The organism is Vogesella lacus, from assembly GCF_979366295.1.
Map to the genome: position 1 here is coordinate 57,672 of NZ_CEETQT010000011.1, position 110,896 is coordinate 168,567.

Consider the following 110,896-nt stretch of genomic DNA (forward strand, 5'->3'; position numbering starts at 1 on the left):
CGGCGCCAGCGGGAGAGCGGGCAATTCTCGGTGTTCATGTTGCTGAATCATCATTCATTAATATCTTGCGAATGGTAGACAGCAATGTTTGGCCTTGCAATTAATAAACCGATATTTATTAGTTGTACGGAATGAACTGTTGCAATGTGCAGACGTATCTGTCGCAATGAATATCTGTAATGCGACATTCTTGTGCAAAAAATGGCCGTAAAAGTTGGTGTGCTTCGGTACAATGCCGGCTTTGAATCCTTACGCAGTGGAGATGACTGTGAGCGTAGCCCCTCTCGACAAGGCCGCCATCCTGGCCGAGGCCCTGCCTTATATCCGCAACTTCAACAACAAGACCATCGTGGTGAAGTACGGCGGCAACGCCATGACTGATGACAAGTTGAAGGAAGACTTCGCCAAAGACATCGTGCTGTTGAAGCTGGTCGGCCTGAACCCGGTGGTGGTGCATGGCGGCGGCCCGCAGATCAACGAATTGCTGGAGCGTGTCGGCAAGGAAGGCCAGTTCATCCAGGGCATGCGCGTGACCGACAGCGAAACCATGGACGTGGTCGAGATGGTGCTGGGTGGTCTCGTCAACAAGGAAATCGTTTCCCTGCTGAACAAGCACGGCGGCAAGGCGGTGGGTATCACCGGCAAGGACGGTCATTTCATTCGCGCCAGCAAGCTGTTCCTGAAGTCCGAGTCTGACGAGCAGATCGACATTGGCCAGGTCGGCGATATCGAGAGCATCGATGCCTCGCTGGTATCGCTGCTTGACAGCCAGGACTTCATCCCGGTGATTGCGCCTATCGGCGTAGGGGTGAATGGCGAGGCTTACAACATCAATGCCGACGTGGTGGCAGGCAAGCTGGCCGAAACACTGAAGGCAGAAAAGCTGGTGCTGATGACCAATACCCCGGGCGTGCTCGACAAGCAGGGCAATCTGCTGACCGGCCTGACTGCGGCCAAGGTGGACGAGCTGTTTGCTGATGGCACCATCAGCGGCGGCATGCTGCCCAAGATCAGCTCGGCGCTGGATGCCGCCAAGAGCGGCGTGAACTCGGTCCACATCATCGATGGCCGTGTACCGCATGCCTTGCTGCTGGAAATCCTGACCGATGCCGGCGTAGGTACCATGATCCGCGCCAGCTAAAACGGTGTTGCCGCCGCAGCCTTGCTGTTGCGGCACTGCCCAAAAGAAAAACGCCCCGAGGGGCGTTTTTCTTTGTTACGGCTGCGTCAGCGATCAGCCATTCAGCGCTGCGAGCGCAGCATTGAAGGTCGCGCTCGGGCGCATTACGCTGCTGCACTTGGCCGGATCGGGCTGGTAGTAGCCGCCGATGTCGGCAGGCTGGCCCTGAACGGCTTTCAGCTCGGCAATGATCTGCTGCTCGTTTTCGCTCAGCGACTTGGCCAGCGGCGCAAACTTGGCAGCGAGTTCGCCATCTTCAGCTTGTGCGGCCAACTCTTGTGCCCAGTACTGGGCCAGGAAGAACTGGCTGCCACGGTTGTCGAGCTCGCCGGTGCGGCGCGATGGCGACTTGTCGTTGTCCAGCAGTTTGCCGGTTGCCGCATCCAGAGTCTTGGCCAGCAGCTTGGCGCGGGCATTGTTTTCCTTGATGCCCAGCTCTTCCAGCGAAACCGCCAGCGCGAGGAACTCGCCCAGGCTGTCCCAACGCAGGTGGTTTTCTTCCAGCAGCTGTTGAACGTGCTTCGGAGCGGAACCGCCAGCACCGGTCTCGTACATGCCACCACCGGCCATCAGCGGCACGATGGACAGCATCTTGGCCGAGGTGCCCAGTTCCATGATAGGGAACAGGTCGGTCAGGTAGTCACGCAGGATGTTGCCGGTAACCGAGATGGTATCCAGGCCGCGAGCCACGCGCTCCAGGGTGTAACGCATGGCGCGAACCTGCGACATGATGTGGATTTCCAGACCGCTGGTGTCGTGATCCTGCAGGTAAGTCTTCACCTTCTTGATCAGCTCGTTTTCGTGCGGACGATACGGATCCAGCCAGAATACTGCCGGCATGCCGGAGTTGCGGGCGCGGGTTACGGCCAGCTTCACCCAGTCGCGGATCGGCGCATCTTTCACCTGGCACATACGCCAGATATCGCCAGCCTCTACTGCCTGGCTCAGCAGCACTTCGCCGGTAGCCAGGTCAACGATGTTGGCCACGCCATTAGCCTGGATTTCGTAGGTCTTGTCGTGAGAGCCGTATTCTTCGGCTTTCTGCGCCATCAGGCCGACGTTCGGTACGGTACCCATGGTGCGCGGGTCGAAGTTGCCGTGCCATTTGCAGAAGTTGATCATCTCCTGATAGATACGGGCAAAAGTCGACTCCGGCATTACGGCCTTGCAGTCGGCCGGCTTGCCGTCAGCACCCCACATCTTGCCGCCGTTACGGATCATGGCTGGCATGGAGGCATCTACGATGATGTCGTTTGGCGAGTGGAAGTTGGTGATGCCCTTGGCCGAATCAACCATGGCCAGACGCGGACGGTGTTCCTGGCAGGCGTGCAGATCACGGATGATCTCTTCGCGCTTGGACGCCGGCAGGGTTTCGATCTTCTCGTACAGCACGGACATGCCGTTGTTGACGTTGATGCCCAGCTCTTCAAACAGCTTGCCGTGCTTCTCGAACGCTTCCTTGTAGTAGATCTTCACGCAGTGGCCGAACACGATAGGGTGAGACACCTTCATCATGGTGGCTTTCACGTGCAGCGAGAACAGGATGCCGGCTTCGCGGCAGTCTTCCATCTCGCGCTCGTAGAATTCGCACAGCGCTTTCTTGCTCATGAACATGGAGTCGATGATCTCGCCATCCTGCAGCGCGACTTTCGGCTTCAGTACGATGGTTTCGCCGGAATCGGTCACCAGCTCCATCTTCACGTCACGGGCGCGATCTAGGGTGATGGATTTTTCGCCGTGGTAGAAGTCACCGTGGTGCATGTGCGAAACGTGGGTTTGCGACCACTGTTTCCATTCGCCCATCGAGTGCGGGTGCTTCTTGGCGTAGTTTTTCACCGCTAGCGGGGCGCGGCGGTCGGAGTTGCCTTCACGCAGCACAGGGTTCACGGCCGAGCCCAGACACTTGGCGTAGCGGGTCTTGATCGCTTTTTCTTCGTCGTTGGCCGGATTTTCCGGATAGTCCGGAATCGCGTAGCCCTTGGACTGCAATTCCTTGATGCAGGCCATCAGCTGGGAGACGGAGGCGCTGATGTTCGGCAGTTTGATGATATTGGTGTCCGGGTTCTGGGTCAGTTTGCCCAGTGCACCCAGCGTGTCAGGAACACGTTGTTCTTCGGTCAGATAATCAGGGAATTCTGCCAGCACGCGCGCAGCGACAGAAATGTCAGCCGTATCAACATTGATACCGGCTGGGGCGGTAAAGGTACGGATAACCGGCAGGAAAGCGCTGGTGGCCAGCGCAGGTGCTTCGTCGGTCAGGGTGTAAATGATGGTCGGTTTTTCCGAAGGCATTACTCTATCTCCATGATTATCTTGTGACGTCAGAACTACTGTGCCGGTAACACCTGCGGTTGGCCGCAAATGCAAGCTGGCGACTGGAAAGGCGTCGGACAGGCAGGGTCTCAGTCATATGGCGTGATTTGGGTCAGCCACTCCCCGCCGCTCGGGCATCTTTTCAAAAACGAATTATACCTCGGCTTTGCTGCGCTGTTCGATGCGTTACCGAACTTTACATGTCGTATCAATGTAAACAGCTGTTCGAATGTGAAGGATAGACCGCTATTTCTGGATAAAGTGCAGAAAAAATTATCGATTGTGCACTGCACACAAGATTTTGACGCTGTCCGCGGCCGGCGTGCGCGCAAATGAGTACTGCGGTGGTCAGCCTTGCTATCATTCAGGCTTTCACGCAATTACATCCAGACTGCCATGGCCAAGCTCGTCCTGTTCAACAAACCTTACGGGGTTATCTGCCAGTTTTCCAAGCATGAACTGCATCCGACGCTGAAGGACTATATTGCCCAGCCCGGTATTTATCCGGCAGGGCGACTCGATACCGATAGTGAAGGCTTGCTGCTGCTGACCGGGGATGGCGAGTTGCAACATCGCATCAGCGACCCGCGCTGGAAGCAGCCCAAGACTTACTGGGTGCAGGTGGAAGGGCGTCCGAAGGAAGAGCAGTTGCAGGCCTTGCGTCAGGGTGTGGATCTGGGGGATTTCTTTACCCAGCCGGCCGAGGTGCGGGTGTTACCTGAGACGCCTGGCCTGTGGGAGCGAAAGCCACCGATTCGCGTGCGCAAGACCGTGCCGGACACCTGGCTGGAAATCATCATCAGCGAAGGAAAGAATCGCCAGGTGCGGCGCATGACGGCCAAGGTCGGCTTGCCAACCCTGCGTCTTGTCCGGGTGGCTATCGGCCCCTGGCTGCTGGATGCTCTGGCACCGGGCGAGTATCGGGAGCTGGATGTTTCACTGGCCGATTTGCCCCGGCCGAAATTCGTCAAACCCGATATCCGGCACAAGGCGGCTGCAGCGGCAGACAAGCGCGTGCCGGCCGCAGAAGAGAAACGCGCTGCGCCCAAGTTCCGTTTTGCCCGTAAATCTTGATCGCCAACATGTGTTTTGCATGCAGGCGAGCGATAAAGTTAACAACGAATCTCTGCAAATGACGTGAATGGCATTGCTTATGATCAGCTGTCGAATCTGGTCTGATTTGCATGCATTTACTGAGATTCAGATCAGACTTGGCGGATTTGTGCGCGGATAACTCGCCTTGAGCAACAGATGTGCCTGGATGCGTTTGGTGGCAGTATCGCTTATCGAATATCGATTTGATTTAATCGTTAGTTCGTTTAATTGATGACGAATACCGCGAGTATTGCGAATTCCATGACGTAAAAAAGCCGGGGATTTCCCCGGCTTTTTTGTTTCCTCCGACAGACTGGAAGACGCCTATTGCGGCTGGCACTCATGATCCTGGAAATACGCCAGTGGGCCGGCGCTGGTCAGGCCGATATGGAAGCAGCTTTCATCGCCGAAAGTGCTGCCCAGATTTTCCGTGGCGCGAACAACTTCGAACAGGATTTCGACCTCCTTGAAATACTTGGCAATACGATCATTGTCCTTGAGCCAGGCTTCGATCTGCTGCGCTTGCGGATGCTCGCTTTGCAGCGCGATGGCGCAGTTGGGGCAACTGACCAGGCTGATGGCGGGCGGTATGGAAATTCCGAGTGCAGTCAGTTCTTCGCGTGTCAATCGTGAGAACTGGCCCAGTTCCCGCATGGCTCGTTCGCGAATGCCGGCCAGCGGTAGGGCTTCGCCACCGTTGGCCTCGCCAAACAGGCGGGCCAAAGCAGAAGTCATGGCGTTACCTTCAGCATGCATGATGTACACATCCTCCAGAAGCAGGGGTGAATCGGTTCCTCGTGATTACTCGTTCATGTCGATTTAATGACAGCAAACTTGTATTCATATTGTAGGCAAAGATCCCGAAATTACCCGACTTATTTGCTGAGTGATTTCAGCGTGTAAATCAGCGCCAGCGCATCGCGCGGGCTCAGGCTGTCCGGGTCCAGATCCAGCAGCATTTCGACAGCCGGATGCGGCTCTTCTTCGCGTACCGGCGGCTGGCTGAACAGATCTGGCTGCTGTTTGACCATCGCATGATTTTCGAGTTCCACCAGATACTTGCGTGCTTCGCGTATCACTTTTGGCGGCACACCGGCCAGCTGCGCGACGGCCAGACCATAGCTCTGGCTGGCAGGACCGTCCTCAACATGATGCAGGAATACAATGCGGTCCTTGTGCTCGACCGCGCTCAGATGCACGTTGGCCACCGAGTTGTATTCGCTGGCCAGAGTGGTCAACTCGAAATAGTGGGTGGCAAACAGGGTATAGGCGCGGTTCTTTTCGATCAGCGCGCGGGCAATGGCCCAGGCGAGTGCCAGACCGTCAAAGGTAGAGGTGCCGCGGCCAACCTCGTCCATCAGCACCAGCGACTTGTCGGTGGCGTTGTTGAGGATGTTGGCAGTCTCGGTCATCTCCACCATGAAGGTCGAACGGCCGCCGGCGAGGTCATCGCTGGCGCCGATACGGGTGAAGATGCGGTCGATCTGGCCGATCACCGCGCGGTCGGCCGGCACGAAGCTGCCGACATGGGCAAGCAGGGTGATCAGCGCATTCTGGCGCATATAGGTCGATTTACCGCCCATGTTCGGGCCGGTGATCAGCAACAGTTTGCGTTCTGCGGCCAACCTGGTGTCGTTGGCGATGAAGCGCTCGACTTCGGCCTCGACGACCGGGTGGCGGCCGGCAATGATCTCCAGTCGGGTTTCGGCGACGAATTCCGGCTCGACATAGTTGTGGGTCTCGGCGCGCTCGGCAAAGGCGGCCAGCACATCAAGGCCGGCCACTGCCTGGGCAACCAGTTTCAGCTCGGCGATATGCGGTGCCAGTTGATCGAGCACGGCTTCGTACAGCTGCTTTTCCAGTGCCAGCGATTTGTCCTGTGCCGACAGTGCCTTGTCTTCAAAGGTTTTCAGCTCGGGCGTGATATAGCGCTCGGCGTTTTTCAGCGTCTGGCGACGGCGGTAATCGTCGGGCACATTATCGGCCTGCGCCTTGCTGACTTCGATGTAAAAACCGTGCACGCGGTTGTATTCGACTTTCAGGGTGCTGATGCCGGTGCGTTCTTTCTCGCGGGTTTCCAGTGCCAGCAGGAACTCGCCGCAGTCGGTCTGGATGGCACGCAGCTCGTCCAGCTCGCTGTGGTAACCGTTATTGACCACGCCACCGTCGCGCAGGAAGGTCGCCGGTTCCGGCTGGATGGCGGCAGTCAGCAGGCTCTCGACTGGCGAGTTGTCCGGCAGCAGCGTGGCCAGCTCGGCCAGCAGCGCAGCCGGCAGTGTTGCGGCCAAGGTCTTGACGCCAGACAGGGCGCGCAGCGAGTCGCGCAGCGCCGCGAGGTCACGCGGGCGTGCGGTGCGCAAGGCGATGCGTGCGGTGATGCGCTCGATGTCGGCGACTTCGCGCAGCTGTTCGTGTACCGCCTGATGCGCGGCCAACAGCGCGCGCACCGCCTCGAGACGGCGAGCCAGCTTGTCATGGCGGCGCACCGGGTGGTGCAGCCAGTGGCGCAGCAGGCGGCTGCCCATGCTGGTGGCACAGGTATCAAGCAGGGACGCCAGCGTTGGCGAGGCCTCACCGCGGATGGTCTCGGTCAGCTCCAGATTGCGGCGGGTGGCGGCATCCATGCGGATCAGTTCGCCGGCATCTTCCACCGCAAGCTGGGCGATGTGCGCGGGATTCACGCCCTGGGTCGATTTCACATACTCCAGCAGCGCACCGGCAGCCCCGATGGCAATCGGCATGCTCTCGGCGCCAAAGCCTGCCAGATCGCGCGTGCCGAAATGGCGGGTCAACGCCAGCGTGGATGACTCGGTGTCGAATTGCCAGGGCGGCAGTTTCTTGCGCGGCATCGCCAGCTGTTCGAAGGCGGCGAGGCCGGTGTCGTCCGGGATCACCACCTCGGCCGGCTTCAGACGCTCAAGCTCGCTGAAGAGCTCGTCCACGCTGGTCTGCATCAATTTGAATTCGCCACTGGCCAGCGACAGCCACGCCAGACCGAGCGTGCCCTTGTGGGCATTGATGGCCAGCACCAGGTTATCGCGCTTGTCGTCGAGCAGCGCGGCGTCGGTCAGCGTGCCCGGCGTGACGATGCGTACCACCTTGCGCTCGACCGGCCCCTTGCTGGTGGCCGGGTCGCCGATCTGCTCGGCAATGGCGACCGACTCGCCCAGTTTGACGAGGCGGGCCAGATAGTTTTCGGCGGCGTGATAGGGGATGCCGGCCATCTTGACCGGATTGCCACCGCTGCTGCCGCGAGCGGTCAGCGTGATATCGAGCAGACGGGCCGCTTTTTCGGCATCTTCGTAGAACAGCTCGTAAAAGTCGCCCATGCGGTAGAACAGCAGCTTGTCTGCGTGGTCTTTTTTGAGCGCAAAATATTGCGCCATCATCGGCGTGTGCTGGGCTGTACTCATCGAGGGATCCGTGCTGAAAAAGGTTGGCCGCAAAAAATGCTGGCGCCCCGACTAGGCGGGGCGCGGTCTGACAGTTTACGTGATGCCGGCCTGGCCGTCACGGTGCGGCCAGGGCGCGATTACGGCCGGCTTTCTTGGCGTCGTATAGCGCACGGTCGGCGCGCGCCAGCAGGAGGCGGCTGTCTTCATTGGCTTGCAGGCTGGCTACGCCGATAGAGCAGGTGAGGCTCAGCGTCAGCTCGCCATGCTGGATGCGTAGCTCGGCAACATCGTCAACCAGCTGCCAGGCAAAATCGAGTGCGTGTTCGGCGTGACTGCCGGGCAGGATCAGGCAGAACTCCTCGCCGCCGATACGGCCGGCAATTTGCTGTTCTGCCAGCGCGTCCAGCAGGATGGTGCCTAGCTCGGACAGGGCCAGATCGCCGGCCTGATGGCCGTGGGTGTCGTTGATCTGCTTGAAGTGATCGATATCCAGCAACAGCACCGACAGGTTTTGCTTGCCCTGGCGGGTGATGGCGAGGCTGCTTTCCAGTCTGGCCATCAGGGTCTGACGGTTGAGCAGGCCGGTCAGCGAGTCGACCGTGGCCTGTCGCTCCAGAATGCGCTGCAGGGTCTTGCGCTGGTTGATATCACGGGCAGAACCCCAGATGACGGGCTGGCCGTCCAGGATCAGGCGACGGGCGCTGACTTCGACATCAATCAGTTCGCCGCGCTTGGTGCGATTGACGCTTTCGAAGGTTTCGCCTTCTTCGCTGGTGGCTGCCAGGCGCTGGCACATGCTCTCGGGTGTGGTGCCGGGCACCACCTGCCACAGATGCATCTGCAGCAGCTCGTCCTCGCTGTAAGCCAGCATCTGGCACAGGCTTTCGCTGACTTCGAGGAAGCGGCCGTTCAGGTCGATGATGGATAGCCCGTCGGCGGCATTTTGCATGATGGCGCGATACCACTGGCTGCGGCTTTCCAGCTGGCGGTGGACGGCATCGTTTTCCAGCAGCAGTGCCAGCAGCTGGGCGCAGTCTTCCAGCAGGCTGATGGCCTGATGATCGGGATGGGCCGGGTGATTGTGATACACGGCAAAGCTGCCATGGACCTTGCCCTTGCTGTCGATGATAGGTTCGGACCAGCAGCTGCCCAGATTGAACTGGCTGATCAGCGGCAGATAGGCTGCCCAGTTGGGATGACTGGAGATGTCCTCGGCAATCACGCGCTGTTTGCCCCAGATGGCGGCACCACAGCAGCCTACCGTTTCTCCGGGCATCATGCCGCGAATCAGCTGGTGATAAGCCTCGGGCAGGGCTGGGCCATAGCGTGGCTGCATGCAGCCTTGCTCGTCGAGCAGGAGCAGCGTGCACATCCACTCCGGCATCAGCTGTTGCAGCTTGTCTATCATCAGCTGCCAGGTTTCGGGCAGGTCGCCATCGCGCATATGGTGGCGCAATACCTCGGTATTGATGCGATGCCATTGCACCTGGCGACTGTCACTCAGCGTAGTGCTCTGGGCCTGCAACTCGGCTGCGGCGCGTTGCAGAAATGGCTGCAAGGCATGGACAAGCTGTTGCATGGGTGTCGGGCCGGACTGATAGAGGATGGCGAGATGGCCGAGATAGGTAGACTGCTGATCCAGCAGCGGCAGGCCCAGATAGTGGCAGGGGCTTTGCGCAAGTTGCAGCGGGTGGCGGGCATCCTCGAGCAAGACCGGCTCGCATGCTTGCCTGACCCGTTCGCAAGGGGTGTCATGGCAGGCATAGCTGTCTGCCATCGGATGACTGCTGTGAGTGACCCGCAAGGCCTGTTCGTTGTCGTCAACACGCACGGCAAGCCAGATCTGGGCATCGGCCAGATATTTGTGCAGCTGCTGCACGAGTTGCTGCAGATAGGCATTGCCACAATGCCCTGCTGTATCCGCCAGCAAATTACCGCTTAACGCCTTGCTCATGTCCATGACTTTTCTTGCTTTGAGGGCTTTTCCCAGTATCTGACTGATTGTGCCGACTTGCAAAACGGTATGACAGTGCGGGCGTGAAGTGATGTTGATATTTGACAAACTTTGCCTTCGGTAAATATGATTCATATCAAACTTTCAGAAATTACTGAAAACTGGAAAGGTCGTCATGAATCTCCCGCCACTCATCCAGTCCTTTGTGCTGCACTTCGGTGAAATGGGCAGCCACTGGGGCATCAACCGCACCGTCGGGCAGATTTACGCCCTGCTGTATGTCTCGGACAAACCCTTGAATGCCGACGATATCGTCGAGGCCATCGGCTGTTCGCGTTCCAATACCAGCATGGCGCTGAAAGAGCTGCAGGCCTGGCGCTTGGTGAAGCTGCAGCATTTTCCGAATGATCGTCGCGAGTACTTTTCCACGCCGGAAGACGTCTGGGCCATCTTCAAGACTCTGGCCGAGGAGCGGCAAAAGCGTGAGGTCGAGCCGACGCTGACCATGCTGCGCGGTGCCATCATGGCCAATCCGGATAGCGAGGCCGAGCGTCATGCCCAGGCGCGGATGAACGAGATGTATCAGTTGATCGAGCTGGTAACCAAGTGGTTTGCCGATATCCGCGATATGGATGTCGAGACGCTGGAAAAACTGATGAAGCTGGGCAGCCAGGTCGGCAAGGTGTTGCAGTTCACCCAGAGTCTTGGCCGGCTGGGTTCGCGTGACGAGCGGGAGAGTTAGCCATGGATGCGTTCGATCCGGTGGTACTGGCGCGCATCCAGTTTGCGGCCAACATAACCTTTCATATCCTGTTTCCGACCATCAGCATCGCCATGGGCTGGGTGCTGCTCTACTTCAAGAGCCGCTTCAACCGCACTGGCGATGAGGCATGGATGGCGGCGTATGGTTTCTGGGTGAAGATCTTTGCGCTGACCTTTGCCCTGGGCGTGGTGTCCGGCATCACCATGAGTTTCCAGTTCGGCACCAACTGGCCGGGCTATATGCAGAAGGTCGGCAATGTCGCCGGCCCCTTGCTGGCTTACGAGGTGCTGACGGCGTTTTTCCTTGAGGCCACCTTCCTCGGCATCATGCTGTTTGGCCGCTCGCGGGTGTCCAACCGCACCCATACCATCGCGACTTTTCTGGTGGCCTTTGGCACGACCATGTCGGCATTCTGGATTCTGGTGCTGAACTCGTGGATGCAGACGCCGGCCGGTGTCGAGGTGATCAACGGCAAGGTGCATGTGGTGGACTGGCTGGCGGTGATCTTCAATCCGTCCATGCCTTACCGGCTGACGCATATGTTGCTGGCCTCCGGCCTGACGGCTGCCTTTCTGGTGGCGGGTGTATCGGCTTATCGCTGCTTGCGTGGCGATGGCGTGCCGGCGGTGCGGCATGCGCTGAAGACCGGCGTCACCTTGGCCGCCGTGCTGATTCCGCTGCAGATTCTGGCCGGTGACATGCATGGCCTGAATACCTTCAAGCATCAGCCAGCCAAGTTGGCCGCCATGGAAGGCGTCTGGCATACCGAACGTGGCGCGCCCTTGCTGCTGTTTGCCCTGCCTGACGAGGCGACGCAATCCAACCGTTTCGCAGTCGGCATTCCCAAGCTGGCGAGCCTGATCATCACCCACGATCCGCACGGCGAGATTCGCGGTATCAGCAGCTTTAATGGTGATCACCCGCCGGTGGCCAAGGTGTTCTGGAGCTTTCGCGTGATGGTCGGCGTCGGCGTGCTGATGTTGCTGGCCAGCTGGCTGGCCGCCTGGCAGCTGCGCAAGGGTGGCGAGCTGTCGACCTGGTCTGCGCGCTTGCTGGTGGGCATGACATTTTCCGGCTGGGTGGCCACCGTTGCCGGCTGGTATGTGACCGAAATCGGTCGCCAGCCGTGGTTGGTGCAGGGCATCCTGCGCACGGCCGATGCGGCCTCCAGCGTGCCGGGCGGCATGATTCTGTCGACCTTGCTGATGTATCTGGCGCTGTATGCCTTCCTGCTGGCCAGCTATGTCTCGGTGGTGTTCTATCTGGCGCGCAAGGCAGGTGATGCGGCCAACCTTGAAGGAGTTGCAGCATGAATGCCGAATTCTGGTTGCCGGTGATCTTTGCCGGGCTGATGGCGATTTCGCTGCTGGTGTATGTAGTGCTGGATGGTTACGACCTTGGCGTGGGCGTGCTGTTGCCGCTGGGGACGGATAGCGAGCGTGACCGCATGATTGCCAGTATCGGGCCGTTCTGGGATGCCAACGAAACCTGGCTGGTGCTCGGTGTCGGCCTGTTGCTGGTGGCCTTTCCGCTGGCGCACGGCATCATTCTTGGCGAGCTTTATCTGCCGGTAGCGCTGATGTTGCTGGGCTTGATCCTGCGTGGCGTGGCCTTTGACTTTCGGGTGAAGGCCAAGGCGCATCACCAGCCGGCATGGAATCTGGCCTTCGCTGCCGGCTCGCTGCTGGCCTCGTTTGCCCAGGGCGTGATGCTGGGCCGTTATCTGGCCGGCTTCGCGCCCGGCACGGCAGCCTGGGCGTTTGCCCTGCTGACCGGGCTGGGCCTGACCTCGGCCTATGTCTTGCTGGGTGCAGGCTGGCTGGTGATGAAGTGCGAGGGCGAATTACAGAAGCGCGCGCTGCGTTGGGCGCAACTGGCCCTGTACGGCACCGGCATGGCCGTGGTGCTGGTGTCGCTGATGACGCCGCTGACCAGTGCGCATATCGCCGCCAAGTGGTTTGTGCTGCCGGACTTTCTGCTCTTGCTGCCACTGCCTTTGATGACAGCCGCGCTGTTGATCTTTCTGGCGGTGAGCCTGCCAAGGTTGGCCGCAAGGCTGGCAAGTGGCCGCGACAATCTGAGCTGGGTGCCGTTTGCCACCACCGTCGGCATCGTGCTGCTGTCATTCTGGGGGCTGGCTTACAGCGTGTTTCCGGAGATGGTGATCGGCCGGCTGGATATCTGGCAGGCGGCCAGTGATACCGAGGCGCTGTGGGTGATTCTGGCAGGGGCGGTGCTGGTGTTGCCGACGATTGCCGGCTACACCGTGTTTGCCTATCGCGTGTTCTGGGGCAAGGCGAGTGAGCTGAGCTACGACTGATCGCGTGGCCAAAAGCGTGGTTTTACTGCGCTTTTGGCCATGAAATAAGTTGATTTATCTCAAGCATCAGCGGCTTGTGTGGTATTGGCTGCCCATCAAACCCGTTTGGAATGTTGTGGCTTGATATGGGTCAAAGACCACAAAAAATGTAGGGTTAACATGCGTTCATCACTATCTGGATGCCGGTTGCGGCCGGGGAGGAGAACGTCATGGAACTGTGGAAACAATTGCTGTCGGATCAGGTGGGCGTGCTGAGTCTGATCACCATCGGTGTGACAACCGTTATTGTCAGCACCATCATTGTGCTGTTCATCAAGCGGGTTAATGAAAGCGACAAGAACGAGAAGTAAGTCAGGTCAGGGCAGGTGGCCTGAGGCTCAAGGTACGCGATGCGTACCTTTTTTTATGGGCGTCAGATTGGGGCCGAAATGAAAAAAGCACCGACAGTGTCGGTGCTTTTTGAATCTTGGTCGGGGTGAGAGGATTCGAACCTCCGGCCTCTACGTCCCGAACGTAGCGCTCTACCAGGCTAAGCTACACCCCGATGTGCAGCACAGGCCGAAATTCTACTAAAAACCGCAGAAAAAGCAAGTGAACGCAGGGGTTAAACCGCGCTTTTGCCGATGAATGCATGGCTGATCTGCTGCTTTTTCTTGTGAATCAAGGGCTTTGCTTTTGTCAGGCGGCTACGCTGTTTTTCGGCTTGCGGCCACGTTTGGCCGGCTTGCTGGCGGCCTGCGCGCGATACCAGGCTTCGAGGGCTTCTTCGGCATTCAGCACATGCTGGCGCAGATAGGCGGCGGCGGAGACGGCGTCTTTTTGCCGGCATAGTGCCAGCAGGTGTTCGTGCTCGCGCAGCGCGCGATCGTTAAAGCCGGTCAGCAGGATCTGCATGCGGGTGTAGCGATCGGTGCGGTTGTGCAGCTGCTCGATGATGGCCAAGGTTTGCGGGCGATTGGCCGCCTGGTACAGCGCCAGATGAAAGCGGGCATTGAGGATGCCCCAGGCACTGACATCCTGCCGCGCCAGTGCCAGCTCGAACTCGGCCAGCAGCGATTGCGCCAGCTCGATATCGGCGCTGGTTTGCTGCGGAATGGCTTCCAGCAGCACATCGCATTCCAGTAACACCCGCACACGCAGCAGTTCGACGATTTCGGTCAGGGACAGCTGCGAAACCACGGCCCCCTTGTTGTCGATGATGTTGACGAGGCCTTCTGCTTCCAGCTGGCGCAGCGCCTCGCGTACCGGTACGCGGCTCATGCCCAGCTCGCGCGACAGGGCTTCCTGGCGCAGCTGGCTGCCATCGGCCCATTCGCCGGCCAGAATGCGCTGGCGGATGGCCTCGGTGGCCTGGGCGGTGAGGGACAGAGTACCCGCTTGGGTGGCGTTGCTTTCCGGCTTCATGATCGTCTCTTGGCAAGGATGGCTAAACATAGCACAACTTGCCCCTTACCAGAATTGTCAATGTCATTAATGAGTACCTGGAAAGGGGCGTGTTGTGTGGCCGTCGCGCGCTTTAGCCCAGATAGCAAGTCTTGACCGTGGTGTAGAACTCGGCGGCGTAGCGGCCTTGCTCGCGCGGGCCCTGGCTGGAGCCTTTGCGCCCGCCAAACGGCACGTGGTAATCCACGCCGGCAGTCGGCAGGTTGACCATCACCATGCCGGCCTCGCTATGGCGGCGGAAGTGTCGCGCCACCGCCAGCGACTGGGTGCAGATGCCGGCGGCGAGGCCGAACGGCGTGTCATTGGCAAGCGCCAGTGCGTGTTCGTAGCTGTCGGCGCGCAGCACTGCCGCGATCGGGCCGAAGATTTCCTCCTCGCTGATGCGCATGCCGGGCTGGCAATCGACAAACAGCGCCGGCGCCTGGAAGTAACCGCGGGTGGCTAGGCTCAGGCGTTCGCCGCCGCACAGCAGGGTCGCGCCGTCTTCCTGTCCGTGCCGGATATAGGCGAGATTGCCCGCCAGTTGTGCCTCGCTGGCTACCGGGCCGATCTGTGTGTCAGCAGCCAGCGCGTGGCCGACGCGCAAGGCGGCGGTGCGTGCGGCCAACTTGTCGACGAAGGCATCGTAAATCTGCGGGCAGACAATCAGCCGGCTGCTGGCAGTGCAGCGCTGGCCGGTCGAATAAAACGCGCCGTTGATCGCGCATTCTACCGCCTGCTCGAGTGCGGCATCGTCGGCAATGATCAGCGGATTCTTGCCGCCCATTTCCAGTTGCAGCTTGATGCCGCGTGCCGCGCAGTCTGCGGCCAACTTTTGCCCCGTTGCTTGCGAGCCGGTAAAACTCAGCGCGTCGATGCCTGCCTCCAGCATGGCCGGGCCAAGGACGCGGCCGCTGCCCATCACCAGATTGAACACCCCGGCCGGCAGGCCGGCACGCTGCAGGATGTCGGCCAGCGCCCACGCCGAGCCCGGCACCAGCTCGGCCGGTTTCATCACCACGGTATTGCCGAACGCCAGTGCCGGCGCGGCTTTCCACGCCGGAATCGCGATCGGGAAGTTCCACGGTGTAATCAGGCCGACCACGCCGACCGGCTCGCGGCTGATCAGGACTTCCACGCCGGGGCGCACCGAGTCGACGAGCTCGCCCTGCGCGCGCAGCGCTTCGCCGGCAAAGAATTTGAAGATCTGGCCGGCGCGGCCAACCTCGCCAATGGCCTCGGCCAGCGTCTTGCCTTCTTCGCGTGCCAGCAGGCTGCCCAGTTCCTGCTTGCGTGCGAGGATTTCATTGCCGGCCGCATCGAGAATATCGGCGCGTTGTTGTGGCGTGGTCAGCGACCATGCCGGGAAGGCGGCGCGGGCGGCGGCGACCGCAGTCTGCATATCGGCGGCGCTGGCGGCAGCATATTCGCCGATGATGTCGTCAAGGTCAGAAGGGTTGCGATTGATGATGGCGTGGCTGCCTGGCAGCCATTCACCGTTGATCAGATTGCCGTACATATGGGCTCCTGTGGCTGTGCCAAAAAAAGCGGCCCGGCGAGTGCATCGCCAGGGCCGTCAAGCATTCAGGGGAGTATTGCGGGCTGGCTTACAGCGCTGGCAGGGTCGGGCGGGCGGCGAGACCGGCCTCGATGATGGCGGCCACGCGCTCGCGCTCGGCGCCGGCCAGCGGCAGACGCGGCGCGCGCACGTGTTCGGTACCGACACCGACCATCGCTTCACACAGCTTCAGGTTCTGCACCAGCTTCATCGACACATCCAGATGCAGCAGCGGCGCAAACCAGCGGTAGATGGCGCGGGCTTCTTCTACGCGGCCGGCCTTGGCCAGTTTGTAGATGGCTACGGTTTCTTTCGGGAAGGCCACCACCAGACCAGCCACCCAGCCATCTGCACCCATCACGATGCTTTCCAGCGCCAGATCATCCACGCCACTGAAAATGGCAAAACGGCTGCCAACCGCGTTGATCACATTGGTCAGCGTGCGGATGTCGCCGCTGGATTCCTTGATCGCCACGTATTTCGGCTCTTTCGCCATCTCGGCATACATTTCAGGCGTGATGTTGACGCCGTAAGCGATCGGGTTGTTGTAGATCATGATCGGCAGCGGGCTGGCATCGGCCACGCGCTGATAGTGATTGATGGTCTCGCGCTCGTCCGACACATAGCGCATGGCCGGCAGCAGCATGATGCCGTCGGCACCGGCGGCATGCGCGGCCTGCGCCAGCGCGGCAGCGGCGCGGGTGCTGTCTTCGGCCACGGTCAGCAGCACCGGCTTGTCGCCGGCCACTTCCTTGGCAGCTTTCAGGATGGCGATTTTTTCATCGGCACTCAGGGTTGAGGCTTCGCCTAGCGAGCCGCAGACGATGATGCCGTCGGCACCGCATTCGAGCTGCCACTTGATGTGTGCGGTGGTGCCGGCCAGATCCAGCGATTCGTCAGCGTTGAACTTGGTGGTTACGGCGGGGAAAACGCCAGTCCAGAGATGTGCCATGGCTTTGCTCCTTGTGAGGGTAGGGGGCAGCGTGCTTGCTGCGGTCACCATCATGCTAGGACTTTTTGGATACAAAATTCAACACTTTTTGTATGCAATATCTGCAAAGTTACCCTGTGTGGCGATATCCAAAATTAACTGTGATTTTTTGCAACACATAATTATGTATCTGATTATTAATCATAAAAACAAGAATAAGCCATAAACATCGCCTTGGCCTTGCTGTGGTGTTTTAGCTAATTTGCTGTGTTTTATTGTATTCAAAATTTGCTGGTTCTACATTGGTGGCAACGCAAGCCGAGGAATCGACGAGATGGCAATCCGCGAATTTGAATGCATAGACGGCCACACCTGTGGCAACCCGGTCAGACTGATCACCAAGGGCGCGCCCGAGCTGCAAGGCAGCACCCAGGCCGAGCGCCGGCTGGATTTTCTGGCGCGCTACGACTGGATACGCACCGGCCTGATGTTTGAGCCGCGTGGCCACGCCCAGATGTCGGGCGCCTTCCTCTACCCGTCCACCCGCGACGATTGCGATGTGGCGGTGCTCTACATCGAGACCAGCGGCTGTCTGCCGATGTGCGGTCACGGCACCATCGGCGTGGTGACGATGGCCATCGAGCACGAGCTGGTGACGCCGCGCACGCCGGGTGTGCTGAATCTGGATACGCCAGCCGGCAAGGTGGTGGCCGAGTACAGCCAGGTTGGCCGCAAGGTGAAGTCGGTCAAGCTCACCAATGTGCCGTCCTTTTTGTTCATGCGTGATGTGGAGGTGGAGATCCGTGCGCTGGGTCGGCTGAAGGTGGACATCGCCTACGGCGGCAACTTCTATCCCATCGTCGAGGCGCAGCCAAACTACCGCGACATGGCCGATTACACGCCGGCACAGCTGGTGGCGATGGGTAACGAGCTGCGCGACTTCATCAATGCGCACTACGAAATCGTCCATCCGCTGGATGCCGATATCCGCGGCGTGCGCCATGTGCAGTGGACCGGCGCGCCGAAAACGCCGGGCTCGCATGCGGCCAATGCGGTGCTGTACGGCGCGGCGGCGCTCGATCGCTCGCCCTGCGGCACCGGCACCTCGGCGCGGCTGGCGCAGCGTTACGGCCGCGGCCTGATGAAAAAGGGCGATGTGCTGGTGCACGAGAGCCTCATCGGCAGCCAGTTCACCGGCAGCATCGAGGCCGAGTGCGAGGTTGCCGGCATCCCGGCCATTGTCCCCGGCATTGCCGGCTGGGCGATTACCACCGGCTACAACCGCATCCTGCTGGATGATGCCGACCCCTATGTTCACGGTTTCGAGGTGGGCTGAATGCGCAAGCCAACACTGACAGGCCGCGCACTGGCGCAGCTGGGCCGGCAGGCGGCAAGGAGGCAGGCATGAGCAAACAGGTGATTGTGGTCGGGGCCGGCATTGTCGGCATTGCCACCGCCCTCAAGCTGCAGCTGGACGGTTGCCGGGTAACCCTGCTCGACCGTGGCGAGCCGGCGATGGAAACCAGCTATGGCAATGCCGGCGCGTTTGCCGTCAGCGACATCATTCCGCTGGCCGAACCCGGCGTACTGGCCAAGGTGCCGGGCTGGATGCTTGATCCGCTCGGCCCGCTGGCGGTGCGCTGGCGCTATCTGCCGACGCTGGCGCCGTGGCTGGCACGCTTTGTCGCCGCCAGCCGGCCGCGCAAGGTGGCCGAGCTCACCACTGCGCTGTCGGCGCTGCTATCGCGGGTGAATGCCGATTACGCCCCGCTGATTGCCCATGCCGGGCTGGAGCTGATCTGGCGGCGACACGGCAATCTGACGCTGTATCGCAGCGAGGCTGAATTCCAGGCCGCGGCGGCTGCCTGGCAGACCAAGCGCGAGCACGGTGTGCGCTGGCACAAGCGCACACGCGCCGAGCTGGCGGCCATCGCACCGGGGCTGGCCGACGAGTGGCAGGTGGCAGTCGAGGTGCCGGACTGGTCGCATGTGGACGACCCGTACACCTTTGCCCGCGGTTTGTTCGATGCCTTCTTGCGCGCCGGCGGCAGCTTTGTGGGTGACGAAGTGCTGGCCACGGTCAGCCAGGCCGGGCGCATCAGCGCGGTGAGTACAGCACATTGCGGCCAACTGCCGGCCGAGGCGGTGGTGATTGCCTGCGGGGTGTGGAGCGACCGCTTCGCCCGTCAGGGCCGCTACCAGCTGCCGCTGGAGAGCGAGCGTGGTTACCACGTTACGCTGCCGAAAGCCGGCGTCGCGCTGCATCACTTTATCCAGTGCGCGAGCGAAAGCTTTGTGATTCTGCCGATGGCCGGCGGTGGCCTGCGCCTGGCCGGCACGGTCGAGCTGGCCCATCGCGATGCGCCGCCCAACTGGCAGCGCGCCCACATTCTGCTGGACAAGGCGCGGCGCATCGTCGGCGACTTCAGCACCGAAGACATGAGCGTGTGGATGGGCAATCGCCCCTCGGTGCCGGACACCTTGCCGGTGATCGGCCCGGCGCCGGATGTGGCGGGGCTGTACTTCGCCACCGGCCACGGCCATCTGGGCCTGACCCTGGCCGCCACCACGGCGGCTCTGCTCGGCGAAATGATCTGTGGCCAGACGGCAAGTCTGGATGGCCAGCCTTATCGATTGGCACGGTTTTGAGCGGCCCTTGCGGCCAACATTGAAGCAGCAAGCAGGAGGAGACACAGCATGACACAGCAGAATATGCGGCAATGGTATCTGGTACTGGCACTGGGCGGCATGATGGCACCGTTTGCCATCTCGGCAGCGCAGGCTGACACCGTGGTGAAGATCGGTTTTTCATCGCCGATGTCGGGGCCGCAGGCGCATTACGGCAAGGACAATGAAAACGCCACCCGCATGGCGATTGATGATCTCAATGCCAAGCCTATCACCGTGGCCGGGCAGAAAGTGAAGTTTGAACTGGTGTCCGAGGACGACCAGGCCGACCCGCGGGTCGGCACCCAGGTGGCACAGCGACTGGTTGATGCCGGTGTGAAAGCCGTCATCGGTCACTTCAACTCCGGCGTGTCGATTCCGGCCTCGCGCATCTACTCGGATGCCGGCGTTCCGCAGCTGTCGGTATCGACCAACCCGGCCTACACCCGTGCCGGCTACAAGACCGCCTTCCGTCTGGTCGGCTCGGACAGCCAGGTCGGCGGCTCGCTTGGCCGCTTTGCGGTGATGGAACTCAAGGCGCAGCGCATTGCTGTGATTGACGACCGCACCGCCTACGGCCAGGGCATTGCCGACGAATTCGTGAAGTCGCTGTCGGGCCTGGGCAAAAAGCCGGTCAAGCGCGAGTACACCAATGACAAGGCCACCGACTTTACTTCCATCCTCACCGCGCTGAAGGCGCAAAACCCTGACGTGATCTTCTATGGCGGGGCCGATGCACAGGCTGCGCCGATGGCACGGCAGATGAAGCGCTTGGGCATCAATGCGCGGCTGATGGGCGGCGACATGCTGAGCACGCCGACCTTCATCAAGCTGGCCGGCCCGGATTCGACTGGTCACTTCTCGGCGGTGCCGGGTGGCGAGCTGGGCTCGCGGGCGGCCGGCAAGGATTTTGAAAGCCGCTACAAGGCACGCTTCAAGCAGGAGGTGGTGTTGCTCGGGCCGCAGTTCTACGACGGCGTGATGATCGTGGCCGATGCGATGAAGCGTGCCAACTCGACCGAGCCGGCCAAGTTCCTGCCGCTGATTGCCGGCACCAGCTACAAGGGCGTGACGGCTGACTTCAGCTTTGATGGCAACGGCAATCTGAAGAATGCGCCGGTGACCATCTCCGAAGTAGTCGCCAATGACTGGAAGGTCAAATCCGTCGTGCAGTAAGGCGCGAGCCGCAAGAGCCTGGTCGCAGTGCGGCCAGGCTTGACGTTTTCAGAGAGGATTTCCGATGAGTTTGCCGCAACTGGATGCTGCACAAACCGCGGCGCGGCTGCCGATGGCCGCCCTGTGCCGCGAGCTTGCCCATGCCGCAAGGCAATGGGCGGCCGGCGAGTTGCACAATCCGCCACGACAGGCCTTGCCCTTGCCCGAGGGCGGCACCTTGCTGTCGATGCCGGCCGCTGCCGGCGATATCGCGATACACAAGCTGGTGAATGTCTGCCCGCGTAACCAGCCGGCGGGGCTGGCGACGATACACGGCGTGGTGGCGGTTTACGACGCGGTCTGCGGCCAACCCTTGTTGTTGCTGGATGCGCCGACGGTGACCGCCAGACGGACGGCGGCGGTGTCGATGCTGGCGATGGATTGCCTGCTGGCCGATTCGCCACGCCATGTCGCGCTGATCGGCACCGGCCGCCAGGCTGCCGGCCATCTGGCAGCGCTGGCCGAGCTGTATCCGCAGCTGATGGTCAGCGTGCACAGCCGCAGCCTTGCCCGGGCGCAGGATTTCTGTCGCGAACACGAGGCCTTGCCGCTGCGCCTGTTGCCGCAGAGCGGGCCGGTGGCGGTGACCGTGGATGTGGTGATTACGCTGACCACCAGTCGCAGTGTGTTGTACGACGAGGCGGCAAGTTGCAAGCGGCTGGTGATTGCCACTGGTGCCTATCGCCCCGAGATGTGCGAGGTTGGCCGCAATACGATCAGCGCCAGTCAGCTGTTCAGCGATGATCCGGCCGGTGCCCGGCATGAGGCCGGCGATCTGTTGCAGGCCGGGGTGGATTGGACGGCGGTCAAGGATTTGCTGGCGGCGCTGGATGGCCGTTTTGATGTCAGTCAGCCGGTGTTTTTCAAGAGTGTCGGCAGTGCAGCCTGGGATCTGGCCGCCGCCCGTTGCGCGCTGGCGGTGACGGCATGAGCTGGCGCGACTGGCAGTTCGATACCGTCGAAATGCACACCGGCGGCGAGCCGGTAAGGATTATCAGCCAGCTGGCCGGGCATATTCAGGGCGACGATATCCTCGCCAAGCGCCGTGATATGCGCGAACGCTTCGATGCCGTGCGCCGGCTGCTGATGTTCGAGCCGCGCGGCCATCACGATATGTATGGCGCGGTGCTGGTGCAGCCAAGCTTGCCGGGAGCTGATCTGGCCGTGCTGTTCATCCACAACGAAGGCTACAGCACCATGTGCGGCCATGCGGTGATTGCCCTCGCACGTTATGCGGTGGACGAGGGGCTGGTGGCACGGCAGCTGCCGCTGACCCGCGTCGGCATCGAGTGCCCGTGCGGGCTGGTGACGGCCTGGGTCAGCGCCGACGGTGCGGTGAGTTTTGACAGCGTGCCATCGTTTGCCTTTGCGCTCGATCATCCGGTGAATCTGCCGGGCATTGGCGAGCTGTCGGTGGACATTGCCTATGGCGGGGCGTTTTACGTGATCTGCCCGGTGGCGCGGTTGGGGCTGTCGCTGGATCAGCCCTTGCGCGAGCTGGTGAATGTCGCCAGCCGGCTGACTGCCGCAGTACGCGCCAGCCTGACGTTGCAGCATCCGCAATCGGCCGATCTGGCCTTTCTGTACGGCAGCATTCTCACCGACGGTCAGGATGAAGGCGCACCCAGCCGCAATCTGTGCGTGTTTGCCGATGCCGAGGTTGATCGCAGCCCGACCGGCTCCGGCGTCAGTGCGCGCATGGCCTTGCGGCAGGCGCGCGGCCAACTGGCTGCCGGTACGGTGTGCGAATTTCACAGCCCGACCGGGGCCATTTTTAGCGGCGAGATCGTGGCGCAGCAGCCGGCGGTGATGCCGAATGCGGTGACGGTGCGGGTCAGCGGGCGCGCGCACTATAGTGGTCGCGCCAGCTGGTGGCTGGAAGCCGAAGATGTGATCGGGCAGGGTTTTCTGCTGCGCTGAGTCTTGCCGCAAGCAGGGGATACGAGTCGTTGTGGTCATTCGGCCGGCAAGATGCCGGCCGTTTTTTTTGGTCATGCAGCCTTGATGCTGCTGACAGGCCCCTGCGAATCCCGAGTCAGGCTGCACCGGCGTGGACAGCAAAAACTGTCGGCCAGCCGGCGCAAGGCATCAGGCGTTTACCTGGCGGGGTTTAGCCCAGATGGAAGCGTTTCACCGACTCATGCAGGGTGCCGGCAAGGCTGTGCATGTTCTGGGTGGCGCTGGCGGCGGCGCGGGCGGCCACGGCATTGTGATTGCTGCTGTCGGCAATGCCTTCCACGTGCACGGCAATCTCGTTGCTGGCCGCGCTTTGCTCCTTCAGTGCCAGAGTGATGTCTTCGACCGCACGCAACACCGATTGCGAAGCGGCTTCGATGCGGGCAATCGCTTCGCCGCCTTCGTCGGCCAAGGCCCGGCCCGAGGCCACCAGCGTCACGGTGTCCTGCATCGCGTGCTGGGTTTCTTCGGACAGCAGGCGGATCTGCTCGATCTTCTGCACGATTTCGCCGGTAGCCTGTGCGGTGCGCTCGGCCAGTTTGCGCACTTCATCAGCCACCACGGCAAAGCCGCGGCCCTGTTCGCCGGCACGCGCCGCTTCGATGGCGGCATTCAAGGCAAGGAGATTGGTCTGGTCGGCGACGTCGCGAATCATGCCGACAATCGAAGAAATGCCCGAAACATCGACCACCAAACGTTGCAGCGAGTCGGAGGCCTGCTGGACTTCCTCGCTGATCTGGCGCATTTCATCGACGGCCTTGCGTACCACGCTGGCGCCTTCGCGCGACAGCTCGCCCGAGCTGACGCCAAGCTGATGGGCGTGCTGGGCATTGTCGGCGATATGGTTGATGCCGACCGTCATCTCCTCGATGGAGGCGGCCATGGCGGTGGCGGCTTCGCTTTGCTGGTCAGAGCCGCTGGCGACCTTGTCGACGTGCTGGTTCAGGCCATCGGCCACGTCAACCAGATGATCGGCATTGCTGACGACCTGGCCGACCATTTCACGCAGATGCTGCTGCATGTCGGCAAGGCTGGCCAGCAGGCTGTCCGCCTTGGCCTTGCGGGTATCAATCGGGGTGTCGAGGCGACCGGCCGAAATGGCGGCCACCACCTGACAGGCGTAGTCCGGCTCGCCACCGAGGCGACGGGTAATGCTGCGGCCTATCATCAGGCCGGCCGCGCTCATGATCAGCAACAGCACGATCAGCGCCGCGCCCAGCAGCTCGGCCTCGCGCATCACTGCGGCTTCAATGTGGTCGATATAGCTGCCGGTACCGATCACCCAGCCCCATTGTGCCGATTTCTGGATCACCGACAGTTTGCCGACCGGCTGCTCTTCGCCCGGTTTCGGCCACATGAATTCGGCAATGCCATCCTTGGCCAGCGCGCGCTGAAACAACTCGCCCAGGTCCTTATTGTCGGCATCTTTCATGCCGACCAGTGCCTTGCCCTTCAGCTGTGGCTTGATCGGGTGACCGAGGTAGTCAAGCTTGCTGTCGAGCACGAAGTAGTAGCCGTCGGCACCATAGCGGATAGCCATGACGGCTTCCATTGCGCGGCGCTTGGCTTCTTCTTCACCGAGTTCGCCGCTGCGTTTTTCGTAGCTCTCGACAATCGAGATGGCGGATTGCGTCAGATAGCGGGTTTCCTGGATGACCTGATCACGCAGAGTCTGATGCAGATTAAACAGCGCCCATATGGTCATCAATAGAATGCCGAGGGTGGCGCTGAGGGTCAGTAAGACCAGTTTGCTTTTGACTGACTTGAACATATTGCCTCTAGGTGTTGTTGTTTTAAACCGTTGCTGCCTGTTATACAGGCAAAATAATGCAGAATCGTAAGCAGAACCTAAGCAATCTTTGCGCATACCCGCTATGTCTGCAAAGTGGGAAAATTCCCGAAACATGCCGCGAGCGACTGACAGTCCGGCCGGCAGAGATCCCTGTCTGCATTCATATCCACCAGAATCAGCTGTTATTGCTGCAGATGCGTGCTGCCGCCGAGTTTTTTGCCGGTGACCTCGTCAAGGCCTATCTGATGCTGGAAATCTCCAGCCGCCATCCGCAGGCGCAGCGGCTTTATCACCAGCAACAGCAGGAATTTCCATTCTGTAATATCCATTCGCTGTCGACAGCGAGTGGTTACCCTCGCGAAACCGTGCGGCGCAAGGTGCATCAGATGATTGATGACGGCCTGATCAGCCGGCTACCCGACGGTGGCTTGCTGATCAGCGAGAAGGCGGTGGCCTTGTGGGAGGCCGATGGGGCCTCCCGCCAGACAGTGATGTTGCTGCAGATCGCCGACAAGATCAGTGCATTGCAGGCTCTTCAAGCCGGCTTGCCAGCAGTAGCTGACTGACCGCTTCCAGCGGCAGTGGCTTGTGCAGGTAGAAGCCCTGCAGCGCATCGCACTTCATCTTGGCCAGCATCGCCTGTTGCGCGGCTGTTTCGACACCTTCCGCCACTACGTTCAGGCCCAGATCATGTGCCATGCCGATAATGGCGGCGGTCACCATGCCGGCTTTTTCGTCTTGCGGCAGCTGGGCGATGAAGGAGCGGTCCAGCTTCAGGCGGTCAAACGGGAAGGTGTGCAGATAGGACAGGCTGGAATAGCCGGTACCAAAATCATCAATCGCAATGCGGTAGCCACGGCTGTGCAGATCCTGCATGCGGGCAACTGCGCTGTCCTGATGGTGCAGTACCGCGCTTTCGGTGATTTCGAGCACGATCTGGCCCGGGTCGATATTGTTGTGACGCAGCTGACGATCCAGCGTCTCGATGAAGTCACTGCTTTCGAACTCGCCGGCCGAGACATTGATCGACAGCTGCAGTGCATAACCCAGATTGTTCCAGTGGCGGATCGCCTGCAGCGCCTTGCGCCGGGTTTGCTGTTCCAGTGTCGGCAGCAGGCCGGCGTTTTCGGCCAGCGGCAGGAATAGCGCCGGCGAGATCATGCCCTCGCGTTGCGGCCAACGTACCAGTGCTTCGACGGCAATGATGCGGCCGCTGCGGGTATCGACAATCGGCTGGAAGTAGGGCTGCAGCTGGTCTTCGGCAATCGCTTCGCGCAGGCGGATTTCCAGCTCCAGTTCTTGGCGGTAGTCGGCGGTTTCATCTTCGCGGTAAAAGCGGATATTGCCGCGCCCCAGTTGCTTGGCCGCAGCCAGCGCGGTATCGGCGGCCTTCAGCAGACTGCGGCTGTCGCTGGCGTCGGCAGGGTAGAGCGCTACGCCTATCGAGCAGCTGATCTGGATCTTGTCCATATCCGGGCCATCCAGCGGCCGTTGCAGGCGCTGGCGCAGTCGTTCGATGATGGCAGGCAGCTGCTGCGGTGAGGCCTGGTCATCAATGATGATGGCGAACTCGTCGCCGCCGACGCGGGCAACGGTACGGGTGTCGCCAGCGGCAGTACACAGCCGCTGCGCTAGCTGGATCAGCAGCGTGTCGCCGCAGTCGTGGCCGTAGGCATCGTTGATCACCTTGAAGTGATCCAGCCCGATCAGAATCAGCGCCAGCGGCTGGCCGTGCTGCTGGCTGCGCTGTACCGCCTGGCCGAGGCGGTCAATCAGCAGGAAACGGTTGGGCAGGCGGGTCAGCGAGTCGTACTGCGACATCCACAACAGCTGGTCTTTCAGCTGCTGGCGCTCGCTGACATCACGGATGATGGCGGCGGCAATGCCGTGGCTGCCTTGCGGCAGCGGCGACAGGGTTATTTGCACCAGTACTGTGCCGCCATTCTTGTGCAGGCCTCGCAGGGTCGGGCGATGGCCCATGCCACGGCCGACCGGGTTGGCCGCATAGTTGGCCGCAATATGCTGGTGGGCCGCGCGCAGTTCGACCGGCAGCAGGATGTTGATCGACTGTCCGGTCAGCTCTTCTACCGAGTAGCCGAACATGTTTGCACATTGCTCGTTGACGGCCAGAATCAGCATCTGGCGATTGACCACGATCACGCCGTCGGTCGAGGCACCAAACAGCAGGCGATAGCGTGATTCGGAAAACTCCATCGCATCCAGCATGCGGTTGATCTCGCTGCCCAACACGCGCAACTCGCTGGGGCCGTCCGGTTCGACGCGCAGGCTGTTTTCCCCCTTGGCCACGCGCAGCACAAAGCTGGTCAGCGCGTTGACACTGCGCAGCAGATAGCGCGCCAGCAAATAGCCGCAGACGGCGGCAATCAGCACGGCCAGCAGCATGCCGGCCATCAGCGGCGTGCCCTGTTTCAGCAAGGTGGCACGCAAAGACCACTGCGGCATGCTGACTTGTACTTGCCAGCGGGTATTGGTCAGTACTTGCAGACGGTGAATCATGCCCTCCTGCAGCACCGGCAAGGTGGCCAGATGCAGGCTGGCATCGCTGGCCTGCAACAAGCGGCCCTTGGCGCTGATGACTTGCCACTGCACGCTGTTTGGCAAGTCGGCTGGCAGGGTGATGCGGTCGAGTGCTTTCAGATCGAGCGACAGGATTACCTGGCCGACAATGTGGCCATCCTGCTTGATCGGATGGCTGATTGCGCTGATCCAGCGCCGTGAAATCGGGGCGAACATCGGCTCGCTGATGGCGGGGTGGGTGTTCTGCAACAGGCCGGGTAATTCGGGCAGGCTGCTGACGCGCTGTCTGGCCGCGTTGTCCAGCGGCAATACCGAGCAGATGACCTCGCCATCGTTATCTACCGTGACGAGATTGCTGAAGCTGGCATTGCCGGCGAGAGCATGGCTGAGCAGGGCCGGGCGGCATTCGCTCTGCTGCATGGCTGGTGCCCACTGGCTGTTGGCCGCGGTGGCGGCAATCTGCTGGCCGCTTTGCAACTGGTAGTCCAGCAGCTGCTGCTGTTGCACCGCCAGCGCATCCAGTCTTTGCTGCAGATTGTGTTCCTGCGCCAGCCAGCCGCTGTACAGCAGCCAGGACAGCCCGCAGGCAACCGGCAGCAGGATGGCCAGCAACATCAGCACAATATGGCGCGAGACAGTCATGGGGCGTACCACCTTCGGGTAGGAAGGAGGAATTATCCACAAGCCTTTCGATAGCCATGCCTGACGGTGCCCCAAATTGGGCACATTGTCCGTATTCTGCTTCGGATTGGCACAGTGATTGCGCCAGAAATGCTATCAAGTGCCGACAAGAAAAAACCCGCCTGAGGGCGGGTTTTTCATGACAGGCTGCGTGCCGGCTTACAGGTGCTTGCCGATCAGTGGCAGCAGCTGGCCCAGTACCTTCGGGTTGGCCGCAACGATGTCGCCGCTTTCCAGCCAGGTCTGCTCGCCGTGCATGTCGGTGACCATGCCGCCAGCCTCTTGTACGATCAGGCTGCCGGCAGCGATGTCCCAAGGCTTCAGGTTGAATTCGAAGAAACCGTCAACACGGCCGCAAGCCACATTACACAGGTCAAGCGCGGCCGAGCCTTCGCGACGTGCGCCGGCAGTCTTGCCGATCACGTCTTTCAGGATGGCGAAGTAGGTATCGACATAGCTCTGGTCGGTCACCGGGAAGCCGGTCGCGATCAGGAGTTCATTGATCTGGAAACGCTTGGAAACGCGGATACGACGATCGTTCAGGAAGGAGCCGACACCACGGCTGGCGGTGAACATGTCGTTGCGGCTAGGGTCGTAAACCACGGCCTGCTGGATCTGGCCGCGATGCGCCATGGCGATGGACACGGCGTATTGCTGATGGCCGTGAATGAAGTTGGTGGTACCGTCCAGCGGGTCGATGATCCATTCGTACTCGGACTGGCCGATGCCTTGTGCACCAGACTCTTCTGCTAGAATCGCGTGCTTCGGATACGCTTCCAGAATCACATCGATGATTGCCTGCTCGGCGGCCTTGTCAACTTCGGTCACGAAGTCGTTTTGCTGTTTTTTCTCTACACGGATGGTGTCGAGATTCAGCGAAGAGCGCTGGATAACGGTGCCGGCGCGACGGGCAGCCTTGATAGCGATATTGAGTACTGGATGCATACGGCCTCTAATGGATCAACGGCTTGCGGCCAACGTCAAAAGGTTGGCCGCAAGCGGCTAAAAACTGGTCGGTGTTAAGGAACGAAAAAACCCCGCCGTAGCGGAGTTTTATAATCTGGGCGTGATTGTACGCAAAATTGAGCCATGAATAAACCCCAAGTCCCTGATTTTTTGAAGAACATTCGTGTCGTGCTGGCGCGTCCCAGCCATCCCGGCAATATCGGTTCTGCCGCCCGCGCGATGAAAACCATGGGCTTGACCCGTTTGTATCTGGTCGAGCCCAAGGTGTTTCCGAGTGAAGAGGCCAACACCCTAGCGTCCGGCGCGGTCGATGTGCTGGAGCAGGCGGTCGTTGTCGGCACGCTGGCCGAGGCGCTGGCGGATGTCACCATCGCCTGTGCGCTGACCAGCCGCCGGCGCGAATTGTCGACGCCGCTGTCTACCCCGCGCGAGACCGCGCCAGAGCTGATCGCGCGCGCGCGTGATGGCGAGCAGGTGGCGCTGGTGTTCGGCAATGAGACATTCGGCCTGTCTATCGAGGAAGTCGAGCAGTGCAACCGGCTGGTGACCGTGCCGGGCAATCCGGATTACTTCTCGCTGAATCTGGCGATGGCGGTGCAGGTAATGACTTACGAGCTGTTCAGCCACACCGACACGACGGTGGACTATCTGAAACCGGAAGACCGCACCGCGACGCTGGGCGAGGTCGACAGTTTCTGCGGCCACCTCGAGCAGACGTTTGACGATCTGGGCCTGTTGGAAAAGCGCAATAGCGAGCGCCTGCTGCGCCGTATGCGCACCCTGTTCAACCGTGCCGGCCTGCAGCGCGAGGAGATCGACATCCTGCGCGGGCTGTTCCGCCAGGCCCAGCGCTTTGCCGACGGCACCCAGCCGCCGCGCAAGAAAGACTGAGCATGTGGCAGGCGGCCTTGCGTGAATTGCGTCATCCGGCCGTGCGCGATCTGGCCGCCTTGCTAACCATGCCGCCGCCGTGGGCGGATGCGGCCGAAATCGCGCCGGGGCGTTTGCTCGGGCCGCAAGGTTGGCCGCAACTCCTGGCGCTGGATGCGGATCCCGCCGCGCTGGATGCCTGGCTGGCAGCCGCGCCGGTGCGGCGACTCGGTTTTCATGCCGAGCGGCTGTGGCGCTTCTGGTTCAGGCTGGCCCCGCATATCGAGCTGGTGGCGGCCAACCTTACTGTGCAAGACAGCCGCCGCACGGTGGGCGAGTTCGATTTTTTGCTGCGTGTCGATGGCGAGCCGCTGCATCTGGAAACCGCCAGCAAGTATTACCTTGATGTCGACGGCCATGCTGTCGGCCCCAGCTTGCGCGATGCGCGCTGGCGCAAACAGGCGCGTCTGCAACAACAGCTGCAGCTGAGCACGCATCCGGCGGCTTGCTTGCCGGCGGGCTTTACGCCGACTGCAGCTTATTGCCGCATCAGCGGCATGCATTTTGTTGCTGCGGCCAACTGGCCTGATCGTCCGGTTGAGGCCTGGTGCGGCTGGTGGCAGCTGCAGCCACTGCCGTGGCCGTGTCAAAGCGCCGATAGCCGCTGGTGTGTATTGCCGCGTCTGCGCTGGCTGTCGCCGGCACGTTTGCCGGCCTCATCGCTGCTGGATGAAGACGCCATGCGTGCCCACTTGCAGACTTGTGATACGCCGCAGCTGCTAGCCGAGATGTTGCCGATGGGGCAGGGCGAGGACTGGCAGGAAGTCGCGCGCGGTTTTGTGGTGCCCGCGGCTTGGCCGCAAGAAGCCTTGCTGGCCGAGCTGCTGCGTGATGCGCCATGAAAACCTTGCTGTGCGTGTACGCCAGCCAGACGGGCCGCACCTTGCAGCTGGTCGAGGCGGCGGCAGCCGCGATGGCGGCCAACGTTGACGATGTCCAACAGCGCATCTTGCCAGCCCTGCAGGCAGGAATTGATGACTTGCTGGCGGCGGATGGCCTATTGCTGGCGACGCCGGAAAACTTCGGTTATATGGCAGGTGCGCTGAAGGATTTTCTCGATCGAACCTATTATCCGGCGCAAGGGCTGATGTCCGGCCGGCCTTATGCCTTGATGGTATCGGCCGGCAACGATGGCAGTGGCGCGGTGCGGGCTGTCGAGCGCATTGCGACCGGCTATGGCTGGCAGGCGGTATTGCCGCCACTGGTAGTCAAGGGCGAGCCGGATCCGGCAGCTTTGGCGGCCGCGGCCGAACTGGGGGCAAGCTTGGCCGCGGGGCTGGAACTCGGGCTGTGGTAGTGCAGCTTGCCGGATGGTTGTGCCATGAAAAAACGGACCTCTCGGTCCGTTTTTTCATGCTCTGGCAGCAAGTTCAGGGCGCTGTCGCAGCCGGTGCGCTGGCGGCGGCTGCCGAGGCATCGGTATCGACAAGATCGTCGATATTGTCATCGTCAGGATTGCTGACCGGAGACTGGCCGAGTTGCCGGTTGCGGATCTGCAGATAGCCATCACGGACATAACTGTACTTGTCGAGTGCGGCACCCTCTACCAGTTTTTCGACACCAAGCAGCTGTTCGCGGATATTGACGACATTGATCACGCTGGCAACCGCTATACGCGTCTGGGTGCCGTACTGGTTTGCCGGAAACTCGCTGCTTTGCGTGATGATCATGCCGGTACCGTCACGCACGGTGGTCGGGCCGTAAAACGGCAATACCAGATAGCTGCTGTTCTGCCAGCCATAATGCGCAAAGGTATCTCCCAGCGTGGCCTTGTAGCTGGGCAGGCCCATCGGCGTCGCCAGATCGATCAGGCCGAACAGGCCGAAGGTCGAGTTGATGCCGACGCGCAAAATATCGGTGGCGGTCTTCTTGCCTTCGCCTTGCAGCGCATGATTCCCGAGGCTGTAAACGTCGCGGATATTGTCAAAGAAGTTGCTGATACCGCTGCGCACCGGCTGCGGCGTGACGAAGCGGTAAGCCTCGGCAACCGGCTTCAGCACGGCACGGTCGGCCGCCTCGTTGAAGCCGAATACCGCGCGGTTCATCGGCTCCAGCGGGTCTTGCGGGTTTGACGGGGTGCTGGCACAACCCGCCAGTACCGTTACGCTGCTTAACAGCAACAGGGTGCGTTTCATGATGCTTGTCCTTCCGGCAGGTCCAGCAAGCTATCGAGTTCGTAAAGGCGCGCGAGGCGCAACAGGCTTAGCGGCAGATTGCTCCACTGCAGGCTGCGGCTGTCCTGGCGGCGCTTGAGTGCCAGCAGCAGTGCCAGCGCGGCAGAGTCGCACAGGCTGACGCCGGCCAGGTCAATGGTCATGGCGCCATTGCCGATGGCTTTTTCCAGCTCGGGCAGAATGCCGGCTACGGTGGCCATGGTCAGCTCGCCGCTCAGTTGCAGCTGGCCCGGTGCGATTTCGCGCAGTTTCATGCCTTGCTGCCGTTCTTTTCCTGCAGCGACTTGATCAGGCCGTCGATGCCGCTCTTGCGCACCTGTTCGCCGAACTGGTTACGGTAGATAGTTACCAGACTGCCACCTTCGACCGACACATTGAATACCTTCCAGCCCTGCGGGGTCTTGTACAGGGTGTAGTCGACATTGATAGGCTTGCGCTCGGCATTGCCGCCTGGCAGGGTAACTTCGGATTTCACCACCGCTTCACGACCTTCGTTATTGAACTGCACGGTCGGCTTGACCTCGATCTGCGCGTTCTTGAAGCGGGTCATGGTGGCCGAGTAGGTGCCGACCAGCAGGGTCTGGAATTCGCGGGCCAGCAGCTCTTTCTGTGCCGGCGTCGCGGCGCGCCAGTCCTTGCCGACGGCCAGAGCGGTCATGCGCTGGAAGTCGAATTTCGGCGTGACCATGGTGACCAGCTGTTCGCGGATCTTGCCGGTATTCTTGCCGTCTTCTTTCTTCAGGGTTTCCAGCGCCTGGCGCGAGGTGTCGCGGATCAGGTTCAGCGCGCCATCATCATTGGCCATGGCGGGGGAAATCAGGCCCAGCATCAGGGCGATACAGCTAAAGAACTTTTTCATGATTCTGTCTTTCTTCGGTCAATGGAGGGTGCTTACTGGCCGTTTTCTGTCTTGGCAGCATCGGCCTTGTTATTGCCTTCGGCAAAGCTGGTCATGAACTTGCCGATCAGCTGTTCGAGTACCAGCGCCGACGAGGTCAGCTGGATACGCTCGCCCGGCTTGAGGTTTTCTTCGTCACCGCCCTGCACGAGGCCGATGTACTGTTCGCCCAGCAGGCCGGCAGTCAGGATCTCGGCACTGGCATCCCGGCTGAAGTGATACTGATTGCTCATGCTCAGTGTGACCTTGGCCACATAGCGCTGGGTGTCGAGCTCGATATTGCTGACGCGGCCAACCAGTACACCGGAAGATTTGACCGGTGCCTTCACTTTCAAGCCGCCGATATTGTCGAACTCGGCCACCAGGGTGTAGCTGCTGTCCTGGCTTTGCGGCGTCAGGTTGGCGACCTTGAGCGCCAGAAAGGTGACGGCAGCCAGACCGATGGCGACAAAGATGCCGACCCACAAGTCCATGATAGATCGTTTCATTTCAGAGCATTCCTAGAACATGAAGGCGGTCAGGACGAAGTCCAGCGCCAGGATAACCAGGGCCGATGTCACCACGGTACGTGTTGTGGCTGACGATACGCCAGCAGCCGTCGGGGTGGCATCAAAACCTTCAAAAACTGCGATCAGCGTCACAGCCAGACCAAAAAACACGCTCTTGATCAGGCCGTTGACCACGTCGTAATGCAGATCGACGTTGTTCTGCATCTGCGACCAGAACGTACCGGCATCGAGGCCTATCATCACCACGCCAACCAGATAGCCGCCGAAAATCCCCATCACATTGAACAGCGCGGCCAGCACCGGCATCGAAATCACGCCGGCCCAGAAGCGTGGTGCGACTACGCGGGCAATCGGGTTGACTGCCATCACGCTCATCGCCTCGAGCTGCTCGGTAGCCTTCATCAGGCCGATTTCGGCGGTCATCGCGCTGCCCGAACGGCTGGCAAACAAGAGTGCGGCCAACACCGGGCCGAGTTCGCGTAGCAGCGACAGCGCCACCAGCGCGCCCAGGGCATCGGCCGAGCCGAAGCGTGACAGCGTGTTATAGCCCTGCAGCCCCAGCACCATGCCGACAAACAGGCCGGAGACGATGATGATGATCAGCGACAGCACGCCGGCGAAATACACCTCGCGTATCACCAGATGAAAGCGCAGCAGGCTCTGGCCGGACTGCATGAAAATCGCCAGCAAAAAGCGGCTCATCATGCCGAGTTTCCACACGGCGTTGATGGTGCTGTGGCCGAGGCGGCGCAGCGGATTCAGAAACCAGTCCAGCATCAGCGCTCCTTCAGGCGAAAGCTTTGCGCCAGGCTTTGCGTGGCGGGATAGGCAAAGTGCACGGGGCCGTCGGCCTCGCCATGCACGAACTGGTGCAACCACGGCGAGTCGGAGGTACGTACTTCATCGGGCGTACCGCTGGCGGCTACGCGGCCATTGGCGATGAAGTAGACGTAATCGACGATCTCCAGCGATTTGTGCACATCATGGGTAACCATGACGGCGCTGGTGCCGAGGGCATCGGTGAATTTCTTGATCAGGAGGGCAATGGTTGCCAGCGAGATCGGGTCCAGCCCGGTGAAAGGCTCGTCGTACAGCATGATTTGCGGATCCAGCGCGATGGCGCGTGCCAGTGCGATACGGCGTGCCATGCCGCCGGACAGCTCGGCCGGCATCAGCGCCTCGGTGCCGCGCAGGCCGACGGCGTGCAGCTTCATCAGCACCAGATCATTGATCATGCTTTCTGGCAGGGCGGTGTGTTCGCGAATCGGAAAGGCGACATTGTCGAATACCGACAAGTCGGTAAACAGCGCGCCAAACTGGAACAGCATGCCCATGCGGCGACGATGCTGATAAAGCTCGCGCTGGCTCATGCGGCCAACGTCCTGGCCGTCTACCAGTACCTGGCCTTGCTGGGCCTGTACCTGGCCCGAGATCAGGCGCAGCAGCGTGGTCTTGCCGCTGCCGCTGCCGCCCATGATGGCGACCAGCTGGCCGCGCGGGATGCGCAGCGAAATGTCCTGCAGGATGGGGCGGTCGCCGTAGGCGAAGCTCACATTGCGAAATTCGATAAAACTGTCGGTTTCCACGATGGGGTGTGTGTCCTTGCGGCAGAATACAGAAGGGGATCGGCAGCCGATCCCCTTTGTTGTTTTATGCCCGCTATTCTAGCGTTCTATGCTGCATGGCGCAAAAAGCCATGGCATTGGTCTGCAACAGCGTGGCATTTCTATGTAAGTGTTTTGCCTGAAGGCAAAAACTTACACGCCGCGCAGCAGTTCGTTGATGCTGGTCTTGCTGCGGGTCTGGGCGTCAACCTTCTTCACGATCACCGCGCAGTACAGGCTGTGGCTGCCGTCTTTGGATGGCAGGTTGCCCGATACGACAACCGAGCCTGGCGGGATGCGACCGTAAGTGATTTCGCCGGTTTCGCGGTCGTAAATCTTGGTGGACTGGCCGATGTAGACGCCCATGGAGATCACCGAGCCTTCGCCGACGATCACGCCTTCTACCACTTCGGAGCGTGCGCCGATGAAGCAGTTGTCTTCGATGATGGTCGGGTTAGCCTGCAGCGGCTCCAGTACGCCACCGATGCCGACGCCGCCTGACAGGTGCACGTTTTTGCCGATCTGTGCGCAAGAGCCGACAGTCGCCCAGGTATCGACCATGGTGCCTTCATCGACATAGGCACCGATGTTGACATAGGACGGCATCAGCACGGTGTTTTTGGCAATGTAGGCACCCTTGCGTGCCACGGCGCCCGGTACCGCGCGGAAACCGGCGGCCTGGAAGCGCGCCTGATCCCAGTCGGCAAACTTGGTGTCGACCTTGTCGAAGTAGCGGCTCACGCCGTCGTCCTGCACTTCGTTGTCGCGAATGCGGAAGGACAGCAGCACGGCTTTCTTCGCCCACTGGTTCACTACCCAGTCGCCGTCAATCTTCTCGGCAACGCGCAGGGTGCCGGCGTCCAGTTCGGCGATCACTTGCTCGACCGCGCTTTTGACTTCGGCAGTCACGGTGGCCGGGGTGATGTTGGCACGGTCTTCGAAAGCTTGTTCGATCAGGTTCTGCAACGGGTGCATGGTATTTCCTTTGTATTTTCGGGGTAGTACGTTGCGGCCAACCATGAGCTTGGCCGCAGATTCTGCGATCAGGCCAGCATGGCCTCGATACGGCCGGCGGCCTCGACACACTCGGCCAGCGGTGCCACCAGCGCCAGGCGGATACGGCCGGCACCGGGATTGACGCCGTGGGCATCGCGCGCGAGGAAGCTGCCGGGCAAGACGGTAATGTGCTGTTCGGCAAACAGACGACGGGCAAAGGCTACATCATCGCCGCCGGGCACTGCCGCCCACAGGTAGAAGCCGGCATCCGGCATCGATACCTCAAGGATACGGGAAAGACGGCCGGTTACCGCGTCGAATTTGGCGGCATAGGCAGCGCGGTTGGACTCGACATGTTCTTCGTCGTTCCACGCGGCAATGCTGGCCTGCTGGATGGTGACGCTCATCGCGCTGCCGTGATAGGTGCGGTAGAGCAGGAATTTTTCCAGCACTTTGGCGTCGCCCGCCACAAAGCCGGAACGCAGGCCCGGCGCATTGCTGCGCTTGGACAAGCTGGTGAACATCACCAGGCGCTCGAAGCTGCGGCCGAGTTTTTGTGCCGCCTCCAGCCCGCCCAGTGGCGGCGTGCCGAAGTGGATTTCGGAATAACACTCGTCGCTGGCAATGACGAAGCCGTAGCGATCGGACAGTGCAAACAGCTCGCGCCAGTCGTCCAGATTCATCACCGCGCCGGTCGGGTTGCCCGGGCTGCAGACAATCACCACCTGGGTGCGCTGCCACACCGACTCGGGCACGCTGGCCCAGTCCGGCTGGTAACGATTGGCCGCGAGGCAGTTGACATAAAAAGGCTCGCCGCCGGCCAGCAGCGCGGCGCCTTCGTAGATCTGGTAGAAAGGATTGGGCGAAATCAGCACCGGCTTTTCATCGCCTCCGGCACTCATCACTGCCTGCACGAAGGAGAACAGCGCCTCGCGGCTGCCGCATACCGGCAAAATTTCGCGCGCGGCATCCACCGTCACGCCGTAGCGACGCTGCAGCCAGCTGGCGCAGGCGGCGCGCAATTCTGGCGTACCCAGCGTGGCCGGGTAGGCGGCCAGGCCGTCCAGCGAGGCGATCAGCGCGTTTTTTACCACCTCGGGTGTCGGGTGTTTGGGCTCGCCTATCGATAAATTGATATGGCTTAATCCTGCGGGTGGCACGATATCGGCCAGCAAGCCGCGCAGGCGCTGGAAAGGGTAGGGCTGCAACAGATCGAGGTGGGGGTTCAAAGCCGCTTCCTTGCAATGCAACAAAGGGACAATAGTAAGAAAAGCTTATGGAACTTGCCAAGCAAAAGCTGTTGGGTGTGAGCTGTGCGCTGACTACAGCCTGGGTGTGGGGCGTGATGTGGTATCCGTTCCGCTTTCTGCACGAGGCCGGCTTTTCCACGGCGGCAACGTCGCTGGTGGTCTACATCATGGCCGCTTGTATGGGCGTGTGGCTGTTTCGTGATGTTTTCCGCCGCCAGGCGCGCTTCGAGTGGATCTTGCTGCCTCTGGCGCTGCTGTATGGCTGGTGCAATTTTTCCTACACGCTGGCGGTATCCGAAGGCATGGTGATGCGGGTGCTGCTGTTGTTCTATCTGTCGCCCTTGTGGACGGCGCTGTTTTGCTGGCTGCTATTGCACGAAAAGCTCAGCCGCGAGGGCTGGCTGGTGATTGCGCTGTCACTGGCCGGTGCGGCGGTGATGCTGTACCGGCCGGGGCTGTTGGCCGGCGGCATGCTGACAGACCGTGCCGACTGGCTGGCGCTGTCGGGCGGCATGGCGTTTGCACTGGGCAATGTGCTGTCCAAGCGTGCGCATGGCCTGCCTGTGCCGCTGAAATCCGCCACCGTCTGGCTGGGTGTCGCCGGCTGCGGGCTGGTGTCGCTGCTGTGGCGCGGCACGCTGGGCAGCGAGCTGGCGCTGATCGACGGCCAGATGCTGATCATCCTTGCCTGTCTGGGGGCGACCTTGCTCGCCACCAGCATCATCTCCATGCACGGCCTGTCGCTGCTGCCGGCAACGCAGGTGATGACGCTGATGCTGATGGAGCTGGTGTTTGCCGCCATCACCGCCTACCTGTTGGCCGGCGAGGCGATGAAGGCGCAGGAATATCTGGGCGCCTTGCTGATTGCCAGTGCCAGCCTGCTGTCGGGGCGGATGACGCAAAAGCCCAAACCGGCGGCCTGAGCGCCTGCCCTGGAAACCACCAACCGCCTGTGGCTCTGCTGCAGGCGGTTTTGTTTTGCTAAGACGCTTGCTTTTTGACCGCCGCCTGCCGATAATCACTTCCATATTTCAACGATTGTCAAAATATGGAAACGAAACAGGCAGTCACCATGTTGGCCGCATTGGCACAAGAGACGCGGCTGGCGGTATTTCGCCAGCTGGTCGAAGCCGGCCCCGCCGGCCGTGCTGCGGGCGAGCTGGCCGAGGCGCTGGGCTGTGCGCCGGCGACCTTGTCCTTCCATCTGAAAGAACTGAGCCACGCCGGGCTGATTGCCGGGCGTCAGGAGGGCCGCTATGTGATTTATGCGGCCAACTTTGCCAGCATGAACGACCTGCTGGCGTTTATGACCGAGAACTGTTGCCGTGCGTCAACGGCAGACGGTTGCGGTTGCTGAAACGGGAGTCAAACCATGAAACGCATGCATATACACGTCGCGGTCGATGATCTGGCCAAGAGCATCGCTTTTTACAATGTGGTGTTCGGCTGCGAGCCGGCCGTCGTCAAGCCTGACTACGCCAAATGGATGCCGGAAGACCCGCGCATCAACTTTGCCATCAGCCAGCGCGGCACCCAGCCGGGGCTGGATCATCTGGGCCTGCAGTTTGACAGCGATGAAGAACTGGCCGAATTCAAGGCACGCATCGACTGCGCCGCCATGCCTTCGCTGAGCGAGGAAGGCACTGTGTGCTGTTACGCCAAATCCGACAAGCACTGGGTGGAGGATCCGTCCGGCATCGCCTGGGAAGCCTACCGCACCATGGGCAGCGCCGAGACCTACAAGGCACCCGAGGCCGCCACCAGCAGCGACGACAGCAGCTGCTGCGCCCCGGCAGCGGGCAGCACCAGTGCCGCCGCCTGCTGTGCCCCGGCGCCGCAAAAAATCCAGCTGATCGGCCGCAAGAATATCGAGGCCGTGGTTTCCCGCGAAAGGAAAAAGCATGACTGACAAGGTCTACAACGTCCTCATTCTCTGCACCGGCAACTCGGCGCGCAGCATCCTCGGCGAAGCACTGATCAACCAGCTTGGCGCGGGTCGCCTGCGCGGTTTCAGCGCCGGCAGCCAGCCCACAGGTAAGGTCAATCCTTATGCACTGAAAACACTGGAGAAACACGGCATCAATGTCGCCGAATACCGCAGCAAGAGCTGGGACGAGTTCGGCCTGCCTGACGCGCCGCAGATGGATTTTGTGTTTACCGTCTGCGATAGCGCTGCCGGAGAGACCTGCCCGCTGTGGCCGGGCAAGCCGCTGAAGGCGCACTGGGGCCTGCCTGATCCTGCCCACGTTGGCCGCAATGACGAAGAAGCGATGGCCGCGTTCGAAGCGGCTTACCAGATCGTCCATCGCCGCGTGGCAGCGTTTGCGGCGCTGGATCTGGACGCGCTGGATCGCGCCAGCTTGCAGGCGACGTTGCGGGAGATCGGCCAGTTATGAGCGTGCGTGCTTATGTCGCCGAGGGCCTCGGCACCGCCTTGCTGCTGGCGGTGGTGGTCGGCTCCGGCATCATGGGGCAGAGCCTTGCCGCCGGTAACGACGCGGTGGCCTTGCTCGCCAATGCACTGGCCACCGGCGCCGGCCTCGTGGTGCTGATCACGCTGTTCGGCCCGCTGTCCGGCGCGCATTTCAATCCGGCGGTGACGCTGGTGATGGCGGCGCGTGGCGAGTTACCGCGTGCACAAGTGCTGCCGTATTTGCTGTGGCAATGTGCGGGCGGCGTGCTCGGTGTGATGCTCGCGCATGCGATGTTCGATCTGCCGCTGCTGCAGGCTTCGCAACATGTGCGTACAGGTTGGCCGCAATGGATAGCCGAGGCGGTCGCTACTGCGGGCTTGTTGCTGACCATCCTCGGCGGCGTGCGCTACGCGCGAGACAAGGTGCCCATGCTGGTGGCGCTGTATATCGTGGCGGCTTACTGGTTTACCGCCTCCACCTCGTTTGCGAATCCGGCCGTGACGCTGGCGCGCAGCTTTACCAATACCTTCGCCGGCATCGCCCCGGCTGATGTGACGGGCTTTGTGCTGGCGCAACTGGCAGGCGCGGTCGTGGGTGCAGTGCTGGGCGGATGGTTGTTCAGGGAAGATCAGGCCGGCTGAACGGTTTTGCCGGATTGAGTGAAAAAGCTTGGCCGCAACTGCTTCGTGCTTGCGGCCAAGCTTTTTTGCATGAACGTGCCGGATGGCTGAGTTGTGCAGTCCGCAGCAAACGGCAAGGCTTTCAGAACGAATGCATAGTGTTGCGCTAGACTGGCTGCGGCCAACCTTTGCGTGCACCCACCATGTCGCGTCTGTTACTGCCCGCGCCAGCGGATTTGAAGTCACTGATCTGGTATCTGGAAGTCCGGGAAAACCCGGGCGGCGAGGTGATGATGCCTGCCATGCCTTTTAGCACGGTGGGCATTTTCCGGTCAGGGGGCATGCAATACCGTTTTGATGGCGAATGGCAGCCGACGCCACGGGCATTTTTTGTCGGGCCGCTGAGCCGTCAGGCGCATATCCGTGCCTTGCCGGATACCACGCTGATCAGTGCGGTGCTGTGGCCGGGGCGGCAAAGCCGTATCTGTTCGGTCCCTGGCGGATTGCTGGCAGATCAGGTGCTGGATTTGTCGGCATTATTTGGTGCGGAGGTGGCCAGGCTCGCCAGTGATCTGCTGCCGGGCAAGACGGGCCTGCAGTGGTCGCTGGCGTTGGCAAACTGGTTGCGGCGGCAGGCATGGCGGGCAGAAGAGGCGGCTGCATCCGCGCTGTTTTTGCCCGAGCCGATTCTGGCATCAGGCAATGTCGTCGAGTTGGCCGCCAGCGCGGGCTTGGGCGTGCGCCAGTTCGAGCGAAGATTTCTGGCCAGTTACGGCCTGTCGTTTCAGGCATCGCGTCGTCAGCGGCGCTATATGCGCGCCTTGAACCTGCTGTCGGCCCAACAAGACTGGCGCGGGCGGCTGGCCGAGCTGGCGCTGGATAGCGGCTATTACGACCAGTCGCAGATGACGCGCGATTTTGCCGGTTTGCTGGGCCTCAGTCCGGGGCAGTTACTGTCACAGCGGGATCGTCAGGAAGGCTTTTGGCGACTTTTACAGGCAGACGCTGCTATCCCGGAGCAGATCGGCCATAGCGCCAGCGAATTCGGCATCCACGCGCCGGTGGTCTAGCGCCATGTCGTGTTTGTACAAGCGGCCGGCACTGTGCGGCGGCTAGCATGCGCCATTCCGTCGATTAAGGAGTCGCGAATGTTGCCCAATCTTGCTGCCGAAACATCGGCATTTCATGCCCGCCGTTTCCTCATGCTGGCGGGGGCTTGCAGCTTGCTGGCAGCCGTAACGCATCTGGCCATCATTGCCGGAGGCCCCGACTGGTACCGTTTTTTTGGGGTGCCGGAGCTGGCTGATATGCAGCTGAGCGGCTCGTGGCGGCCTGCGCTCCTGACCAGCGCTATCGCGCTGATACTGGCAATCTGGGCGGCGTATGCCCTGTGCGAGGCGCGCGGCAAGGCGTGTCTGCCGTGGCAGCGGCCGGTCTTGTACCTGATTGCTGCGGTTTATCTCTTGCGCGGCTTGGCGCCCTTGCCGGTGCTGACCTTGCTGGATCTGCAACAACAGTCCACGGCCTTTATGTGGTGGAGCTCGTCGATTTGTGCCGCGATCGGGATTATTCATGCGCTGGGCCTGTGGTTTGGCCGTCGTCAGAAGAGGCTGGCATGAAGGGGTATACAAGCGGCAGGGCGGAGTCGGGCGGGGGCATGTAGCCGGCTGTATGCGGCCAAGCTTGCTGCTTGCTGCGGCAGCCAGCCTCAGCCTGCCGAGACACGCTGAGGCAAGCTTGTGTTATCTCAGACAAACACCACCAGCGCGGCCATCGCGCCGTGTGCGCCCATCACCAGACTTTGCTCGATGTCGGCGGTGCGCGAGCTGCCGGCGATGAAGCCGCCAAAGCCGTGTTCGCGGATGGCGATGCGGCTGTAGGCATCACGCATGGTGTCGACGATGGCCTCACGCGGCACCACCAGCACCAGCTTTTGCGTGAGGAAGTAAATCGAGCGGAATTCGTTATCCGGGTGGCTCACCCACACCGCCGCGCTCTCGGCCACCGCCAGCTCGCCCGGGCAGATGGCGATATCGACATCGTTCCACGCGTGCGGGTTGGCCGCCTGTTCCGGCTGGCTGACTGTCAGGTCGACCACGCGGCCTGGTTGCGGCCAACGTTGCGCCACGATGTCCTGCACGGTTTCGCCGTCCTGCAATTGCACGGCATCGCCACCGAGATTGCGGATCAGACTCTGGAAGGCGGCAAAGCGGTCGTCAAAGCGGATGAACTCGACCGCGTGGATATCGGGCAGCGCCGGGCCTTGCGGACGGTTCTGGCGCAGGCGGGCGAGAATCTGCTCGCGGCTGTTCATGGCAATGTCTCCTGTGGTGCGGTCCATTGATAGTAGATGTCCCATTCTTCTTCTGCGGTCCGGACAAAACCGTGGCGCTGGTAGAACAGGTTGGCCGCACTGTCGCGCAGCGCGCCCAGCCGTATCGGCAACTGCAACTGGCGAGCCTGTGCCTGCAGCTGCTGCAGGATGCGGCCGCCGATTCCTTGTCCGCTATGTTCGGGCAGCAGATAGAGATGATCGAGAGACAGATGGTCGGCGGCGGGGCGAATCGCATACCAGCCGATGGCCTTGTCGTCTTGCAAAATCCAGTGGCTGTGTTCGGCGGCAAAGTTTGCGGCCAACCTTTGCCTGGCACGCGCTTCGTCATAGCGGCCGAGCGCCTCTAGGCTGGGGCGCATGGCGGCAAGGCGCAGCGCCAGCAAGGCCTCGAAGTCGGCTGCGCTGACTGGCCGGGTAGCTGGTTGCCGGCTCATGGCTTGTCCTTGCGAGCCTGCCACATTTCCTTGAAGCTCTGCGCCGGCATCTCGGGCAGCTCGCGCCCCGGCCGGCTCCAGGCGCTGTGGCGTGTCAGGCTGTCCGGCACGATGGGCACCACCTTGCGCATCACCTTGCCGCCGGCGTCCATCAGTGAAGGATGCTGGGTGAGGAAGCGCATCGCCAGCAGGCCGATTTTCTTGGCCGGTTTCAGCGTGCCGGCATCAAAGGCGCGCTTGCGTTGGAGCACCAGCTGTTCGTGCAGATTGATCTTCACCGGGCAGACATTGCTGCACGAGCCGCAAGTGGTGCAGGCAAAGGCCATGCTGCCGTGCTTCTTGATGTCGCGGCTGGGGCCCAGCGTCGAGCCGATCGGCCCCGGAATGATGTAGCTGTAGCTGTGGCCGGTGCTGCGGCGATACACCGGACAGGTGTTCATGCAGGCGCCGCATCGGATGCAGCGCAGGCTGCCGTAAAAGTCTTCATTGCCCAGAATATTGCTGCGGCCGTTGTCGACAATCACGATGTGCATCTGGCCATCAGGGCGTGCGCGGTGAAAGTGCGAGGTGTAGGTGGTAATCGGCGAACCGATGGCCGAGCGTGCCAGCAGGCGGGTAAATACGCCAAGGTGCTCGAGCTTCGGAATCACCTTTTCCAGCCCCATGCTGGCGATGTGAATCGGCGGCAGCGCGGTGCCCAGATCGGCGTTGCCTTCGTTGGTACACACCACCACGCCGCCGGTTTCGGCAATCGCAAAATTCACGCCGGTCAGGCCGGCATCGGCGGACAGGAAGTGTTCGCGCAAATCGGCACGGGCGGCGTGGGTCAGGTAGGTCGGGTCATTATTGCCGGCCTCGGTGCCCATTTTTTCGTGGAACAGTGTCGAGATCTGTTCCTTCTTCAGGTGAATAGCCGGCATCACGATATGACTCGGCGGCTCTTCGCGCAGCTGCACGATACGCTCGCCGAGGTCGGTGTCGATGACGGCGATGCCGCGCTGCTCGAGATACGGGTTCAGCCCGCATTCCTCGGTCAGCATGGATTTGGATTTCACCAGCTTTTTGACGTTGGCCGCAGCGAGGATGCCGTGCACGATGCGGTTGTGTTCATCGGCATCGGCCGCCCAATGCACGGTCACGCCGTTCTGTTCGGCATTGCGCTGGAATTGCTCTAGGTATTCGTCCAGCCGCGATAGCGTGTGTGCCTTGATGTCGCGTGCCAGTCCGCGCAGCTGTTCCCACTCGGGCAGCTGCTTTGCCTGTACATCACGTTTCTGCCTTACCCACCAGATGGCCGAGTCGTGCCAGCGCGCCTGTTCGCGGTCTTGCAGGAAGTCGGCCGCGGCCTGGGCGTGGTTGATATTGTCGTTCTTCATACGCCGCCTCCGCGTCCGGTCAGGATCTCGACGATGTGCAGCGGGCGGATAGTCCGGCACTTGTGGCGGATGATGCCACCCATATGCATCAGACAGGACGGGTCGGCGCCGACGATGAATTCGGCACCGGTGGCCTCGTGTTGTGCGACGCGGTCTTCGCCCATCGCCACCGACACTTCCGGCTCGTCGACGCTGAAGGTGCCGCCAAAGCCGCAACATTCGTCGCGTCGCTCGGGCAGGCGCACCTCGACACCATCCACCAGCTTGAGGATGCTTTCCAGCCGCGAGTGGTAGGGCATCATCAGCTCGGATGGCGCGGCGTGGTGCAGCTCGCGCAGGCCGTGGCAGCTCTGGTGTATCGACACCGGATGCGGGAAGTACACCGGCTTGGGCAGCTTGTCGACTTTCAGCACGTCCTGCAGGAATTCGACGATCTCGTAGACCTTGGGCTGCAGGCGTTTGTAGTCGGCGTTGTCGGCCAGATACCAGTCGTAATGATGCTTGACGTGCGAGGTACAGCTGCCGGACGGCGACACGATGTAGTCGTAATCCTTGAAGATGCCGGTGAAGCGTTCGGCCGCCGCACAGGCACCGGCGCTGTCGCCGTTATTGCTCAAGGGTTGGCCGCAACAGGATTGGGCGAGCGGGTAGTCAACCTCGAGCCCGTAGCCCTCAAGCAGCTCGGCCGTGGCCATCGCGACATGCGGGTAGAGTTCGTTGACGAAACAGGGGATGAACAGGGCAACTTTCATGGCGCGGTGGGCTTCTCCATAGCCATGCCCGGCACAAGATGCGGGCCACACTGCATTAAAGCGTTGCCCGTCAGGACTGCCAATGCGGAATTACCCTTGGCGTTCGGGCTGCAAGACTCTTGGCTCGACCGGGTCGATATGGGTCATCACGTCCAGCACCGGATGATTTTGCACCACGCGATCGCGCGCGGCGGCTGCGATGTCGTGGCCCTCGCGCACGGTCAGCGCGCCGTCGATTTCCAGATGCACATCAACCTGCACATGATCGCCAAGGCGGCGGGTGCGTAGATCGTGAATGCCGTGCACGCCGGGGGTGGCCAGCAGCTCGTCGCGAATGGCATTGACGGTGTCGTCGTCGGCGGCGCGGTCCATCAGGTCATGCAGCGCATCCCAGGCGAACTGCCAGCCGGTGCGGCCAACCATGAAGCCGACGAGGGCGGCCGCCAGCGGGTCCAGCCAGGTGTAGCCCAGCAGATTGCCGCCAATCCCGACGGCAACCACCAGCGAAGAAGCAGCATCGGCACGCGCATGCCAGGCGTTGGCCACCAGCATGCTGGAGCGGGCGCGGGTGGCGATGGCCAGCATGTAACGGAACAGGCCTTCCTTGCTGATCAGGGTAAACAGCGCGATATACAGCGCCAATGCATGCACGGGCTGGGCGCTGTCGTGATGGATCAGCTTGTTGCCCGCGCCCAGCAGCATGCTGCAACCTGCGGCCAGCAATAGTGCGCCGAGAGCCAGCGAGGCGGCATTTTCGTAGCGGTAATGGCCGTATTGATGATCATGATCGGCGGCCTTGCGGCTGTGCTTGCGCGCCAGCAGCGCCACAAAGTCGGCCAGGAGGTCAGACAGCGAATGCAGCGCGTCAGCCACCAGCGCCTGCGAACCGGCCCACAGGCCGGCAAACAGCTGCAATACCGTCAGCACCACATTGACGACGACGCTGACCCACAGACTGCGCTGGGCGGCTTGCTGGACGGGGCTGTGCTGATTCATGGGCGGTTCTCGACAAGGTTGGCCGCATAGCCTGCCACGGCTGGCTTAAGCATCGCTTAGCACGGGCAGCGGCAGGGGCTGAGGGCAGGCATTAAACCCAGCTTAGCTGTCGTGTTCGTGGTTGTCGTCTTCTTCGTCCAGCGGCGGTAGATTGTCCAGCAGGCCGGCAATCAGGCTCTGGCGCAGCCATGCGGGGCTGCTCTGCATATCCCAGCCGGCCTTGTCGGCACACAGCTGGATGCTGCGCAGAAAACGGTGAAAACCGGCGCGGCTCTGGCGCAGCGTTAGCGTGATGTCTTCGCTGACCAGGCTGAGCTTGGCGTAATTGTCACCGACGGTGACATCAAGGCCGGTGCACAGGCGGATGCCGTCATCGTTGGCCGCCGCCGGCGGTGTTTCGCTGAATTGCATCGGCGGCGTGTCGTCCTGCTGTTCTTGCAGGTCTTCGCCATTCATGGCCATGCGATGTTCGAAAGCGACGCGGTCGGCCTGGCTGCCGGCACCCGGAATGCCTTCGCCCGGCACCTTGCTGGCAAACAGCTCGGCAATCTCGTGCAGGATGGAGCGGGTCAGCCGCCGCGTCAGCCACAGTTTGTGATCCCCCGGCTGGATAACGACCAGCAGGCGGTCTTCGGCCTGGAAGTATGTAAAGGATGTCGTGCTCATGACGCGATGTTACCTGCCGGATAGCCGCTGCGGCAAAGAATGTCGCCAGCGCCACCGCGCACAGATCGGGCGCATAATGCAGGGATGAATACCGAACTGCCTTTTGCCGGCCTGACGCCGGAGTTGATGCTGGATGCTGTCGAGGCGCTGGGCTTGCGCCCGGATGGCCGCTTGCTGGCGCTCAACAGCTATGAAAACCGTGTCTATCAGCTGGGCATGGACGACGGCCCGCCCCTGATTGCCAAGTTCTACCGGCCAGGGCGCTGGACTGAGGAGCAGATCCGCGAGGAGCACGATTTTGCGCATGAGTTGGCCGCCGAAGAGGTGCCGGTGGTCGCGCCGCTGCTCCTGGCCGGCCAAAGCTTGCAGCACTGGCAGGGTTACCGCTTTGCGCTGTTTGCGCGTGCCGGCGGCCGCGCCCCCGAGCTGGAAGACCCCGACACGCTGTTCCGCATCGGCAGCTTTATCGCGCGCATGCACCTTGTCGGTCAGCGCCGCGCTTATACCTTGCGGCCAACCCTGGGGCTGGCACAGACGCAAACTGCACTGGCGCAAACACTGGCCAGCGCGCAGCTGCCGCCATCACTGCAGCACGATTATCGGGTCGCGGCGCAAGGCGTGCTGGAGCTTGCTGGCCTCGCGCTGGCGGCGGGTAGCCCGCCGCAGCTATTGCGCAGTCATGGCGATTGTCACGCCGGCAATATCCTGTGGACGGATAACGGCGCCCATTTTGTCGATCTTGACGACAGCCTGATGGCGCCGGTGGTGCAGGACTTGTGGCTGCTGTTGTCCGGGACGCGCGAGCAGCAGGCGCTGCAACTGTCGGAGCTGTTGGCCGGTTATGAAGAGTTCCGCGAGTTTGATTATCGCGAGCTGCGGCTGATCGAGGCGCTGCGCGGTCTGCGCCAGATCAATTACAGCGCGTGGTTGGCCGCACGTTGTCACGACCCGGCGTTTGCCCGGGCCTTTGCCTGGTTCGGCAGCGAAAACTACTGGCTGGAGGAAATCCGCAATCTGCGCGAGCAGGCAATGCGCATGCAGCCCGGCGCAGAAGAGGGGCTATTGCCCTGAGTCTTGGCCTGCAGCTGAATAAGCTGTTTTGGCAAACAAGTGTTTGAATCGACCGGCGAAGCCGATGAATACAGTTTCTTATCTGTTTTTGACTGAAACTGTATTCATCGGCTTCGCCGTTTTTTTATGCATTTTTCACGTAAAAAAGCCGGAAAAACCCTGACAAGTGCCTTGCCATATGACACGTTCTCGGGCCAGAATCATCGCTCGACATCCAAACCCTATCTTGAAGAAAAACGAATATGGCACTGATCGTACAAAAATACGGCGGCACCTCGATGGGCACTGCGGAGCGCATCAAGAATGTGGCGCGCCGTGTCGCCAGATGGAAAGCCCAGGGACATGATGTGGTGGTTGTCGTCTCCGCCATGAGTGGCGAAACCAACCGCCTGATCGCCTTGGCGCGCGATATCCAGGATGATCCGGACCCGCGCGAACTCGACGTGGTGATTTCCACCGGCGAACAAGTCACCATCGGCCTGCTGTCGATGGCGCTGAACGAAATCGGCGTGAAGGCCAAGAGCTATTGCGGTTGGCAGGTCAAGGTGCAGACTGATGACACTCACACCAAGGCCCGTATCCAGTCTATTGATGATGCGCCGATGCGTGCCGATCTCGCGGCTGGCCGCGTTGTCGTTGTCGCCGGTTTCCAGGGTATTGATGAAGCCGGCAATATCACCACGCTGGGTCGTGGTGGTTCCGATACTTCTGCCGTGGCGCTGGCCGCCGCACTGAAGGCCGATGAATGCCAGATCTACACCGACGTTGACGGCGTGTATACCACCGACCCGCGCGTGGTGCCGGAAGCCCGCCGCCTGAAGACCATCACTTTCGAAGAGATGATCGAGATGGCCAGCTTGGGTTCCAAGGTGCTGCAGATCCGCTCGGTCGAGTTCGCCGGCAAATACAAGGTACGCCTGCGCGTGCTCTCCAGCTTTGAAGACGAGGGCGAAGGCACACTGATTACTTTTGAGGAAGACGAGAATATGGAAAAGGCCCTGGTAGCAGGTATCGCGTTTGACCGTAACGAGGCGCGCATCAATGTGAAGGGCGTACCGGACAAGCCGGGCATCGCCTACCAGATCCTGGGCCCGATCTCGGATGCCAATATCGAAGTCGACATGATCATCCAGAACGTCGGCGAGAACGGCACCACCGACTTCTCCTTTACCGTACCGCGCGGCGAATACCAGAAGACCCTGAATGTGCTGCGTGATGTGCAATCGCATATCGGCGCGGCCAAGATCGACTCTGATGACAAAGTCGCCAAAGTTTCGATCGTCGGCGTTGGCATGCGCTCGCACTGCGGTATCGCTTCCACCATGTTCCGTACACTGGCAGAAGAGGGCATCAATATCCAGATGATCTCGACTTCCGAAATCAAGGTATCGGTCCTGCTGGACGAGAAGTATCTGGAGCTGGCCGTGCGTGTTCTGCACAAGGCTTTTGGTCTGGATCAGGCTGCCGAATAAATTTGTAAAAAGCTGTTGACACAGAACGATTCGTTGTCTATTATGGCGTTCTGTTGACGGAGAAATGGCCGAGAGGTCGAAGGCACTTCCCTGCTAAGGAAGCATACGGGCTTAAACCTGTATCGAGGGTTCGAATCCCTCTTTCTCCGCCACACCGCGCACCCGTAGCTCAGTTGGATAGAGTATTTGGCTACGAACCAAAGGGTCGGGCGTTCGAATCGCTCCGGGTGCGCCACCCAAGTCCCTATAGTTTAGCGGTTAGAACACTGCCCTTTCACGGCGGCGGCCGGGGTTCGATTCCCCGTGGGGACGCCAGATTCAAGCAAAAAAGCTACCTTCGGGTAGCTTTTTTGTTTTGTACATTCAGCAAGAATGAAGAAAAAGCCCGTGCTATCACGGGCTTTTTCTTTTTCTGGCAATCAGCGCCGTTTCAGGCAGTTCTCATAACGCCATTCGACACGTTTGGCGAACCATTCGGTGGTCAGCTTGCGGGTGATTTTAGGGCTTTGCAGACGAATCTGCGGGAAGGCCTCGCGGGCAACCGGGCGACCGGCTTTCTGGTCGGCCAGGTTCATTACCTTCTGATACAAGGCGCTCTGGTAAAAACCGGAGGCTTTTTCCAGTTTCAGATCGCGCAGGATGGCTGCTTCGCTCATGCTCAAGCGTGCGGCCAATTTGTATAAAGCACGCTCGGTCTGGCTGACTTCTCCGGACGGTGCGCCATCACGGTAGCGCAGCAAATCACCATCTTCCGACAGCTTGTCACCGCCAAGCAGCATGACAGCTTGCTGGAAGGCCGCATTGCGGCTGGCGTAACGGCCGGCGTTGAAGTCGGCAAAGCGCGAGGACATGCGCTGATACTGGGCCGGGTAGTGCAGCAGATTGGCGGTACCAAAATAGATGCCACCGCGGCGGCTGAACACTTCATCGCGCAGGCTGCCGCTATAGCGATAAGGGTATGGCCAGGCTTTCACATGAGCCTGGGCGAACTCGACGCTGACCTGCATGGTGCCGGCGGTGCGGATGGGGTTTTTCATACCGACAGGCAGGCGCAGCTTTTGTGCCTCGGCCATCATGTCTTCAAACAACTCGTTCATCTGCCGTTCGGTTCGCAGACTGTCGATGCGGCTCTTGTAGCTGTCTCCGGTGGGCGAAGGTTTGAGCAGGGCGGTCTTGACCAGAGGCAGCGGCACCGGGGCGGCTTTTTCCTCGATCTTGCCCCAGACTATGCGTGGCAGGCCGGGGACCACGGGGTCGGCCTGGAAGGTCGATTCCTGTTCGATGACGGCGATGACGGCGCAAAAATGTTCGGCAGTCGGCGGAATCTGCAGTGCTTGTACCGCATTGACGATGTCGTCACGCCAGCCGCTGCGCGGCTTCACATAATCAGGCAGCAGCTTGTCCAGCAAGGCGCTGGGGTTGGCCGCAGGCTTGGGCGTGACCGGCTGGGGCGGCAGGATCACGATTGGTGGCGGTGTTTCCGGCTTGATTGGCGGGATGACGACCGGCGTGCTGGCAACCGGCGCGCTGGCGAGCCCGCCTTGTTGTTGCTGCAGAGGGAATGGGGTTTCCTGCAGGATGGGGGCTGGGGCTTGCTGGGTGGCACAAGCTGCCAGCAGGGAGCTGATGCCGATGGCGCTGATCAGTGACTTCATGGTTGGCCGCAATCTGGAAACGATGGCGGATTCTAGCCTAGCCAGCCTCGTGCGACACTATTGATAGCGCTGCAGAATCTGCTGATAGATCCCCTTGTCTTGTATCTGCCGCAGTCCCTGATTGAATGCCTTGCTCAGCACTTTGTCGCGAAAGGCGATGCGATAGGGCAGGCGGATAAACAGCTCGTGCATCTGCACCGGCAACACCTGCTCCTGGAATTCATCACGCACCCGTTTATCCATGAACTGGAAAATGCGCCGGTCGGCAATCACCACATCGGCTACGCCACGATACAGCAGACGGTTCTGCTCCAGCTGATTGGCTGTTTCCTGATACAAGGGGTTCTTGTGTGCCAGCCGTGCCAGTTCACTGCCCAGATACACCGTGGCCAGCGGAAAGGCCACGATGCGCCAGTTGCCAAGATCGCTGATTTTCTCCAGCTTGATTTGCCGTTTTTTCAGGGTAAACGCAACATCTTCATAGTGGATGTAGACATCGGAATAGTGTGCCTGCAGGCCGCTATCAGGCGTAATGGTGGCAATGCCGTCTACATTGGGATTGTTGAGTGCTCTGGGCAGGCGGCTTTGCGACAGGAAAACAGGCCGCAGGCTGTGACCGCTTTGCTCGAGCGCGGCGCGAACCAGATCCACCTCGATACCGCTGGCGTCTTCGGGCATCACATAGGGCTCGAGCGACTCGCCAAATGCGATAAGGACTTCCCGCGCGACTGCCGAAGCGGGCAACAGGCAGGCGACAAGCAGCAGGGTTGAGAGCAAGGATCGCATCAGGTGATTCCGGGGTGGGCAGGTGCTTCATTATAGTGAGTCGGCTTGCATATCATGCATGCTGAATACAGTATGTGCGGCAGATTGCCGCTCTGTCAGTTATCCCCATCATTGCGGCAGGGTTATTGTGTCGCTATGTCAATGAAAGAAAAGCATTTTTCGCGTGAAAGCCGCGTGGCTTTCTGGCACAATGCGCGGTCTTTCCGTATTGCCGATCCGCCACAATGACGCTTCCTGCCGCACCCCAAGCCATCAACAGTTACCGCAAATACTGGGCCAGCCGTTTTGGCACCGCCCCCTTCCTGCCCATGAGCCGCGCCGAAATGGACGAGCTGGGCTGGGATAGCTGCGACATCATCATCATTTCCGGTGACTGCTATATCGACCATCCGAGTTTCGGCATGGCGCTGGTTGGCCGCTTGCTGGAGGCGCAGGGCTTTCGCGTCGGCATCATCGCCCAGCCGGACTGGAACAGCGCCGATGCCTTCCGCCAGCTAGGTAAGCCGAACCTGTTCTTCGGTGTGACCGCCGGCAATATGGATTCGATGATCAACCGCTACACCGCCGATCGCAAACCGCGTTCCGATGATGCCTACACGCCGCATGGCGAGGCCAACAAGCGGCCGGACCGCGCGGTAACGGTGTATGCACAGCGTTGTCGTGAAGCTTATCCCGGCATTGGCGTGATGATCGGCTCGATCGAGGCGTCCTTGCGTCGTATCGCCCATTTCGATTACTGGAGCGACAAGGTACGCCAGTCGGTGCTGGTGACCTCCAAGGCCGATATCCTGCTGTACGGTAATGCCGAGCGTGCGCTGGTAGAGATCGCCCATCGTGCCGCCAAGGGCGAGAAGTTGTCCGAGATGCGCGACATCCGCGGCACTGCCTTCATGGTGCCGCACGGTTGGAAGCCGGACGACGAATGGCAGGAGATGGATTCCAGCGTGGTCGACACGCCGGGCAAGGTGGACGTGATCCTTAATCCATACCAGGAAATCCCCGAGCAGGCTGCCGAAGCGACTGCGGCCAACGATGCCAGCAAGCCGCAGGTGATCCGCATTGAATCGCGTGAAGAGCGTCTGGCCAAGCGCCGCGCCGAACGCGCCAAGACCGTGCTGCGCATCCCGTCTTACGAGGCGGTGGCGCATGACCCGGTGTTGTACGCGCACGCCAGCCGTACCCTGCATCTGGAGTCCAACCCCGGTAATGCCCGCGCGCTGGTGCAGCTGCACGGCAACCGCGACGTGTGGCTGAATGCGCCGCCGATTCCGCTGACGACCGAAGAAATGGACTTTGTGTTCGGCCTGCCTTACGCCCGCAATCCGCATCCGGAGTATGGCGATGCGCACATTCCGGCGTGGGAGATGATCAAGTACTCGGTCAACATCATGCGCGGCTGTTTTGGCGGCTGTACCTTCTGCTCGATTACCGAGCACGAAGGCCGCATCATCCAGAGCCGCTCGGAAGAGTCGATCCTGAAGGAGATCGAGGAAATCCGCGACAAGACGCCGGGCTTTACCGGCCATATTTCCGACCTCGGCGGCCCGACGGCAAACATGTATCGCCTGTCGTGCAAGGATCCGAAGATCGAGCGTTCCTGTCGCAAGCTGTCCTGTGTCTATCCGGACATCTGCGAGAACCTCGGCACCGACCACGGCCCGCTGATCCAGCTGTATCGCAAGGCGCGCGCGCTGCCGGGCATCAAGAAGATCAACATCCAGTCCGGTCTGCGTTACGACCTGGCAGTGAAATCGCCCGAGTACATCAAGGAGCTGGTGCAGCACCACGTGGGCGGCTATCTGAAGATCGCGCCGGAGCACACCGAAGAAGGCCCGCTGTCCAAGATGATGAAGCCGGGCATGGGTGCTTACGACAAGTTCAAGGAACTGTTCGAGCGCTTCTCCAAGCAGGCCGGCAAAGAGCAATACCTGATTCCGTATTTCATCGCCGCCCACCCGGGCACCAGCGACGAAGACATGGTCAACCTCGCCTTGTGGCTGAAGAAGAACAACTTCCGCCTCGACCAGGTGCAGACCTTCACCCCGACGCCGATGGCGATGGCGACCACCATGTGGCACACCCGCCGCAACCCGCTCAAGCGTCTGTCGCGCAGCTCGGAAAAGGTGGATGTGGTGCGTGACGGTTACCGCCGCAAGCTGCACAAGGCCCTGCTGCGTTACCACCATCCGGACAACTGGCAGATCATCTATGACGCGCTGGTGCAGATGGGTCGCAGTGATCTGATCGGGCACAGCAAGCAGTGCCTGATTCCGCCGACGCCACCGGGCGACAAGGCGGCTGCAGCACGTAACCGCTTTGCCCGTCAGGGCCAGCACGCTGGCCGTAGTCAGCCGGCTTCGACGGCTACTGGCAAGCCGCGCGGCAAACCGGCAGCGCTGGCAGGCAAACCGGCGGCGGCCAAGAGCGGCGCTTCGCGTCCGCCAGCCGGCAAGCCGGGGCAGGGACGCAGTGCACCGGCAGGCAAGGGCGGTCGCACCCGCTGATTGCTTGAGAACAGGCCCCGCCACTGGCGGGGCTTTTTCACTTAGGTAATATGTATAGTGCGAAGATGTACAAGCGAATACTGGAGTGCAATAGTCGACTTTGTTATAGTCCTTTCTGTTTTATGGAATCTTATATTGATATCCAAAAGGAATAATGAATGAAAAAGACCCTGATCGCCCTGAGCCTGTTGACCGTTGCGGCCAACGTTTCTGCCGCTGACCTGCTGCAAACCGTCAAGCAGCGCGGCACCCTGAAGATTGCACTGGAAGGCACCTACCCGCCGTTCAACTTCAAGGACAAAGACCAGAAACTGACCGGCTTCGAGGTCGAGCTGGGCACGGCACTGGCACAAAAGCTCAAGCTGAAGCCGGAATTCACTACCGGCGAATGGAGCGGCCTGCTGGCTGGCCTGCAGGGCGGCAAGTTTGACGTGGTGCTGAACCAGGTGTCGATTACCGACAAGCGCAAGGAAGTGTTCGACTTCTCGCAGCCTTACACCATCTCCAGCGCGCAGCTGATCGTGAAAAAAGACGAGAAGCGCAGCTTCAAGAGCCTGGCTGATCTGGCCGGCAAGAAAATGGGCGTGACCCAGGGCAGCAACTACGCCGAAATGGTGAAGGCGCAGGGTGGCATTGATGCCAAGTTCTACCCGTCTGCCGCCGAGATTTTCCAGGATCTGGCGATGGGCCGGATCGATGCCGCGATCAATGACAGCCTGTTGATTCCGTTTGCGCTGAAAGAAGCCAAGCTGCCGCTGAAAGCCGGTGCGCCGGTTGGTGGTACTACCCAGATGGGCATCCCGTTTGCCAAGGGTAACCCGCAGTTCAAGGCCGCGATCGACAATGCGCTGAACGCCCTGCACAAGGACGGCAGCTTCAAGAAGATTTCGGTGAAGTGGTTCGGTATTGATGTATCGAAAGTGCCGGCTGCGCGATAATTCGCCTATCGGCTGATCACGCCCCTGCCGTGTGCGGGGGCGTTTGTATTTTGGAGGGCAAGTATGGAATGGTTGACGCTGGTGCAGGAAGCGCTGCCGGTCTTGTTGAAAGGTGCCGGCCTGACGGTGTTTTTTGCCGTGGTTTCCATGGTGCTGGGTTTGCTGCTGGGCTTTACCGTAGCGCTGGTGCGGATTGCACGCGTACCGGTGCTGTCGCAGCTGGCGGCTTTCTACGTCAGTGCCATGCGCGGTACGCCGCTGCTGGTGCAGATCTTCGTCATCTACTACGGCCTGCCTTCGGTCGGCATTGAATTCGAGCCGATTACCGCCGGTATTCTGGCGCTGACGCTGAATGTGGCGGCCTATCTGTCCGAAAGCCTGCGCGGCGCGATCAACGGCATCGACAAAGGGCAGTGGGATGCCGCGCAGTCGCTGGGCCTGAGCTGGTGGCAGAGCATGCGCTATATCATCGCGCCGCAAGCGGTGCGACTGGCGGTGCCCAGCCTCGCCAACAGCCTGATCTCCTTGATCAAGGACACCTCGCTGGTGTCGGTGATTACCGTATCCGAGCTGATGATGGCCACCAAGGACATGATTGCGCAGACCTTCCAGCCCTTGCCGCTCTACCTGATGGCCGCGGCGGTGTATTGGGTGCTCAGCGCCATTTTCGAGCAGGTACAGCGCAAGGTCGAACAACGCCTGTCGCGCGCCTATCAACGTTAAAGCGAGAGCCTCGCCATGACCCGCCCCTTCCGTTTTGACAACAGCTACGCCCGCGAGCTGCCCGGCAGTTTCGTGCCCGGCACGCCTGATATTCCGTCTGCTCCGACTCTGTTGTACTGGAATGCACCACTGGCAGCCGAGCTAGGCTTTGCGGCCAACCTTGCCGCGGGCGAGGTTGAGGCGGCGCAGTTGGCCGCATGGTTTGGCGGGGCGGAAACCATTCCGGGTGCCGAGCCGATTGCCCAAGCCTACGCCGGTCACCAGTTTGGCGGCTACTCGCCGCAGCTCGGTGATGGCCGTCAGCTCTTGCTGGGCGAAGTCATCGACACCCAAGGCCGACGTCGTGATATCGCGCTGAAAGGCAGCGGCCGCACGCCGTTTTCGCGCCGTGGTGACGGCAAGGCCGCGGTCGGGCCGATGCTGCGCGAGCTGATCATCGGCGAAGCGCTGACGGCTCTGGGTATTCCTGCCACGCGCGCGCTGGCGGTGGTCGCCACCGGCGACAAGGTCTATCGCGAACGCAGCTTGCCCGGCGCGGTGCTGACCCGCATCGCCGCCAGCCACATCCGCGTCGGCACTTTCGAATACTTTGCCAACAACCGCGATCCGGCACGCTTGCAGGCGCTGGCCGATTACACCATCGCCCGTCACTATCCGGCGTGTCAGGCAGCGGCCAACCCTTATCTGGCCTTGCTGGAGGCCGTCTGCGCCGCGCAGGCGAGCTTGCTGGCGCACTGGATGCACGCCGGCTTCATTCATGGCGTGATGAACACCGACAATATGGCGCTATCGGGCGAATCCATCGACTTCGGCCCCTGTGCCTTCATGGATGGCTACGACCCGGACACCGTGTTCAGCTCGATCGACCGCGATGGCCGCTATGCCTACAGCAATCAGCCGTGGATTGCGCAATGGAATCTCGCGCGTTTCGGCGAAGCGCTGCTGCCGCTGATTGCGCCCGATGACTTGGCCAGCGGCGTGGCACCAGCCACCGCCATCATCGAAAACTTCGCCGTGCAATATCGTGCCGAATGGCTGGCGCTGGCACGGCAGAAACTGGGCTTTTTGACCGCGCAGGATGGCGACCAGCAGCTGGCACACGACTGGCTGGACTTGCTGTACCAGCAGGATGCCGACCACACCCTAGCCTGGCGTTATCTGGCCGATGTGCTGGATTGCGATGGCGCGCGCTTGTTTGCGCTGTTTAATCAGCCGGCGGCAGCCGAGGCCTGGCTGGCGCGCTGGCAGCAAAGGTTGGCCGCCGAGGCCCGCCCGGTTGGCGATGTCGCGGCCGCCATGCGCGCGCTGAATCCGCTGTATATCGCGCGCAATCATCTGGTGGAAGAAGCCTTGAGCGCCGCCAGCGAACACGGCGATATGCGGCCAACCCTGGATTTGCTGGCCGTGCTGGCGCAGCCGTTTGCCGAACAGGCCGGGCGCGAACGCTACAGCCTGCCCGGCGCGCCGGAAGTGGTCGCCGGCTATCGCACCTTCTGCGGTACCTGATCACAGGCAAAATCCTGCAATTCTTCGCCGTTGATGCGGTAGTAAATCTTGTCGGTCAGCGGCTTGGCGCCGATCTTGTCGTAAAAGGCCACCGCGGGCGGGTTGCTGTGTTCGGCACTCCAGTCCAGCCGCTGACAGTCACGGCTTAGCGCATAAGCCGCCACCGCCTGCATCACTTGCCGTCCCAGCCCGAGGCCGCGGGCGGCGTCGCCGACAAACAGATCCTTCATATAAGCCTGGCCGCCCAGACGCGGCGCGGGGTAGAGGATGCTGACCGTGGCAAAGGCCAGTGGCGCACCGACCGCATCGATAGCCACAAAGCACTGCACGCCGCTATGCGCCGGCAACACCTGTTCGCGCAGATAGTGTTCTACTTCGGCTTGCGTGGGTGCCTCGGCAAAGTAATAGCGGTACATCTCGTGAAAGATGGGCGCCAGCAAGGCGCTGTCGGCGGCTGTGGCGTGGTGGATGTGCATGTTATGCTCCTTGGCTCGAGGCAGGCATGATAGCCGCCTGCCACGCTTGCTGACAGTGTTATCCCACCTCGCCGAGTGACACGCATGATCCTGATCCATACCCCCAATCCGAAAGAAGTTGCGGCTTATCTGGCGCTGTTCCGTGCTGCCTTGCCCGAGAGGCAGTTTGTCAATCTGGACGAGATGAGCGACGCGAGTGCCATCCGGCAAGTCATCACCTGGGGGCCGCCGGCCGGGCTGTTTGCCGACTTGCCGAATCTTGCGGCGGTGTTCGCCCTCGGTGCCGGTGTCGACAAGCTCTTGGCGCGTGACGACCTGCCGGCCAGCGTGCCGGTTTACCGCCTGCTGGATGGCGGCATGGCGCAGCAGATGGTCGAGTATGTGCGCTTTGGTGTGTTGAGCTACCAGCGACATATGGATGTTTACCGTCGCCAGCAGCAGGCCGGGCAGTGGCGCATGCTGGCACCGCGCTTGGCCGCCGAGGTGCGCGTCGGCGTGCTGGGGCTGGGTGAGATCGGCAGCGCGGTCGCACAGGCGCTGGCGGCCGATGGTTATACCGTCAGCGGCTGGAGCCGTAGCCCGCGCGAGTTGGCCGGCATCCGCTGTCTGCACGGTGCCGATGGTCTAGCTGCCTTGCTGGCCAACAGCGATGTGCTGGCCTGCGTGCTGCCTTCGACGCCCGAGACGCGGGGGCTGCTGGATGCGAAAAGACTGGCCACGCTGCCGCAGGGCGCGATGCTGATCAATGCCGGCCGTGGCGATCTGCTGGACGAACAGGCCTTGCTGCAATTGCTGGATGATGGCCATCTGCGCTGCGCCCAGCTGGATGTGTTTGCCAGCGAGCCCTTGCCGGCCGACAGCCGGCTGTGGACGCATCCGGCGGTAACGGTGACGCCGCATATCGCCGCGATTACCTTGCGGCAGGAGGCGGTGGCGCAGATTGCGGCCAACCTGCAACGTCTGGCGGCCGGCGAGGAGTTGCAAGGCGGGGTCGTGCGCCAGCGCGGTTACTAAGGTTGGATGTCAGCCGTGTTCGTGATCGGCAAACTCGGCGGCGATGCGCGCAAAGTCCTGACTGATGGCGATAAAGGCATCGGTCAGTACAGGATCGAAATGGCTGCCACGGCCTTCGCGTATCAGCCGCACCGCCTCTTCGTGACTGAAGGCCGGTTTGTAGACACGCTTGCTGATCAGCGCGTCATAGACATCAGCTATTGCCATCAGGCGCGCTGATAGCGGAATTTCCTCGCCGCGCAAGCCCTGCGGGTAGCCGCTGCCATCCCATTTTTCCTGATGCGAATAGGCGATCTCGCGCGCCAGCCGCAAAAAGTCGTCACTGTCTGCCAGCAGCGATTCTGCCCGTTCGATTGCCTCTTTGCCCAGCGTGGTGTGGGTTTTCATGATGGCGAATTCTTCGTCAGTCAGCTTGCCGGGCTTGAGCAGGATATGGTCGGGAATACCGACCTTGCCGATATCGTGCAGTGGTGCCGATTTGTACAGCAGCTCGATCAGCGGGTCAGGCAGTTGTGCGCGATAGCGCGGGTCGTGCTGCAGGGCGAGTGCCAAGGCTTTGACATAGCGCTGGGTGCGCAGGATGTGGTTGCCGGTTTCGTTGTCGCGGGTCTCGGCCAGCGAGGCCATCGCCATGATGGTGACGTCCTGGATACGCTGGACTTCGCGGGTGCGGCGCTGTACTTCCTGTTCGAGAAAGGCATTCTGGTCGCGCAGGAAGTCACGCGCCTGCTTCATCTGCAACTGGGTTTCGACACGCGCCTGCAAGATCGGCGGGCTGATCGGCTTGGTGATGTAGTCGGCCGCACCCAGATCAAAACCGCGCTTTTCGTCGGCCACTTCCGACAAGGCGGTGAGGAAGATCACCGGAATGTCGCGGCTGGCCGCATCGGCCTTCAGTCGCTGGCAGACGGTATAGCCATCCATCTGCGGCATCATCACGTCCAGCAAGATCAGGTCGGGCAGCGGCCCTTGCTGCATGAGCTGCAGCGCCTGAGCGCCGCTGGTGGCGACCCTGACCTTGTAGCGCTCTTTCAGCAGGGCGCTGACGAGGCGCAGGTTTTCCGGTGTGTCATCGACGGCGAGTATGGTGGCTGGCATGTTCAACCCTCGGTCTGACTGGCGATGGCCAGGGCGGCAGCAAAATCAAATTGCTGGATGGCCTGGGCAAAGGCCGGATAGCGATCTGCGCCAAGCGCCAGCTGCAGCTCGCTTTCATGTTCGAGCAGATAGTCGACGGCTTCGCCGTCCTGTTCGGCAAGATAGGCGCGCAGTCTGTCGAGGCAAGCCTGCGCACCGGCAAGATCACTCGTGCTGGCTGCAGCGCTTGCGGCCAAGGGCGGCAGTGCGCGGATAGCCTGACACAGGCTGGCAAGTTGCTGTGCCAGCCGGCCGAGTTGTGGCTGATCTGGCAGCGTATCGGGCAGCTGTTTTTCCATTTCGCCGGCAAGGCGGGCCAGTTCGGCGGCACCAAGGTTGGCCGCAACGCCCTTGAGCTGGTGCAGCAGCTCATGCGCGGCCTGCTGGTCTGCCGTGCTCAGGCTGGCCTGCAGCCTGTCTGCGGCATCGGCAAAGTGGCTGGCAAATTGCTGCAGTACATTCAGATACAGCGCGGGCTTGTGGTTGAGCCGTGCGAGGCCGGCGGCGACATCTACGCCGGGCAGCGGCGGGAAGTCGGTGATGCTGGCCGGCATGATCGGAATGACTTTGGCCGGGGCCGGCCTGCCATGCCAGTCGGCCAGCGTGCGCAGCAGGGCTTCCGGGTCTATCGGTTTGCTGAGGTGGCCATTCATGCCGGCGGCCAGCACGCGCTGTTGTTCTTCCTGCAGCGCATGTGCGGTCATCGCAATGATGGGCAGCTCGCGAAAGCGCAGCTGGCTGCGCAGGATGCGAGTGGCCTCCAGACCGTCCATCACCGGCATCTGCACATCCATCAGCACCATGTCAAAGCGGCCATCCGGCGAATCCTGCAGCAGGTCGACAGCGATGCGGCCGTGGCCGGCGACAGTGACACTGGCACCGGCGTCCTGCAGCAACTCGGTGGCGATCTGCTGGTTGATCTCGTGGTCCTCCACCAGCAGCACCTGCATGCCGGCCAGCAGGTCGGGCGCCAGCAGCTCGGGCGGATGGCGGGCATCCAGCTTGTGGCCGCCGTACAGCTCGGCAAGGCAGTCGACCAGTGTCGACTGGGTCAGCGGCTTGGCCAGAATGGCAGCAAGGGCTTGGCCGGCACCGCAGGCCGGCAGGGTGTCGTCATTGCCTTGCGGCTGCAGCAGCACGATCTGCGGTGGCTCGGGCAGCTGTTGCAGCCGGCTTATCAATGCGTCGCCACTGAGGCCGGGCATCTGCCAGTCGAGCAGCAAGAGCTGTCGCGGTTCGTGTTGCAGGCTTTGCAGTGCTTCTTCGCCACTGGCCACGCTGTCGGCCGGTACGCCCGCCAGCTGCAGCATCTCGCACAGCGTCTGGCGGGTGGCGGCATGATCATCCACCACCAGCGCCCGCACCTCGGCCAGCGCCAGCGGCCTTGCCGTCTCGGCGGATTCATCCAGCGGCAGGCTGAGGCTGAAAGAAAACACCGAGCCCAGCCCCGGCACGCTGTCGACGCCGATGTCGCCGCCCATGGTCTCGACGATGCGTTTGCTGATAGTCAGGCCAAGGCCGGTGCCGCCAAAACGGCGGGTGGTCGAGCCATCTGCCTGGGTAAAGGGCTGGAACAGCCGGGCGCGCTGCTCGGCCGTCATGCCTATGCCCGAGTCTTTCACTGCAAAATGCAGGGTGGCGTGGCCTTCCTGCTGTTCGCTGCAGCTGATGACAATATCGACATGGCCCTGTTCGGTGAATTTCACCGCATTATTGACGAGGTTGATTAGCACCTGCCCGAGACGCAACGGGTCGCCGATAAAGTGGCGCGGCACGTTGGCCGCCACCTGGATCAGATACTCCAGCCCCTTGCCGTGGGCACGCGCGGCCGTGACATTGGCCACCTTGCCCAGTACCTCGTCCAGCGCGAAGCGGGTGTGTTCAAGCTCGAGCTTGCCGGCCTCGACCTTGGAGAAATCGAGGATGTCGTTGATGATGCCCAGCAGCGAGCTTGCGGCACCGTGCACCTTGTCGATGTAATCGCGCTGGCGCACGTCTAGTCGGGTGCGCAGCGCCAGATAGGACAGGCCGATGATGGCATTCATCGGCGTGCGGATTTCGTGGCTCATATTGGCGAGAAACTCGCTCTTGGCGCGGGTGGCCGCCTCGGCGCGTTCCTTGGCCAGCCGCAGCTCTTCTTCGGCCAGATTACGGCTTTCGTTGACCAGCACGATCCACCAGGTGGCCAGGGAGGCCAGCAGCGCCAGACCGAAGAACAGGCGCAGCAGATAATCACGGAAGTGCGCCGCCATTTCCGGGGTAAAACTGCCCAGCGCCAGCGGTTGTGTCATCCACAAGATGGTGCCGATCAGCCCCAGCATCAGCAGCCAGATCAGGCCAAAATTGGCCACCCGCAACACGGTGCGCGGCTGCAGCTCGCGCCGCCACAAAGCGGCCAGTAGGCGGCCAACCATGTCGTGATAGTGGTCGAGCAAGGTCTTGACCCTGGGCTTGCACATATCCTTGCAGTTGGCCTCGAGTGTGCAGCATAGCGAGCAGATCGGCGCCTCGTGGAACGGGCAGTAGGCCGAGTCGGTTTCGGCGTAGTGGCGATCGCAGACGCCACACAAGACGGTCTCATCCGAGCGCTGGCGATAATGACTCTGGCGGGCGATGTAGTAGCGGCCCTTGGTCAGCCAGGCAATTACCGGCGGTAGCACAAAGCTGACCGCCGCGGCGATCAGCCAGGCATAGGCCTGGGCGTAGTCACCCAGCAGGCCGCTGAAGGCGATAGTCGAGACGATCACCGCAATCAGCACGCTGCCGACGCCCACCGGGTTGAAGTTGAACAGATGGGCGCGCTTGAATTCGACAATTGGCGGGCTGAGGCCCAGCGGCTTGTTGATGGCGAGGTCGGACACCACGGCACAGGTCCAGGCCACCGCGATATTCGAATACATGCCCAGCACATTATTGATGGCGGCAAACAGGTCCAGCTCCATCAACAGCAGGGCCACCGCGCTATTGAACACCAGCCATACCACGCGGCCGGGGTGTGAATGGGTGATGCGCGAGAAGAAGTTCGACCACGCCAGCGAGCCGGCATAGGCATTGGTCACGTTCACCTTCATCTCGGACACGATGACGAACAGCGTGCTGACCAGCAGCGCGGTGGACGGGTTTTCCAGCATATAGCCAAAAGCGTGGTTGAAGATCTGCACCGGCTCCTTGGCGTCGGTGGCGGCGATGCCGGCGACTACCGCAACGGCGGCCAACATTGCGCCGCCCAGTTGTTTGAGAAAGGCGATCAGTATCCAGCCCGGCCCGCCCAGCAGCATATTGAACCACCAGTTCAGCGGCTTGCTGTCCTGCTTGTCCGGCATGAAACGCAGATAGTCGACCTGCTCGCCGATCTGAGCAATCAGTGAAAACGAGATGCCGGCGGCAATGCCGAAATGAAACCAGTCAAACTGGTTGCTGTGGTTGGCCGCACCGGCAAAGCCGGTCATGCTGGGCAGCACATCGGGGGCCTTGACCAGCACAAAGGCGAACGGCACCACCATCAGGATCAGCCAGATCGCCTGGGTGGCCTTGTGAAAACGGTTGATGGCGGTAACGCCGTAAAACACGATGGGGATGACCACCAGTGCACAGATCAGATAGCCCAGCCAGAGCGGGATGTCCCAGCACAGCCGCAAGGCCTGCGCCATGATGGCGGATTCGAAGGCAAGAAAGATGAAGCAGAACGAGGCGTAGATCAGCGAGGTAAATGTGGAGCCGACATAGCCGAAACCGGCGGCGCGGGTCAGCAAGTCCATGTCGATATTGTAGCGGGCGGCATAGTGGCAGATCGGCAGGCCGACCAGCAGGATGATGATGGCCGAAAACACCAGCGCGGCGATGGCATTGCCAAAGCCGAAATCCAGCAGCAGCAGGGCACCGATGGCCTCGTAAGACAGGGCCGAGTTGGTGCCTATCATGGTGTTGCCCAGTACATTGGGCGTCCACTTGCGGAAACTGGCCGGGGAGTAACGCAGGGCGTAATCTTCGATCGACTCGTTGGCTACCCACTGGTTGTATTGCCGGCGGACTTTTTCGACTTCCGATCTGGACATGGGGCCTCCGCCTCAGTCGGCACTGCAGGGTGGACAAGAGACTGTGGCGACCGCCATTCGTGTGCGGCCGCCAGTGCGGGATGAGGCTTCAGGGCGTGATGATGTGCCAGACCTTGCCGACATTGTCGCCCAGCTTGTCGCCGGGCTTTTTGTCGGCAAACCAGAAATACAGCGGCCAACCTTTGTAGGCCCACTGGCGCGTGCCATCGCTGCGGCTGACCAGGCTGTAGTCACCCATCGCCATGGCATGGCCATCGGCCAGTAGCGGCGGCCATTTCACCGCACAGTCGCCATAACAGCTGCTGGCCCCGCTGCCACGGCTATCCTTGTCAAAGCTGTAGAGCGTCATGCCGTTGGCCGCCACCAGCATGCCATCCTTGAACATGGCCGGCATCGCATGCTGGGCAGCCATCTTGCCGTGGGTTTCCATCTGGCCATGTTCGGCCATCCGGTCGTGATGATACAGATGGCCACAGGCAGTCAGCAGTGGCAGCGCAAGCAAGGCAAGCATCAAGCGAGACATGATCAGATCCTCCAGAGCGGGATGTAATCAATCTAGACCATGGCCATGTCTTGTGCGTAGCCAATCAGGCGGGCTTGTCGGCGGACTGGCGCAAGGCGTCAGGCAAGCCGTCGTGCGGGCCAAGTTCGCGGGTGGGCACATCACGCCACAGCAGCTCGCCGATTTCGGCATTGCGTGCCGGATGCAAGGGGTACACCACCTGATTGTCGGCGCGCTTGTGCTCGCCAACCACCAAGAGGCGCACATCGCTGCTGCTGTTATTGATGAAGGTGTGGGCCAGGCCGCTGCCGGGGGCGAAGCCGACACCGTCGCCCGGCTGCAGGCGATGCAGTTCGCCATCCAGCCAGACGTCGGGTGTGCCTTCGATCACGTAGACGAACTCCTCTTCAGTCTTCTCGGCATGCGGCCATGAGGTGCGCCGCCCCGGTGGCAGCAATTCGTGATGGATGCCGATGCGGCTCAGGCCGAACAGACGGCCGAAGGGCGAGCCGATCGACAGTTTTTCGCTGCTGCCAGGGTAGCTCGCGTTGTCTTCATCCTGGCATTCCTGCCAGTGGCGGATACAGTCCGGGCGTGGTGTTGTCATATCAGGCGATCTCCTTGTTATTGAATAGCCCGGCTGCGGCAATATTCTGCCGATGCCGGGCTGGCGGTTGACAGAATGCCGCTGCAAGCGCCAAACTCGCAAGCTGGATTGGAGAGGCGCGCTGCTCAGGTCGTACCGTTTAGGGGTTTTCGCCCCGGCAAGGCGGTATTAGGGGAGGCAGCGCCGAAGCCGGGCAGGGCGAAAAACCTGCCACGGCTGGTTACAGGGGCTGAATCCCCTGGACTGTCATCAGGCGCCAGCCTGATGGAGTGCTCTGGCAAACATCCCGCCTGCCCGCGTGGCAGGGCTTGCCTTTTTGTCGCACTTTTTTACCTCTCTTGGCCTGTTTCATCTACGACCGGACTGGAGAATCCTTATGCATACCTTGAACAACATTACCCTGTGGACGGCCATCGTCACCCCGCTGGATGCGCGCGGCCAACTTGATCTTGCCAGCCTGCGTGGCTTGCTGCTGGAACAACAAGCTGCCGGCAATGGCGTGATCCTGCTCGGCTCGACCGGCGAAGGCAGCAATCTGACGCTGGACGAGCGCAAGGCGGTGCTGACTTATGCCTGCTCGCTGCAACTCGACATGCCGCTGCTGGCTGGTGTCGGCGGGCTGGAGCTGGCAAGTCAGCTCGAGTGGCTGGCTTTCTGTGAAACCCTGCCCTTGGCCGGCTATCTGCTGGTGACCCCGATTTACGCCAAGCCGGGTGCCCATGGCCAGGCCGGCTGGTTCCGCGCCTTGCTCGATGCAACCCAGCGTCCGTGCATGCTGTACAACATCCCGTCGCGTGCCGGTGTGCCGCTGTCGGCCGAGGCGCTCGAGCTGCTGCGCGGTCATGGCAGCTTCTGGGCGGTGAAGGATTCGGGTGGCGATGTCGCCGCCTTCTCGCGCCTGCGCCTGCGCTTCCCGGAAATCGCCTGGTATTCGGGTGATGATGTGTTCTTTGGCGAATTCGCCCCGCATGGTGCTGCCGGTCTCGTGTCGGTAGCCAGCAATGTCTGGCCGCTGCAAGTGGCCAACTGGGTGCGCGAAGGCCTGGCAGGTGAAGGCGAGCGCATCGGCCCGCTGCTGCGCGAAGTCGCCGAGCCGCTGTTCAGTGCGGCCAACCCTATCCCGGCCAAGGCCTTGCTGCAGCAGCAGGGTCGTATCGTGTCGGGCGAGGTACGCCTGCCGCTGAGCACGCAGGATCTGCCATCGCTGGCCCCGCTTTTGGCGGTGGATGCGTGGATGCGAGCCTGAGTGGTGACGTCTTTCTGACGCAAAAAGGCCGGCAGTGATGCCGGCTTTTTTGCGTCCTGATCAGGCTGTCTGTTTCGCGGCCGGGTGCCAGCGCAGGCGCGCATGGTCGTAGCACCAGTTGAAGGCATAGGTATACGGCAGGAAGAACAGCAGCACGCCGATATCGACGAGGAAGGCCTGCCACAGGCTGATATCCAGCCACCATGCTACCGCCGGGATGCACAGGAAGACGAGGCCGCCTTCAAACAGGATGGCGTGCAGGCTGCGGATGGCGATGGTGCGCTGCCACTGATAGCGGCGTTCCAGCCGTTCGAACAGTGCGTTGAACAGCATATTCCAGCTCATGGCGATGCTGGACAGCATCAACGCCAGCACGCCAAGCTGGGCTGGCTCGTGGCCCAGCAGCCAGTGGCCCAGCGGCACCAGCATCAGCATGGCGCAGACTTCGTACAGCACGGCGTGGAGGATGCGTTCGCCCAGGGTTTTGTCGGTGGTGTTCATGGCAGTCCTTTGCTTGAATGCACGCAGTTTGATAGGAATTTCCGCTAGTATCCAGTTGGCTGTTAACGGAAAAATCGATATGTCTTTCTCCATAGATGCCTTGCAGGCCTTCATCTTGGCCGCCGAACGTGGTTCGTTTTCGGCAGCGGCGCGAGGGCTGGGCAAGAGCCAGTCCACCATCAGCGAGAGCATTGCCAATCTCGAAATCGACGCCGGTGTGACCTTGTTCTTGCGCGAGGGGCGGCAGCTGCAGCTGACAGCGCAAGGTGCCAGCCTGTTGCAGCAGGCGCGGGCGGTGCTGGCCGGTCATGACCAGCTGGTGCAGAGCGCGCAAAGGTTGGCCGCAGGCTGCGAGCCACGGCTGACGCTGGTGTTGTCCGATACCTTTCATACCGGCGATTTGCAGCAGGTGTTGTCGGCTTTTGCCAGCGAGTTTCCCGATACCGAACTTGAGTGCCTGATCGGCGAGCAGGATGACGTGCTGGCGATGCTGCAAAGTGGCCGCGCGCAGCTGGGGCTGATGTCGGCTGCCGCCAGTTATCCGGCTGATGTGGCGGTGCAGGCCTTGTCGTTGTACAGCGAGTTGTCGCTGTACGTGGCGGCCAACCATCCGCTGGCCGGTATGGCCGCGCTGCGCGAGCCGGATTTGCAGCAGTGGCGGCAGTTACGGCTGGCCACGGTCAATGCCGGCAGCACGCCGACGGTGCAAGGTGCCGGCAGTTTCTGGCTGGCACCGAGTTATCTCTTGCTGCTGGAGATGGCTAAATACGGTTTTGGCTGGGCCGAATTGCCGCATTGGCTGGTGGCAGTGTATGGCGAGGGCCTGGTGCGGCTGTCTTTGCCGGCGTGGCCAAGGCGGCAGGGCATTGTGGCGGTGAGCTCGCGTCGCCATCCACCTGGCAAGGTGGCCAGCTGGCTGTTGGCCGCACTGGCCGATTTGCCGGCCGCCCCTTGCAATCCTGCCTGAGCATCACATATTGATATATATCCCGATAAATTGACGAGGCGGCCACCGGCCGGTAGCGCATGACGCTTGCTCCTGTTTTCATTTCCCATGGTGGCCCCGATGTGCTGATCAACCAGTCGCCGGCACGGCATGTCTGGCATGACTACGCGGCCAGGCTCGAGCGGCCGCGCGGCATTCTGATCATGTCGGCCCACCATCTGGCCACCATGCCGGTCATCGGTAATAGCCAGCGCTGGAAGGCGGTGCACGATTTTGGCGGCTTCCCGCGCGAGCTGTATCAACTGGGCTATACGCCGCAAGGCAGCCAGGCGCTGGCCACGCGAGCCGCGGCCTTGTTGCAGGCGGCGGGCATAGACTTTGCCCTTGGAGACAGCGACGGGCTGGATCACGGTGCCTGGGTGCCGCTACTGGCGATGTATCCGGATGCCGATATCCCGGTGGTGACGCTGGCAACCTTGCCAAGGCAGGATGCCGCCGCGCATTTTCGTCTTGGCCAGGCATTGGCCACGTTGGCCGACGAAGGTGTGCTGATCATCGGTTCGGGCAGCATCACCCACAATCTGTACGCGCTGGGCGGGCCGGAGATGCCGCCGCAGCCGTGGGCACAGGCATTCGCTGACTGGTTTGCCTTGCGGTTGCAGCAGGGTGATCAGGCGGCCTTGCTCGACTGGAAGCAGCAAGCACCGTTTGCGCGTGAGAATCATCCGACTGACGAGCATCTGTTGCCGCTGTTTTTTGCGCTGGGCGCCGCGGCCGGCAAAGTTGGCCGCAGTCTGCATCGCGGCATCGAATATGCGGCGATTACCATGGATGCGTGGGTGTTTGATGGGGCCGCAAAAGCGGACTGATTGAGGCGTTAAACGACAAGGGCCGGGTGGCAATGCCACCCGGCCCTTGTCGTTAATGCGGCCAACTTACAGCAGTTTGCTGATGTCCTTGGCTTCCCAGTTCGGGAAGTACTTGCGTACCAGCGTATTCAGTTCCAGCTCGAAAGCACGCAGACGCGCCAGATCATTGTGGTTCTGGCTGGCCTGGTCAAATGTTGCTTCGCGCTGAATCATGCCGGCGGCGGAAGTGGCGTTGGACAGGCGGTCGATCACGATCAGGCTGCCGGTGGCGCGGCAGTCCTTGTAGCTGTCGAACACGACCGGAGCATTGAAGGCAATGCGTACCAGACCGATTTCGTTCAGCTGCAGCTTTTCGGCTTCGAAGGCATCCAGCGTGTTGACGTCGATACGATGCACGATGCGCTCGACGCGACCGGTCAGGCTCTTGCCGGCCAGCTTGAAGCCGTATTCCTTGCCGACAACCAGCGGGTTTTCATCCATCCACACCAGATGGGCATCGACGGCCTGACTGACGGTCGGGCGCTCTTCATCGGCGCGCACGATCATGTCGCCACGCGAGATGTCGATTTCGTCAGTCAGGGTCAGCGTCACGGCCTGACCGCTGGCAGCCTGCGCCAGTTCACCTTCGTAAACCACGATGGATTTGACCGTGCTTTCCTTGCCGGACGGCAGCGCCACGATGCGATCGCCCGGGCGGATATGGCCGGAGGCGATGGTGCCGCAGAAGCCGCGGAAGTCCAGGTTCGGGCGGTTCACATACTGTACCGGCAGGCGGAAGGCGTTCTGGCGGTCGTCGTGGTCGATCTCGACGCTGTCGAGAATGCCCATCAGCGTCTGGCCGTCGTACCAGGGGGTCTGCTCGCTGCGGCTCACCACATTGTCGCCGCGCAGTGCCGAGATCGGCACGAAGCGGATGTCGGCAATGCCGAGGTTGGCCGCAAAGGCGGTGTATTCGTCGCGGATGCGGTTGAACACGGCCTGATCGAAGTTCAGCAGATCCATCTTGTTGATGGCAACCACCACATGCTTGATGCCCAGGAGGCTCACGATATAGCTGTGGCGGCGGGTCTGGGTCTGCACGCCGTAACGCGCGTCGATCAGGATCACCGCCAGATTACAGGTCGAGGCACCGGTCGCCATATTGCGTGTGTACTGCTCGTGGCCCGGGCAGTCGGCAATGATGAATTTGCGGTTGTCGGTGCTGAAGTAGCGATAAGCGACATCAATGGTGATGCCCTGTTCGCGCTCGGCCTGCAGGCCATCGACCAGCAGCGCCAGATCGATTTCTTCGTCGGTGGTGTTGTACTTTTTCGAATCGCGCTGGATTGCAGCCAGCTGGTCTTCAAAGATCAGCTTGGAGTCATGCAGCAGACGGCCGATCAGGGTCGACTTGCCGTCGTCCACATTACCGCAGGTAATGAAGCGCAGCAGATCCTTGTTCTCGTGCTGCTTCAGATAGGCCAGGATGTCGCTGGCGATCAGGTCGGATTGGTGTGCCATAAGCGTGTGCCTTGCATCGTAAAGGTTGGCCGCATGCGGCCAACCCTGAACATTCGTTGACTGAAAAAACGGGGCTTAGAAGTAGCCTTCCATCTTTTTCTTCTCCATCGAGCCGGCCGAGTCGTGGTCGATCACGCGGCCCTGGCGTTCGGAGGTCTTGGTCAGCAGCATTTCCTGGATCACGTCGGCGAGACTGTCCGCCTCGGACTCGACCGCGCCGGTCAGCGGATAACAGCCCAGGGTGCGGAAACGCACTTTCTTGTGCTGGATCCTGGCTTTCTCTTCTTCGCTCAGGTACTGCAGGATGCGCTCGTCGTCGATCATGATCAGCGTGCCATCACGCTCGATCACCGGACGCTCGGCGGCAAAGTACAGCGGCACGATCTCGATGTTTTCGAGGAAGATGTATTGCCAGATGTCCAGCTCGGTCCAGTTCGACAGCGGGAACACGCGGATCGATTCGCCCTTGTTGATCTTGGCGTTGTAGATGTTCCACAGTTCCGGACGCTGGCTTTTCGGATCCCAGCGGTGGTTCTTGTCGCGGAAGGAGTACACACGCTCCTTGGCGCGCGATTTTTCCTCGTCACGACGCGCACCGCCAAAGGCCGCATCAAACTTGTACTTGTTCAGCGCCTGTTTCAGGCCTTCGGTCTTCATCACGTCGGTGTGCTTGGCGCTACCGGCGGTGAAAGGGTTGATGCCGGCGTCTACGCCTTCCTGATTGGTATGCACGATCAGGTCCCAGCCGTATTCGCTGGCCTGTTTGTCGCGCAGCGCAATCATTTCCTTGAATTTCCAGGTGGTGTCGACATGCATCAGCGGAAACGGTGGCTTGCCGGGCGCGAAGGCCTTTTCGGCCAGACGCAGCATCACGGCGGAATCCTTGCCGATGGAGTAGAGCATCACCGGATTTTCGAATTCGGCAGCGACTTCGCGGATGATATGAATGGACTCGGCTTCAAGTTGCTTGAGGTGAGTCAGCCTCTCCTGACTGATATTCATGCGGGTGCTCAATTCTGTGGCAGTTCATCTGCGGCAGTTTGCTGCTGCCGTGGGTTTCGAGAACTGCACTGTACCGGAGCGTGTCAGGGCAAGAAAGATTGTTTTTATATATCAATATGCGCTAATAAGCGCAAAAAGTCTGATATGCAGGAATAAGCAGGCGCGAGACGAAAAAAAACACCACGATGGTGGTGTTTTTCAGAATCTGGCGTCCCCACGGGGAATCGAACCCCGGCCGCCGCCGTGAAAGGGCAGTGTTCTAACCGCTAAACTATAGGGACGTAAATTGTAAGTGGCGCACCCGGAGCGATTCGAACGCCCGACCCTTTGGTTCGTAGCCAAATACTCTATCCAACTGAGCTACGGGTGCGCTGGCGTCCCCACGGGGAATCGAACCCCGGCCGCCGCCGTGAAAGGGCAGTGTTCTAACCGCTAAACTATAGGGACGTTAAATTGTGGCGCACCCGGAGCGATTCGAACGCCCGACCCTTTGGTTCGTAGCCAAATACTCTATCCAACTGAGCTACGGGTGCGCTGTTCTCGTTTGACTGTCGTCTTGCGAGAGAGGCGAACTATACGCATGTGCCTTTTGGCTGTCAACGGCTTTGTGCAATTATTTTCAGGATGCCGTTAATCTGTCGTTTTACTGTCGCGCGGTACGCACATTGGCCGGCATGGCAGCATCGGCTGCATTGCTGCGCCACGGATTGATATCGAGGCCGCCGCGGCGGGTGTAACGTGCATACACGGTCAGGCTTTGCGGCTGGCAGGCGCGCAGGATGTCGACAAAGATGCGCTCGACGCACTGCTCGTGGAATTCATTGTGTTGACGGAAGCCGATCAGGTAACGCAGCAGGGCTTCGCGCTCGATCTTCGGGCCGGTATAGCGGATCTGCACGCTGCCCCAGTCCGGCTGGCCAGTCACTAGGCAGTTGGATTTCAGCAGCTGCGAGCTGAGTGTTTCACTCACGACGTTGGCCGCATCGGCATGCAATAGCTGCGGGCACGGTTCGTAGTTGTCGATTTCGATATCCAGCTCGTCGATGCTGTCACCGTCCAGTTCGCGAATCTGTTCGGCGGCAAAGTGGGCGGGCGACAGCAGTTCGACGCTGACCGGCGCGCCGGCAGCATTGGACAGATCCAGTTGCAGCTGGGCCTGTACCTGCTCCCAGCTCGCAATGCGGGTCTGGTTATAGCTGTTCAGATACAGCTTGAACGATTTGGACTCGATCAGTTTCGGGCTGTCAGCCGGAATGCGGAAGGTGGCAATGGCGACTTGCGGTTTGCCCTTGCTGTTGAGCCAAGACAGCTCGAAGCCGGTCCACAGATCGACGCCGGCAAACGGCAGGGCGGCTTCGTCGACGCCGATTTCGTCACGCTTTTGCTGACGGGCAATCGGAAACAGCAGGCTGGGGTCGTAGTGATCCTGATAGTCGACCTTTTTGCCCAGTGGTGAAAACTCGGGTGTGTAAGTCGGATTCATGGTGTATTCCTCGTTGCGGCCAACCTTGTCATGCGGCCTTGTTCATATCGTATCGGGTGCCCAGTCTCATACGGCGCGGCGCATGAAATGGCGCGGGCGGATGCCGGTCAGCAGCAGGGAAGCAAAATAACTGCCGGCACCCAGCACAATCAGCAGGCTCAGCCACAGTGCGCGCTGCAGGCCATGCATCGCATGCCAATCAAGTTGCAGCAGATATTGTGCGCCCAGCAGCACCGCTGTCATCACCAGCAAGGCCAGCAGCAGTTTGGCGAGGAAGCCGCGCCAGCCGGCTTCCGGCGTGTAGATATCGTGTTTGCGCAATTGATAGTAGAGCAGGCCGGCATTCAGGCAAGAGCCCAGGCCAATCGAAAGCGACAGGCCGGCATGGGCAAGCGGGCCGATAAAGGCCAGGTTCATCAGCTGGGTGGCAATCAGCGTGATGATGGCAATCTTCACCGGCGTCTTGATGTTCTGCAGCGCATAAAAACCGGGGGCGAGGATTTTCACCACAATCAGCCCGGTCAGGCCGGCGCAGTATGCGACCAGTGCTTGCTGGGTCATCAACATGTCGTGGTGGTTAAACTTGCCATCCATGAACAGGGTGGTAATCAGCGGGGCTGACAGTACGGCAAGTCCGACGGCTGAGGGCAGTGCCAGCAACAGTGACAGGCGCAGGCCCCAGTCCAGCAGCTTGTTGAACTCGTCACGTGCTTCCAGGCCGCGACTCGCGCATTTGGATAAGGACGGCAGCAGGATGGTGCCGAGTGCTACGCCGAGGACGCCGGTCGGCAGCTCCATCAGGCGGTCGGCGTAATACATCCACGAGATCGAGCCGGAAACCAGCAGCGATGCAAAGGCGGTATTGATCAGCAGCGAGATTTGCGCCACCGAGACGCCGAGCATGGCCGGCCCCATCTGTTTGATGACTCGCCAGACGGCGGCATCGCGCAGATTCAGCCGCGGCATTGGCAGCATGTCGAGCTTTTTCAGATGCGGCAGCTGGTAAACCAACTGGGCAATCCCGCCAAAAAACACCGCCCACGCCAGCGCCATCACCGGTTGTGCGAAATAAGGTGTGGCAAATAGCGCAAACAGGATGAAAGAGATGTTAAGCAATGTTGGCGTGAAAGCCGGTACCGAGAAGCGGTTCCAGGTGTTCAGCACACTGCCGGCGAGCGAGGAAAGCGAAATGAACAATATATAGGGAAAGGTCACGCGCAAGAGATCGCCGGTCAGGGCCATCTTGGCGGCATCGCTCTTGAAACCGGGAGCAGTCAGCCAGATGATCAGCGGTGCGGCCAACATGCCCAGCGCCGTAACAACCAGCAATACCAGGCTTAGTGTGCCGGCAATGTGCGACAGAAAGACGCGGGTGGCTTCCTCGCCTTTCTTCTCTTTGTACTCGGCCAGTACCGGGACGAAGGCCTGCGAGAAGGCACCTTCGGCAAAGATACGGCGCAGCAGGTTGGGCAGTTTGAACGCAACAAAGAAAGCATCGGTCGCCATGCCGGCACCGAAAACGCGCGCAATGATGGCATCGCGGACAAAGCCGAGGACGCGAGAAACAAGCGTCATGCTGCTGACTTTTGCCAGTACTTTTAGTAAATTCATGTTTTGGCCGGTGGCGTGTTGCGATTTTTTGACGTGCCGTAGTTTACGCGCAGGGAATTGTTGTTGCAAAACGTGATCTTAGCGCTTAAAATCGGCCGTTTCAGATTCAGCTAAATTCAGGAGATTTCCATGGCTAACAGCGCACAAGCTCGCAAGCGTGCACGCCAGGCCCTCAAGCAGCGCGCGCACAACGCCAGCCTGCGTACTGCCTTCCGTACCGCGATCAAGAAAGTTGTCAAGGCGGTAGAAGCTGGTGACAAGGCTGCTGCTAACACCGTATTCCAGACTTCCGTTAAAGTGATTGACCGTATTGCTGACAAGGGCGTGTTCCACAAGAACAAGGCCGCTCGTCACAAGAGCCGTCTGTCCGCCAAAGTCAAGGCAATGGCTGCCTGATTGCTGTATTGGCAAGAATACAAAAAGGCTCCGCTTAGCGGGGCCTTTTGTATTTTTAGCGTTGTGAAAGGATAAACATGTCACGAGCACTATCGGCATTATTGTTGTTGTCACCAGCGGTACTGGCGGCCAGCCAGCAAGATATCGATAGTTGTAGCGCACTGCAGGACAATCCGGCGCGTCTTGCCTGCTTCGATGCTCTGTTTGCCAAAGTGCAGCCCGAAGCTTTGGCCGCCGGGCAAATGGCCGTGCCGGCAGACACTTCGGCCTCCTTGCCTGACTTGCAGCAAACGAAGCCTGATTTGCCGGACGAGGCGACTGTCGGCGCGACACCGCTCGAGCGGCAATGGGATTTGCTCGAAGACAACAAGACGGGCACCTTTACCCTCAGATCGCATAACCCGACCTATATCTTGCCGGTCTGGTATCTGCTGACCCCCAATAATCGTCCGTCCACGCCGACGCAAGAGCCGATCAGCTTGTTCGGGGCGACGCTCAAGAACGTCGAGACAAAGTACCAGATTTCTTTCAAGAGCAAGCTGTGGCAGAACGTACTGGAGACGCCGGCTGATTTGTGGTTTGGTTATACCCAGCAATCGCACTGGCAGATGTACAACAAGGGGCAGTCATCGCCATTTCGCGAAACTTATTACGAGCCGGAGGTCTTGCTGACCATGCCGCTGCCGGCCGACTGGCAATGGCAGGGCTGGCGTTTGCGCATGGCTGGGCTTGGTATCAATCATCAATCCAATGGCCAGCCGGACCCGCTGTCACGTAGCTGGAATCGCCTTTATGCCATGGCGGGTGTCGAAAAAGGCAACCTGAGTCTTGTCGGTCGCTGGTGGTATCGCCTGCCGGAAAAGGCCGGCGAGGATGATAACCCCGACATTGTGGACTTCATGGGGCGTGGCGATCTGCAGGCCATCTATCGCTGGCAGGATCACACGCTGGGTGGTCGCATGCGTTTCAATCCATCAACCGGCAAAGGTGCAGTGCAACTGGATTGGACCTTCCCGGTGGCCGGTCGTCTGCGCGGCTATGTGCAGGGTTTTAGTGGTTATGGCGAGAGCTTGCTCGACTATAACCACTATTCGCGTGGCGTCGGCTTCGGTCTGATGCTGACCGACTGGCTGGCGAATTAAACCGGTTTACAGTTCGATGTCGCCGCTGAGCAAGGCGGCGGCTTCGCGGGCCATTTCCCCTTCTTCATCGGTTGCAATCACATAGGCATGGCGCGGGCTGCCCGGCGTGGTAATGCGTTGTGCCCGGGCCAGGTTGGCCGCAATGTCGGTTTCAAAACCCAGCCACGACAGTTGTTTCAGAATGCGCATGCGGATTTCGGGCGAGCGTTCGCCGACACCGGCGGTGAAGATAATGGCGTCCAGCCCGCGCATGGTAGTCGCCAGCGAAGAAACCTCGCGTGCTACCCGGTTGCAGAACAGCTCGACTGCCTCTTTGGCGGCACTCTCTTTGCTGGCCAGCAGCTCGCGCATATCTGCCGAAATGCCGGATACCCCTAGCAAACCACTCTTTTTGTAAAGCTCCTGCCGGACTTGCTCGATCGAGAGTCCTTCGTGTTCTTGCCAGTACAGAATGATTTCAGGATCGAGATAGCCGGGGCGGGTGCCCATCATCAGGCCGTCAACCGCCGAGAAACCGGTACTGGCCGCGATGCTGCGGCCATCATGAATGGCGCAGGCGCTGGCGCCGCTGCCGAGGTGGCAGACCACCACGCGCTGGCTGGCGAGCGACATGTCGGCAAGGCGACGAGCAATCGAGGCGTAGGACAGGCCGTGAAAGCCATAGCGGCGCAGCCCCTGTTCATGCCAGTGCCGTGCGATGCCAAAGCGAGTGTTGACCTCGGGTTGGCCGCAATGAAACGCCGTGTCAAAGCAGGCAATCTGCGGCAGGGCCGGGTCTTGGCGGGCAAAAGCGGTCATCACCGCAAGGCTGGCCGGCTGATGCAGCGGGGCCAGCGGGATCAGCTCGGCCAGATCATCCACCACCTCGGGACTGAGCATCACCGGGCTGGTGTATTTCAGACCGCCATGTACCACGCGATGAGCGATGGCCGAAGGGCGCAGGCCCTTGTCGGCCAGTACGGAAAGCACGGCGGCAATCGCTTCATCACGGCTGCCGCCCAGCAGGTTGACCCGGGTCTGTTTGCCCTGGTGTTCCAGCTCGAGTACCGCGCCCGGACTGCCAAAACGGTCGACCAGGCCACGCGCCAGCAATTGGCGCCCGCTATTGTCGTAGGCGCGGAATTTGAGGGTGGCAGAGCCGGCGTTGATGGCAATCAGGGCTTCACTCATGCTTTTTCCTTTCTGATGGCTGCGGCATAAACGTTGGCTACTGCGGCCGAGGCCAGGCGGCCGGCGGCATCGTCGGCACGGCTGGTCAGGACGATAGGGGCGCGTGCGCCAATCACGATGCCGGCGCTGGCGGCGGCGGCAAGATAGGTCAGCTGCTTGGCCAGCATATTGCCGGATTCCAGATCGGGCACCAGCAGGATGTCGGGCTCGCCTGCTACTGGCGAGTCGATGCCCTTGGTGTCGGCGGCGGCATGCGAAATGGCATTATCAAACGCCAGTGGGCCATCCAGCAAGGCGCCGCGAATCTGGCCACGATCTGCCATCTTGCACAGTGCCGCGGCGTCCAGTGTCGAGCGGATCTTGGGGCTGATGGTCTCGACTGCCGACAGAATGGCCACCTTGGGTTTGGCAATGCCCAGCGAGTGGCACAGGTCGATCGCGTTCTGGCAAATGTCGCGTTTTGTATCCAGATCAGGCTCGATATTGATCGCGGCATCGGTGATGAACAGATAGCGCGGATAGCTCTCGACCTTCATTACGAAGACGTGGCTGATGCGCCGATCGGTACGGATGCCCTTGTGGCGGTCAAGCACGGCTGACATGAATTCGTCAGTATGCAGGCTGCCTTTCATCAGGCTGTCGGCAAAGCCCTCGCGGACCAGTGCGACCGCTCTTTCCGCGGCTTCATGGCTGTGGGCGACATCGATGATCTCGAAATGGCCGATATCGAGATCAAGACTGTCAGCCAGTTTCAGCAGCTTGGTTTTGGGTGCAATAAGAATCGGGGTGGCAATGCCGTGACGGCCGGCCTCGACGGCGCCCAGCAAGGCTTCGGGGCTGCATGGATGAGCCACGGCCATCGGCCGCGGGCCGTTCTGGGTTGCCTGTTCGATGATGTCGGTAAAAGCGTGTTCATCCTTGGTCATGCTGGGTGCTCCTGAATACTTGCTGGGTTGGCCGCATGGCTCAGGCCATGATGTTGAAGCCGCCGTCGACGTAAGTAACTTCGCCGGTCAGACCACGCGAGGCGTCAGAAACCAGGAAGGCGCAGACATTGCCGACATCATCGATATCGACCAGGCGGTTTTGCGGGGCGCGCTCGATAGCTTCGTCGATCAGCTTGTCGAAGTGGGCGATGCCGCTGGCGGCACGGGTTTTCAGCGGGCCTGGTGACACGGTATGTACGCGAATGCCCTTCGGGCCGAGTTCGTGTGCCATATAGCGCACGCTGGATTCCAGCGCAGCCTTGACTGGTCCCATGATGTTGTAGTTTTCGACGACCTTGTCGGCGCCGTAGTAGCTCATGGTGATCAGGGTGCCGCCTTGCTTCATCAGCGGTTCGGCGGCGCGCGCCATCTCGATGAAGGAGTAGCAGGAAACACGCATGGCCTGCTGGAAGCCGGTCAGCGAGCAGTCGGTCACCCGGCCGTGCAGATCATCCATCGGGCAGAAGGCAATCGAGTGAATGACAAAGTCCAGTTGGCCCCATTGCGCTTCGATTTGGGCAAACACGCTGGCCAGCTCGCCTTCGTTTTCGACATTCAGCGGCAATACCAGCGATGCCTGTACATGATCGGCCAGCGGGCGTACGTATTTTTCGGCTTTTTCGTTCAGATAGGTGATGGCCAGCTCGGCACCTTGTTCTTGCAGAATCCGGGCGCAGCCATAGGCGATACTGTGCTCGTTGGCGACGCCGACAATCAGGCCACGTTTGCCTTGCAGCGGCAGGTGAGGTGCGGTCATGCTGTATTCCTTTTCTTGAAAAAGAGTGCTCGGAGCGAAAAGTATCGCCGTGTTTGTTTACCCTGCCATGAAACGCATTTTCTATTGCCGGATCAGTCAGATATAATGCCGAGTTTGCTTGTCTCGGCCTTGAATTTCCTGCGGGCTAGGGCAATATGCTGACTTGGACTGCTGCGGTGAGTGTTGATGCACTGCAATAGTGTATGCATTATGTCATTGTGTTTGATCTTGGGGTGGTGAAACATGCCGATTTATGAATACCGCTGTGATGCTTGTGGTGTACAGAACGAACACCTGCAGAAAATGAGCGATCCGGTGCTGACCGAATGCCCGAGCTGTGGCGCGGCCAGCTACAACAAGATGTTGTCTGCAGCCGGTTTTCAGCTCAAGGGCAATGGCTGGTATGTGACCGATTTCAAAAATAGCGGTAGCACGCCAGCCTGTGGCAGTGGCGGCTGTGGCAGCAGCGGGTGCGCCTGAGGCATAGATGAAACATATCAAAATGACCCTGCGGGGTTATCTCATCACCGGCTTGCTGATCTGGCTGCCTATCGCCGTCACCCTGTGGGTGGTGAACCTGATTGTCGGCACACTCGATCAGACCGTGCAGTTGCTGCCGCACAGCTGGCGGCCAGAGAGCCTGTTCGGCTTTGACATTCCCGGGCTGGGTGTTGTGCTGGCTTTGGCCTTGCTGCTTGCAACGGGTTTCATGGCGGCCAACGTACTCGGCCAGCGTCTGCTGGATGTCTGGGAGCTGGTGCTGACGCGTACGCCGGTGGTGAAAAGCATCTACAACAGCGTGAAGCAGGTTTCCGATACGCTGTTGTCCGACTCTGGTCAGGCTTTCCGCAAAGCACTGCTGGTGCGTTTCCCACACCAGAATGCCTGGACGATTGCCTTCCAGACCGGCTCGCCTAGTGGTGAGGTCAAGCAGCAGCTGGGTGAGGAAGAGTTTGTCAGCGTGTATGTCCCGACGACGCCAAACCCGACTTCGGGTTACTTCATCCTGGTGCCCAAGAGCGAGACGCGTGAACTGGGCATGTCGGTGGATGCGGCGCTCAAGTATGTGATCTCCATGGGGGTGGTGGCGCCACCAGCCCCGGCCGATGTGCGTTCCCAAGAGAACGACGAGCGAAATTGACAGGGTTGGCCGCAGGTTTGCGGCCAACCCTGCACGACTTCCAGATACCATTTACGAATTCAACAAAAAGGCTTTGCCATGCGTACCGATTATTGCGGACTTATTGACAAGAAATACCTCGGTCAGACCGTGACCGTCAAAGGCTGGGCTCACCGTCGTCGTGACCACGGTGGCGTGATTTTTATCGACCTGCGTGACCGCGAAGGTCTGGTGCAGGTGGTGATTGATCCGGATACCCCGGAAGCGTTCCAGACTGCCGACAGCACCCGTAACGAATTCGTGCTGTCCATCACCGGTATCGTGCGCGAGCGTCCGGCAGGCACTGCCAACAGCCGCATGATCTCCGGCGAGATCGAAATCCTGGCCAAGGAAATCGAAATCCTGAACGCAGCGGTTACCCCGCCGTTCCAGATCGACGACGAAAACCTGTCCGAGAACGTGCGTCTGACCAATCGCGTCATCGACCTGCGTCGTCCAGCCATGCAGAAAAACCTGCGCATGCGCTACCGCGTAGCGATGGGCGTGCGTAACCACCTCGACAAGCAGGGCTTCATCGACATCGAAACCCCGATGCTGACCCGCTCCACGCCGGAAGGTGCGCGTGACTACCTGGTGCCATCCCGCGTGCATCCGGGCGAATTCTTCGCGCTGCCGCAATCGCCACAGCTGTTCAAGCAGCTGCTGATGGTGGCCGGTTTCGACCGTTACTACCAGATCACCAAGTGCTTCCGTGACGAAGACCTGCGTGCTGACCGTCAGCCAGAATTCACCCAGATCGATATCGAGACCTCGTTCCTGAACGAGGACCAGATCATGGACATCACCGAAAACATGGCGCAGGAAATCTTCCGCGACGTGATGAATGTCGAGCTGGGCAAGTTCCCGCGCATGACCTACGCCGATGCCATGTTCTACTACGGTTCCGACAAGCCGGACCTGCGCGTATCGCTCAAGTTCACCGAACTGACCGAAGTAATGAAGTCGGAAGAGTTCAAGGTGTTCCGTGGCGCGGCCGACATGGCTAATGGTCGTGTGGTTGGCCTGCGCGTGCCGAACGGTGCGACACTGTCGCGTAAAGAGATCGACGACTACACCCAGTTTGTCGGCATTTACGGTGCCAAGGGTCTGGCCTATATCAAGGTCAACGACATCACCAAGCTGAACGAAGAAGGCCTGCAGTCGCCAATCGTGAAGTTCCTGTCCGCTGCCGGCCTGCAAGCCATCATTGAGCGTACCGGTGCCCAGAACGGCGACATCATCTTCTTCGGTGCCGACAAGGCCAAGGTTGTGAACGAGGCGATCGGTGCGCTGCGTATCAAGATCGGTCACGAGCGTGGCGAGAAAGACGGCTACTTCGTACGCGAATGGCGTCCGCTGTGGGTGGTTGACTTCCCGATGTTCGAACACGACGAAGAAGCCGATCGCTGGACTGCTTGCCACCATCCGTTCACCAGCCCGAAACCTGGCCACGAAGACCTGATGGATACCGATCCGGGTGCTTGCATTGCACGCGCTTACGATATGGTGCTGAACGGTTGGGAAATCGGTGGTGGTTCGGTGCGTATCCACCGTGCTGAGGTGCAGGAGAAGGTGTTCGCGGCGCTGAAGATCAGCCCGGAAGAACAGCAGAACAAGTTCGGCTTCCTGCTGGACAACCTGAAGTTCGGCGCGCCGCCACATGGCGGCCTGGCCTTCGGTCTGGATCGTCTGGTGACCCTGATGGCCGGTGCCGAGTCCATCCGCGACGTGATTGCCTTCCCGAAAACCCAGCGTGCACAGTGTCTGTTGACCAATGCGCCGAATGCGGTGGACGAGAAGCAGCTGAAAGAGCTGAACCTGCGTCTGCGCCAGAAGGCCGAGCCGACCGCCTAAAGGTTGGCCGCAATGACAAAAGCCGCCCTCGGGCGGCTTTTGTTTTGCCTGTGGTAATGGCAGGTGCTGATTGAGGGCATGAAAAAGCCATCCGCTAGCGGATGGCTTTTTGTCAGCACGAAGGCTTACAGACCGGCGTCGGCACGCAGGGCGGCAGCCTTGTCGGTGCGCTCCCAGGTGAATTCCGGCTCTTCACGACCGAAGTGGCCGTAAGCGGCAGACTTGCCGTAGATCGGGCGCAGTAGATCCAGCATCTGTACGATGCCTTTCGGACGCAGATCAAAGTGACGCTTCACCAGCTCGACAATCTTCTCGTTGGAAATCTTGTTGGTGCCGAAGGTATCCACAGCGATCGAGGTCGGCTCGGCCACGCCGATGGCGTAGGAAATCTGGATCTGGCACTGGCGCGCCAGGCCGGCAGCCACGATGTTCTTGGCAACGTAACGGCCAGCGTAGGCGGCAGAGCGGTCAACCTTGGACGGATCTTTGCCGGAGAAGGCACCACCACCGTGCGGTGCGGCACCGCCGTAGGTGTCAACGATGATCTTGCGGCCGGTCAGACCGCAATCGCCCATCGGGCCGCCGATAACGAAACGGCCAGTCGGGTTGATCAGGTATTTGGTTTCTTCGGTCAGCATTTCCGGTGGCAGCACTGGCTTGATGATGTCTTCGATCACAGCCTTGCGCAGGGTTTCGTAATCGATATCCGGGCTATGCTGGGTTGACAGTACTACGGTGTCGATGCGCTTTGGCAGGCCGGTTTCGCTATCGTAAACGCAGGTAATCTGGCTCTTGGCATCGGGACGCAGCCATGGCAGGCGGCCATCCTTGCGCAGTTCGGCCTGACGTTGCACCAGACGGTGTGCGTAGTAGATCGGGAACGGCATCAGGGTCGGGGTTTCGTCGCAGGCATAGCCGAACATCAGGCCCTGGTCGCCAGCACCCTGGTCCAGATCGATACCTTCACCTTCGTTGACGCCTTGGGCGATATCCGGCGATTGCTTGTCATAGCAAACCATGACGGCGCAGCCCTTGGCATCGAAGCCGAGGTCGGAAGTGTCGTAGCCGATGCGCTGGATGGTTTCGCGGGCAACCTTGATGTAGTCGACATTGGCGGTAGTGGTGATCTCACCCGCCAGTACCACCAGACCGGTGTTTACCAGGGTCTCGGCGGCCACGCGCGCGTATTTGTCTTCACGCAGGATGGCGTCAAGGATGGCATCGGAAATCTGGTCAGCAACCTTGTCCGGGTGGCCTTCCGAAACCGATTCAGAGGTAAAAAGATATTCGCTCATTTATGTCCGTTCCCGAAAAATGGTCATTGAGTTTTGATGGTAAAATGCGCGCTTTCTTTGTAGCAGAAGCCTACTTCGATGACCTGGATTGCAAGAATATGTCTGCAACTGCTGGCGGCCTTGCCTCTGCCATGGTTGCACAGGCTGGCTGGCGTGTTTGGCAGGCTCTTGCTGCTGACTTCACCGCGCTTTCGCCTGCGCACGCGCGAAAACCTTGAGACCAGTAAAATCGCTGGAAGTTATCAGCTTTTGGATAAGCTCGTCAAACAAAGTGCAATAGAGACTGCCAAAGGTGCGACAGAGCTGGCAATTGCCTGGTGCCGACAGCCGGACTATATCAATTCGCTGGTGGTGGATTGTCAGGGTTGGCCGCATGTCGAGGCTGCCTTGCAGCGTGATGATGGGCTGATCTTTGTCACGCCGCATCTGGGTAGTTATGACATTGCCGGACGCTATATTGCCAGTCGTTTGCCGGTTGGGTTGACGGCCATGTATCGCCCGCCAAAACTTGGCTGGCTTGAGCCGGTGATGAATGAAGGCCGTGCACGAGGCGGTGCGAATACTGCTCCTGCCACTGGGGCAGGAGTGCGGGTGCTGATGAAGGCGCTGAAATCAGGTCAGGCCACAATCATTCTGCCGGACCAGGTGCCGGGCAGTGGTGAGGGGGCTTGGGCACCGTTTTTCGGGCGGCAGGCATTTACCATGACTTTGCTGCCCCGGCTGGCACAGATGAAAGGTGTCACCGTACTGTGGTTTACCGGCGAGCGCTTGCCGGATGGTAAGGGTTTTGTGGTGCATATTGCCCCGCAGATTGGCGAGTACTCCGGCGAGCGTGAACAGGACGCAGCTGTCTTGAATGCCAATGTCGAGGCATGGATTCAGCGTTGGCCGCAGCAATACCTGTGGAGTTACAACCGTTACAAGAAACCGTCCGGCGCACCCGAGCCGGTAGTGTAGAAAAGATATTAATAATGAAACTGCTTCTTGCCGTATTGTGGTTATTGCACTGGCTGCCACTGTCTTTTATTCATGCTTTGGCCTGGCCGCTGGGTCTGTTTGCCTATGCGGTGGCGCGCGAGCGGCGCCGTGTCGGCTTGATCAATTTGCGTTTGTGTTTTCCGGAGATGTCGCCAGCGGCGCGCCGGCGCCTGATTCGTCGCCACTTTGTCGAGATGGTCAAGAGCATGCTCGAGTATGGTGTGGTGTGGTGGGCGTCAAAAGAGCGCTTGCGGGACTTGGTTGAGATTCGCGGCCTGGAAAATCTGACTCGGCTGCGGGAGCAAGGCGAGGACGTGGTGCTATTTTACCCGCACTTTGTCGGCTTCGAAATGTGCGCCTTGCGCCTGAATCTGGAGGTGCCGCTGGTGAGTGTGTATTCAAGGCAGAAGAGCCCGGTACTGGATGCGCAGTTCTACAAAGGCCGAAACCGTTTTGATAATGCCTATATTGTTTCGCGTCAGGAGAGCTTGCGCAGCATTATCAAGACCATGCGTAAAGAGCATACCCCCTTCCTGTACCTGCCAGATCAGGATTTCGGTCCGCGTGATGCGGTATTCGTGAAGTTCTTTGCGACTGATGCTGCAACCATTACCGGTTTGTCGCGTATTGCGGGGATTGCCAAGGCAAAAGTGGTGCCGCTGATTGCACGGCGAGTCGGCGCACGTTTCGTGCTGGATGTTTATCCGGCACTCGAGTCATTCCCAAGCGATGATGTCGAGTCGGATACGCGCAGAATGAATGAGATTCTTGAAAAGCACGTGCTGGAAATGCCCGAGCAATACTTCTGGCTGCACAAGCGATTCAAGACCCGGCCGCAAGGGCAGGCCAAGTTTTATTGATAATCAGGTATGCGAAAGGCAATCAGTGAAGCATCGTCACTGAAGCTTTGCGTACTGACATGTGACTCCAGCCGTCGTGAAAGCACTCGTGCAGCCAAATCGGCGTCGGCCCCTCTGATTTTGTTAATTGCCTGTTCAAGGGCGACGGCCGAGAATTGAGTGCCACGAGGATCTCTTGCTTCTGTCACGCCATCTGAACAGATCAGAAAAGTGCCGGTTTGATCTTGCAGTGAATATCGTTGCTGGGATGCATCAAAGTGCTGGCCGGCAATGGTGCCCAGCGGTGGGTGGCGTGATGCAAAGTTGTAGTCCATGGCACTGTCGTCAGCCAGAAAGCGGCATAGTGGCATCCCGCCATTCCACACTGACAGCACTCTGGTTTCCCGATCAAATGAGGCGATGACCGCGGCGACGAAGTGGCCGGTGGGCAGGGTCTCCCATAGCTTCTGATTGATTGAGCAAGCAATTTCCGAAATGTCGGCGCCTAGCCGGCTCAGACTGTGAAAAATATCAATTGCAGGCAGCGTACAGATGGCAGCGGCCAAGCCATGACCGGTACTGTCTGCCAGCATGACCAGGTCTTGTCCCGCGGGTGACTTGGCGATGCAAGCTACATCGCCGCTGAGATTGACTGCCGACTTAAGCCAGCTGCGAATATGAGTCTGATCCGGCTGCGGGGACTTGTTGAATCTGGCCAGTACATGCAACGCAAGATCTTGCTCGCCTTGATTTGCCAGGCGGAATTGCTCGAGCTCCTTATGGCTGTCATCCAGCGTGTGCATCAGATGGCTGATCAGGCTGGACATGCCTAACTGTCTGAGCAGGTTTTCTGTATTCAGTGGTAGCTCAAGGATATCCTCACCAGGCCTCAGGCTCGTCTTGGCAGTCTCAAGCCATGTGCGATCAGAAGAGGAAAAGTAGATGGGGATGTAACCATTGGGTGAGCTTGTATGCAGATAATCAGCAAGGATTCGGGCGGTTTCGAATGACCTTGAGTCATCAATGATGGCCAGATCACACCACTGATTGGCCGGAAGCGGTTCCGTTCTGGCGTGTGTACGGGTTGTGAACTTGAGCTCTGTGCTTAACAGTTCAGACAGCGAATCAGACAGCTCTGCATCATCACAAAAGATCCACGCTCGCAATCCAGAGCCTATGGTGGCTGTCGAGTCATGGCCTGCAGGTCGTGTATCCATCTTGTTCCCGTGGTTGCACATGTGATGCGGGTTATTTTCTTGTATTTTAACCACTGTAAAAATTTTGACTATCTGTTTCGCATGGCTAGAGTCTATACAGATGTAAACATGCGCAAGTTATCAGTGAGACAGGATAAGCGTGCATTGTTTGGGGGAGTTGCAAGGAGCTGTATGCCATCTCTGCTAGAATCTGTATGAGCTATGATTTAGCCATCAAAATGGTGTATGCATCACATGGTCTGGGAGTACCTCGCCATGCATGCTATTGTTGACTTGTTTACACAGAATTAACTGGGGTAGTTGAATATGGCCAAAACAGTCCTGACTGTTGATGACTCTACGTCTATCAGGCAGATGGTTGCCTTTACACTCAAATCGGCGGGTTACGCGGTTGTCGAAGCTGCAGATGGAAATGCAGGATTGCGTGCCGCCCAGTCACAGCAAGTTGATCTGGTTCTCACTGATCAGAATATGCCCGGCATGGATGGCTTGAGTCTGATCAAGGCGCTGCGCGAGCTTCCTCAGTACAAGACTACCCCTATCCTGATGCTGACCACAGAGGCCGGCGATGCAATGAAGGCACAAGGCCGTGCCGCAGGTGCGACAGGCTGGCTGGTCAAGCCGTTTGACCCTCCTCGCCTGCTTGAAGTTGTAAAGAAAGTAATCGGCTGACTTTCCAGAATTAAAAAAGCACTTCTTCCTGTCAGGAGCTGTCGATGAGTATCGACCTGTCGCAATTTGTTCAGGTTTTCTTCGAAGAAACAGCGGAACATCTCGCTAATATGGAGTCTTTGCTGCTGCAGCTTGATGTTGGCAGCCCTGATGCGGAAGACCTGAACGCCATTTTTCGTGCGGCACACTCGATCAAGGGTGGGGCTGCTACATTCGGATTTACTGATTTAACCGACGTCACCCATATTCTTGAGAATCAGCTGGATCGTGTCAGAAAAGGGGCGCTGCAACTTCGTCCGGACATGGTGGATACCTTCCTTGAGGCAGGTGATACTTTGGCCAATATGCTGCATGCCCATCAGTCAGGTGGTGAGGCGGATGCTCAGTTGGCTGGGGTTGTTTGCGCCAAATTGCAAGCGCTTGAAATCACCCCACCTGCAGATTCGAGTCCTATTGTGCTGACTATCGATAAAAGCAAGGTAGCGGCGGAGCAGCTGGCTATAGCCACGAAGAACCTGCTCGATAGCGGATGGTCGAGCATTTCTTCATATGAGTTCCAGTGGCAATTGTCGCTGCCTCCTATTCTCGATGGCTTGGAGTTCCTGCTTCCGACTGATGCATATCGCTTGGGAAGCCAGTCGGATGTGCCAATTGATGTTGCGAGCCCGATCTTGGCTGAGTCTGAGGAAGATGCTGGTTTCGGGTTTTTTGACCCACTGCCAGAGCCGAGCACTGATGAGGGGTATGGTTTTTTCGAGCCGATTACCGAAAAGAAGGATGTCGCGCCAATAGCCGAGGAGGGGGATGGTTATGGACTGTTCATTCCTGTCGAGCCGACTACGCCTGTCGTGAATGAAGTCTTGCCCGCTGTTGAAACCGTCAAGGCACCTGCCAAACGGGTAGTCGCTGAAAAAGCCAAGGAAAACCAGCACTCGGACAGCACATCGATTCGGGTAAGCGTGGACAAGGTAGATCAGATCATCAATATGGTTGGTGAGTTGGTGATTACCCAGGCAATGTTGGCTCAGGTGGTAGGGCAGCTGGACAATGCGCAGTTTGAAAGCCTGCATGCTGGCATTGCGATGCTCGAACGAAATACCCGGGAGTTACAAGAGTCTGCGATGTCCATCAGGATGATGCCGATATCATCTGTTTTCAGTCGTTTTCCACGGGTAGTCAGGGATACTGCCAATAAGCTTGGCAAAAAAGTCAGGCTACTGACCTTTGGTGAAAATACTGAGCTGGATCGAGGACTTATAGAGCGGTTAGCTGATCCTCTTACGCACTTGGTCCGAAACAGTCTGGATCATGGTATCGAGTCACCTGAAGTGCGGAAAGCCAAGGGTAAGGATGAGCAAGGTACGCTGACCTTGAAAGCCTTTCATCAGGGCGGGAACATCATTATTCAGGTGATTGATGATGGTGGTGGCTTGAATCGTGAAAAGATACTTGCCAAGGCCAAAGCTCAAGGAATGGCCGTAAATGACTCGATGACTGATTCGGAAGTCTGGCCGTTGATTTTTGAGGCCGGTTTTTCAACGGCCGAGGTCGTAACTGATGTATCCGGGCGCGGGGTCGGTATGGATGTCGTCAGGAAAAATATCCAGGGTATGGGTGGACGAATCGATATCGACTCCATTCGCGATGCGGGTACAACAATGACGATCCGCCTGCCGCTAACGCTGGCTATTCTTGACGGTATGGCGATTAATGTTGGTGGCGATATCTTTGTAATTCCTTTGGCATTCATCGTCGAGTCACTTCAACCTAATCCAGGAGATATCAAGCAGATATCCGGCAAGGGACTTGTTCTGTATGTCAGAGGGGAGTACTTGCCAATTATTACACTCAATGAGGCATTAACCCAGCGTCGGATAGGTATTGAAGTTGAAAGAGGACTTTTTGTCATTCTGGAGTCCGAGTTAGGCAAAACAGCATTGTTGGTTGATGATCTGTTAGGGCAGTCGCAAGTGGTCATCAAGAGTCTCGAGACCAATTACAAGAAAGTGCCGGGCATTTCCGGGGCAACCATCATGGGTGATGGACGAGTTGCTCTGATCATTGATGTCGAGTCTCTTGTCCGACTAAGTCAAAAGAAATTGCCTGAAAATATTTGAATCAGATAAGCAGGAGTCAAGCGTGGAACAGCTCGCGTCAAATATTGCTTTGCCTGAAGGTGCCGAGTACTTGGTATTTACTCTGGGTAAAGAAGAGTACGGAATTGATATTTTAAAAGTTCAAGAAATTCGTGGTTACGACCAGGTTACAAGTATTGCAAATACGCCGCCTTTCATTAAGGGTGTAATTAATCTTCGCGGTACGATCGTACCTATTGTTGACCTGCGTATAAAGTTTAATATTGGCCAGCCAACGTATGATCAGTTCACGGTTGTCATCATTCTGAATGTTATTGGTAGGGTGATAGGCATTGTGGTTGATGGTGTTTCTGATGTGATCTCCATGTCAGCAGAGCAAGTTCGCCCTTCGCCAGAGTTGGGTAGTGCGCTTGATACCCAGTATTTGAAAGGTCTAGGCACTGTTGACGACAGAATGATCATTATTACCGATATTGAAAAGTTGCTAACAAGTAAAGAGATGGAGTTGATGGATAGCTCTGTTTCGATTCAGTAAGTTTCCATAGAACTTTATCTGCCCAGTCTGGTGGAAAGGGAGAGTCTCATGTCTGTAGCAAAAAGATTATATCTGCTGGTTTTTGCAGCGATATTTGGCTTGTTCTCAATCATGGGATTCAGCCTTTACGAAATGAGGCAGGTTTATACGGCCGCCAATTTCGCAAATGTTAATACGGTGCCGGCAATTTCATCAATGACTGGCATTTATGAGCACTTTGGTAATATTCGTGCGTGGACATGGGAGATTACTGTCAATCCTGATCCGGTAGCTCAGGCAAAAATTATTGAGCGCTTGGATGGACAGTTTGTTGAGATTGACAAACATCTTGCCGAATACGAAAAGACGATTACTAGCGACGAGGATAAGAAGCTATTTGAAGCAGTAAAACAGTCAGTTCTTGCTGTTGTTCAGGCAAAGAGAGATACAGTTGCAAAGGTTAAGGCTGCTCAACAGCAGTTGGCCATCGATGAGACTATCAATAGTCATGGCCCATTAATTAATAAAGCTAGTCAAGACATAGAGAATCTCGTTAACTTCAATCATGAGCTGGCGCAGGTTGGCGCTGGTGATGCGCAAAATATTCAAGAAAATGCTTTGATTATTACAGTTGCCTTTGCTGTCTTTATTGCTTTGGGCCTACTTTTGATTAGCGTGATGATAATCCGAGCTTTGATGAAAATGCTTGGTGGTGAGCCCGCATATGCCGCTGAATGTGTAAACAGGATTTCAAAAGGCGATTTGTCTGTTGAGATCATCTCAAATGGCAAAAGCGAGGACTCTCTGCTTGCTGCGATGATCAGAATGCAGAATGTTTTGCGTGAGTTCATCCAGGATATGAAGCATATGTCTGTCGAGCATGATAAAGGTGAGATTGATGTGGTAATGCATGTCAATAAATTCCAGGGTGAATTTGGCACCATGGCGCAGGGCGTCAACGATATGGTGCTCGGCCATATTGCAGTCAAGAAAAAGACCATGGCGTGCGTGAAAGAATTTGGTGAAGGTAATTTCGATGCCCAGCTAGAGGCATTCCCGGGCAAGAAGGCCTTCATTAATCAGACCATTGAGCAAGTCCGTCAGAATCTTAAAGCCTTGATTGATGATGCCGAGTTTCTGGTTGAGGCGGCTGTTGATGGGCGTGTTGAGGCCTCAGCAGATGCAGCGAAGCACCATGGTGGTTTCCGCCGCATTGTTGATGGCATGAACAAGACCTTGCAGGTGATGGTTGATCCGATCCGGGTCGTTAAAGAAGCAACAGATGCCATTAATGTTGCTGCGCGAGAAATCGCTGCTGGCAACCAGAACTTGAGTCAGCGCACAGAAACTCAGGCTGCCAGTCTCGAAGAAACTGCGTCGAGCATGGAAGAGCTGACCAGTACGGTTAAGCAGAACGCTGAAAATGCCAAGCAGGCCAACCAGTTGGCTAAGGGGGCAAGTGATATTGCGGTCAAGGGTGGTAGTGTAGTCAACGAAGTCGTTACCACGATGGAAGAGATCAACTCTTCCGCGCGGAAGATCGTTGACATTATTTCGGTTATTGATGGTATTGCGTTTCAAACGAATATTCTTGCGCTCAATGCCGCCGTTGAGGCTGCAAGGGCCGGTGAGCAGGGGCGTGGTTTTGCTGTTGTTGCCAGCGAGGTTCGCAATCTGGCTCAGCGATCAGCATCTGCTGCAAAAGATATCAAGTCCTTGATCGGTGACTCGGTAGAGAAGGTCGAGAGTGGAGCGAAGCTGGTGAATGATGCTGGCCTGACCATGCAGGAGATTGTGACTGCGGTTAAGCGTGTTACCGACATCATGGCGGAAATTTCGGCTGCCAGTATCGAGCAGAGTTCGGGTATCGAGCAGGTCAATAATGCGATCAGTCAGATGGATGATGTTACTCAGCAAAATGCAGCCTTGGTTGAAGAGGCCGCTGCGGCTGCTGAGAGTCTCGAGGAGCAGGCTCATGCCTTGGCTAAGGCTGCAAGTGTCTTCAAGATTGCTAGTGTCGTATCCATGAAGCCTGTGACGAACAAGGCTGCTATTAGTAACGAAAAGCCTGAGGCTCGTGAGGCACCTTCCAGGCCAAATGTAGTAAGGGGTGGCGGCCAACTGCCACCGCCGCGCAGCAATGAGGACGAGTGGGAAGAGTTTTAACTTGAGTGACTCATGCGACCGGCACCGGGTGCCGGTCGTACTGAATAAAAGGTGTTCTCTTGGCTGATACCGAATTCAGATTCCTTGATGGCGACTTCCAGCTTGTTTGTGAGCTTATTTATGAGCGGGCAGGGATCAAGTTGAATGACAGCAAAAAGCCAATGGTTTATAGCCGGCTGGCTCGTCGTTTAAGAGCATTGGGTTTTGCCACTTTTTCCAGTTATCTTGCGTTTCTGAAGTCATCGCCCGAGTCGGATGAGTGGGAGTTATTCACTAATGCGTTGACGACTAATCTGACTTCGTTCTTTCGGGAATCCCATCACTTTGACATTTTGTCCGAAAAGTTGCCTGAGTGGCAGGAAAAGTCTGGCAAGGTATCGATCTGGTGCTGTGCCTCATCAACTGGTGAGGAGCCATACTCCATCATGATGACGGCTGTTGAGCGTTTTGCGATGTTGAGTCCTCCAGTCAGCCTGCTTGCCAGTGATCTTGATACTAATGTGCTGGATAAGGCGAAGCAGGGCGTTTACGCGCTGGAAAGAGTCAGTGATATGGACGAGTCTTTACGGCAGCGTTTTTTTTTACGCGGCAAAGGCAGTCAGGCTGGTCTCGTCAAGGTACGCCGCGAACTGCGCGACTCCATAGATTTCAAACAGATCAATTTATTGGCGAATGACTGGCCGATAGACACCAAGTTCGATGCGATTTTTTGCAGGAATGTCATGATCTACTTTGATAAACCAACTCAGCGTACATTACTGGAGCGCTTTGTCAGATTGATGAAGCCCCACGGACGCCTGTTTGTTGGCCATTCCGAAAATCTGCAGCATGTAAGTGATCTGTGGACGCCGTGCGGGCAAACGGTCTATCGCCTGAGAATGTCTTTATGAGCGCTCAGCCTGATAACGCCCCCACTCTTTATTATGACCGTCATTTCAATATCGAAGCGGCCAAGATTCTGCCTGGCGAGTTTTTTGTAACCGGCAGCAATATGCTGATCGTCACGGTGCTGGGGTCCTGTGTATCAGCCTGTATTCGTGATCCCGAGGCCGGTGTCGGGGGAATGAATCATTTCATGCTGCCGGATGCCAGGCAGTCTGAAGGTGATTTGTTGTCTACTTCGGCACGCTATGGCACTTATGCAATGGAAGTCCTGATCAATAGTGTCTTGAAGGCTGGTGGGCGGCGCGAGCGCCTCGAGGCAAAAGTTTTTGGTGGTGGTCAGGTTTTGCAAGGTTTCATGGTTTCGAATGTGGGCGAGCAGAACGCCAGTTTTGTCAGGCATTTCCTGCAACTGGAGGGGATTCCCGTCGTGGCTCAGGACTTGCTGGATATATACCCTCGAAAAGTTTACTTTTTCCCGCAGACCGGTCGTGTGATGGTGCGAAAACTCAAAACTGTTCATAACGATACCATTCTGCAGCGTGAACGCGATTACAGTTCCAAACTGCGCCATCAGGATGGTGGTGGTTCTATTGATTTGTTCTGAGCGCAATTGAGGTCGAGCAGGAATGTCCAGAATTAAAGTCGTGGTAGTTGATGATTCAGCGCTGATCAGACAACTGCTAACCGAGCTGATCAACAGAACTGATGATATGGAGGTTGTTGGCACTGCCAGCGACCCATTTATCGCCCGAGAAGTGATTCGCGAGCAAAACCCGGATGTTGTTACTCTGGATATTGAAATGCCACGCATGGATGGCTTGGCTTTTCTTGAAAAGCTCATGCGTTTGCGGCCAACCCCGGTGGTAATGATATCGACGCTGACACTTGCCGGGTCGGATGCGGCCTTGCGGGCGCTGGAGCTAGGTGCCATCGATGTGATTGCCAAGCCGCGGCTGGATATAGTGCGCAGTATGGAAGAGTATGCCGAGACCTTGTACGAGAAGTTGCGTACGGCGGCGATTTCCCGCCCGAAACGTCTGACAGAGGCACCGGTTGTCCCCGCGCTGAGTGCTGACAGCGTTTTACCCAAGCGGGTTGCTACCCGCTTGGCCGCAACAGAAAAGATAGTCTCCATCGGCTCGTCAACTGGCGGTACCGAAGCCTTGCATAGTTTGCTGGGGAAGTTACCCGCCGATTTTCCGGCAGTACTGGTTACCCAGCACATGCCTGAGGCGTTTACCAACTCCTTTGCCAAGCGACTGGATAACCACTGCAAGTTGTCGGTGAAGGAAGCAGAGCATGGTGAGCGCGTGTTGCCGGGGCATGCTTATATCGCGCCGGGTCACTCGCATATGATGCTCGCCAAAAGTGGTGCCAATTACATTATCGAATTATCGCAAGGCCCGCCAGTCAACCGGCACCGGCCTAGCGTGGATGTGCTGTTTCGTTCCGTTGCCAATACCGCAGGTAATAATGCCGTTGCCGTCATTCTGACGGGAATGGGCAAGGATGGTGCCTTGGGCATGAAGGAGTTGTATGACCTTGGCTGTCATACCATTGCCCAGGACGAGGCGAGTTGCGTCGTTTTTGGCATGCCGCGGGAGGCGATAGCGATTGGCGCCGCCCGTCAGGTGTTACCGCTGGATGATATTGCCCAGGCTTTGTGTGGCCTGATGAGCCGGCTTGGCTCGGGCACTCGTGTCTAGCTTTGGATTGCTTTTCTTAATGATGCCAATTGCTACTTTTAATTGGCCAGAGAAATTGCAATTCCCTTATAACCTCGCGCATCGGGCTTAGTCCCTGTTCATTTTAAAGGAGATGCAAATGGCTGTACTGGTTGGTAAGCAAGCCCCTTTCTTTGATGGTTCCAAGACTTTCTCCGCCGTTCTGGGTGATGGTCAGATCGTTGACAGCTACTCCTTCAAAGAAGCTACTGCTGGCAAGTATGCAGTTGTGTTCTTCTATCCGCTGGATTTCACCTTTGTTTGCCCGTCCGAGCTGATCGCTTTTGATCACCGCCTGGCCGAGTTCAAGGCTCGCAATGTTGAAGTAATCGGCGTCTCCATCGACAGCCAGTTTACTCATGCTGCATGGCGCAATACCCCGGTAGAAAAGGGCGGTATCGGCGAAGTGGGTTACACCCTGGTAGCCGACATCCAGCACGAACTGTGCAAGTCCTATGACGTTGAAGCTGACGGTGGCGTGGCTTTCCGTGGTTCCTTCCTGATCGACAAGGCTGGCGTAGTACAGCATCAGGTTGTCAACAACCTGCCGCTGGGCCGTAATGTTGACGAGATGATCCGCATGGTTGATGCCCTGCAGTTCACCGAAGAGCACGGCGAAGTGTGCCCGGCCGGCTGGAACAAAGGCAAAAAAGGCATGAAGGCTGATGCCGCCGGTGTTGCAGCTTACCTGGCTGAAAACGCCAAGGATCTGTAATACGGCTTCCTGCCTGCGGCATTGCAGTCAAGGCGCAAAACAAAACCCGGCGATTGCCGGGTTTTGTTTTTTTGCAGTGTGGTTGCAGAATTACTTCTGCAGATCCACATAACGCCACGGTGCTTGCAGCAGTGGGTGCACCTTGTAGTTCTTCACATACTTGTGCGACAGATGGTTGCGCACACGGGTATCGCCAAAGATCCACGGTTGCTGGCCGACCACGATCTGGTTCATGCGGTCGTACAGCTTGTTGCGAGCTGCACCATGCGGCAGCTTCAGACTCTGTTCGAACAGGCTGTCGTACTCGGCATTCTTGAAGAAGGCATTGTTGGTGTCGCCGGCGTTCTTGCCGTACAGCAACATCATGAAGTTTTCGCCATCCGGATAGTCGGCAACCCAGGCACCGCCCCAGAACTGGAGCTTGCCCTGACGGTTTTCCTTGATCTGTTCGTTCCACTTGCCGGATTTGAACGTTACCTTGATCTTCAGACTATCGAATGCCTTCTGCCAGAATTCATCCCACTGCTTGTTGATGGCGCTGCTGCCGGTGGTCTGGGTAATCTCCAGCGGCTTGCCGTTTGGCAGGGTGCGGAAACCATTGCTGCCGATCTTGTAGCCAAACTTGTCCAGCAAGGCGTTGGCCGCAGCCGGGTCATACTTGACCTGGGCATTGAATTTCGGATTATGGCCGGCAACGCCTTCCGGAATGATGTAATTCACCGGTACCGCCTGACCACGGCGAATCTTGGCAATGGTTTCGCTGCGCGGGAAGGCCATGGCGATGGCGCGACGCAGGGCAATCTTGTCGGTGGTGTAACCACCCACTACCGGGTCATTCATATTGAAGAACTGGTAAGTGACTTCCAGATCTTTCACGCGCTGCAGCTGGATACCCTGTTTGACAAACTCTGGCTTGAGTTTGGCGCTCAAGGGGTTGGCCGGGTTGATATCCAGGGCCTGTTGCAGGGCAACCTGCGGGATGCCGGTGATGTCCAGCTGCTTGTTGACGAAAGCCAGCCAGCGCGGCTGCTCTTCTTCCATCACGGTGATGTCGATGCGGCCAACTAGTGGCAGCGCCTTGCCGTTGAACATGACCTTGCGGAAGTTCGGATTGGCTTCCAGCACGATTCTGGAGCCTGGCTTCCACTCTTTCAGCAGGTAAGGGCCGGTGCCGACCGGCTTGGCATTGGTATTGCTGTTGGCTTCGATGACTTCACGCGCCACGGCACCCATGGTCGGCATGGCGAGAATCGGCAGGAAGTTGAAGTTGGTTTCTTTCAGGGTGATCTGTAGCGTGTACTTGTCCAGCGCTTTCAGACCGGCAATCGGTGCATCGTAGTTGAGCTTGCCCTTGCCGGCAGCCTTTACCACCTCATCGGCACCGGCGAATTTGCCGTCTACCAGAAAGCTCCACGGCGAGGACAGGCTAGGGTCCAGCAGACGCTTGATCGAGTAGGCGTAGTCTTCTGCGGTCAGTTCACGCTTCTTGCCGCCAAAGGCTGCATTGTCGGCAAAGTAGATGCCCGGCTTGATCTTGAAGGTATACACCTTGCCATCGGCCGAGATGGTCGGCATGGCAGTAATGGTGTTGGCGACCAGCTTGGCCGGGCGTGCGGTGTAGTCGTAAGTCACCAGCGAGTCGAAGATGTTTTCATTGACCATATTCGAGTAACTATCGGTGACCTTGGCTGGGTCAAAACCGGTTTCGGGGGCGACGAATGAGACGCGTAGTGTCTTGTTCATATCGACGGCATGGGCCGTGCCGAAAGCGGTCAGGATGGCGGCGGCCATCACAGCCATTTTTTGTTTCATCTTTAACTCCCTGTAGGTTGTCGGACTGACAATCTGCGAGAGGATATATCATTTGAAATATAAATGCATAATAATGATATTTTGTAGTGTTAATTTCAATAAATTGGCGATTTGTTGATTTGAATTACTCATTGGCTGCATGTGTTTTCAGCATGCCAGCCATGTTGGCCGCAAGAAAAAACCGGGAGGCAAGGCCTCCCGGTTTGGGGCAGATTTCAGCAGCTGTTTGTGGTGGCCGCTTACTTTTGCAGATCGATATAACGCCAGGCGGTAGTCATGATCGGGTGCTGCTTGTAGTTTTTCACATAGCCATGAGAGATCAGCGATGGCACGCGGGTGTCACCGAAGATCCACGGCTGCTGGGCGACAACGATCTGGTTCATGCGATCGTACAGCTTGCTGCGCTCGGCACCGTTCGGCAGCTTGAGCGACTGTTCGAACAGGCGGTCGTATTCGGCATTCTTGAAGAAGGCCGAGTTGGCGTCGCCGCTGTTCTTGCCGTACAGCAATTGCATGAAGTTTTCACCATCCGGATAGTCGGCACCCCAGGCCAGGCCCCACATCTGCAGCTTGCCGGCGCGGTTTTCCTTGTTCAGCTCGTTCCATTTGGCGGTCTTGTAAGTCAGCTTGATCTTCAGGCTGTCGAACGACTTCTGCCAGTATTCATTCCATTGCTTGTCAATGGCGCTGGCACCGCTGGCGCGCTCGATAGACAGTGGCTTGCCGTTAGGTTGCATGCGGAAGCCGTCCGGGCCGATCTTGTAGCCGAACTTGTCGAGCAGGGCGTTGGCCGCAGCCGGATCAAACTTGACCTGGCCATTGAACTTCGGATTATGACCAGCCACACCATCCGGCACGATGTAGCTGACCGGTACGGCCTGGCCACGGCGGATTTTGGCAATGGTCTCGTTGCGCGGGAAGGCCATGGCAATGGCGCGGCGCAGGGCGATCTTGTCATTGGTGTAACCGCCGACTACCGGATCATCCATGTTGAAGAAGGTGTAAGTCACTTCCAGCTGCTTCAGGCGTTGCAGCTGCATGCCCTGCTTGGCCAGCTCCGGCTTCAGGCTGACATTCAGCGGGTTTTGCGGGTCGATATTCAGTGCATCCATCAGCGCTACTTGCGGGATGGCGGTCAGGTCGAGTTGCTTGTTGAGGAAGGATAACCAGCGTGGCTGTTCTTCTTCCATCACGGTGATATCAACGCGGCCAACTACCGGCAGGGTTTTGCCGTTCTGCACCACTTTGCGGTAGTTAGGGTTGGCTTCGAGTACGATCTTGCTGCCCGGTTTCCATTCTTTCAGTGCATACGGGCCGGTGCCGACCGGCTTGGCATTGGTATTGCTGGTGGATTCGATCACCTCACGCGCCACCGCGCCGAAGGCCGGCATAGCCAGAATCGGCAGGAAGTTGAAGTTGGTATCGGTCAGCGTCAGCTGCAGGGTGTACTTGTCGAGTGCCTTGATGCCCTCAACCGGCGCATCGTAGTTCAGCTTGCCCTTGTTGGCGGTCTTCACCAGCTCATTGGCGCCGACGAATTTGCCGTCAACCAGATAGCTCCATGGCGAATTGATGGTCGGGTCGAGATGGCGCTTGATCGAGAAAGCGTAATCTTCGGCGGTCAGCTCGCGCTTTTTGCCAGCGAAGGCAGCGTCAGGCGAGAAGTAGATGCCCGGCTTGATCTTGAAGGTGTAAACCTTGCCATCGGCCGAGATGGCCGGCATGGCCGTCAGGGTATTCGGGATGATCTTGGCCGGACGAGCCAGATAGTCGTAGGTAACCAGCGAGTCGAAAATATTCTCGTTGATGGCGGCCGAGTAGTTGTCGGATACCTTGGCCGGGTCGAAGCCGGTTTCCGGTGCGACGAAGGCGACGCGCAAGGTCTTGCTCATATCGGCAGCGTGGGCGCTGCCGAAGGCACACATCACTGCCAGTGAAGCCAGGGCCAGTTTCATTTTCATCTTCTATTCTCCTGCATATTGTTTTGTTGGTCTTGCCTGATGCCAGACCGCAAAAGGTATAGCAGAGATGAGATGTTTATTGCTGAATTGTTAAGAATTGCTGTGTCTTGATGGCTGAAAACTTGTGGCTTTTTGGCAATGAATTTGCATAAAACATGGCTGGCATGAATTTTACGGATGTCATTTCACGCGCGGGCAGCATGCAAAAGCGGCATGACAATTGTCATGCCGCTTTCTTGTGCACGCTGCTCAGGCCTTGGCGAGCATGCGGCCAAGTGCCTTGTGCTGGATCAGTACGGTCAGCACTGCGATGACGGCGCAGGCTATCCACAGCCAATGTCCGCCCATCGCGCCATAGGCCCAGGTGCCCAGCGCCGGAGCGTACAGGGTGCGCCCGCTCCAGGCGGCAGAGTAGATGCCCAGATAACGTCCGCGCTGGCGGCCTTCGGAATGCTGCATCACGATGGTGCTCCAGGTTGGCGACAGCAACAGCTCGCCTATGGTCAGCACCAGCATGCACAAGATCGCCCACAATGGCCCGCTGCCCAGATTCAGCAGCAGAAAGCTGCAGCCGGTAAACAGCACGCCAAGATGCGAGCTCAGGCGCAGGCCCCAGCGTTGCACCCGTCGCGCAATCCACACCTGCAGCGCCACCACCATCAGGCCGTTGAGGGTGAACAGATAACCGATCCACTGCGGGCCCAGTGCATAGGCTTCGCGCAGGAAGATGCCCAGCGTGCCATACATCTGGTCAAACACCGCGATGATCAGCATCAGCCCGGCGATGAACACCAAGAACGAGCGGTCTTGCCACGGCGAGCCGGCGGCAAGCTTGGCCGCAGCAGGGCTGTCGCCGGCCGGGTGGGCCGGTGTGGCGTGATGCTGCGGTGACTGGCCAGCTGTCTGGCGACGGTAGGCCCAGCTCATCCAGCAACAGGCCAGCACACTGCTGATGCCTTGCGCGACAAAAACCCAGTGATAGCCGTAAACCGCCAGCAGGCCGCCGGTAATGCCGGCCAGCGAGGTGCCAAGGTTGAAGGCGATGCGTTGCAAGCCTTGCGCGGTCGGACGTTGCTCGTGACTGCATGGCTCCAGCACCAGACGCATATTGCCGGGGCGGAAGGCACCATCGACGAGGCCGGTCAGCAGCAATAGCGGGATAAAGGCCCATACCGGCAAGGGCAGGGCGAGCGAGGCGGTCAGCACACCACTGGCGGCCAGCAGCCGGCCACACAGTTTGCGGCTGTCGACGCGGTCAGACAGCACGCCGCCAAAATAGGCACCGGCCAGACAGCCGCCACCATAACAGCCCATCAGCAAGCCGATATGGCTGTAGGACAGCTGGTAGCGTTCGAGGAAATACAGCGGTAAAAACAGCTTGGCAATACCACCCATGGTGTTGATCAGGGTGGCGACAACCTGGATGTAAACAGAGGCGGGCAAGCCGCGAAACGGGGTGATGAACTGACGTCCCAGCGCTGGGGCGATGGCGGCCAACATGATGTTTCCTTGTGGGAAGAGGTGGGCCGGCGAGGGTGTGCCGGATGGGAAAGGCTCCCATCCGCAAGACTAAAGCATATTTATTGCTATTGGCAGATCATGAAAGAAACGCATCGTTCTGAAAACAAAACAGCCTGTACGTTTACTTTTTCGGCAATAAGCGAGCTAATGCCGGCAGCACATTCTGCAGTATTTTCGGCTGGGCGGCAGCGACCGGATGAATGCCATCCGGCTGGAATTGCGACAGATCGGTCTCGAAGCCGGCTACCAGCAAAGGCACCAGCGGCCACTTGCCCTGACGGGATACATCTTCATAAACCTTGCGGAACTTGTTGCCGTAGTCGGGGCCATAATTCAGCGGCAAGGCCATGCCGACCAGCAGTACCTTGCTGCCGCTTTTTTCGGCCAGCCGGCTCATCTGCAGCAGGTTTTGCTGCATGGCCGGCAAAGGCAGGCCGCGCAGGCCATCATTGCCGCCCAGCTCTAGCACCAAAATGTCAGGCCGGTGCTGTTTGAGTACTGCCGGCAGACGGGCAAGGCCACCGGCGGTGGTTTCGCCAGTCAGGCTGGCATTGATGACCTGATGTTTCGGCCCCAGATTTTGTTGCAACAGGCTGACCCAGCCCTGTTCGGTGCGCAGACCATAAGCCGCCGACAGGCTGTCGCCAAACACCACGACTTTGGCTGCCTGCGCCAGCGGTGCGGCCAACATCACAAGACAGATAACAAGGCAGCGATACAGCATGAATTCTTCTCCGCAAAAAAACGTCCTGCTGAAAGCGCAGGCTCTGCAACGGCAGGTAGATTATCACGGCCAGCGCCTGCAAATCCTGCAAGAGGCCAGCCTCGAAGTGCTCGCCGGCGAGACCGTCGCCATCATCGGTGCCTCGGGCAGCGGCAAGTCCACGCTGCTGTCGCTGCTGGCCGGGCTGGATGTCGCCAGCAGTGGCGAAGTCTGGCTGGATGGCAAGGCCCTGAGCCAGCTGGGCGAGGATGCGCGTGCGCTGTTGCGGCGCGAGCGCGTGGGTTTCGTGTTCCAGAACTTTCAGCTGATGCCGCAATTCACCGCGCTGGAAAACGTGATGCTGCCGCTGGAGCTGGCCGGACGCAGCGATGCACGGCAGCAGGCCATCGCGATGCTGGAGCGCGTCGGCCTGGGCCATCGTCTTGGCCACTATCCGCGCCATCTGTCCGGTGGCGAACAACAGCGCGTGGCGCTGGCGCGAGCCTTTGTGTTGCGGCCAACCTTGCTGTTTGCCGACGAGCCGACCGGCAATCTGGACCCGACCACCGGCCAGCAGATCATCGATCTCTTGTTCGAGCTGAATGCCGAGCATGGCACCGCCTTGGTGCTGGTGACGCACGACAGCCAGCTGGCCAGCCGTTGCCAGAGCGTGCATAGGCTGACAGCGGGTGTACTGGCCGAGGCCGCAGCATGAAGGCCGGCGCGGTACGCATGAGTGCGCGCCTGTTATGGCGCGAGCTCAAATCCGGCGAGCTGACCGTGCTGCTGTTGGCCTTGCTGGTGGCCGTGGCGGCGATGAGCAGCGTGGCGCTGTTTTCCGACCGTATCGAACAGGCCTTGCGCCGTCAGGCCAGCCAGCTGCTGGCTGCCGATCTGGTGGTCAACAGCAATAAGGCGCCTGACAGCCGCTGGCAGGCCGAGGCTGCGCGGCTGAATCTGAAACAGGCCGAGGCCTTGAGCTTCCCGTCGATGGCGGTGGCTAATGGCCAAGCCACCCTGGCGACTTACAAGGCCGTCAGTGATGGCTATCCCCTGCGCGGCATGGTGCGCGTCAGGTTGGCCGCAGGCGAGCGCGAGGGCGTGATGCGGCCGGCTGCCGGCGAAGTGTGGGCCGATAGCCGGCTGATGCAGAAGCTGGGTTTGCGACTGGGCGACAGCCTGACCGTCGGCAATAGCCGCTTGCAGCTGAGTGGCGAATTGCTGCGCGAGCCGGATGGCGCGATCGACCTCTACAACTTTGTGCCACGGCTGATGTTGAATCAGGCCGACCTTGGCGCCACCGGGCTGGTGCAGCCGGGCAGCCGTATCCGCTACCGGCTGATGCTGGCGGGCGATGAGTCGGCGATCAATCGTTATCAGGCCTGGCTCAAACCGCAACTGGGCAGCAATGCGCGGCTGGAAAACATCGAGGAAGCGCGCCCCGAAGTGAAGTCGGCGCTGGAGCGCGCGCGACGTTTTCTCGGGCTGACCGCACTCCTGACGGTGATGTTGTCGGCCGCCGCCGTGGCGCTGGCGACCCGCCGTTATCTGGCGCGGCACTGGCAGAGTGTGGCGGTGATGCGTGCGCTGGGGCAAAGCTCGGGCGAGATTGCGCTGACCTGGGGCAGTCTGTTGTTGTGGCTGGGCTTGCTGGCGGGTATCGCCGGCACGCTGGCCGGCTTTGGCGTGCAGCAGTTATTGCTGTGGCTGGGGCGGCAATGGCTGGGTGAAGGCTTGCCGATGCCCGGTTTGCTGGCCTGGGCCAGTGGCCCGCTGTCGGCGCTGATCCTGCTGGCCGGTTTTGCGCTGCCGCCACTGTTGGCCTTGCGCCGCGTGCCTGCGATGGCGGTGTTGCGTGCCGATGTGCCGGCCGATAGCCGCTCGCTGTTTGCCCCGCTGCTTGCCATCGTGGCGCTGTTGGGGCTGGGGGTGTGGCAGATTGGTGAGGCGAGCGTTGCCGGCCAGCTGATGCTGGCGCTGTTGGCCTTTCTGGCGCTGGTGGGCTTGCTGGCCTGGGGCGTGGTGCGCCTCCTGGCCAAGGTGCGCTTGTCGGCGGCTTCGGGCTGGCGGCATGGTGCGGCCAACCTGGCCAGACGGCCGTGGCTGGCGGTGATCCAGATTGCCGCATTGGCGGTCAGCCTGATGGCCCTGCTGACACTGACCGTGGTGCGTGATGACTTGCTGGGTGCCTGGCAAAAGTCCCTGCCGGCTGATGCGCCGGATTCCTTCCTGATCAATCTGCAAGCGGGCCAGCAGCAGGCGCTAGCCGGCCAGTTCATGGCGCGCGGCCTGCCGGCACCGGAAATGTCGCCGATGATTCGTGCGCGTTTGCTGAGCATCAATGGCAAGGCGGTGAAGGCCGATGATTATCAGGATGAGCGGGCCAAGCGGTTGGCCGAGCGCGAGTTCAACCTGTCGTGGCAGGACAGCCTGCCGGCCGGCAACCGTGTAGTCGGCGGCGAGTTCTGGGCTGTTGGCAGCAAGACGCCGTCGTTCTCGCTGGAGCAAGGGCTGGCGCAGACGCTGGGCATCAAGCTGGGGGATGAGGTGGCGTTTGATATCGCCGGCCAGACCTGGCGCGCGAAAGTCGGCAGCTTGCGCGAGGTGTCGTGGGATAGCTTCCGGCCGAATTTCTTTGTGCTCGGCAATAGTGGCTGGATGGCGCAACAGGCCAGCAGCTATATCACCAGCTACAAGGCGCCCGAGCCGCAGTTCAACAATCGCGTGGTGGCGGCGCTGCCCAACGTCACCATCATCGACATCGGCGTGATCGTGCGCGAGGTGCAGTCGGTGATTGCACGCTTGAGTATGGCGGTCGAGGCGATGTTCGTGCTGGCGCTGGCGGCCGGGGTGCTGGTGTTGTGGGCGGCACTGGCGGCTACCCGTGACGAGCGCTTGTACGATGTGGCCTTGCTGCGTGCGCTGGGTGCATCTCACAGCCAGGTGCGACGCATCGTGCTGGCCGAGCTGCTGTGGCTGGGCGGGCTGACCGGCTTGCTGGCCGGTGGCGGCGCGATGGCGATTGGCAGTCTAGTGGCGGTGACGCTGTTTAATCTGCCGCTGGCACTGAATGGCTGGTTGCCGCTGCTGGGCATGCTCAGTGGCAGCGCGGTGGTTGGCCTTGCCGGTTGGCCTTTGCTGCGGCGGGTGACGGCGACGCCGCCGGCCGAAGTTTTGCGCAATGCGCGAGGAGTCTGAGATGGATGCCATGGTATTGGCGGCCATGCAGAAATGGCCGAATGTCCCGGCGGTGTTTGGCTGGTTGCGGCTGGACGCACGCGGGCAGTGGTGGTTGCAGGACGAGCGTATCGAGCATCCCGGCCTGCTGGATTTTCTGGTGCGCAATTATGGCCACGATGAGCACGGCCGCTATTTTGTGCAGAACGGTCCGCAGCGGGTGTATGTGAATCTGGATGCCGCGCCCTACAGCGTGCGGCGTTTGCCGGCTGGCTGGCTGGCCAGCCCGGCTATAAAGGTTGGCCGCATTCGTCTGGCGCTGCTGGACGAGCAGGGGCAGTTCTACTTTGAGGACGGCGAGCGCCTGCTGGTGCTGGATGATCGCGATCTGCTGGATCTGAGTGCCATGCTGCGCCGTGCAGATAGCCAGATCGAGCCGGATGAGGACGACTGGCCGCTGTGGCTGGCCGGCGAACAGGCCTGGTTACTGCACTTGCCCGAGGGGGCGTTGCCGGTGCTGCCGGTCGAGTCGGCGGGCCTTGCCTGCGCCTATGGCATTGCCTTGCATCCTGTGCCTTGAGTCTGGCCTGCATGGTATGATCGCGGCTGCCTGCAGGGCAGGCCAGAACAATCAATAATCGGGATGCTATGTTAAGAATTTTCGGCCGCGCCTTGGCGGCCCTGATGCTGTTGCTGGCGGTATGGCTGGCCTGGGTGGTGGTGGTACCGGTAGCACCGCCGGCCAATCCGTACACGGTCAGCGTGGCAGCCAACCGCACGATGAGCCAATTGGCGCGCACGCTCGAAGCCGATGGCGCGATTCGCAGCAGCACGGTAATGGTGGCGATCTCGCGCCTGATCGGCAGCGACCGCAAACTCAAGGCCGGCTTGTACCAGTTCAGCGGCAGCACCGCGATGTGGCAGTATCTGGTGCGTTTTCGTGATGGCCACCCGGATCAGGGTAGCATCACCATCATCGAAGGCTGGACTTTCCGCCAGTTCCGCGAGGCTTTGCGTCGCGAGGATGATCTGAAGCAGGACACCGCCAACTGGAGAGAAGAGCGCATCCTGGCCGAGCTGGGCATCAGCCAGGGCAAGGCCGAGGGCTTGTTCTTCCCGAGTACCTATTTCTATCTGCCCGGCAGCTCCGATCTGGAAGTGCTGCGCCGCGCCAATGATACCCTGATGCAGCAGCTGGAAACCGTGTGGCAGACCCGCGCCGCCGATCTGCCTTACCAGACGCCTTACGAGCTGTTGATCATGGCCAGCCTGATCGAAAAAGAAACCGCACAGGAAAGCGAGCGGCCGATGGTAGCCAGCGTCTTTGTCAACCGTCTGAAAATCGGTATGCGCCTGCAGACCGATCCGGCGGTGATCTACGGCATGGGCAGTCGCTATCAGGGCCGTATCGGCAAGGAAGGCCTGCGTCGCGATACTCCTTACAACACCTATACCCGTGGCGGGCTGACGCCGACTCCGATCGCGCTGGTCAGCCGCGCGGCACTGGATGCGGCCGCGAAACCAGCGCAGAGCAAGGCACTGTACTTTGTCGCGCGCGGTGATGGCACCTCCCAGTTCTCGGAAACGCTGGACGAGCACAATGCCGCCGTCCGCCAATTTATCTTGAAGAAAGGTTCATGATGTCCAAAGCGCGCTTCATCACGCTGGAAGGACTCGATGGTGCGGGCAAGACCACGCACATGACATTCATCCGTGAATGGCTGGCGGCCAACGCCGTCGATACCGTGTTTACCCGCGAGCCGGGCGGTACGCCGCTGGGCGAGAAACTGCGTGAACTGCTGCTGGACGTCGATACTGATGCCACGCTGGATACCGAAACCCTGCTGATGTTTGCCAGCCGTCAAGAGCTGTTGTCCTCGGTGATTCGCCCGGCGCTGGCGATGGGGCGCTGGGTGGTCAGCGACCGTTTTACCGATGCGACTTACGCCTATCAGGGCGGTGGTCGTGGTGTACCGGCCAAGCGTATCGCCATGCTGGAAGACTGGGTGCAGCAGGGCCTGCAGCCGGATCTGACCATTCTGCTTGATGTGCCGCTGGCGGTATCGCAGCAGCGTCTGAGCCACAGCCGTCTGCCGGACCGTTTCGAGCGCGAGCGCGAAGACTTCCACCAGCGCGTGCGTGATGTCTACCTCGCGCGCGCTGCGGCCAACCCTGAGCGCTTTTTTGTGGTGGATGCCACCGGCGATGTTGCCGGCATCCAGCAGCAACTGGCCGCGCGTCTGGCGGCCCTGCAGGCTGCCGAATAATGCTGTATCCGTGGCAGCAGCAGGACTGGCAAAGGTTGGCCGCCAATTTTGAACGGCTGCCGAATGCCTGGTTGCTGACCGGCCCGGCCGGCATCGGCAAGCAGGCATTTGCCCGTGCGATTGCGGCGGCGCTGCTGTGCGACAGCCCGGCGTATGACCATCAGGCTTGTGGCCAGTGTCAGGCCTGCCGCTGGTTTGCTGCCGGCAGCCATCCGGATTTCCGCCTGCTGACCCCCTTGCAGGACGAGCCCGAAGACGAAGAGAAGGGCAAGGCTGCCAAGCGCCGTCTGCCGGTGATCAAGATCGACAGCGTGCGCGAGATCATCGAGTTTGCCCATCTGTCGGCGCATCGTGGCGGCAAACGCGTGGTGGTGGTCGAGCCGGCCGAGTCGCTGAATCCGGCTGCGGCCAACGCCTTGCTCAAGGTGTTGGAAGAGCCGCCGGCCGATGTGGTGTTCGTGCTGGTCAGCGATGCGCCACAACGGCTGCTGCCGACCATCAAGAGCCGTTGCCGCCAGTTTCCGCTGCACTGGCCTGATGCTGCGGTGGCGCTGGCCTGGGTGCACAAGCAGCAGATCCCCGAGGCGGAGGCCGAGCTGGCCTTTCACGGCGGCATGCCCTTGTTCGACTACGACGAGCAGCTGGCCGGTGTGCGCAAGCAGTTTGTCAGCGGCCTCGCACAAACTTCGATGAGCAGCCTGATGCAACAGGCCGAGCTGATCGACAAGCACAAGCTGCCGCTGGAGATGGCGCTGCAGTGGCTGGGCAAGTGGCAGCACGACCTGGCCAGCCTGCATTTGGGCGGCAAGGTTCGCTACTATCCGGCCCTGGCTGGGCTGATGCAGGGCCTGCTGCCGCGGCTGGATATTCATGCTTTAATGAACTGTCAGCGCGAACTGCAGCTGCTGGTGCCGTTTGGCCAGCACACACTGGTCACGCGGCTGCAGCTGGAAGCCTTGCTGATGGTTTACCTCAAAGCGTTCAGAACACGATAAGACGGTAGAGACATGGACACCACGCTGGACCCTAAAGAAACCGCCGGCCGCCCCGGAGTGCTGTCGCTGAGCATTCGCGAGCGCAGCGCCCTGTACGCGGCCTATATGCCTTTTTTGCGCAATGGCGGCATCTTTGTGCCGACCACCCGCAGTTACAACCTCGGTGACGAGGTCTTCCTGCTGCTGACCCTGCTGGATGATGGCCAGAAGCTGGCGGTGCCGGGCAAAGTGGTGTGGATTACGCCGGCCGGTGCCAATAACAACCGTAACCAGGGGGTCGGTATCGAGTTCAATGCCGAGGAAGCCGGCAAGCAGACCAAGCTCAAGATCGAGACCCTGCTTGGTGGTGCGCTGAATTCCACGCGGCCAACCCACACCATGTAATCGTTCGGCCGCCTGCTGGCGGCTGTCCGTTTTTTCTTTTGCTTCGTTCGTACTGCCTCATGAAACTCGTTGATTCCCACTGCCATATCAATTTTCCCGACCTTGCCGCGCGCATGCCCGATGTGCTGGCCAATATGGCGGCCAACGGTGTCAGCCACGCCATGGTGATCGGGGTCAGCAAACCGAAATACCCCGAGGTGCTGGCGCTGGCCGAGGCGCATCACAATCTGTTTGCCACTGTCGGCATTCATCCGGATGACCCTGAGGCCGAAGAATTCAGCGAGGACGAGCTGGTGGCGCACGCTGCCCATCCCAAGGTGGTCGGCATCGGCGAGACCGGGCTGGATTACCACTGGTGTCAGGGCGATCTGGGCTGGCAGCACGAACGTTTCGCCACCCACATCCGCGCCGCCCGCCGCGTCAATCTGCCGCTGATCATCCACACCCGTTCTTCGGCGCACGACACCGTGCGGCTGATGCGCGAGCACGGTGCCGACAGCGTCGGCGGGGTGATGCACTGTTTTACCGAAAGCTGGGACATCGCCCAAATGGCGCTGGATCTGGGCTTTCACATTTCGCTGTCCGGCATCGTGACGTTCAAGAACGCCGCGCTGGTGAAAGAAGTCGCGCAGAAAGTGCCGCTCGACCGTCTGCTGGTGGAGACCGATTCGCCTTATCTCGCGCCTATCCCTTATCGCGGCAAGACCAATGAGCCGGCCTATGTGAAGCATGTGGCCGAGCATATCGCCGAGCTGCGCGGCATCAGCTTTGCCGAAGTGGCCGAGGCGACCACGGCCAACTATTTCCGTCTGTTTGCCAAGGCGGTGGCCTGAGCATGACGGCGATCAGCTGGACGGTGCTCGGTTGCGGCTCCAGCGGGGGCAGCCCGGCCATCGGCTGTGATTGCCCGACCTGCGTGTCTGGCGATGTGCGCAATCGCCGCACCCGCTGCAGCGCCTACGTGAAGATAGGCGATAGCGGCATCCTGATCGACACCGGCCCGGATCTGCGCCAGCAGGCGCTGCGCGAAGGCCTTACTCGTGTCGATGCGGTGTTGTACACCCATCCGCATGCCGACCACCTCAACGGTATCGATGATCTGCGCGCCTTCTGCTATGTCAAAAAAGGCGCGATCACGCTGTATGGCAACGAGTTCACCATCGGCAATATCCGCAGCCGCTTTGATTATGCGTTGGCCGCGCCGACGGTCAGCTGGGACAAGCCGGTGCTGCTGACCGAGACCGTCAGCGGGCCATTCGAGCTGGCTGGTGTGCAGGTGACACCGATTCCGCTGCAGCATGGTGCCTGGCCTTGTCTGGGCTGGCGTATCGGTAATACTGCCTGGTTGACTGATCTGTCCGATATCCCCGAATCCAGCCTGCCCTTGCTGGCCGGGCTGGATGTGCTGTTTCTGGATTGTCTGCGGCCGCAGCCTTATGCCTCGCATCTGCACGTGGCGGCGGCGTTTGACTGGGCGCAAAGGTTGGCCGTAAGGCAGACCTGGCTGATACACATGACGCATCAGCTCGAATATCATGCGCTCTTGGCGCAATGTCCGCCCAATGTCAGTGTGGCGTGGGATGGTTTGCAAATCGAAGCTTGATGGAGTGATATGGAAATCCTGGTTCCCCTGCTGGTGTTGGTGGTTGGCGTAATCTTTTCGATTGCGGTAGCCGTGTTTTATCTGGGTTGCCTGGGCGGCACCATGGCGGCCTTTGCCAACAAGCGCATCGTCTGGGGAATTGCCAGCTTCGCCTTTCCGCCGCTGTCCTTGCTGTTTGGGCTTCGCAACCGCGAGCTGGTGGGTTGGGCCTGGGGCTTCATGCTCAAGGGCGGGGCGGTGGTGATGGTGATGCTGCTGCTGGGCTGGGGCGGGCTGAAGCTGCTGCCCGAGCCGGTCAACAGCACCGGCCAACTGATGGAGCGCATGCTGCCGGCTCCACAACAGCCGTCTGCGCCTGCTCAGTAAGCCCGCGCAGCTCAAGGCAAAAAGCCGGCGTAAGCCGGCTTTTTTCATGGCGAGGTTGGCCGCAAGACTTCGCGGGCGGCTGCGAGCAAGGTCTGGCTCAGCTGTTCCAGCCGCGGCGATTGTACCTGCCAGTGATGCCAGTACAGAGTGACATCCACCGGCAGGCTGTCATTCAGGCAGATCAGTGCGCTGGACGCTACGCCCAGCTGCACTTCGGGCAGCATGCCCCAGCCGAGGCCTAGCCGCACTGCCTGCAGATACGGGTCGGATGCCGGCAGATAGTGGCAGGGATAGTGGCCGGGCAGCAGGCCGTAATGTTGTTGCAGCCAGTCGGCCTGCAGCGCGTCTTTCTGGTTGTAGATCATTACCGGTGCCTCGCGCAGCGTGTCGCGATTGACGCCGGCGGCAAACCAGCGGCGGGCAAAATCCGGTGACATCATCGCCTGATAGCGCATGATGCCGAGTACCTCGGCGCGACAGCCACGCATGGCGTGTGGCTCGGTAGAGATACAGCCCAGAGCCATGCCTTCCTGCAGCAGGCGGTAGGTGTGATCCTGATCGTCGATGCTGATGTCGAGCAGCATACTGTGGCGAATCAGAAAGGGCGCGAGCGCCGGCAAAAACCAGCTGGCGATACTGTCGGCATTCACCGCCAGCGCCACGCTGCTCATGCTCTGCGCTTCGTCGGCAAAGCTGGCGGCAAGATCGGCCTCCAGCAGGGCAGTACGGCGCAGATGTTGCAGCAGCAGGCGACCTTCGCGGGTGGCGCGACAGGGTCGCGAGCGTACCAGCAGCGGCTTGCCCAATTGTTCTTCGAGCGCGCGGATACGCTGCGAAATGGCGGAGGGCGTCAGCCGCAGACTCTGTGCGGCCAACTCCAGGCTGCCGCTATCAATCGCGGCAACAAAGGCCTGACACTGCTTCTGATCGAGTTGCATATTAAGGAATTTTAATGATTGCCAAGTTAATTTAATCTTTATTGGCGACAGCAGCCAGTGGCAGCACACTGCAGCCATCAGACAAGAGGGGCAGGCAGATGAGCACACTGGTTTTTTTCAAGGGGATGGCAATGGGGGCGGGGCTGATCATGGCCATCGGTGCGCAGAACGCTCACGTGCTGAAGATGGGCTTGCAGCGCCAGCATGTGGCCCTGACGGTAGCGGTGTGTGCACTTAGCGATGCCATCCTGATTGTGGCGGGCATTGCCGGCATGGGGGCCTTGATTCGCGGCACGCCGC

The 110,896-nt window shown here is 59.8% G+C and carries 107 protein-coding genes, 8 tRNA genes and 1 riboswitch (2 of these 116 only partly in view); of the genes, 63 read left to right on the forward strand and 52 right to left on the reverse strand.

The genetic code is table 11. The features are described 5' to 3' along the window. Positions 1-38, reverse strand: the beginning of a protein-coding gene (locus ACZ9W6_RS14645) for a TetR/AcrR family transcriptional regulator (RefSeq protein ID WP_465191907.1). It extends 634 nt beyond the left edge of the window; 38 of the gene's 672 nt are visible here — the first part of the coding sequence; the start codon lies at positions 36-38; its stop codon lies beyond the left edge, outside the window. A gap of 230 nt (positions 39-268) precedes the next feature. Here ACZ9W6_RS14645 and argB point away from each other — a divergent pair, with 230 nt between their 5' ends. Next, a complete protein-coding gene (gene argB, locus ACZ9W6_RS14650) occupies positions 269-1,141 on the forward strand; it encodes an acetylglutamate kinase (protein WP_465191908.1) in 873 nt (290 codons plus the stop codon). A 93-nt stretch (positions 1,142-1,234) separates the two neighbouring features. On the opposite strand, the gene ACZ9W6_RS14655 is transcribed toward argB, so the two are convergent. Further along, positions 1,235-3,472, reverse strand: a complete 2,238-nt coding sequence (locus ACZ9W6_RS14655; protein ID WP_465191909.1) for an NADP-dependent isocitrate dehydrogenase — start codon at positions 3,470-3,472, stop codon at positions 1,235-1,237. A 69-nt stretch (positions 3,473-3,541) separates the two neighbouring features. On the opposite strand from ACZ9W6_RS14655, the gene ACZ9W6_RS14660 reads away from it, so the two are divergent. Continuing rightward, entirely contained in the window at positions 3,542-3,829 is a 288-nt protein-coding gene (locus tag ACZ9W6_RS14660) for a hypothetical protein (protein ID WP_465191910.1), read from the forward strand. Positions 3,830-3,889: 60 nt separating this feature from the next. After that, positions 3,890-4,567, forward strand: a complete 678-nt coding sequence (locus tag ACZ9W6_RS14665; protein ID WP_465191911.1) for a pseudouridine synthase — start codon at positions 3,890-3,892, stop codon at positions 4,565-4,567. 345 nt (positions 4,568-4,912) lie between these two features. On the opposite strand, the gene ACZ9W6_RS14670 is transcribed toward ACZ9W6_RS14665, so the two are convergent. The 3 genes from ACZ9W6_RS14670 to ACZ9W6_RS14680 all read right to left on the reverse strand — a co-directional run bounded on the left by ACZ9W6_RS14670 (position 4,913) and on the right by ACZ9W6_RS14680 (position 9,943). Next, positions 4,913-5,323 (reverse strand): hypothetical protein, encoded by a 411-nt coding sequence (locus ACZ9W6_RS14670; RefSeq protein ID WP_465191913.1) that lies wholly within the window; start codon positions 5,321-5,323, stop codon positions 4,913-4,915. A gap of 140 nt (positions 5,324-5,463) precedes the next feature. Next, positions 5,464-8,001: a DNA mismatch repair protein MutS gene (gene mutS / locus ACZ9W6_RS14675; RefSeq protein ID WP_465191914.1), complete on the reverse strand. Its 2,538-nt coding sequence runs from the start codon at positions 7,999-8,001 to the stop codon at positions 5,464-5,466. Positions 8,002-8,098: 97 nt separating this feature from the next. Next, entirely contained in the window at positions 8,099-9,943 is a 1,845-nt protein-coding gene (locus tag ACZ9W6_RS14680) for a sensor domain-containing diguanylate cyclase (protein WP_465191915.1), read from the reverse strand. A 169-nt stretch (positions 9,944-10,112) separates the two neighbouring features. On the opposite strand from ACZ9W6_RS14680, the gene ACZ9W6_RS14685 reads away from it, so the two are divergent. The 4 genes from ACZ9W6_RS14685 (at position 10,113) to ACZ9W6_RS14700 (ending at position 13,370) form a co-directional block, all read left to right on the forward strand. After that, positions 10,113-10,679, forward strand: coding sequence for a GbsR/MarR family transcriptional regulator (locus tag ACZ9W6_RS14685; protein ID WP_465191916.1), 567 nt, complete (start codon positions 10,113-10,115; stop codon positions 10,677-10,679). 2 nt (positions 10,680-10,681) lie between these two features. Beyond that, positions 10,682-12,013, forward strand: a complete 1,332-nt coding sequence (locus tag ACZ9W6_RS14690) for a cytochrome ubiquinol oxidase subunit I (protein WP_465191917.1) — start codon at positions 10,682-10,684, stop codon at positions 12,011-12,013. Next, on the forward strand, positions 12,010-13,020 hold the full coding sequence (locus ACZ9W6_RS14695) for a cytochrome d ubiquinol oxidase subunit II (protein WP_465191918.1): 1,011 nt from the start codon (positions 12,010-12,012) through the stop codon (positions 13,018-13,020). Before ACZ9W6_RS14690 ends, ACZ9W6_RS14695 begins: the two co-directional genes overlap by 4 nt. A gap of 209 nt (positions 13,021-13,229) precedes the next feature. Then, positions 13,230-13,370 (forward strand): DUF3149 domain-containing protein, encoded by a 141-nt coding sequence (locus ACZ9W6_RS14700; RefSeq protein WP_465191919.1) that lies wholly within the window; start codon positions 13,230-13,232, stop codon positions 13,368-13,370. Positions 13,371-13,487: 117 nt separating this feature from the next. Here ACZ9W6_RS14700 and ACZ9W6_RS14705 read toward each other — a convergent pair. The 4 genes from ACZ9W6_RS14705 to ACZ9W6_RS14720 all read right to left on the reverse strand — a co-directional run bounded on the left by ACZ9W6_RS14705 (position 13,488) and on the right by ACZ9W6_RS14720 (position 16,952). Beyond that, positions 13,488-13,564 (reverse strand) — tRNA-Pro (locus ACZ9W6_RS14705). Between the two features lie 134 nt (positions 13,565-13,698). Beyond that, positions 13,699-14,424 (reverse strand): GntR family transcriptional regulator, encoded by a 726-nt coding sequence (locus tag ACZ9W6_RS14710; protein ID WP_465191920.1) that lies wholly within the window; start codon positions 14,422-14,424, stop codon positions 13,699-13,701. Between the two features lie 112 nt (positions 14,425-14,536). Next, a complete protein-coding gene (locus ACZ9W6_RS14715) occupies positions 14,537-15,961 on the reverse strand; it encodes an aldehyde dehydrogenase family protein (protein ID WP_465191921.1) in 1,425 nt (474 codons plus the stop codon). A gap of 88 nt (positions 15,962-16,049) precedes the next feature. After that, the gene (locus tag ACZ9W6_RS14720) at positions 16,050-16,952 is read right to left on the reverse strand and encodes a dihydrodipicolinate synthase family protein (RefSeq protein ID WP_465191922.1); all 903 of its coding nucleotides are present in this window, start codon (positions 16,950-16,952) and stop codon (positions 16,050-16,052) included. 313 nt (positions 16,953-17,265) lie between these two features. On the opposite strand from ACZ9W6_RS14720, the gene ACZ9W6_RS14725 reads away from it, so the two are divergent. The 5 genes from ACZ9W6_RS14725 (at position 17,266) to ACZ9W6_RS14745 (ending at position 22,733) form a co-directional block, all read left to right on the forward strand. Beyond that, positions 17,266-18,267: a 4-hydroxyproline epimerase gene (locus tag ACZ9W6_RS14725; RefSeq protein WP_465191923.1), complete on the forward strand. Its 1,002-nt coding sequence runs from the start codon at positions 17,266-17,268 to the stop codon at positions 18,265-18,267. A 68-nt stretch (positions 18,268-18,335) separates the two neighbouring features. Next, entirely contained in the window at positions 18,336-19,580 is a 1,245-nt protein-coding gene (locus ACZ9W6_RS14730; RefSeq protein ID WP_465191924.1) for an NAD(P)/FAD-dependent oxidoreductase, read from the forward strand. Between the two features lie 48 nt (positions 19,581-19,628). Next, positions 19,629-20,774, forward strand: coding sequence for a branched-chain amino acid ABC transporter substrate-binding protein (locus ACZ9W6_RS14735; RefSeq protein WP_465191925.1), 1,146 nt, complete (start codon positions 19,629-19,631; stop codon positions 20,772-20,774). A gap of 64 nt (positions 20,775-20,838) precedes the next feature. Then, a complete protein-coding gene (locus tag ACZ9W6_RS14740; RefSeq protein WP_465191926.1) occupies positions 20,839-21,744 on the forward strand; it encodes a delta(1)-pyrroline-2-carboxylate reductase family protein in 906 nt (301 codons plus the stop codon). Continuing rightward, positions 21,741-22,733 (forward strand): proline racemase family protein, encoded by a 993-nt coding sequence (locus ACZ9W6_RS14745; protein WP_465191927.1) that lies wholly within the window; start codon positions 21,741-21,743, stop codon positions 22,731-22,733. Before ACZ9W6_RS14740 ends, ACZ9W6_RS14745 begins: the two co-directional genes overlap by 4 nt. A 190-nt stretch (positions 22,734-22,923) precedes the next feature. Here ACZ9W6_RS14745 and ACZ9W6_RS14750 read toward each other — a convergent pair whose 3' ends face one another. Beyond that, positions 22,924-24,540, reverse strand: a complete 1,617-nt coding sequence (locus ACZ9W6_RS14750) for a methyl-accepting chemotaxis protein (RefSeq protein ID WP_465191928.1) — start codon at positions 24,538-24,540, stop codon at positions 22,924-22,926. 206 nt (positions 24,541-24,746) lie between these two features. Here ACZ9W6_RS14750 and ACZ9W6_RS14755 point away from each other — a divergent pair, with 206 nt between their 5' ends. Then, positions 24,747-25,127, forward strand: coding sequence for a hypothetical protein (locus ACZ9W6_RS14755; protein WP_465191929.1), 381 nt, complete (start codon positions 24,747-24,749; stop codon positions 25,125-25,127). Here ACZ9W6_RS14755 and ACZ9W6_RS14760 read toward each other — a convergent pair. Both ACZ9W6_RS14760 and ACZ9W6_RS14765 read right to left on the reverse strand, forming a co-directional pair. Beyond that, a complete protein-coding gene (locus ACZ9W6_RS14760) occupies positions 25,078-27,741 on the reverse strand; it encodes a bifunctional diguanylate cyclase/phosphodiesterase (RefSeq protein ID WP_465191930.1) in 2,664 nt (887 codons plus the stop codon). The two genes, ACZ9W6_RS14755 and ACZ9W6_RS14760, sit on opposite strands and share 50 nt — an antisense overlap. A 198-nt stretch (positions 27,742-27,939) precedes the next feature. Then, positions 27,940-28,725: an inositol monophosphatase family protein gene (locus tag ACZ9W6_RS14765; RefSeq protein WP_465191931.1), complete on the reverse strand. Its 786-nt coding sequence runs from the start codon at positions 28,723-28,725 to the stop codon at positions 27,940-27,942. Positions 28,726-28,869: 144 nt separating this feature from the next. Here ACZ9W6_RS14765 and ACZ9W6_RS14770 point away from each other — a divergent pair, with 144 nt between their 5' ends. The 3 genes from ACZ9W6_RS14770 to ACZ9W6_RS14780 are packed head-to-tail and all read left to right on the forward strand — an operon-like array spanning position 28,870 to position 30,973. Next, positions 28,870-29,637, forward strand: a complete 768-nt coding sequence (locus ACZ9W6_RS14770) for an RNA methyltransferase (RefSeq protein WP_465191932.1) — start codon at positions 28,870-28,872, stop codon at positions 29,635-29,637. A gap of 2 nt (positions 29,638-29,639) precedes the next feature. Further along, positions 29,640-30,518, forward strand: a complete 879-nt coding sequence (locus ACZ9W6_RS14775) for a DUF1853 family protein (protein WP_465191933.1) — start codon at positions 29,640-29,642, stop codon at positions 30,516-30,518. Next, positions 30,515-30,973 carry a flavodoxin family protein gene (locus ACZ9W6_RS14780; protein ID WP_465191934.1) on the forward strand — a complete coding sequence of 153 codons (459 nt, stop codon included), beginning with the start codon at positions 30,515-30,517 and terminating at the stop codon, positions 30,971-30,973. The genes ACZ9W6_RS14775 and ACZ9W6_RS14780 overlap by 4 nt, the downstream gene beginning before the upstream one ends. A 73-nt stretch (positions 30,974-31,046) precedes the next feature. Here ACZ9W6_RS14780 and ACZ9W6_RS14785 read toward each other — a convergent pair whose 3' ends face one another. From ACZ9W6_RS14785 to dapC, 8 genes are all read right to left on the reverse strand, one after another. After that, positions 31,047-31,811 carry an MlaA family lipoprotein gene (locus tag ACZ9W6_RS14785; RefSeq protein WP_465191935.1) on the reverse strand — a complete coding sequence of 255 codons (765 nt, stop codon included), beginning with the start codon at positions 31,809-31,811 and terminating at the stop codon, positions 31,047-31,049. Next, the gene (locus ACZ9W6_RS14790) at positions 31,808-32,104 is read right to left on the reverse strand and encodes an STAS domain-containing protein (protein WP_465191936.1); all 297 of its coding nucleotides are present in this window, start codon (positions 32,102-32,104) and stop codon (positions 31,808-31,810) included. Before ACZ9W6_RS14790 ends, ACZ9W6_RS14785 begins: the two co-directional genes overlap by 4 nt. Beyond that, the gene (locus tag ACZ9W6_RS14795; RefSeq protein ID WP_465191937.1) at positions 32,101-32,709 is read right to left on the reverse strand and encodes an MlaC/ttg2D family ABC transporter substrate-binding protein; all 609 of its coding nucleotides are present in this window, start codon (positions 32,707-32,709) and stop codon (positions 32,101-32,103) included. The genes ACZ9W6_RS14790 and ACZ9W6_RS14795 overlap by 4 nt, the downstream gene beginning before the upstream one ends. A 32-nt stretch (positions 32,710-32,741) precedes the next feature. After that, the gene (gene mlaD / locus ACZ9W6_RS14800; RefSeq protein ID WP_465191938.1) at positions 32,742-33,236 is read right to left on the reverse strand and encodes an outer membrane lipid asymmetry maintenance protein MlaD; all 495 of its coding nucleotides are present in this window, start codon (positions 33,234-33,236) and stop codon (positions 32,742-32,744) included. 12 nt (positions 33,237-33,248) lie between these two features. After that, complete coding sequence (gene mlaE / locus ACZ9W6_RS14805) at positions 33,249-34,034, reverse strand: lipid asymmetry maintenance ABC transporter permease subunit MlaE (protein WP_465191939.1); 786 nt, start codon at positions 34,032-34,034, stop codon at positions 33,249-33,251. Continuing rightward, on the reverse strand, positions 34,034-34,843 hold the full coding sequence (locus tag ACZ9W6_RS14810; RefSeq protein ID WP_465191940.1) for an ABC transporter ATP-binding protein: 810 nt from the start codon (positions 34,841-34,843) through the stop codon (positions 34,034-34,036). Before ACZ9W6_RS14810 ends, mlaE begins: the two co-directional genes overlap by 1 nt. A 171-nt stretch (positions 34,844-35,014) precedes the next feature. Beyond that, positions 35,015-35,836, reverse strand: a complete 822-nt coding sequence (dapD, locus tag ACZ9W6_RS14815; protein WP_465191941.1) for a 2,3,4,5-tetrahydropyridine-2,6-dicarboxylate N-succinyltransferase — start codon at positions 35,834-35,836, stop codon at positions 35,015-35,017. A gap of 68 nt (positions 35,837-35,904) precedes the next feature. After that, positions 35,905-37,086: a succinyldiaminopimelate transaminase gene (gene dapC, locus ACZ9W6_RS14820; RefSeq protein WP_465191942.1), complete on the reverse strand. Its 1,182-nt coding sequence runs from the start codon at positions 37,084-37,086 to the stop codon at positions 35,905-35,907. A gap of 47 nt (positions 37,087-37,133) precedes the next feature. On the opposite strand from dapC, the gene ACZ9W6_RS14825 reads away from it, so the two are divergent. The 7 genes from ACZ9W6_RS14825 (at position 37,134) to ACZ9W6_RS14855 (ending at position 41,760) form a co-directional block, all read left to right on the forward strand. Beyond that, complete coding sequence (locus tag ACZ9W6_RS14825; RefSeq protein WP_465191943.1) at positions 37,134-38,030, forward strand: DMT family transporter; 897 nt, start codon at positions 37,134-37,136, stop codon at positions 38,028-38,030. Between the two features lie 125 nt (positions 38,031-38,155). Continuing rightward, positions 38,156-38,464 carry an ArsR/SmtB family transcription factor gene (locus ACZ9W6_RS14830; RefSeq protein WP_465191944.1) on the forward strand — a complete coding sequence of 103 codons (309 nt, stop codon included), beginning with the start codon at positions 38,156-38,158 and terminating at the stop codon, positions 38,462-38,464. A 15-nt stretch (positions 38,465-38,479) separates the two neighbouring features. Continuing rightward, positions 38,480-39,016 carry an ArsI/CadI family heavy metal resistance metalloenzyme gene (locus ACZ9W6_RS14835; RefSeq protein WP_465191945.1) on the forward strand — a complete coding sequence of 179 codons (537 nt, stop codon included), beginning with the start codon at positions 38,480-38,482 and terminating at the stop codon, positions 39,014-39,016. Beyond that, positions 39,009-39,503 carry an arsenate reductase ArsC gene (locus ACZ9W6_RS14840; protein WP_465191946.1) on the forward strand — a complete coding sequence of 165 codons (495 nt, stop codon included), beginning with the start codon at positions 39,009-39,011 and terminating at the stop codon, positions 39,501-39,503. Before ACZ9W6_RS14835 ends, ACZ9W6_RS14840 begins: the two co-directional genes overlap by 8 nt. After that, positions 39,500-40,162, forward strand: a complete 663-nt coding sequence (locus ACZ9W6_RS14845) for an aquaporin (protein WP_465191947.1) — start codon at positions 39,500-39,502, stop codon at positions 40,160-40,162. The genes ACZ9W6_RS14840 and ACZ9W6_RS14845 overlap by 4 nt, the downstream gene beginning before the upstream one ends. 182 nt (positions 40,163-40,344) lie before the next feature. Continuing rightward, positions 40,345-41,211: an AraC family transcriptional regulator gene (locus ACZ9W6_RS14850; protein WP_465191948.1), complete on the forward strand. Its 867-nt coding sequence runs from the start codon at positions 40,345-40,347 to the stop codon at positions 41,209-41,211. A 78-nt stretch (positions 41,212-41,289) separates the two neighbouring features. Then, the gene (locus ACZ9W6_RS14855) at positions 41,290-41,760 is read left to right on the forward strand and encodes a hypothetical protein (protein WP_465191949.1); all 471 of its coding nucleotides are present in this window, start codon (positions 41,290-41,292) and stop codon (positions 41,758-41,760) included. 128 nt (positions 41,761-41,888) lie between these two features. On the opposite strand, the gene ACZ9W6_RS14860 is transcribed toward ACZ9W6_RS14855, so the two are convergent. From ACZ9W6_RS14860 to ACZ9W6_RS14885, 6 genes are all read right to left on the reverse strand, one after another. Continuing rightward, positions 41,889-42,455, reverse strand: a complete 567-nt coding sequence (locus tag ACZ9W6_RS14860; RefSeq protein ID WP_465191950.1) for a LutC/YkgG family protein — start codon at positions 42,453-42,455, stop codon at positions 41,889-41,891. Then, positions 42,452-42,910 (reverse strand): GNAT family N-acetyltransferase, encoded by a 459-nt coding sequence (locus ACZ9W6_RS14865; RefSeq protein WP_465191951.1) that lies wholly within the window; start codon positions 42,908-42,910, stop codon positions 42,452-42,454. Before ACZ9W6_RS14865 ends, ACZ9W6_RS14860 begins: the two co-directional genes overlap by 4 nt. Beyond that, positions 42,907-44,286 carry a lactate utilization protein B gene (locus ACZ9W6_RS14870; protein ID WP_465191952.1) on the reverse strand — a complete coding sequence of 460 codons (1,380 nt, stop codon included), beginning with the start codon at positions 44,284-44,286 and terminating at the stop codon, positions 42,907-42,909. The genes ACZ9W6_RS14865 and ACZ9W6_RS14870 overlap by 4 nt, the downstream gene beginning before the upstream one ends. After that, positions 44,283-45,038, reverse strand: a complete 756-nt coding sequence (locus ACZ9W6_RS14875) for a (Fe-S)-binding protein (RefSeq protein ID WP_465191953.1) — start codon at positions 45,036-45,038, stop codon at positions 44,283-44,285. The genes ACZ9W6_RS14870 and ACZ9W6_RS14875 overlap by 4 nt, the downstream gene beginning before the upstream one ends. A gap of 90 nt (positions 45,039-45,128) precedes the next feature. Beyond that, complete coding sequence (locus tag ACZ9W6_RS14880; protein WP_465191954.1) at positions 45,129-46,034, reverse strand: cation diffusion facilitator family transporter; 906 nt, start codon at positions 46,032-46,034, stop codon at positions 45,129-45,131. A 102-nt stretch (positions 46,035-46,136) separates the two neighbouring features. Continuing rightward, positions 46,137-46,700 carry a hypothetical protein gene (locus ACZ9W6_RS14885; RefSeq protein WP_465191955.1) on the reverse strand — a complete coding sequence of 188 codons (564 nt, stop codon included), beginning with the start codon at positions 46,698-46,700 and terminating at the stop codon, positions 46,137-46,139. An 84-nt stretch (positions 46,701-46,784) separates the two neighbouring features. On the opposite strand from ACZ9W6_RS14885, the gene ACZ9W6_RS14890 reads away from it, so the two are divergent. The 5 genes from ACZ9W6_RS14890 (at position 46,785) to ACZ9W6_RS14910 (ending at position 49,558) form a co-directional block, all read left to right on the forward strand. Further along, entirely contained in the window at positions 46,785-47,771 is a 987-nt protein-coding gene (locus ACZ9W6_RS14890) for a serine/threonine protein kinase (RefSeq protein WP_465191956.1), read from the forward strand. Positions 47,772-48,013: 242 nt separating this feature from the next. Next, positions 48,014-49,243: an aspartate kinase gene (locus ACZ9W6_RS14895; protein WP_465191957.1), complete on the forward strand. Its 1,230-nt coding sequence runs from the start codon at positions 48,014-48,016 to the stop codon at positions 49,241-49,243. Between the two features lie 58 nt (positions 49,244-49,301). Then, positions 49,302-49,395, forward strand: a tRNA-Ser gene (locus ACZ9W6_RS14900). A gap of 6 nt (positions 49,396-49,401) precedes the next feature. Continuing rightward, positions 49,402-49,478: transfer RNA gene (locus ACZ9W6_RS14905), tRNA-Arg, on the forward strand. A gap of 5 nt (positions 49,479-49,483) precedes the next feature. Then, positions 49,484-49,558, forward strand: a tRNA-Glu gene (locus ACZ9W6_RS14910). 104 nt (positions 49,559-49,662) lie between these two features. On the opposite strand, the gene ACZ9W6_RS14915 is transcribed toward ACZ9W6_RS14910, so the two are convergent. Together ACZ9W6_RS14915 and ACZ9W6_RS14920 are read right to left on the reverse strand one after the other, a co-directional pair. Then, positions 49,663-50,898 (reverse strand): DUF1615 domain-containing protein, encoded by a 1,236-nt coding sequence (locus ACZ9W6_RS14915; protein ID WP_465191958.1) that lies wholly within the window; start codon positions 50,896-50,898, stop codon positions 49,663-49,665. 57 nt (positions 50,899-50,955) lie between these two features. After that, positions 50,956-51,684, reverse strand: a complete 729-nt coding sequence (locus ACZ9W6_RS14920; protein WP_465191959.1) for a substrate-binding periplasmic protein — start codon at positions 51,682-51,684, stop codon at positions 50,956-50,958. Positions 51,685-51,908: 224 nt separating this feature from the next. Here ACZ9W6_RS14920 and ACZ9W6_RS14925 point away from each other — a divergent pair, with 224 nt between their 5' ends. The 4 genes from ACZ9W6_RS14925 to ACZ9W6_RS14940 all read left to right on the forward strand — a co-directional run bounded on the left by ACZ9W6_RS14925 (position 51,909) and on the right by ACZ9W6_RS14940 (position 57,355). Further along, the gene (locus ACZ9W6_RS14925) at positions 51,909-54,188 is read left to right on the forward strand and encodes a YgiQ family radical SAM protein (RefSeq protein ID WP_465191960.1); all 2,280 of its coding nucleotides are present in this window, start codon (positions 51,909-51,911) and stop codon (positions 54,186-54,188) included. A gap of 158 nt (positions 54,189-54,346) precedes the next feature. Next, positions 54,347-55,126, forward strand: coding sequence for a transporter substrate-binding domain-containing protein (locus ACZ9W6_RS14930; RefSeq protein ID WP_465191961.1), 780 nt, complete (start codon positions 54,347-54,349; stop codon positions 55,124-55,126). Positions 55,127-55,189: 63 nt separating this feature from the next. Beyond that, positions 55,190-55,849: an amino acid ABC transporter permease gene (locus ACZ9W6_RS14935; protein ID WP_465191962.1), complete on the forward strand. Its 660-nt coding sequence runs from the start codon at positions 55,190-55,192 to the stop codon at positions 55,847-55,849. A 15-nt stretch (positions 55,850-55,864) separates the two neighbouring features. Beyond that, the gene (locus tag ACZ9W6_RS14940) at positions 55,865-57,355 is read left to right on the forward strand and encodes a protein adenylyltransferase SelO (RefSeq protein WP_465191963.1); all 1,491 of its coding nucleotides are present in this window, start codon (positions 55,865-55,867) and stop codon (positions 57,353-57,355) included. Here ACZ9W6_RS14940 and ACZ9W6_RS14945 read toward each other — a convergent pair. Beyond that, positions 57,331-57,831 carry an N-acetyltransferase family protein gene (locus ACZ9W6_RS14945; RefSeq protein WP_465191964.1) on the reverse strand — a complete coding sequence of 167 codons (501 nt, stop codon included), beginning with the start codon at positions 57,829-57,831 and terminating at the stop codon, positions 57,331-57,333. The two genes, ACZ9W6_RS14940 and ACZ9W6_RS14945, sit on opposite strands and share 25 nt — an antisense overlap. An 84-nt stretch (positions 57,832-57,915) precedes the next feature. Between ACZ9W6_RS14945 and ACZ9W6_RS14950 the strand changes: the two genes are divergently transcribed. Continuing rightward, on the forward strand, positions 57,916-58,845 hold the full coding sequence (locus tag ACZ9W6_RS14950; protein WP_465191965.1) for a 2-hydroxyacid dehydrogenase: 930 nt from the start codon (positions 57,916-57,918) through the stop codon (positions 58,843-58,845). A gap of 9 nt (positions 58,846-58,854) precedes the next feature. Here the strand turns inward: ACZ9W6_RS14950 and ACZ9W6_RS14955 are convergent, their stop codons facing one another. The 4 genes from ACZ9W6_RS14955 to ACZ9W6_RS14970 all read right to left on the reverse strand — a co-directional run bounded on the left by ACZ9W6_RS14955 (position 58,855) and on the right by ACZ9W6_RS14970 (position 65,146). Further along, positions 58,855-59,943: an HD-GYP domain-containing protein gene (locus tag ACZ9W6_RS14955; protein WP_465191966.1), complete on the reverse strand. Its 1,089-nt coding sequence runs from the start codon at positions 59,941-59,943 to the stop codon at positions 58,855-58,857. Positions 59,944-59,945: 2 nt separating this feature from the next. Continuing rightward, positions 59,946-64,037 carry a response regulator gene (locus ACZ9W6_RS14960; protein ID WP_465191967.1) on the reverse strand — a complete coding sequence of 1,364 codons (4,092 nt, stop codon included), beginning with the start codon at positions 64,035-64,037 and terminating at the stop codon, positions 59,946-59,948. An 88-nt stretch (positions 64,038-64,125) separates the two neighbouring features. Continuing rightward, a complete protein-coding gene (locus ACZ9W6_RS14965) occupies positions 64,126-64,560 on the reverse strand; it encodes a COG4315 family predicted lipoprotein (protein ID WP_465191968.1) in 435 nt (144 codons plus the stop codon). Positions 64,561-64,624: 64 nt separating this feature from the next. Beyond that, entirely contained in the window at positions 64,625-65,146 is a 522-nt protein-coding gene (locus ACZ9W6_RS14970; RefSeq protein WP_465191969.1) for a cupin domain-containing protein, read from the reverse strand. Positions 65,147-65,249: 103 nt separating this feature from the next. Next, positions 65,250-65,429, forward strand: a riboswitch (Lysine riboswitch). Positions 65,430-65,522: 93 nt separating this feature from the next. Here ACZ9W6_RS14970 and dapA point away from each other — a divergent pair. Next, positions 65,523-66,392 carry a 4-hydroxy-tetrahydrodipicolinate synthase gene (dapA, locus tag ACZ9W6_RS14975; RefSeq protein ID WP_465191971.1) on the forward strand — a complete coding sequence of 290 codons (870 nt, stop codon included), beginning with the start codon at positions 65,523-65,525 and terminating at the stop codon, positions 66,390-66,392. 60 nt (positions 66,393-66,452) lie between these two features. On the opposite strand, the gene ACZ9W6_RS14980 is transcribed toward dapA, so the two are convergent. Continuing rightward, on the reverse strand, positions 66,453-66,893 hold the full coding sequence (locus ACZ9W6_RS14980) for a multidrug/biocide efflux PACE transporter (RefSeq protein WP_465191972.1): 441 nt from the start codon (positions 66,891-66,893) through the stop codon (positions 66,453-66,455). Positions 66,894-66,972: 79 nt separating this feature from the next. On the opposite strand from ACZ9W6_RS14980, the gene ACZ9W6_RS14985 reads away from it, so the two are divergent. Together ACZ9W6_RS14985 and ACZ9W6_RS14990 are read left to right on the forward strand one after the other, a co-directional pair. After that, positions 66,973-67,860: a LysR family transcriptional regulator gene (locus ACZ9W6_RS14985; protein ID WP_465191973.1), complete on the forward strand. Its 888-nt coding sequence runs from the start codon at positions 66,973-66,975 to the stop codon at positions 67,858-67,860. Between the two features lie 59 nt (positions 67,861-67,919). Then, entirely contained in the window at positions 67,920-68,708 is a 789-nt protein-coding gene (locus tag ACZ9W6_RS14990) for a DODA-type extradiol aromatic ring-opening family dioxygenase (RefSeq protein ID WP_465191975.1), read from the forward strand. A gap of 66 nt (positions 68,709-68,774) precedes the next feature. Here ACZ9W6_RS14990 and cysN read toward each other — a convergent pair whose 3' ends face one another. The 8 genes from cysN to murJ form a co-directional block, all read right to left on the reverse strand. Then, on the reverse strand, positions 68,775-70,208 hold the full coding sequence (gene cysN, locus ACZ9W6_RS14995; RefSeq protein WP_465191976.1) for a sulfate adenylyltransferase subunit CysN: 1,434 nt from the start codon (positions 70,206-70,208) through the stop codon (positions 68,775-68,777). 75 nt (positions 70,209-70,283) lie between these two features. Continuing rightward, a complete protein-coding gene (gene cysD / locus ACZ9W6_RS15000; protein ID WP_465191977.1) occupies positions 70,284-71,210 on the reverse strand; it encodes a sulfate adenylyltransferase subunit CysD in 927 nt (308 codons plus the stop codon). 206 nt (positions 71,211-71,416) lie between these two features. Continuing rightward, positions 71,417-71,491 (reverse strand) — tRNA-Glu (locus ACZ9W6_RS15005). Positions 71,492-71,503: 12 nt separating this feature from the next. Next, positions 71,504-71,580, reverse strand: a tRNA-Arg gene (locus tag ACZ9W6_RS15010). 2 nt (positions 71,581-71,582) lie between these two features. Further along, positions 71,583-71,657: transfer RNA gene (locus ACZ9W6_RS15015), tRNA-Glu, on the reverse strand. A gap of 9 nt (positions 71,658-71,666) precedes the next feature. Then, positions 71,667-71,743, reverse strand: a tRNA-Arg gene (locus ACZ9W6_RS15020). 110 nt (positions 71,744-71,853) lie between these two features. Then, positions 71,854-72,693, reverse strand: a complete 840-nt coding sequence (gene queF / locus ACZ9W6_RS15025; protein ID WP_465191978.1) for an NADPH-dependent 7-cyano-7-deazaguanine reductase QueF — start codon at positions 72,691-72,693, stop codon at positions 71,854-71,856. Positions 72,694-72,759: 66 nt separating this feature from the next. Beyond that, a complete protein-coding gene (murJ, locus tag ACZ9W6_RS15030; RefSeq protein ID WP_465191979.1) occupies positions 72,760-74,304 on the reverse strand; it encodes a murein biosynthesis integral membrane protein MurJ in 1,545 nt (514 codons plus the stop codon). A gap of 129 nt (positions 74,305-74,433) precedes the next feature. Between murJ and rpsT the strand changes: the two genes are divergently transcribed. Both rpsT and ACZ9W6_RS15040 read left to right on the forward strand, forming a co-directional pair. Then, positions 74,434-74,700: a 30S ribosomal protein S20 gene (rpsT, locus tag ACZ9W6_RS15035; RefSeq protein WP_465191980.1), complete on the forward strand. Its 267-nt coding sequence runs from the start codon at positions 74,434-74,436 to the stop codon at positions 74,698-74,700. 77 nt (positions 74,701-74,777) lie between these two features. Next, on the forward strand, positions 74,778-75,842 hold the full coding sequence (locus ACZ9W6_RS15040; RefSeq protein ID WP_465191981.1) for a phospholipase A: 1,065 nt from the start codon (positions 74,778-74,780) through the stop codon (positions 75,840-75,842). 6 nt (positions 75,843-75,848) lie between these two features. On the opposite strand, the gene ACZ9W6_RS15045 is transcribed toward ACZ9W6_RS15040, so the two are convergent. The 3 genes from ACZ9W6_RS15045 to fabI are packed head-to-tail and all read right to left on the reverse strand — an operon-like array spanning position 75,849 to position 78,755. Beyond that, positions 75,849-77,012: an acetate/propionate family kinase gene (locus ACZ9W6_RS15045; RefSeq protein WP_465191982.1), complete on the reverse strand. Its 1,164-nt coding sequence runs from the start codon at positions 77,010-77,012 to the stop codon at positions 75,849-75,851. Beyond that, positions 77,009-77,938 carry a bifunctional enoyl-CoA hydratase/phosphate acetyltransferase gene (locus ACZ9W6_RS15050; protein ID WP_465191983.1) on the reverse strand — a complete coding sequence of 310 codons (930 nt, stop codon included), beginning with the start codon at positions 77,936-77,938 and terminating at the stop codon, positions 77,009-77,011. Before ACZ9W6_RS15050 ends, ACZ9W6_RS15045 begins: the two co-directional genes overlap by 4 nt. 40 nt (positions 77,939-77,978) lie before the next feature. Continuing rightward, the gene (gene fabI, locus ACZ9W6_RS15055) at positions 77,979-78,755 is read right to left on the reverse strand and encodes an enoyl-ACP reductase FabI (protein ID WP_465191984.1); all 777 of its coding nucleotides are present in this window, start codon (positions 78,753-78,755) and stop codon (positions 77,979-77,981) included. A 243-nt stretch (positions 78,756-78,998) separates the two neighbouring features. Between fabI and ACZ9W6_RS15060 the strand changes: the two genes are divergently transcribed. The 3 genes from ACZ9W6_RS15060 to aspS all read left to right on the forward strand — a co-directional run bounded on the left by ACZ9W6_RS15060 (position 78,999) and on the right by aspS (position 81,768). Continuing rightward, on the forward strand, positions 78,999-79,235 hold the full coding sequence (locus tag ACZ9W6_RS15060; RefSeq protein ID WP_465191985.1) for an FmdB family zinc ribbon protein: 237 nt from the start codon (positions 78,999-79,001) through the stop codon (positions 79,233-79,235). A 7-nt stretch (positions 79,236-79,242) separates the two neighbouring features. Further along, positions 79,243-79,896, forward strand: a complete 654-nt coding sequence (locus ACZ9W6_RS15065) for a DUF502 domain-containing protein (RefSeq protein ID WP_465191986.1) — start codon at positions 79,243-79,245, stop codon at positions 79,894-79,896. Positions 79,897-79,974: 78 nt separating this feature from the next. Further along, positions 79,975-81,768 carry an aspartate--tRNA ligase gene (gene aspS / locus ACZ9W6_RS15070; protein WP_465191987.1) on the forward strand — a complete coding sequence of 598 codons (1,794 nt, stop codon included), beginning with the start codon at positions 79,975-79,977 and terminating at the stop codon, positions 81,766-81,768. A 125-nt stretch (positions 81,769-81,893) separates the two neighbouring features. Here aspS and metK read toward each other — a convergent pair whose 3' ends face one another. Then, entirely contained in the window at positions 81,894-83,063 is a 1,170-nt protein-coding gene (metK, locus tag ACZ9W6_RS15075) for a methionine adenosyltransferase (protein ID WP_465191988.1), read from the reverse strand. A gap of 2 nt (positions 83,064-83,065) precedes the next feature. Here metK and ACZ9W6_RS15080 point away from each other — a divergent pair, with 2 nt between their 5' ends. From ACZ9W6_RS15080 to ACZ9W6_RS15090, 3 genes are read left to right on the forward strand one after another with little or no spacing between them, the layout of a single operon-like run. Next, positions 83,066-83,281 (forward strand): hypothetical protein, encoded by a 216-nt coding sequence (locus ACZ9W6_RS15080; protein ID WP_465192023.1) that lies wholly within the window; start codon positions 83,066-83,068, stop codon positions 83,279-83,281. Next, the gene (locus ACZ9W6_RS15085) at positions 83,199-84,020 is read left to right on the forward strand and encodes a lysophospholipid acyltransferase family protein (protein ID WP_465192020.1); all 822 of its coding nucleotides are present in this window, start codon (positions 83,199-83,201) and stop codon (positions 84,018-84,020) included. The genes ACZ9W6_RS15080 and ACZ9W6_RS15085 overlap by 83 nt, the downstream gene beginning before the upstream one ends. A 14-nt stretch (positions 84,021-84,034) precedes the next feature. After that, positions 84,035-84,901 (forward strand): lipid A biosynthesis lauroyl acyltransferase, encoded by an 867-nt coding sequence (locus ACZ9W6_RS15090; protein ID WP_465191989.1) that lies wholly within the window; start codon positions 84,035-84,037, stop codon positions 84,899-84,901. Here the strand turns inward: ACZ9W6_RS15090 and ACZ9W6_RS15095 are convergent. Further along, on the reverse strand, positions 84,895-86,097 hold the full coding sequence (locus ACZ9W6_RS15095; protein ID WP_465191990.1) for a PP2C family protein-serine/threonine phosphatase: 1,203 nt from the start codon (positions 86,095-86,097) through the stop codon (positions 84,895-84,897). The genes ACZ9W6_RS15090 and ACZ9W6_RS15095 overlap by 7 nt on opposite strands. Positions 86,098-86,403: 306 nt before the next feature. Between ACZ9W6_RS15095 and ACZ9W6_RS15100 the strand changes: the two genes are divergently transcribed. From ACZ9W6_RS15100 to ACZ9W6_RS15135, 8 genes are all read left to right on the forward strand, one after another. Then, positions 86,404-86,769 carry a response regulator gene (locus tag ACZ9W6_RS15100; protein WP_465192021.1) on the forward strand — a complete coding sequence of 122 codons (366 nt, stop codon included), beginning with the start codon at positions 86,404-86,406 and terminating at the stop codon, positions 86,767-86,769. A gap of 44 nt (positions 86,770-86,813) precedes the next feature. Further along, positions 86,814-88,886, forward strand: coding sequence for a chemotaxis protein CheW (locus tag ACZ9W6_RS15105; RefSeq protein WP_465191991.1), 2,073 nt, complete (start codon positions 86,814-86,816; stop codon positions 88,884-88,886). Positions 88,887-88,908: 22 nt separating this feature from the next. Beyond that, positions 88,909-89,400: a chemotaxis protein CheW gene (locus ACZ9W6_RS15110; protein WP_465191992.1), complete on the forward strand. Its 492-nt coding sequence runs from the start codon at positions 88,909-88,911 to the stop codon at positions 89,398-89,400. Between the two features lie 48 nt (positions 89,401-89,448). Next, entirely contained in the window at positions 89,449-91,545 is a 2,097-nt protein-coding gene (locus tag ACZ9W6_RS15115; RefSeq protein ID WP_465191993.1) for a methyl-accepting chemotaxis protein, read from the forward strand. 59 nt (positions 91,546-91,604) lie between these two features. After that, positions 91,605-92,435 (forward strand): CheR family methyltransferase, encoded by an 831-nt coding sequence (locus ACZ9W6_RS15120; protein WP_465191994.1) that lies wholly within the window; start codon positions 91,605-91,607, stop codon positions 92,433-92,435. Continuing rightward, a complete protein-coding gene (gene cheD / locus ACZ9W6_RS15125; protein ID WP_465191995.1) occupies positions 92,432-93,034 on the forward strand; it encodes a chemoreceptor glutamine deamidase CheD in 603 nt (200 codons plus the stop codon). The genes ACZ9W6_RS15120 and cheD overlap by 4 nt, the downstream gene beginning before the upstream one ends. Positions 93,035-93,056: 22 nt before the next feature. After that, positions 93,057-94,136 carry a protein-glutamate methylesterase/protein-glutamine glutaminase gene (locus ACZ9W6_RS15130; protein WP_465191996.1) on the forward strand — a complete coding sequence of 360 codons (1,080 nt, stop codon included), beginning with the start codon at positions 93,057-93,059 and terminating at the stop codon, positions 94,134-94,136. Between the two features lie 118 nt (positions 94,137-94,254). After that, on the forward strand, positions 94,255-94,869 hold the full coding sequence (locus ACZ9W6_RS15135; RefSeq protein ID WP_465191997.1) for a peroxiredoxin: 615 nt from the start codon (positions 94,255-94,257) through the stop codon (positions 94,867-94,869). Positions 94,870-94,959: 90 nt separating this feature from the next. Here ACZ9W6_RS15135 and ACZ9W6_RS15140 read toward each other — a convergent pair whose 3' ends face one another. The 4 genes from ACZ9W6_RS15140 to ACZ9W6_RS15155 form a co-directional block, all read right to left on the reverse strand. Next, positions 94,960-96,681: an ABC transporter substrate-binding protein gene (locus ACZ9W6_RS15140; protein ID WP_465191998.1), complete on the reverse strand. Its 1,722-nt coding sequence runs from the start codon at positions 96,679-96,681 to the stop codon at positions 94,960-94,962. 239 nt (positions 96,682-96,920) lie between these two features. Then, positions 96,921-98,642 carry an ABC transporter substrate-binding protein gene (locus tag ACZ9W6_RS15145; protein ID WP_465191999.1) on the reverse strand — a complete coding sequence of 574 codons (1,722 nt, stop codon included), beginning with the start codon at positions 98,640-98,642 and terminating at the stop codon, positions 96,921-96,923. 249 nt (positions 98,643-98,891) lie between these two features. Continuing rightward, on the reverse strand, positions 98,892-100,142 hold the full coding sequence (locus tag ACZ9W6_RS15150) for an MFS transporter (RefSeq protein ID WP_465192000.1): 1,251 nt from the start codon (positions 100,140-100,142) through the stop codon (positions 98,892-98,894). 142 nt (positions 100,143-100,284) lie between these two features. Then, complete coding sequence (locus tag ACZ9W6_RS15155) at positions 100,285-100,887, reverse strand: arylesterase (RefSeq protein ID WP_465192001.1); 603 nt, start codon at positions 100,885-100,887, stop codon at positions 100,285-100,287. Here ACZ9W6_RS15155 and ACZ9W6_RS15160 point away from each other — a divergent pair. The 10 genes from ACZ9W6_RS15160 to ACZ9W6_RS15205 all read left to right on the forward strand — a co-directional run bounded on the left by ACZ9W6_RS15160 (position 100,886) and on the right by ACZ9W6_RS15205 (position 109,658). Next, positions 100,886-101,581: an ABC transporter ATP-binding protein gene (locus ACZ9W6_RS15160; protein ID WP_465192002.1), complete on the forward strand. Its 696-nt coding sequence runs from the start codon at positions 100,886-100,888 to the stop codon at positions 101,579-101,581. The two genes, ACZ9W6_RS15155 and ACZ9W6_RS15160, sit on opposite strands and share 2 nt — an antisense overlap. After that, complete coding sequence (locus ACZ9W6_RS15165; RefSeq protein ID WP_465192003.1) at positions 101,578-104,064, forward strand: ABC transporter permease; 2,487 nt, start codon at positions 101,578-101,580, stop codon at positions 104,062-104,064. The genes ACZ9W6_RS15160 and ACZ9W6_RS15165 overlap by 4 nt, the downstream gene beginning before the upstream one ends. Position 104,065: 1 nt before the next feature. Then, complete coding sequence (locus tag ACZ9W6_RS15170; protein ID WP_465192004.1) at positions 104,066-104,623, forward strand: DUF2946 family protein; 558 nt, start codon at positions 104,066-104,068, stop codon at positions 104,621-104,623. A gap of 68 nt (positions 104,624-104,691) precedes the next feature. After that, positions 104,692-105,684, forward strand: a complete 993-nt coding sequence (mltG, locus tag ACZ9W6_RS15175) for an endolytic transglycosylase MltG (RefSeq protein WP_465192005.1) — start codon at positions 104,692-104,694, stop codon at positions 105,682-105,684. After that, positions 105,684-106,310 carry a dTMP kinase gene (tmk, locus tag ACZ9W6_RS15180; protein WP_465192022.1) on the forward strand — a complete coding sequence of 209 codons (627 nt, stop codon included), beginning with the start codon at positions 105,684-105,686 and terminating at the stop codon, positions 106,308-106,310. The genes mltG and tmk overlap by 1 nt, the downstream gene beginning before the upstream one ends. Continuing rightward, positions 106,310-107,305 (forward strand): DNA polymerase III subunit delta', encoded by a 996-nt coding sequence (gene holB, locus ACZ9W6_RS15185; RefSeq protein WP_465192006.1) that lies wholly within the window; start codon positions 106,310-106,312, stop codon positions 107,303-107,305. The genes tmk and holB overlap by 1 nt, the downstream gene beginning before the upstream one ends. A 12-nt stretch (positions 107,306-107,317) precedes the next feature. After that, the gene (locus tag ACZ9W6_RS15190) at positions 107,318-107,689 is read left to right on the forward strand and encodes a PilZ domain-containing protein (RefSeq protein WP_465192007.1); all 372 of its coding nucleotides are present in this window, start codon (positions 107,318-107,320) and stop codon (positions 107,687-107,689) included. A gap of 59 nt (positions 107,690-107,748) precedes the next feature. Continuing rightward, positions 107,749-108,522, forward strand: a complete 774-nt coding sequence (locus ACZ9W6_RS15195) for a TatD family hydrolase (protein ID WP_465192008.1) — start codon at positions 107,749-107,751, stop codon at positions 108,520-108,522. A gap of 2 nt (positions 108,523-108,524) precedes the next feature. Next, the gene (locus ACZ9W6_RS15200) at positions 108,525-109,292 is read left to right on the forward strand and encodes an MBL fold metallo-hydrolase (protein ID WP_465192009.1); all 768 of its coding nucleotides are present in this window, start codon (positions 108,525-108,527) and stop codon (positions 109,290-109,292) included. 9 nt (positions 109,293-109,301) lie between these two features. Beyond that, a complete protein-coding gene (locus ACZ9W6_RS15205; RefSeq protein ID WP_465192010.1) occupies positions 109,302-109,658 on the forward strand; it encodes a hypothetical protein in 357 nt (118 codons plus the stop codon). Between the two features lie 44 nt (positions 109,659-109,702). On the opposite strand, the gene ACZ9W6_RS15210 is transcribed toward ACZ9W6_RS15205, so the two are convergent. Continuing rightward, the gene (locus ACZ9W6_RS15210) at positions 109,703-110,596 is read right to left on the reverse strand and encodes a LysR family transcriptional regulator ArgP (protein WP_465192011.1); all 894 of its coding nucleotides are present in this window, start codon (positions 110,594-110,596) and stop codon (positions 109,703-109,705) included. Between the two features lie 98 nt (positions 110,597-110,694). Between ACZ9W6_RS15210 and ACZ9W6_RS15215 the strand changes: the two genes are divergently transcribed. Further along, positions 110,695-110,896, forward strand: the 5' end (the start) of a protein-coding gene (locus tag ACZ9W6_RS15215) for a LysE/ArgO family amino acid transporter (protein ID WP_465192012.1). The gene runs 410 nt beyond the window's last position; the window shows 202 of its 612 coding nt (coding positions 1-202); its start codon is at positions 110,695-110,697; its stop codon lies beyond the right edge, outside the window.

Coding starts and splice junctions, on each gene's coding strand:
- ACZ9W6_RS14655 (WP_465191909.1), bottom strand. CDS start 3,472: ATGCCTTCGGAAAAACCGACCATCATTTACACCCTGACCGACGAAGCA.
- ACZ9W6_RS14660 (WP_465191910.1), top strand. CDS start 3,542: ATGCAAGCTGGCGACTGGAAAGGCGTCGGACAGGCAGGGTCTCAGTCA.
- ACZ9W6_RS14665 (WP_465191911.1), top strand. CDS start 3,890: ATGGCCAAGCTCGTCCTGTTCAACAAACCTTACGGGGTTATCTGCCAG.
- ACZ9W6_RS14670 (WP_465191913.1), bottom strand. CDS start 5,323: ATGACTTCTGCTTTGGCCCGCCTGTTTGGCGAGGCCAACGGTGGCGAA.
- mutS (WP_465191914.1), bottom strand. CDS start 8,001: ATGAGTACAGCCCAGCACACGCCGATGATGGCGCAATATTTTGCGCTC.
- ACZ9W6_RS14680 (WP_465191915.1), bottom strand. CDS start 9,943: ATGGACATGAGCAAGGCGTTAAGCGGTAATTTGCTGGCGGATACAGCA.
- ACZ9W6_RS14685 (WP_465191916.1), top strand. CDS start 10,113: ATGAATCTCCCGCCACTCATCCAGTCCTTTGTGCTGCACTTCGGTGAA.
- ACZ9W6_RS14690 (WP_465191917.1), top strand. CDS start 10,682: ATGGATGCGTTCGATCCGGTGGTACTGGCGCGCATCCAGTTTGCGGCC.
- ACZ9W6_RS14695 (WP_465191918.1), top strand. CDS start 12,010: ATGAATGCCGAATTCTGGTTGCCGGTGATCTTTGCCGGGCTGATGGCG.
- ACZ9W6_RS14700 (WP_465191919.1), top strand. CDS start 13,230: ATGGAACTGTGGAAACAATTGCTGTCGGATCAGGTGGGCGTGCTGAGT.
- ACZ9W6_RS14710 (WP_465191920.1), bottom strand. CDS start 14,424: ATGAAGCCGGAAAGCAACGCCACCCAAGCGGGTACTCTGTCCCTCACC.
- ACZ9W6_RS14715 (WP_465191921.1), bottom strand. CDS start 15,961: ATGTACGGCAATCTGATCAACGGTGAATGGCTGCCAGGCAGCCACGCC.
- ACZ9W6_RS14720 (WP_465191922.1), bottom strand. CDS start 16,952: ATGGCACATCTCTGGACTGGCGTTTTCCCCGCCGTAACCACCAAGTTC.
- ACZ9W6_RS14725 (WP_465191923.1), top strand. CDS start 17,266: ATGGCAATCCGCGAATTTGAATGCATAGACGGCCACACCTGTGGCAAC.
- ACZ9W6_RS14730 (WP_465191924.1), top strand. CDS start 18,336: ATGAGCAAACAGGTGATTGTGGTCGGGGCCGGCATTGTCGGCATTGCC.
- ACZ9W6_RS14735 (WP_465191925.1), top strand. CDS start 19,629: ATGACACAGCAGAATATGCGGCAATGGTATCTGGTACTGGCACTGGGC.
- ACZ9W6_RS14740 (WP_465191926.1), top strand. CDS start 20,839: ATGAGTTTGCCGCAACTGGATGCTGCACAAACCGCGGCGCGGCTGCCG.
- ACZ9W6_RS14745 (WP_465191927.1), top strand. CDS start 21,741: ATGAGCTGGCGCGACTGGCAGTTCGATACCGTCGAAATGCACACCGGC.
- ACZ9W6_RS14750 (WP_465191928.1), bottom strand. CDS start 24,540: ATGTTCAAGTCAGTCAAAAGCAAACTGGTCTTACTGACCCTCAGCGCC.
- ACZ9W6_RS14760 (WP_465191930.1), bottom strand. CDS start 27,741: ATGACTGTCTCGCGCCATATTGTGCTGATGTTGCTGGCCATCCTGCTG.
- ACZ9W6_RS14765 (WP_465191931.1), bottom strand. CDS start 28,725: ATGCATCCAGTACTCAATATCGCTATCAAGGCTGCCCGTCGCGCCGGC.
- ACZ9W6_RS14770 (WP_465191932.1), top strand. CDS start 28,870: ATGAATAAACCCCAAGTCCCTGATTTTTTGAAGAACATTCGTGTCGTG.
- ACZ9W6_RS14775 (WP_465191933.1), top strand. CDS start 29,640: ATGTGGCAGGCGGCCTTGCGTGAATTGCGTCATCCGGCCGTGCGCGAT.
- ACZ9W6_RS14780 (WP_465191934.1), top strand. CDS start 30,515: ATGAAAACCTTGCTGTGCGTGTACGCCAGCCAGACGGGCCGCACCTTG.
- ACZ9W6_RS14785 (WP_465191935.1), bottom strand. CDS start 31,811: ATGAAACGCACCCTGTTGCTGTTAAGCAGCGTAACGGTACTGGCGGGT.
- ACZ9W6_RS14790 (WP_465191936.1), bottom strand. CDS start 32,104: ATGAAACTGCGCGAAATCGCACCGGGCCAGCTGCAACTGAGCGGCGAG.
- ACZ9W6_RS14795 (WP_465191937.1), bottom strand. CDS start 32,709: ATGAAAAAGTTCTTTAGCTGTATCGCCCTGATGCTGGGCCTGATTTCC.
- mlaD (WP_465191938.1), bottom strand. CDS start 33,236: ATGAAACGATCTATCATGGACTTGTGGGTCGGCATCTTTGTCGCCATC.
- mlaE (WP_465191939.1), bottom strand. CDS start 34,034: ATGCTGGACTGGTTTCTGAATCCGCTGCGCCGCCTCGGCCACAGCACC.
- dapD (WP_465191941.1), bottom strand. CDS start 35,836: ATGCACCCGTTGCAGAACCTGATCGAACAAGCTTTCGAAGACCGTGCC.
- ACZ9W6_RS14825 (WP_465191943.1), top strand. CDS start 37,134: ATGGAACTTGCCAAGCAAAAGCTGTTGGGTGTGAGCTGTGCGCTGACT.
- ACZ9W6_RS14830 (WP_465191944.1), top strand. CDS start 38,156: ATGGAAACGAAACAGGCAGTCACCATGTTGGCCGCATTGGCACAAGAG.
- ACZ9W6_RS14835 (WP_465191945.1), top strand. CDS start 38,480: ATGAAACGCATGCATATACACGTCGCGGTCGATGATCTGGCCAAGAGC.
- ACZ9W6_RS14840 (WP_465191946.1), top strand. CDS start 39,009: ATGACTGACAAGGTCTACAACGTCCTCATTCTCTGCACCGGCAACTCG.
- ACZ9W6_RS14845 (WP_465191947.1), top strand. CDS start 39,500: ATGAGCGTGCGTGCTTATGTCGCCGAGGGCCTCGGCACCGCCTTGCTG.
- ACZ9W6_RS14850 (WP_465191948.1), top strand. CDS start 40,345: ATGTCGCGTCTGTTACTGCCCGCGCCAGCGGATTTGAAGTCACTGATC.
- ACZ9W6_RS14855 (WP_465191949.1), top strand. CDS start 41,290: ATGTTGCCCAATCTTGCTGCCGAAACATCGGCATTTCATGCCCGCCGT.
- ACZ9W6_RS14860 (WP_465191950.1), bottom strand. CDS start 42,455: ATGAACAGCCGCGAGCAGATTCTCGCCCGCCTGCGCCAGAACCGTCCG.
- ACZ9W6_RS14865 (WP_465191951.1), bottom strand. CDS start 42,910: ATGAGCCGGCAACCAGCTACCCGGCCAGTCAGCGCAGCCGACTTCGAG.
- ACZ9W6_RS14870 (WP_465191952.1), bottom strand. CDS start 44,286: ATGAAGAACGACAATATCAACCACGCCCAGGCCGCGGCCGACTTCCTG.
- ACZ9W6_RS14875 (WP_465191953.1), bottom strand. CDS start 45,038: ATGAAAGTTGCCCTGTTCATCCCCTGTTTCGTCAACGAACTCTACCCG.
- ACZ9W6_RS14880 (WP_465191954.1), bottom strand. CDS start 46,034: ATGAATCAGCACAGCCCCGTCCAGCAAGCCGCCCAGCGCAGTCTGTGG.
- ACZ9W6_RS14885 (WP_465191955.1), bottom strand. CDS start 46,700: ATGAGCACGACATCCTTTACATACTTCCAGGCCGAAGACCGCCTGCTG.
- ACZ9W6_RS14890 (WP_465191956.1), top strand. CDS start 46,785: ATGAATACCGAACTGCCTTTTGCCGGCCTGACGCCGGAGTTGATGCTG.
- ACZ9W6_RS14895 (WP_465191957.1), top strand. CDS start 48,014: ATGGCACTGATCGTACAAAAATACGGCGGCACCTCGATGGGCACTGCG.
- ACZ9W6_RS14915 (WP_465191958.1), bottom strand. CDS start 50,898: ATGAAGTCACTGATCAGCGCCATCGGCATCAGCTCCCTGCTGGCAGCT.
- ACZ9W6_RS14920 (WP_465191959.1), bottom strand. CDS start 51,684: ATGCGATCCTTGCTCTCAACCCTGCTGCTTGTCGCCTGCCTGTTGCCC.
- ACZ9W6_RS14925 (WP_465191960.1), top strand. CDS start 51,909: ATGACGCTTCCTGCCGCACCCCAAGCCATCAACAGTTACCGCAAATAC.
- ACZ9W6_RS14930 (WP_465191961.1), top strand. CDS start 54,347: ATGAAAAAGACCCTGATCGCCCTGAGCCTGTTGACCGTTGCGGCCAAC.
- ACZ9W6_RS14935 (WP_465191962.1), top strand. CDS start 55,190: ATGGAATGGTTGACGCTGGTGCAGGAAGCGCTGCCGGTCTTGTTGAAA.
- ACZ9W6_RS14940 (WP_465191963.1), top strand. CDS start 55,865: ATGACCCGCCCCTTCCGTTTTGACAACAGCTACGCCCGCGAGCTGCCC.
- ACZ9W6_RS14945 (WP_465191964.1), bottom strand. CDS start 57,831: ATGCACATCCACCACGCCACAGCCGCCGACAGCGCCTTGCTGGCGCCC.
- ACZ9W6_RS14950 (WP_465191965.1), top strand. CDS start 57,916: ATGATCCTGATCCATACCCCCAATCCGAAAGAAGTTGCGGCTTATCTG.
- ACZ9W6_RS14955 (WP_465191966.1), bottom strand. CDS start 59,943: ATGCCAGCCACCATACTCGCCGTCGATGACACACCGGAAAACCTGCGC.
- ACZ9W6_RS14960 (WP_465191967.1), bottom strand. CDS start 64,037: ATGTCCAGATCGGAAGTCGAAAAAGTCCGCCGGCAATACAACCAGTGG.
- ACZ9W6_RS14965 (WP_465191968.1), bottom strand. CDS start 64,560: ATGTCTCGCTTGATGCTTGCCTTGCTTGCGCTGCCACTGCTGACTGCC.
- ACZ9W6_RS14970 (WP_465191969.1), bottom strand. CDS start 65,146: ATGACAACACCACGCCCGGACTGTATCCGCCACTGGCAGGAATGCCAG.
- dapA (WP_465191971.1), top strand. CDS start 65,523: ATGCATACCTTGAACAACATTACCCTGTGGACGGCCATCGTCACCCCG.
- ACZ9W6_RS14980 (WP_465191972.1), bottom strand. CDS start 66,893: ATGAACACCACCGACAAAACCCTGGGCGAACGCATCCTCCACGCCGTG.
- ACZ9W6_RS14985 (WP_465191973.1), top strand. CDS start 66,973: ATGTCTTTCTCCATAGATGCCTTGCAGGCCTTCATCTTGGCCGCCGAA.
- ACZ9W6_RS14990 (WP_465191975.1), top strand. CDS start 67,920: ATGACGCTTGCTCCTGTTTTCATTTCCCATGGTGGCCCCGATGTGCTG.
- cysN (WP_465191976.1), bottom strand. CDS start 70,208: ATGGCACACCAATCCGACCTGATCGCCAGCGACATCCTGGCCTATCTG.
- cysD (WP_465191977.1), bottom strand. CDS start 71,210: ATGAATATCAGTCAGGAGAGGCTGACTCACCTCAAGCAACTTGAAGCC.
- queF (WP_465191978.1), bottom strand. CDS start 72,693: ATGAATCCGACTTACACACCCGAGTTTTCACCACTGGGCAAAAAGGTC.
- murJ (WP_465191979.1), bottom strand. CDS start 74,304: ATGAATTTACTAAAAGTACTGGCAAAAGTCAGCAGCATGACGCTTGTT.
- rpsT (WP_465191980.1), top strand. CDS start 74,434: ATGGCTAACAGCGCACAAGCTCGCAAGCGTGCACGCCAGGCCCTCAAG.
- ACZ9W6_RS15040 (WP_465191981.1), top strand. CDS start 74,778: ATGTCACGAGCACTATCGGCATTATTGTTGTTGTCACCAGCGGTACTG.
- ACZ9W6_RS15045 (WP_465191982.1), bottom strand. CDS start 77,012: ATGAGTGAAGCCCTGATTGCCATCAACGCCGGCTCTGCCACCCTCAAA.
- ACZ9W6_RS15050 (WP_465191983.1), bottom strand. CDS start 77,938: ATGACCAAGGATGAACACGCTTTTACCGACATCATCGAACAGGCAACC.
- fabI (WP_465191984.1), bottom strand. CDS start 78,755: ATGACCGCACCTCACCTGCCGCTGCAAGGCAAACGTGGCCTGATTGTC.
- ACZ9W6_RS15060 (WP_465191985.1), top strand. CDS start 78,999: ATGCCGATTTATGAATACCGCTGTGATGCTTGTGGTGTACAGAACGAA.
- ACZ9W6_RS15065 (WP_465191986.1), top strand. CDS start 79,243: ATGAAACATATCAAAATGACCCTGCGGGGTTATCTCATCACCGGCTTG.
- aspS (WP_465191987.1), top strand. CDS start 79,975: ATGCGTACCGATTATTGCGGACTTATTGACAAGAAATACCTCGGTCAG.
- metK (WP_465191988.1), bottom strand. CDS start 83,063: ATGAGCGAATATCTTTTTACCTCTGAATCGGTTTCGGAAGGCCACCCG.
- ACZ9W6_RS15080 (WP_465192023.1), top strand. CDS start 83,066: ATGTCCGTTCCCGAAAAATGGTCATTGAGTTTTGATGGTAAAATGCGC.
- ACZ9W6_RS15090 (WP_465191989.1), top strand. CDS start 84,035: ATGAAACTGCTTCTTGCCGTATTGTGGTTATTGCACTGGCTGCCACTG.
- ACZ9W6_RS15095 (WP_465191990.1), bottom strand. CDS start 86,097: ATGGATACACGACCTGCAGGCCATGACTCGACAGCCACCATAGGCTCT.
- ACZ9W6_RS15100 (WP_465192021.1), top strand. CDS start 86,404: ATGGCCAAAACAGTCCTGACTGTTGATGACTCTACGTCTATCAGGCAG.
- ACZ9W6_RS15105 (WP_465191991.1), top strand. CDS start 86,814: ATGAGTATCGACCTGTCGCAATTTGTTCAGGTTTTCTTCGAAGAAACA.
- ACZ9W6_RS15115 (WP_465191993.1), top strand. CDS start 89,449: ATGTCTGTAGCAAAAAGATTATATCTGCTGGTTTTTGCAGCGATATTT.
- cheD (WP_465191995.1), top strand. CDS start 92,432: ATGAGCGCTCAGCCTGATAACGCCCCCACTCTTTATTATGACCGTCAT.
- ACZ9W6_RS15130 (WP_465191996.1), top strand. CDS start 93,057: ATGTCCAGAATTAAAGTCGTGGTAGTTGATGATTCAGCGCTGATCAGA.
- ACZ9W6_RS15135 (WP_465191997.1), top strand. CDS start 94,255: ATGGCTGTACTGGTTGGTAAGCAAGCCCCTTTCTTTGATGGTTCCAAG.
- ACZ9W6_RS15140 (WP_465191998.1), bottom strand. CDS start 96,681: ATGAAACAAAAAATGGCTGTGATGGCCGCCGCCATCCTGACCGCTTTC.
- ACZ9W6_RS15145 (WP_465191999.1), bottom strand. CDS start 98,642: ATGAAAATGAAACTGGCCCTGGCTTCACTGGCAGTGATGTGTGCCTTC.
- ACZ9W6_RS15150 (WP_465192000.1), bottom strand. CDS start 100,142: ATGTTGGCCGCCATCGCCCCAGCGCTGGGACGTCAGTTCATCACCCCG.
- ACZ9W6_RS15160 (WP_465192002.1), top strand. CDS start 100,886: ATGAATTCTTCTCCGCAAAAAAACGTCCTGCTGAAAGCGCAGGCTCTG.
- ACZ9W6_RS15155 (WP_465192001.1), bottom strand. CDS start 100,887: ATGCTGTATCGCTGCCTTGTTATCTGTCTTGTGATGTTGGCCGCACCG.
- ACZ9W6_RS15165 (WP_465192003.1), top strand. CDS start 101,578: ATGAAGGCCGGCGCGGTACGCATGAGTGCGCGCCTGTTATGGCGCGAG.
- ACZ9W6_RS15170 (WP_465192004.1), top strand. CDS start 104,066: ATGGATGCCATGGTATTGGCGGCCATGCAGAAATGGCCGAATGTCCCG.
- mltG (WP_465192005.1), top strand. CDS start 104,692: ATGTTAAGAATTTTCGGCCGCGCCTTGGCGGCCCTGATGCTGTTGCTG.
- tmk (WP_465192022.1), top strand. CDS start 105,684: ATGTCCAAAGCGCGCTTCATCACGCTGGAAGGACTCGATGGTGCGGGC.
- holB (WP_465192006.1), top strand. CDS start 106,310: ATGCTGTATCCGTGGCAGCAGCAGGACTGGCAAAGGTTGGCCGCCAAT.
- ACZ9W6_RS15190 (WP_465192007.1), top strand. CDS start 107,318: ATGGACACCACGCTGGACCCTAAAGAAACCGCCGGCCGCCCCGGAGTG.
- ACZ9W6_RS15195 (WP_465192008.1), top strand. CDS start 107,749: ATGAAACTCGTTGATTCCCACTGCCATATCAATTTTCCCGACCTTGCC.
- ACZ9W6_RS15200 (WP_465192009.1), top strand. CDS start 108,525: ATGACGGCGATCAGCTGGACGGTGCTCGGTTGCGGCTCCAGCGGGGGC.
- ACZ9W6_RS15205 (WP_465192010.1), top strand. CDS start 109,302: ATGGAAATCCTGGTTCCCCTGCTGGTGTTGGTGGTTGGCGTAATCTTT.
- ACZ9W6_RS15210 (WP_465192011.1), bottom strand. CDS start 110,596: ATGCAACTCGATCAGAAGCAGTGTCAGGCCTTTGTTGCCGCGATTGAT.